Annotated in this window: 105 protein-coding genes and 1 tRNA gene (2 of these 106 running past the window's edge); 43 read left to right on the top strand and 63 right to left on the bottom strand. The window is 56.1% G+C overall.

All coding sequences use genetic code 11. From position 1 onward, the window contains the following. Together NIZ92_RS17705 and pgi are read left to right on the top strand one after the other, a co-directional pair. A protein-coding gene (locus NIZ92_RS17705) for an FAD:protein FMN transferase (protein ID WP_254002368.1) crosses the window boundary here: on the top strand, positions 1 to 972 show its 3' portion. 36 nt of this gene lie to the left of the window's left edge; 972 of the gene's 1,008 nt are visible here — the last part of the coding sequence; its start codon lies beyond the left edge, outside the window; it ends in the stop codon at positions 970 to 972. A gap of 89 nt (positions 973 to 1,061) precedes the next feature. Then, complete coding sequence (pgi, locus tag NIZ92_RS17710; RefSeq protein ID WP_254002369.1) at positions 1,062 to 2,633, top strand: glucose-6-phosphate isomerase; 1,572 nt, start codon at positions 1,062 to 1,064, stop codon at positions 2,631 to 2,633. A 302-nt stretch (positions 2,634 to 2,935) separates the two neighbouring features. Here pgi and NIZ92_RS17715 read toward each other — a convergent pair whose 3' ends face one another. After that, positions 2,936 to 4,036, bottom strand: a complete 1,101-nt coding sequence (locus NIZ92_RS17715) for a hypothetical protein (protein WP_254002370.1) — start codon at positions 4,034 to 4,036, stop codon at positions 2,936 to 2,938. 35 nt (positions 4,037 to 4,071) lie between these two features. On the opposite strand from NIZ92_RS17715, the gene NIZ92_RS17720 reads away from it, so the two are divergent. After that, positions 4,072 to 5,325 carry a hypothetical protein gene (locus NIZ92_RS17720; protein ID WP_254002371.1) on the top strand — a complete coding sequence of 418 codons (1,254 nt, stop codon included), beginning with the start codon at positions 4,072 to 4,074 and terminating at the stop codon, positions 5,323 to 5,325. 836 nt (positions 5,326 to 6,161) lie between these two features. Here the strand turns inward: NIZ92_RS17720 and NIZ92_RS17725 are convergent. The 18 genes from NIZ92_RS17725 to NIZ92_RS17810 form a co-directional block, all read right to left on the bottom strand. Continuing rightward, complete coding sequence (locus NIZ92_RS17725; protein WP_254002372.1) at positions 6,162 to 7,709, bottom strand: LTA synthase family protein; 1,548 nt, start codon at positions 7,707 to 7,709, stop codon at positions 6,162 to 6,164. Continuing rightward, entirely contained in the window at positions 7,699 to 8,472 is a 774-nt protein-coding gene (locus tag NIZ92_RS17730) for an SDR family oxidoreductase (protein ID WP_203145385.1), read from the bottom strand. Before NIZ92_RS17730 ends, NIZ92_RS17725 begins: the two co-directional genes overlap by 11 nt. Then, complete coding sequence (locus NIZ92_RS17735) at positions 8,459 to 9,937, bottom strand: glycosyltransferase (RefSeq protein WP_115634509.1); 1,479 nt, start codon at positions 9,935 to 9,937, stop codon at positions 8,459 to 8,461. The genes NIZ92_RS17730 and NIZ92_RS17735 overlap by 14 nt, the downstream gene beginning before the upstream one ends. Before the next feature lie 15 nt (positions 9,938 to 9,952). Continuing rightward, a complete protein-coding gene (locus NIZ92_RS17740; protein WP_021447224.1) occupies positions 9,953 to 11,038 on the bottom strand; it encodes a glycosyltransferase in 1,086 nt (361 codons plus the stop codon). Continuing rightward, positions 11,035 to 12,351: a glycosyltransferase family 4 protein gene (locus NIZ92_RS17745; protein WP_254002373.1), complete on the bottom strand. Its 1,317-nt coding sequence runs from the start codon at positions 12,349 to 12,351 to the stop codon at positions 11,035 to 11,037. Before NIZ92_RS17745 ends, NIZ92_RS17740 begins: the two co-directional genes overlap by 4 nt. Before the next feature lie 5 nt (positions 12,352 to 12,356). Beyond that, positions 12,357 to 13,337 (bottom strand): polysaccharide deacetylase, encoded by a 981-nt coding sequence (locus tag NIZ92_RS17750; protein ID WP_088451892.1) that lies wholly within the window; start codon positions 13,335 to 13,337, stop codon positions 12,357 to 12,359. Beyond that, positions 13,334 to 14,290: a polysaccharide deacetylase gene (locus NIZ92_RS17755; protein ID WP_254002374.1), complete on the bottom strand. Its 957-nt coding sequence runs from the start codon at positions 14,288 to 14,290 to the stop codon at positions 13,334 to 13,336. The genes NIZ92_RS17750 and NIZ92_RS17755 overlap by 4 nt, the downstream gene beginning before the upstream one ends. A gap of 32 nt (positions 14,291 to 14,322) precedes the next feature. Beyond that, positions 14,323 to 15,156, bottom strand: a complete 834-nt coding sequence (locus NIZ92_RS17760) for an ATP-grasp fold amidoligase family protein (protein WP_254002375.1) — start codon at positions 15,154 to 15,156, stop codon at positions 14,323 to 14,325. A 21-nt stretch (positions 15,157 to 15,177) separates the two neighbouring features. Then, complete coding sequence (locus NIZ92_RS17765; RefSeq protein WP_254002376.1) at positions 15,178 to 16,128, bottom strand: glycosyltransferase family 4 protein; 951 nt, start codon at positions 16,126 to 16,128, stop codon at positions 15,178 to 15,180. A gap of 1 nt (position 16,129) precedes the next feature. Beyond that, entirely contained in the window at positions 16,130 to 18,133 is a 2,004-nt protein-coding gene (locus NIZ92_RS17770; RefSeq protein WP_254002377.1) for a glycosyltransferase, read from the bottom strand. A 234-nt stretch (positions 18,134 to 18,367) separates the two neighbouring features. Beyond that, a complete protein-coding gene (gene wecC / locus NIZ92_RS17775) occupies positions 18,368 to 19,633 on the bottom strand; it encodes a UDP-N-acetyl-D-mannosamine dehydrogenase (RefSeq protein WP_254002378.1) in 1,266 nt (421 codons plus the stop codon). 14 nt (positions 19,634 to 19,647) lie between these two features. Continuing rightward, the gene (gene wecB, locus NIZ92_RS17780) at positions 19,648 to 20,769 is read right to left on the bottom strand and encodes a non-hydrolyzing UDP-N-acetylglucosamine 2-epimerase (RefSeq protein WP_254002379.1); all 1,122 of its coding nucleotides are present in this window, start codon (positions 20,767 to 20,769) and stop codon (positions 19,648 to 19,650) included. A gap of 185 nt (positions 20,770 to 20,954) precedes the next feature. Continuing rightward, entirely contained in the window at positions 20,955 to 22,145 is a 1,191-nt protein-coding gene (locus tag NIZ92_RS17785; protein WP_254002380.1) for a chain-length determining protein, read from the bottom strand. Next, a complete protein-coding gene (locus tag NIZ92_RS17790; RefSeq protein ID WP_115634520.1) occupies positions 22,142 to 22,804 on the bottom strand; it encodes an ABC transporter ATP-binding protein in 663 nt (220 codons plus the stop codon). Before NIZ92_RS17790 ends, NIZ92_RS17785 begins: the two co-directional genes overlap by 4 nt. Further along, positions 22,801 to 23,589 (bottom strand): ABC transporter permease, encoded by a 789-nt coding sequence (locus NIZ92_RS17795; protein WP_125302012.1) that lies wholly within the window; start codon positions 23,587 to 23,589, stop codon positions 22,801 to 22,803. The genes NIZ92_RS17790 and NIZ92_RS17795 overlap by 4 nt, the downstream gene beginning before the upstream one ends. Before the next feature lie 42 nt (positions 23,590 to 23,631). Then, entirely contained in the window at positions 23,632 to 24,831 is a 1,200-nt protein-coding gene (locus NIZ92_RS17800; protein WP_254002381.1) for a polysaccharide biosynthesis/export family protein, read from the bottom strand. 2 nt (positions 24,832 to 24,833) lie between these two features. Further along, positions 24,834 to 26,174: an aminotransferase class I/II-fold pyridoxal phosphate-dependent enzyme gene (locus NIZ92_RS17805; RefSeq protein WP_254002382.1), complete on the bottom strand. Its 1,341-nt coding sequence runs from the start codon at positions 26,172 to 26,174 to the stop codon at positions 24,834 to 24,836. Continuing rightward, positions 26,167 to 33,741, bottom strand: coding sequence for a type I polyketide synthase (locus NIZ92_RS17810; RefSeq protein ID WP_254002383.1), 7,575 nt, complete (start codon positions 33,739 to 33,741; stop codon positions 26,167 to 26,169). Before NIZ92_RS17810 ends, NIZ92_RS17805 begins: the two co-directional genes overlap by 8 nt. Positions 33,742 to 34,743: 1,002 nt before the next feature. Here NIZ92_RS17810 and NIZ92_RS17815 point away from each other — a divergent pair. After that, positions 34,744 to 36,234 (top strand): nucleobase:cation symporter-2 family protein, encoded by a 1,491-nt coding sequence (locus tag NIZ92_RS17815; protein WP_115634524.1) that lies wholly within the window; start codon positions 34,744 to 34,746, stop codon positions 36,232 to 36,234. 78 nt (positions 36,235 to 36,312) lie between these two features. Here the strand turns inward: NIZ92_RS17815 and NIZ92_RS17820 are convergent, their stop codons facing one another. Continuing rightward, the gene (locus tag NIZ92_RS17820) at positions 36,313 to 37,176 is read right to left on the bottom strand and encodes a DMT family transporter (protein WP_203145835.1); all 864 of its coding nucleotides are present in this window, start codon (positions 37,174 to 37,176) and stop codon (positions 36,313 to 36,315) included. 128 nt (positions 37,177 to 37,304) lie between these two features. Here NIZ92_RS17820 and NIZ92_RS17825 point away from each other — a divergent pair, with 128 nt between their 5' ends. Together NIZ92_RS17825 and NIZ92_RS17830 are read left to right on the top strand one after the other, a co-directional pair. Then, positions 37,305 to 38,696 (top strand): PLP-dependent aminotransferase family protein, encoded by a 1,392-nt coding sequence (locus NIZ92_RS17825; protein WP_254002384.1) that lies wholly within the window; start codon positions 37,305 to 37,307, stop codon positions 38,694 to 38,696. Between the two features lie 84 nt (positions 38,697 to 38,780). Further along, positions 38,781 to 39,695: a DMT family transporter gene (locus NIZ92_RS17830; protein ID WP_083054887.1), complete on the top strand. Its 915-nt coding sequence runs from the start codon at positions 38,781 to 38,783 to the stop codon at positions 39,693 to 39,695. A 46-nt stretch (positions 39,696 to 39,741) separates the two neighbouring features. Here the strand turns inward: NIZ92_RS17830 and NIZ92_RS17835 are convergent, their stop codons facing one another. Genes NIZ92_RS17835 through tssJ form a run of 6 tightly spaced genes read right to left on the bottom strand, consistent with a single transcriptional unit; the run spans position 39,742 to position 48,849 of the window. Next, entirely contained in the window at positions 39,742 to 41,379 is a 1,638-nt protein-coding gene (locus tag NIZ92_RS17835; RefSeq protein ID WP_254002385.1) for a PEGA domain-containing protein, read from the bottom strand. A gap of 8 nt (positions 41,380 to 41,387) precedes the next feature. After that, positions 41,388 to 42,131 carry a type VI secretion system-associated protein TagF gene (gene tagF / locus NIZ92_RS17840; RefSeq protein WP_035270105.1) on the bottom strand — a complete coding sequence of 248 codons (744 nt, stop codon included), beginning with the start codon at positions 42,129 to 42,131 and terminating at the stop codon, positions 41,388 to 41,390. A gap of 1 nt (position 42,132) precedes the next feature. Continuing rightward, positions 42,133 to 45,732 (bottom strand): type VI secretion system membrane subunit TssM, encoded by a 3,600-nt coding sequence (tssM, locus tag NIZ92_RS17845; protein WP_254002386.1) that lies wholly within the window; start codon positions 45,730 to 45,732, stop codon positions 42,133 to 42,135. Continuing rightward, positions 45,729 to 46,985, bottom strand: a complete 1,257-nt coding sequence (locus tag NIZ92_RS17850; RefSeq protein ID WP_254002387.1) for a DotU family type VI secretion system protein — start codon at positions 46,983 to 46,985, stop codon at positions 45,729 to 45,731. The genes tssM and NIZ92_RS17850 overlap by 4 nt, the downstream gene beginning before the upstream one ends. A 14-nt stretch (positions 46,986 to 46,999) precedes the next feature. Next, positions 47,000 to 48,322, bottom strand: coding sequence for a type VI secretion system baseplate subunit TssK (tssK, locus tag NIZ92_RS17855; RefSeq protein WP_083055066.1), 1,323 nt, complete (start codon positions 48,320 to 48,322; stop codon positions 47,000 to 47,002). Positions 48,323 to 48,345: 23 nt separating this feature from the next. Beyond that, positions 48,346 to 48,849, bottom strand: coding sequence for a type VI secretion system lipoprotein TssJ (tssJ, locus tag NIZ92_RS17860; protein ID WP_254002388.1), 504 nt, complete (start codon positions 48,847 to 48,849; stop codon positions 48,346 to 48,348). Between the two features lie 186 nt (positions 48,850 to 49,035). On the opposite strand from tssJ, the gene NIZ92_RS17865 reads away from it, so the two are divergent. Together NIZ92_RS17865 and NIZ92_RS17870 are read left to right on the top strand one after the other, a co-directional pair. Continuing rightward, positions 49,036 to 49,425, top strand: coding sequence for a TssQ family T6SS-associated lipoprotein (locus tag NIZ92_RS17865; RefSeq protein ID WP_026483661.1), 390 nt, complete (start codon positions 49,036 to 49,038; stop codon positions 49,423 to 49,425). Beyond that, positions 49,422 to 50,012: an FHA domain-containing protein gene (locus NIZ92_RS17870; RefSeq protein ID WP_254002389.1), complete on the top strand. Its 591-nt coding sequence runs from the start codon at positions 49,422 to 49,424 to the stop codon at positions 50,010 to 50,012. The genes NIZ92_RS17865 and NIZ92_RS17870 overlap by 4 nt, the downstream gene beginning before the upstream one ends. A 3-nt stretch (positions 50,013 to 50,015) precedes the next feature. On the opposite strand, the gene tssG is transcribed toward NIZ92_RS17870, so the two are convergent. From tssG to NIZ92_RS17950, 16 genes are all read right to left on the bottom strand, one after another. Further along, positions 50,016 to 51,059 (bottom strand): type VI secretion system baseplate subunit TssG, encoded by a 1,044-nt coding sequence (gene tssG / locus NIZ92_RS17875; RefSeq protein WP_254002390.1) that lies wholly within the window; start codon positions 51,057 to 51,059, stop codon positions 50,016 to 50,018. Beyond that, on the bottom strand, positions 51,056 to 52,942 hold the full coding sequence (gene tssF, locus NIZ92_RS17880) for a type VI secretion system baseplate subunit TssF (RefSeq protein ID WP_254002391.1): 1,887 nt from the start codon (positions 52,940 to 52,942) through the stop codon (positions 51,056 to 51,058). The genes tssG and tssF overlap by 4 nt, the downstream gene beginning before the upstream one ends. After that, complete coding sequence (gene tssE / locus NIZ92_RS17885; RefSeq protein ID WP_021447237.1) at positions 52,939 to 53,481, bottom strand: type VI secretion system baseplate subunit TssE; 543 nt, start codon at positions 53,479 to 53,481, stop codon at positions 52,939 to 52,941. The genes tssF and tssE overlap by 4 nt, the downstream gene beginning before the upstream one ends. A gap of 29 nt (positions 53,482 to 53,510) precedes the next feature. After that, positions 53,511 to 53,993 (bottom strand): type VI secretion system tube protein Hcp, encoded by a 483-nt coding sequence (locus NIZ92_RS17890; protein WP_035270090.1) that lies wholly within the window; start codon positions 53,991 to 53,993, stop codon positions 53,511 to 53,513. A gap of 50 nt (positions 53,994 to 54,043) precedes the next feature. Beyond that, on the bottom strand, positions 54,044 to 55,537 hold the full coding sequence (gene tssC / locus NIZ92_RS17895; RefSeq protein ID WP_009455530.1) for a type VI secretion system contractile sheath large subunit: 1,494 nt from the start codon (positions 55,535 to 55,537) through the stop codon (positions 54,044 to 54,046). 12 nt (positions 55,538 to 55,549) lie between these two features. Beyond that, the gene (gene tssB / locus NIZ92_RS17900) at positions 55,550 to 56,107 is read right to left on the bottom strand and encodes a type VI secretion system contractile sheath small subunit (protein WP_254002392.1); all 558 of its coding nucleotides are present in this window, start codon (positions 56,105 to 56,107) and stop codon (positions 55,550 to 55,552) included. Positions 56,108 to 56,134: 27 nt separating this feature from the next. Beyond that, positions 56,135 to 57,205 carry a type VI secretion system protein TssA gene (gene tssA / locus NIZ92_RS17905; protein WP_254002393.1) on the bottom strand — a complete coding sequence of 357 codons (1,071 nt, stop codon included), beginning with the start codon at positions 57,203 to 57,205 and terminating at the stop codon, positions 56,135 to 56,137. Between the two features lie 181 nt (positions 57,206 to 57,386). Continuing rightward, entirely contained in the window at positions 57,387 to 57,839 is a 453-nt protein-coding gene (locus NIZ92_RS17910) for a hypothetical protein (RefSeq protein WP_009455524.1), read from the bottom strand. Then, positions 57,836 to 58,645 carry a DUF4150 domain-containing protein gene (locus NIZ92_RS17915; RefSeq protein ID WP_026483655.1) on the bottom strand — a complete coding sequence of 270 codons (810 nt, stop codon included), beginning with the start codon at positions 58,643 to 58,645 and terminating at the stop codon, positions 57,836 to 57,838. Before NIZ92_RS17915 ends, NIZ92_RS17910 begins: the two co-directional genes overlap by 4 nt. A gap of 9 nt (positions 58,646 to 58,654) precedes the next feature. Next, positions 58,655 to 59,716, bottom strand: a complete 1,062-nt coding sequence (locus NIZ92_RS17920; protein ID WP_254002394.1) for a pentapeptide repeat-containing protein — start codon at positions 59,714 to 59,716, stop codon at positions 58,655 to 58,657. After that, positions 59,716 to 62,238, bottom strand: a complete 2,523-nt coding sequence (locus NIZ92_RS17925) for a pentapeptide repeat-containing protein (protein WP_254002395.1) — start codon at positions 62,236 to 62,238, stop codon at positions 59,716 to 59,718. The genes NIZ92_RS17920 and NIZ92_RS17925 overlap by 1 nt, the downstream gene beginning before the upstream one ends. Positions 62,239 to 62,357: 119 nt before the next feature. Next, positions 62,358 to 62,825: a hypothetical protein gene (locus tag NIZ92_RS17930; protein WP_128831597.1), complete on the bottom strand. Its 468-nt coding sequence runs from the start codon at positions 62,823 to 62,825 to the stop codon at positions 62,358 to 62,360. A gap of 35 nt (positions 62,826 to 62,860) precedes the next feature. Further along, positions 62,861 to 65,212, bottom strand: coding sequence for a type VI secretion system Vgr family protein (locus tag NIZ92_RS17935; RefSeq protein WP_254002396.1), 2,352 nt, complete (start codon positions 65,210 to 65,212; stop codon positions 62,861 to 62,863). Between the two features lie 2 nt (positions 65,213 to 65,214). Further along, the gene (locus NIZ92_RS17940) at positions 65,215 to 65,811 is read right to left on the bottom strand and encodes a DUF3540 domain-containing protein (RefSeq protein WP_254002397.1); all 597 of its coding nucleotides are present in this window, start codon (positions 65,809 to 65,811) and stop codon (positions 65,215 to 65,217) included. 226 nt (positions 65,812 to 66,037) lie between these two features. Continuing rightward, positions 66,038 to 67,231: an acetyl-CoA C-acyltransferase gene (locus NIZ92_RS17945; RefSeq protein ID WP_009455514.1), complete on the bottom strand. Its 1,194-nt coding sequence runs from the start codon at positions 67,229 to 67,231 to the stop codon at positions 66,038 to 66,040. A gap of 19 nt (positions 67,232 to 67,250) precedes the next feature. Then, on the bottom strand, positions 67,251 to 69,605 hold the full coding sequence (locus tag NIZ92_RS17950; RefSeq protein WP_232467074.1) for a 3-hydroxyacyl-CoA dehydrogenase/enoyl-CoA hydratase family protein: 2,355 nt from the start codon (positions 69,603 to 69,605) through the stop codon (positions 67,251 to 67,253). A gap of 723 nt (positions 69,606 to 70,328) precedes the next feature. On the opposite strand from NIZ92_RS17950, the gene NIZ92_RS17955 reads away from it, so the two are divergent. The 23 genes from NIZ92_RS17955 (at position 70,329) to tatC (ending at position 86,317) form a co-directional block, all read left to right on the top strand. Next, positions 70,329 to 70,904: a chromate transporter gene (locus NIZ92_RS17955; RefSeq protein WP_060185452.1), complete on the top strand. Its 576-nt coding sequence runs from the start codon at positions 70,329 to 70,331 to the stop codon at positions 70,902 to 70,904. Then, on the top strand, positions 70,901 to 71,431 hold the full coding sequence (locus NIZ92_RS17960) for a chromate transporter (RefSeq protein ID WP_021447240.1): 531 nt from the start codon (positions 70,901 to 70,903) through the stop codon (positions 71,429 to 71,431). The genes NIZ92_RS17955 and NIZ92_RS17960 overlap by 4 nt, the downstream gene beginning before the upstream one ends. Before the next feature lie 186 nt (positions 71,432 to 71,617). Next, positions 71,618 to 72,442, top strand: coding sequence for an ABC transporter ATP-binding protein (locus NIZ92_RS17965; protein ID WP_254002398.1), 825 nt, complete (start codon positions 71,618 to 71,620; stop codon positions 72,440 to 72,442). Beyond that, on the top strand, positions 72,439 to 73,224 hold the full coding sequence (gene mlaE, locus NIZ92_RS17970; RefSeq protein WP_226348228.1) for a lipid asymmetry maintenance ABC transporter permease subunit MlaE: 786 nt from the start codon (positions 72,439 to 72,441) through the stop codon (positions 73,222 to 73,224). Before NIZ92_RS17965 ends, mlaE begins: the two co-directional genes overlap by 4 nt. Positions 73,225 to 73,245: 21 nt before the next feature. Beyond that, positions 73,246 to 73,722 (top strand): outer membrane lipid asymmetry maintenance protein MlaD, encoded by a 477-nt coding sequence (gene mlaD / locus NIZ92_RS17975; protein WP_254002399.1) that lies wholly within the window; start codon positions 73,246 to 73,248, stop codon positions 73,720 to 73,722. Positions 73,723 to 73,762: 40 nt separating this feature from the next. Next, positions 73,763 to 74,542, top strand: a complete 780-nt coding sequence (locus NIZ92_RS17980; RefSeq protein ID WP_051359147.1) for a VacJ family lipoprotein — start codon at positions 73,763 to 73,765, stop codon at positions 74,540 to 74,542. 38 nt (positions 74,543 to 74,580) lie between these two features. After that, positions 74,581 to 75,252: a phospholipid-binding protein MlaC gene (locus NIZ92_RS17985; protein ID WP_035269860.1), complete on the top strand. Its 672-nt coding sequence runs from the start codon at positions 74,581 to 74,583 to the stop codon at positions 75,250 to 75,252. A gap of 186 nt (positions 75,253 to 75,438) precedes the next feature. Beyond that, a complete protein-coding gene (locus NIZ92_RS17990) occupies positions 75,439 to 76,230 on the top strand; it encodes an ABC transporter ATP-binding protein (RefSeq protein ID WP_009455490.1) in 792 nt (263 codons plus the stop codon). 95 nt (positions 76,231 to 76,325) lie between these two features. Then, entirely contained in the window at positions 76,326 to 77,084 is a 759-nt protein-coding gene (locus NIZ92_RS17995) for an ABC transporter permease (RefSeq protein ID WP_042486095.1), read from the top strand. 4 nt (positions 77,085 to 77,088) lie between these two features. Next, positions 77,089 to 77,337 carry a BolA family protein gene (locus NIZ92_RS18000; RefSeq protein ID WP_009455487.1) on the top strand — a complete coding sequence of 83 codons (249 nt, stop codon included), beginning with the start codon at positions 77,089 to 77,091 and terminating at the stop codon, positions 77,335 to 77,337. Then, positions 77,330 to 78,592, top strand: coding sequence for a UDP-N-acetylglucosamine 1-carboxyvinyltransferase (gene murA, locus NIZ92_RS18005; RefSeq protein ID WP_060185453.1), 1,263 nt, complete (start codon positions 77,330 to 77,332; stop codon positions 78,590 to 78,592). Before NIZ92_RS18000 ends, murA begins: the two co-directional genes overlap by 8 nt. Continuing rightward, entirely contained in the window at positions 78,589 to 79,263 is a 675-nt protein-coding gene (gene hisG, locus NIZ92_RS18010; protein ID WP_009455485.1) for an ATP phosphoribosyltransferase, read from the top strand. Before murA ends, hisG begins: the two co-directional genes overlap by 4 nt. Before the next feature lie 129 nt (positions 79,264 to 79,392). Then, positions 79,393 to 80,697 (top strand): histidinol dehydrogenase, encoded by a 1,305-nt coding sequence (hisD, locus tag NIZ92_RS18015; protein ID WP_254002400.1) that lies wholly within the window; start codon positions 79,393 to 79,395, stop codon positions 80,695 to 80,697. A gap of 25 nt (positions 80,698 to 80,722) precedes the next feature. Then, the gene (hisB, locus tag NIZ92_RS18020) at positions 80,723 to 81,310 is read left to right on the top strand and encodes an imidazoleglycerol-phosphate dehydratase HisB (protein ID WP_009455482.1); all 588 of its coding nucleotides are present in this window, start codon (positions 80,723 to 80,725) and stop codon (positions 81,308 to 81,310) included. Between the two features lie 20 nt (positions 81,311 to 81,330). After that, a complete protein-coding gene (hisH, locus tag NIZ92_RS18025) occupies positions 81,331 to 81,978 on the top strand; it encodes an imidazole glycerol phosphate synthase subunit HisH (protein WP_009455481.1) in 648 nt (215 codons plus the stop codon). A 77-nt stretch (positions 81,979 to 82,055) separates the two neighbouring features. After that, complete coding sequence (hisA, locus tag NIZ92_RS18030) at positions 82,056 to 82,796, top strand: 1-(5-phosphoribosyl)-5-[(5-phosphoribosylamino)methylideneamino]imidazole-4-carboxamide isomerase (RefSeq protein WP_009455480.1); 741 nt, start codon at positions 82,056 to 82,058, stop codon at positions 82,794 to 82,796. After that, a complete protein-coding gene (gene hisF, locus NIZ92_RS18035) occupies positions 82,793 to 83,584 on the top strand; it encodes an imidazole glycerol phosphate synthase subunit HisF (protein ID WP_035269852.1) in 792 nt (263 codons plus the stop codon). The genes hisA and hisF overlap by 4 nt, the downstream gene beginning before the upstream one ends. Continuing rightward, on the top strand, positions 83,584 to 83,988 hold the full coding sequence (gene hisI, locus NIZ92_RS18040; protein WP_009455478.1) for a phosphoribosyl-AMP cyclohydrolase: 405 nt from the start codon (positions 83,584 to 83,586) through the stop codon (positions 83,986 to 83,988). The genes hisF and hisI overlap by 1 nt, the downstream gene beginning before the upstream one ends. Next, positions 83,985 to 84,338: a phosphoribosyl-ATP diphosphatase gene (locus NIZ92_RS18045; RefSeq protein WP_021447244.1), complete on the top strand. Its 354-nt coding sequence runs from the start codon at positions 83,985 to 83,987 to the stop codon at positions 84,336 to 84,338. The genes hisI and NIZ92_RS18045 overlap by 4 nt, the downstream gene beginning before the upstream one ends. 83 nt (positions 84,339 to 84,421) lie before the next feature. Next, positions 84,422 to 84,790: a histidine triad nucleotide-binding protein gene (locus NIZ92_RS18050; protein ID WP_026483636.1), complete on the top strand. Its 369-nt coding sequence runs from the start codon at positions 84,422 to 84,424 to the stop codon at positions 84,788 to 84,790. Positions 84,791 to 84,802: 12 nt separating this feature from the next. Continuing rightward, the gene (gene tatA, locus NIZ92_RS18055; RefSeq protein ID WP_021447245.1) at positions 84,803 to 85,036 is read left to right on the top strand and encodes a Sec-independent protein translocase subunit TatA; all 234 of its coding nucleotides are present in this window, start codon (positions 84,803 to 84,805) and stop codon (positions 85,034 to 85,036) included. A gap of 22 nt (positions 85,037 to 85,058) precedes the next feature. Then, on the top strand, positions 85,059 to 85,553 hold the full coding sequence (gene tatB / locus NIZ92_RS18060; protein ID WP_254002401.1) for a Sec-independent protein translocase protein TatB: 495 nt from the start codon (positions 85,059 to 85,061) through the stop codon (positions 85,551 to 85,553). After that, positions 85,550 to 86,317 (top strand): twin-arginine translocase subunit TatC, encoded by a 768-nt coding sequence (gene tatC / locus NIZ92_RS18065; protein ID WP_009455473.1) that lies wholly within the window; start codon positions 85,550 to 85,552, stop codon positions 86,315 to 86,317. The genes tatB and tatC overlap by 4 nt, the downstream gene beginning before the upstream one ends. 278 nt (positions 86,318 to 86,595) lie before the next feature. On the opposite strand, the gene NIZ92_RS18070 is transcribed toward tatC, so the two are convergent. Beyond that, positions 86,596 to 87,768, bottom strand: coding sequence for a S1C family serine protease (locus tag NIZ92_RS18070; protein WP_115634546.1), 1,173 nt, complete (start codon positions 87,766 to 87,768; stop codon positions 86,596 to 86,598). A 25-nt stretch (positions 87,769 to 87,793) separates the two neighbouring features. On the opposite strand from NIZ92_RS18070, the gene NIZ92_RS18075 reads away from it, so the two are divergent. Further along, the gene (locus NIZ92_RS18075; RefSeq protein ID WP_009455471.1) at positions 87,794 to 88,570 is read left to right on the top strand and encodes a Nif3-like dinuclear metal center hexameric protein; all 777 of its coding nucleotides are present in this window, start codon (positions 87,794 to 87,796) and stop codon (positions 88,568 to 88,570) included. Positions 88,571 to 88,751: 181 nt separating this feature from the next. On the opposite strand, the gene mscL is transcribed toward NIZ92_RS18075, so the two are convergent. After that, positions 88,752 to 89,207 carry a large conductance mechanosensitive channel protein MscL gene (mscL, locus tag NIZ92_RS18080; RefSeq protein WP_009455470.1) on the bottom strand — a complete coding sequence of 152 codons (456 nt, stop codon included), beginning with the start codon at positions 89,205 to 89,207 and terminating at the stop codon, positions 88,752 to 88,754. Positions 89,208 to 89,333: 126 nt separating this feature from the next. On the opposite strand from mscL, the gene petA reads away from it, so the two are divergent. The 5 genes from petA to NIZ92_RS18105 all read left to right on the top strand — a co-directional run bounded on the left by petA (position 89,334) and on the right by NIZ92_RS18105 (position 93,458). Further along, positions 89,334 to 89,978, top strand: coding sequence for a ubiquinol-cytochrome c reductase iron-sulfur subunit (gene petA, locus NIZ92_RS18085; protein WP_035269839.1), 645 nt, complete (start codon positions 89,334 to 89,336; stop codon positions 89,976 to 89,978). Between the two features lie 50 nt (positions 89,979 to 90,028). Beyond that, positions 90,029 to 91,417, top strand: a complete 1,389-nt coding sequence (locus NIZ92_RS18090) for a cytochrome bc complex cytochrome b subunit (RefSeq protein ID WP_009455468.1) — start codon at positions 90,029 to 90,031, stop codon at positions 91,415 to 91,417. 19 nt (positions 91,418 to 91,436) lie between these two features. Then, positions 91,437 to 92,291, top strand: a complete 855-nt coding sequence (locus NIZ92_RS18095; protein ID WP_080747987.1) for a cytochrome c1 — start codon at positions 91,437 to 91,439, stop codon at positions 92,289 to 92,291. Between the two features lie 126 nt (positions 92,292 to 92,417). Next, positions 92,418 to 93,026 carry a glutathione S-transferase N-terminal domain-containing protein gene (locus NIZ92_RS18100; protein WP_009455466.1) on the top strand — a complete coding sequence of 203 codons (609 nt, stop codon included), beginning with the start codon at positions 92,418 to 92,420 and terminating at the stop codon, positions 93,024 to 93,026. A gap of 6 nt (positions 93,027 to 93,032) precedes the next feature. Beyond that, the gene (locus NIZ92_RS18105; RefSeq protein ID WP_009455465.1) at positions 93,033 to 93,458 is read left to right on the top strand and encodes a ClpXP protease specificity-enhancing factor; all 426 of its coding nucleotides are present in this window, start codon (positions 93,033 to 93,035) and stop codon (positions 93,456 to 93,458) included. Positions 93,459 to 93,692: 234 nt separating this feature from the next. Here the strand turns inward: NIZ92_RS18105 and cysW are convergent, their stop codons facing one another. Genes cysW through cysP form a run of 3 tightly spaced genes read right to left on the bottom strand, consistent with a single transcriptional unit; the run spans position 93,693 to position 96,433 of the window. Next, positions 93,693 to 94,538, bottom strand: a complete 846-nt coding sequence (cysW, locus tag NIZ92_RS18110) for a sulfate ABC transporter permease subunit CysW (protein WP_051316283.1) — start codon at positions 94,536 to 94,538, stop codon at positions 93,693 to 93,695. Then, positions 94,535 to 95,425 (bottom strand): sulfate ABC transporter permease subunit CysT, encoded by an 891-nt coding sequence (gene cysT / locus NIZ92_RS18115; RefSeq protein WP_060185455.1) that lies wholly within the window; start codon positions 95,423 to 95,425, stop codon positions 94,535 to 94,537. The genes cysW and cysT overlap by 4 nt, the downstream gene beginning before the upstream one ends. A 3-nt stretch (positions 95,426 to 95,428) precedes the next feature. Next, positions 95,429 to 96,433, bottom strand: coding sequence for a thiosulfate ABC transporter substrate-binding protein CysP (gene cysP, locus NIZ92_RS18120; RefSeq protein WP_042485687.1), 1,005 nt, complete (start codon positions 96,431 to 96,433; stop codon positions 95,429 to 95,431). A 247-nt stretch (positions 96,434 to 96,680) separates the two neighbouring features. Here cysP and NIZ92_RS18125 point away from each other — a divergent pair. After that, positions 96,681 to 96,756, top strand: a tRNA-Thr gene (locus NIZ92_RS18125). A gap of 69 nt (positions 96,757 to 96,825) precedes the next feature. Here the strand turns inward: NIZ92_RS18125 and NIZ92_RS18130 are convergent. From NIZ92_RS18130 to NIZ92_RS18185, 12 genes are all read right to left on the bottom strand, one after another. Beyond that, complete coding sequence (locus NIZ92_RS18130; protein ID WP_254002402.1) at positions 96,826 to 97,224, bottom strand: GFA family protein; 399 nt, start codon at positions 97,222 to 97,224, stop codon at positions 96,826 to 96,828. A 129-nt stretch (positions 97,225 to 97,353) separates the two neighbouring features. After that, positions 97,354 to 98,298, bottom strand: a complete 945-nt coding sequence (locus tag NIZ92_RS18135; protein WP_367881676.1) for a 2-hydroxyacid dehydrogenase — start codon at positions 98,296 to 98,298, stop codon at positions 97,354 to 97,356. Positions 98,299 to 98,303: 5 nt separating this feature from the next. Then, positions 98,304 to 98,630 (bottom strand): NIPSNAP family protein, encoded by a 327-nt coding sequence (locus NIZ92_RS18140; RefSeq protein WP_035269826.1) that lies wholly within the window; start codon positions 98,628 to 98,630, stop codon positions 98,304 to 98,306. Between the two features lie 15 nt (positions 98,631 to 98,645). Beyond that, complete coding sequence (locus NIZ92_RS18145; protein WP_035269825.1) at positions 98,646 to 99,938, bottom strand: TRAP transporter large permease; 1,293 nt, start codon at positions 99,936 to 99,938, stop codon at positions 98,646 to 98,648. Next, entirely contained in the window at positions 99,931 to 100,434 is a 504-nt protein-coding gene (locus NIZ92_RS18150) for a TRAP transporter small permease (protein ID WP_235332453.1), read from the bottom strand. Before NIZ92_RS18150 ends, NIZ92_RS18145 begins: the two co-directional genes overlap by 8 nt. A gap of 68 nt (positions 100,435 to 100,502) precedes the next feature. Then, a complete protein-coding gene (locus NIZ92_RS18155) occupies positions 100,503 to 101,543 on the bottom strand; it encodes a TRAP transporter substrate-binding protein (RefSeq protein WP_254002403.1) in 1,041 nt (346 codons plus the stop codon). A 53-nt stretch (positions 101,544 to 101,596) separates the two neighbouring features. Then, positions 101,597 to 102,544 carry an NAD-dependent epimerase/dehydratase family protein gene (locus NIZ92_RS18160; protein WP_254002404.1) on the bottom strand — a complete coding sequence of 316 codons (948 nt, stop codon included), beginning with the start codon at positions 102,542 to 102,544 and terminating at the stop codon, positions 101,597 to 101,599. A 3-nt stretch (positions 102,545 to 102,547) separates the two neighbouring features. After that, complete coding sequence (locus tag NIZ92_RS18165; protein ID WP_254002405.1) at positions 102,548 to 103,378, bottom strand: hydroxypyruvate isomerase family protein; 831 nt, start codon at positions 103,376 to 103,378, stop codon at positions 102,548 to 102,550. Positions 103,379 to 103,391: 13 nt separating this feature from the next. Further along, entirely contained in the window at positions 103,392 to 104,288 is an 897-nt protein-coding gene (locus NIZ92_RS18170; protein ID WP_203145351.1) for an NAD(P)-dependent oxidoreductase, read from the bottom strand. 1 nt (position 104,289) lies between these two features. Beyond that, positions 104,290 to 106,002, bottom strand: coding sequence for a dihydroxy-acid dehydratase (ilvD, locus tag NIZ92_RS18175; protein ID WP_031232959.1), 1,713 nt, complete (start codon positions 106,000 to 106,002; stop codon positions 104,290 to 104,292). A gap of 35 nt (positions 106,003 to 106,037) precedes the next feature. Then, positions 106,038 to 106,730, bottom strand: coding sequence for a GntR family transcriptional regulator (locus tag NIZ92_RS18180; protein ID WP_009455428.1), 693 nt, complete (start codon positions 106,728 to 106,730; stop codon positions 106,038 to 106,040). 170 nt (positions 106,731 to 106,900) lie between these two features. Beyond that, entirely contained in the window at positions 106,901 to 107,389 is a 489-nt protein-coding gene (locus NIZ92_RS18185) for an Lrp/AsnC family transcriptional regulator (RefSeq protein WP_035269814.1), read from the bottom strand. 114 nt (positions 107,390 to 107,503) lie between these two features. Between NIZ92_RS18185 and NIZ92_RS18190 the strand changes: the two genes are divergently transcribed. From NIZ92_RS18190 to NIZ92_RS18205, 4 genes are read left to right on the top strand one after another with little or no spacing between them, the layout of a single operon-like run. Then, a complete protein-coding gene (locus NIZ92_RS18190; protein WP_254002406.1) occupies positions 107,504 to 107,683 on the top strand; it encodes a hypothetical protein in 180 nt (59 codons plus the stop codon). Between the two features lie 19 nt (positions 107,684 to 107,702). Further along, positions 107,703 to 108,575 carry a tryptophan 2,3-dioxygenase gene (kynA, locus tag NIZ92_RS18195; RefSeq protein ID WP_021447253.1) on the top strand — a complete coding sequence of 291 codons (873 nt, stop codon included), beginning with the start codon at positions 107,703 to 107,705 and terminating at the stop codon, positions 108,573 to 108,575. After that, positions 108,575 to 109,480, top strand: coding sequence for an alpha/beta hydrolase (locus NIZ92_RS18200; RefSeq protein WP_254002407.1), 906 nt, complete (start codon positions 108,575 to 108,577; stop codon positions 109,478 to 109,480). Before kynA ends, NIZ92_RS18200 begins: the two co-directional genes overlap by 1 nt. Beyond that, positions 109,480 to 109,857, top strand: a complete 378-nt coding sequence (locus NIZ92_RS18205) for a RidA family protein (RefSeq protein WP_035269810.1) — start codon at positions 109,480 to 109,482, stop codon at positions 109,855 to 109,857. Before NIZ92_RS18200 ends, NIZ92_RS18205 begins: the two co-directional genes overlap by 1 nt. Before the next feature lie 63 nt (positions 109,858 to 109,920). On the opposite strand, the gene NIZ92_RS18210 is transcribed toward NIZ92_RS18205, so the two are convergent. Together NIZ92_RS18210 and panB are read right to left on the bottom strand one after the other, a co-directional pair. Continuing rightward, positions 109,921 to 110,886 (bottom strand): LysR family transcriptional regulator, encoded by a 966-nt coding sequence (locus tag NIZ92_RS18210; RefSeq protein ID WP_009456820.1) that lies wholly within the window; start codon positions 110,884 to 110,886, stop codon positions 109,921 to 109,923. 64 nt (positions 110,887 to 110,950) lie between these two features. Then, complete coding sequence (panB, locus tag NIZ92_RS18215) at positions 110,951 to 111,772, bottom strand: 3-methyl-2-oxobutanoate hydroxymethyltransferase (protein ID WP_009456821.1); 822 nt, start codon at positions 111,770 to 111,772, stop codon at positions 110,951 to 110,953. A gap of 301 nt (positions 111,773 to 112,073) precedes the next feature. Between panB and NIZ92_RS18220 the strand changes: the two genes are divergently transcribed. Next, a complete protein-coding gene (locus NIZ92_RS18220) occupies positions 112,074 to 112,928 on the top strand; it encodes an aldo/keto reductase (RefSeq protein ID WP_254002408.1) in 855 nt (284 codons plus the stop codon). Here the strand turns inward: NIZ92_RS18220 and NIZ92_RS18225 are convergent. Together NIZ92_RS18225 and acnA are read right to left on the bottom strand one after the other, a co-directional pair. Next, positions 112,925 to 114,340: an MFS transporter gene (locus NIZ92_RS18225; RefSeq protein WP_203145349.1), complete on the bottom strand. Its 1,416-nt coding sequence runs from the start codon at positions 114,338 to 114,340 to the stop codon at positions 112,925 to 112,927. The genes NIZ92_RS18220 and NIZ92_RS18225 overlap by 4 nt on opposite strands. A gap of 127 nt (positions 114,341 to 114,467) precedes the next feature. After that, positions 114,468 to 115,343: the end of an aconitate hydratase AcnA gene (acnA, locus tag NIZ92_RS18230; RefSeq protein ID WP_115634553.1), read on the bottom strand. It continues 1,878 nt past the right edge of the window; the window shows 876 of its 2,754 coding nt (coding positions 1,879-2,754); the start codon falls outside the window, past its right edge; it ends in the stop codon at positions 114,468 to 114,470.

The raw sequence follows: 115,343 nt of genomic DNA on the forward strand, positions 1-115,343 counted from the left end.
GGTATCGTGGCCGCGACCAGCGCCCTGACTTGCGTGCCCTGGGCCGTCAAAGCGATGCAAGCAGCCACTACCCCACTCAGCTCCTGGCAAGGGGTGGCTTTAGGTGCGGACGCACAACTGCATATTCACCATCCCGACCCGGTTTTCGCACAAACCCTGATCGATCAGGCCCTGTCCGAAGTGCGACGGCTGGAGCGAATATTCAGTCTGTATGAACAAGACAGCGCCTTGCGCCGCCTGAATCGCGATGGCTATCTGAAGCAAGCCCCCGGCGATTTAACGCGGCTGCTGCTGGAATCACAGCGCCTGAGTGAATTAACGAACGGGGCCTTTGATCCAACCGTGCAGGTGCTCTGGGAGCTGTATAGCCAAGCAGCCCAACGCAGCGCTAAAGCTTCCATCCCTGATGCCGCCGAGATTAGCCAAACACTGCAGCAAGTCGGCTACCAGGCCATCCACATTCAAGGTGACACTGTCCTGCTACAACACCCCAGCATGGCCCTGACCCTGAACGGGATTGCTCAGGGCTACATCACCGATCGCATCACTGAACAGCTGAAACAGGCAGGCCTGGAGCACGCTTTGGTCGATATGGGCGAGATACGCAGCCTGGGCACGGCTCCGGGAAATCGTCCCTGGCGCGTCGGTCTGGCAGGCGATCAAGCAGAACCAGCCAGCTTGTTGAATCTGGATGTACACAATCAGGCAGTCAGCACCTCGTCAGGAGCAGGCACAGCACTTAGCCGGGATGGCTCCGTTACCCATCTGTTCAACCCCGCCAATGGTCAGGCCCGTCCTTTGTATCGCAGTGTCTCTGTCGTGGCCGGAAATGCCACCATTGCCGACGCCCTGTCCACAGCCTTTTCCTGGATGTCGCCACCAGAGATAGCTCGGGTACTGGCTGGCGATCCTGGTTTGCAGGCATGGGTGCTGCCCTACGATGGTGATCAGCTAGTACGGATGCACTCGTAAACACCAAGACAAACCCGCTTACCGGCAGACGCTCAAGCCCGATAAAGCCTCGTACAATGGCGGTTTCGTCTACTGCAGGCCAAAACCCCATGCCCCTGAACGCTGAAACCCTTCCCTCTGCCGCCCCTTTACCCGGTCTGCCAGAATGGACCGGGTTTTGCGAGGCAGCACACCAGTCTGATCGATACGCGTTGGACCTGCATTGCCTGAAAGCCGCAGGCTTGCAAGTGGACTTGAGTGGACAGCGGCATTCGCCGGAACTTCAAGCAGCCGGAGCCGCTCTTTTAGCAGCCCGCCATTTCAACACGGCACGCAAGCAGTTGCTAAACGGCGGCATCGTCAACGGCACCGAACAACGCGCCGCCTGGCACAGCGCCCTGCGCGCCCCCGCCCCCACGGCGGAAGTTGCCAAGGAACGCGAGCGTATGAACGAATTCGTGCGCGTCGCCGACTCCGAGCGCCGCTGGCGCAACATAATCCATATTGGTATTGGTGGCAGCGACTGGGGCGTGCGCCTGTCCCTGGCGGCCTTTGGCTATCGCCACAGCTGGCGCAACGTACGCTTTCTGGCCAATATCGACGGCCATGCGCTGGAACATGCCTTGTCGGGCATGGACCCTCACGACACTCTGATCGTGATCGCCTCCAAATCCTTCACCACGACCGAGACTCTCAAGAACGGACAGCGGGCCCTGGAATGGCTGCAAGCCGCTGGCGTTGCCAACCCCTACGAACAAATCGTTGCGGTCACCGCCCGCCCTGAAACGGCCTCCAACTGGGGGATTCCACAAAAAAATGTCTTCCAGTTCTGGGATTGGGTAGGTGGCCGCTTCTCCCTGTGGTCGGCAGTCAGCTTAACCACGGCCTTAGCGGTTAGCAGTGACGTGGTGGCCGGCATGCTGTCAGGCGCTGCAGCCATGGACCAGCATTTTCAGGAAGCCCCCATCGCCTCCAACGTGCCCGTGCAAATGGCACTGGCTGGCGTGGTCAACCGCAGTGTGCTGGGTTATGGCTCACTGAACATTTCCCCCTATGACTTCCGCCTGGGCAATCTGGTGCCCTACATTCAGCAACTGGATATGGAGTCGTTGGGCAAGTCCGTCACCACCAGCGGTGAACCGGTTGGAATCGCTACCGGCGCAGCCGTCTGGGGACTGGCCGGAACAGATGCACAACACACCTTCTATCAGTGGCTACACCAGGGCAGCGATGGCGCTCCTGTGGACTTTATTGTGTGCCAGCAGGCGGATCACAATCAGGTCGAGCACCATAACCTGCTGCTGGCGAACTGCCTGGCACAGCGCGAAGCCCTGATGCGCGGCAAGACCTACGAGCAAGCCCTGGCCGAGTGCGAACAACAAGGTCTGGGCGAGCAGGCTGCCGAACTGGCCCACCATCGCGTGCACTCGGGCGGCCGCCCTAACACGCTGATCGTATTGCCCCGCCTGAACCCCTTCTCGCTAGGCGCCTTGCTGGCCTTGTACGAGCACAAGATATTTGTGCAGGCCTTGATCTGGGGGATCAACCCCTTCGATCAGTGGGGGGTGGAATACGGGAAAGTATTGGCGAATGGAATTTTGCAGGAGCTGTCGGGAGAGAAAGAAACTTCTACTGAGCATGATGCCTCTACCCGGCATTGGATAGGGGCTTTCAAGAACTGACCTTGCTCACTCTCCTACGCACGTCCTACGCCCTGTTGACACTATTCATACAAAATTGAATCGCATCCGTGATGCGTTTATAGCGCCAATGGTTGATACGGGTGGACATCGAAACGCTGTGTCTGAATTCAAACATCGAGACAGGGCACACAAAAAAGTCTCCCGAGCCACCGTAGCGAGAATGCTAAAACGAGCATACCATAGCGTTAATTTAAAAATGCCAGTGATATTGAGCGTGCGGATTTTTTTAAGTAAAAAGAAACCGCACACAACAGAGAAAACGACACTAAACTTAAACCATACTAAACATATATTACAGATGAGACGATTTTATTCTTCACCGCTTCGTATCGGTTGACATTGACAGGGCTACTCAGCGCTTTTTTTGCAAGCAATGCGTGAGCAAAAGCAGAGTCTAACTGCCCCTTCTTCTCAAAGACCAAAGACAAATGATGATTAGTATTTTCATTGTTAGGAGCAATCTCCCAGGATCTTTGTAAATACTCGAAAGCGCCATTCAGATCACCCTTATTATGTAAGTAGGCACCAATACGATTAAGCCCAAACGCGTATTGAGGGTAACGACGGACAAGCTCATGCATATAAGCAATTTCTTCAGGCTGGTTGATGGTCGGACTAAAATAAGGAAGTGGCTCAAGGTCTTCCTCGGTCAAAACATCTGCAATCCTTCCTCGTCCAGGAAAATCCAAATCAAGGTTCAAAAGCTTTTCCATGCCATATGCCAACCCCATAGTATTCGTCATGTGAACAGGTATGTTATGCGTGGATCCAATATGAGAACCTATTTCCGTCTTTGAACCGAGCAGCCGCCTCAGCACCAGCCCAGAGTACGCGTCACTCACATCAAATTCACCAAATACAATTGCGTATTTTCTACCGACCACACCAAAATCAATATCAGATATATCTGTAACTCCGTAACCTTCAGATATTAAATGGTAGTTTCTAAGACTAATGGTTTTTGGAAGATTAAGCGGTGTGTTTGTACCAACTACAATACAGTCAACAGGCACGGAAAAATTTTTTGCACTGGAGTAAAGTAAGGCTCCATGACCTCCCATCGAGAACCCAAACAACCTAACTCGGCTAAATCCATATAGACGACAAATAGCATTTACTAAGTTCGCAAAACCCTCGAATGATTCGGCGATCGAATTTGTCGAGAACCAAGGCAGCGGCTCTGTATACCAATTATCAATGGGCGCATTGATAAAGAGTACGTTTTTCTCAAGCGCAGCAAATGTTTTATAGAAAAAAAACCTATTCGGCTTCACGCCAAAACATCCAAATGACACCACTAGATTGGGGTCTTCCACGTTTGCAATGACTAGCTCGACATTCCCGCCTGCTGCCTTGACCGCCGCATCAATGATACTCTGCATAACACACTTGTCCGTACAACTACAAAAATAGATTTATGTCTTTTGATACTCCAAACTACACGCGGCTCAACACGCCCATATACCACTTCACCTCAGTCGAAGAGGCGGTCCCGAATTTCAGCCACGAGGGATTGTACTCCATCAACATAGGGCACCCTGACCTCCCTCTAGACCTACTTGTCAAAAATTTTAACAACACTCGCAAAGACACTGTAATCATCGCTTTCGCAGGAGCAGTCCCAAACCGACAACAAAAATCACCTCCCTTTTTTGAGTTCACTGGCATCAGCCAGCAGCTGAGCAGTAGCGTGCCCTTCATCGCAATCGCTGACCCCAGCCTCTACATGGATCAAACGCTAAACCTAGCTTGGTATGCTGGTAATAAATATCTACCTGACCTGCAGCAGCAGATTGCACGGCTATTGGACCTAATTGCTGAGTTTTATGGGTGCAGACTAGTTCTACTCGGGGCCAGCGGAGGAGGGTTCGCGGCGCTGAATACACTTGCAATACTGAGCACTGACAATGCTTCTGTGTTCACCTGGAACCCTCAAATCAAGATAGCGAATTACGAGGCTTGGGCGGTAAAGAGATATCTATCTACTTGCTTTGAGATCCCCTCAGATGAAATGCTTACTCACGAAAACCTGGAGAAAGCTATCGCAAAGATTGGAGTTTCCGGCGAGGCTCAGCATAAGAGGGGTAAAGGAAAAATTGTTTATTTCATAAATGATACCGACATACCTCACATATTCCGTCATATGAAAAAATATTTCCAAGCGGCAACGATGGAAAAAATAAATGACCAGAATTTTCTATCTGGAAATACTTTAGTTCACATAGGCCATTTTGGAAATGGGCATGCCGGACCCAGCAAAGACATCGTTATTGAGGCCGTTAACGACGTTGTGTCCGACAGGCACCCTCTGGTACATAAGTGCCTTGGATACAAAGCACCACGCCCCCCTCTCTGGCTTAACCCCCAAACTAGCTACGAACTAAGGGATAGCGGCCCGGAATACTACCTTTTTGACCATAAACTAATATGCATCTTCCCTCTTCGACAATACGGCTCATACATTATTCGTTGGCTCGTCTCCGATCAGCTATTAGGCACACAAAAGCAATTTGACTGGGGAACTAACACCCTACTCGCTCTTGACCTTAAGCATTTTTCGAGTTCGAGCAAACTGACATCTGTGCTCGAAGTGGAAGGCTTATTTGGCAGAACCAAGATATACACACGGACCTTAGATATTTCACTCGTCCAACCACTCGTCGCCTTATAACGCCAAGCCTCTGAAATGGGCGCCTCCACACAGAGCATAATGCTTCTCACCGCCCCCCACCGTGTCAGCGAACCTCATCATCACCAGATAGTGTTGTCCCGCTAGCCCAGCAATCAGAATAAAAACCCACAGAAGTGGGTTTTTATTCTGATTATTACACTGGGAACAGGCCCTTAAGCTTTGATATGGCTGATATTCCGGATACAGTATCCGATCTCCTTCGCAACTATATTTTCCATCCTTGTCAGGTCCCTCATACTCCTACAACCGGCTAGAATCGAAACCGTCATTAATTGCAATAGTGAATAATTTCCTTACTTATTATTACACTCCGCACTCGAATATAGCCGGTTGATTTAGCATGTGCTTGGACTACTTAATGAGTTGACAACGACAGGGCAGTATCAGTTCATCGTGATGGGTGTATAGCCGATGTCAATCGTATATTCACTAACAGATTATTTCCCTTAACCGCACTCGATTCGATGGACTCTATTGGATACGGAGTCTGAGCAAAAAAGTATGCCCCAGGCATAGGCCAAATGCCAGTAAGTTGATGAAATGAGTTTGTTGAGGTTGCATACCGGCTGTCCTTACTCCAGTTCGCTGCTGTCCATTACTCGCTACAACTATCGGAATAACACATCTCTCCCCTTGAATTAGCACCTACAACAATACTGTTGTCAACAAAAGTGTCTCAGAGTCGATTCTATCGTTTCTCCTATTTAATACAGGGGCAATAGCGATGCAGTAAAGCATAACAGCCTGGCAGATAATGTTGTTGACTAATACTAACGCTCACAATAGGTTTGTCGGGATTCCAGCAGACGCAGCACCTAATTACGCAGCACTCCGCTAAAACACATCCACTCCCGCGCCAGGTCATGAATCGCCGCATCCCGATGCGGCGTTTTTGTCTGGCTCCCTGCGGAGTTCCAGATAAAGTAATCCACATCCCCACAAGGAGTACCCAGCGCCGCGTAGACCGAAGGCATGATGGGAACGTGGTCGCCATACCAGCACAGGCTGGCAGGCCTGTCCGACGAGATCAAGGCTCCGCGCAGACGTGTCAGCATGGCATCGGCATTGCGGATATGGCGCAAGTAAATCGTCAAGTCTTCACAACCTTGCGGAGGTGGCTGATGGTACAAGGCCTCGACATCACCCACTGCAACCTTTTCCAGATGCAAAGGCCCGTGATTCTCCATCGTAATCACATGAGTGAATACCGGCCCTGTAGCCTGCTCCAGCACACTGGCGACTTTATCCGCCACCGCCAAATCGCCAATATAAGGGCCGGTGCGTTCCACATCAGCAAAAGCCTTGATGTCCAGAAACTCATCAAACCCAAACAGCGGAAACACACGGTTGCGCTGATAAAAGCTGGCGGGATAAGGGTGAATACAAATCGTGCGATAACCTTGCTGCTTCAACCAGGAAGCCAAAGTCGCCACAGACCATCCCGCACATACTGCACGATAGGGGTTGAAGCGGTGCACGCCCAAAGCGCTGTTTTCAATACCGCTTAAGAAGGAAAACTCCGAGCGCACGGTGTTCGCCCCCCAAGCCGGGACCTGCAAGTATCCGCTGGCAACTGCTTCGGCTTTGAAGCGGTCAAACTCCGCCAGAATCTCTGGCCGAATTCCATCAGAAATTCGCCGGGCATCAAAGAAGGACTCGCTTTGCACGGAAACCAGATGAGGCAGATCCCCGGAGGAATCCGCACCGGACAAAACAGACGCAGACGTTGGGGCAGCATTTTCAAAAGGGGAGGACAAGCTGGGGCGCTCTCGCCCTTGCTGCCAGTAACGCCAGAAGCTGGCTAACAACCCCAAGGCCTGCACGTCCTGCTCCGGTGCAATCTGCACCATCAAACGCGCACTATTGCCCCAAAGCAGCAAGCCCAGACTCAGCACAGCCAGCAGCGCCAAGGCTCCCCATTGCGCTGTCCAGGCAGCCCGCAAGGCAGGCACGGCTTCCAGCCACAAGCCAATCGTCAATGCGGCAATAAAACCCGCTGCTGCCAGAAAGAACTTCCCCCACCCCAGAAAAGGAATGTAGAGCCGAGGGTGGCGAATCGCATCCGTGAAATACTCGTAGTCCTGAAATACAAAAGCTTCACGCAAGGCCTTGAACTTGGCATTGCTGACCACGACCAGCAACAGGAAAAAAGCGCACAGCAAGGCCGTGGCAAAGACAGGCCGTCCCAGCAAAAAAACCAGGGCGACATATGCCAAACCGTACAGGCCTATGTGCAAGGCCCAGGCCGCTGCAGGACGACGCAAGCTGGCTGCTGTTTGCAGAAAACGCTCCAGACCGACTGTCAGGGCCAGTCCCGACACGGCAGCCAGGATTGCAGTCCAGAATCCGGGCTCAAGCGTCATAACCGATCTTGCTCAGAATAAATACAGACACCCGGGCGGGCAGCACGGCGAGAAACCAGCAACCAAGGTTCAAAGGGAACGGAAAACTGATACGCGCTTTATTGGCTTTCAGGCCACGGGCAATACGCTTGGCTGCTCTTTGCGGGGTCCACAGAAACGGTTTGGGGCCCGGCATGGCATCGCACATGGGCGAGCTAACGTAGCCTGGCATCACCACATTAACCTTGATTCCTTCCGGAGCCAGCCAACCACGCAGACCTTCACCATAAGCTTTGACCGCCGCCTTGCTGGCGCTATAAGACGGCGTGGTGGGCAGACCAAAGTAAGCGGCCAAGGAGCTCATCAAGGCGATCTGACCGCGCCCTTTCGCCCGCATGGCGGGCAGCACAGATTGCACGACTCGCAGCGAGGCCTTCACATTGATATCCAGCAGCAGCTCGGTATCTTCCCAGGCCTCCGGCTCGCCATTGGGACCTACATGGATATTCATACCCGCATTCACGATGACCAAATCAAAGGCTGCGCATTGCGACAACCAGTCATGCAAGGCATCCAGATCACGCAAATCCATCTGATGCGTCTGTACCTGCGCACCCGCCTGTCGGCAGCGCTCAGCCAGAGGCTCCAGAATCGCAGCATTGCGACCATGCAAAGTCAGCTTTGTACCGGGCTTGGCGTAGTAAAGCGCCAGCTCGCCACCAATGGCACTGGTGGCACCGGTAATCAGAATCCGTTCCTGCTCTGCTGGTTCAGCTACGCCCACGCGCTCTCCTTTCTTGGAAGGACCAGTACAAAACCATGCCAAAGCCTACACAAACCGTCGCATTCAAAGGAATCAACAAGTAATTGCCCATGCGTATGGCCACATACAGGGCCAATGCCGAATACAGGAAAGTGAACACCTCACCAATCAGCAAATAAAGATTGATGCGGGGCTGTCTAGCCACCTTCTCGCCCTCCCCTTTGGGGGTACGATTAAATTCCCCGTAGACCTTGAAGGCGGCTCGCACACCACCGACAAAATAATACCAAGCCATGGGTGGGAACATGGCGACATACAAGTAGGTATGCCACAAGGTACCCAACACGCCCGGCCTGTCATCAAAACGTGCTCCCTTGCGGGCACCAAAAGCATTATTCAACGCCCAGACAGCGACCAGCAAAAAGAATAGCGGCGCGCCCCACTGCAAGACGACATGATCAAAATTCAGCAAATAATTCAGCGGCAGGCTTAGCAAGATCAAGGCATAAATCGACGCCAGCATGACCGATGAAAACATCATGGAAAACGCATGCATGCGTTTCATCAAGGGCATGTCCTGCTGCCACATCTGCCCCAGATGCTTGAAGGCACTATGAATCAGCCCCCGCCCCCAGCGCTCCCGCTGCACACGGAACGCGCTGATGTTCTCGGGCAAAGTGGACATGGACACCACATCGCGCAAATAAGCGTATTTCCAGTCACCAAACTGGGCTCGATAGCCCAGGTCCACGTCCTCGGTAATGGTAGAGGCATTCCAGCCCCCCAGGGCTTCCACGCAAGCGCGTCGCCAGACACAGGAACTGCCACTTAGCGAGGCCATGTCCCCATCTTCACTCAGCCCCACCGTCACATACTGCTGGTGGCCCATCTCCATGGCCTGAAAACGGGTCAGAAAAGAATGGTCGCGGTTCTCATAGCCAATACCCGTCTGCAAAAACCCCAGCTTCTCGTCCTTGAAAGGAGGGATCGTTTTCTGCAGAAAATCGGCAGGCGGCAAGAAGTCCGCATCGAAGATCGCAAAAAACTCGCCCTGGGAATGCTGAATGCCATGCACCAGATTCCCGGCCTTGTAGCCTGCACGATCAGCACGCTGAATGCGGCGAATGGGCACACCTTGCCGAGCACACTGATCCACCTTGTTCTGGGCCAACAGCGCAGTCTTGTCTGTTGAGTCGTCCAGCACCAGAATTTCCAGCGCGGACACCGGATAATCCAGACGACAAGCCGCATCGATCAAACGCTCGACAACAGCGGCCTCGTTATAAATCGGTAATAAAACGCTGACCTTGGGATACCAATCCTGCTGCAAGGAGGCGGACGTCTGCACCAGCTCGCTTAGCTTACGACGCTCCACCCGTCGCGAGATCAGCAGTACCCGCAGTTCCAGAACCACGTACAGGGCAAAGGCCCCCACAACCAACAAGAACAGCGCCTGAATCAGGTACGCAAAAATGCTCACAATCATGGAAACAAGCGCACCCTAGAAGCCGACCACATCAGCCAGCTCCTGGAGGCGATGCTCCCAGGTGTGGAACTGACGCACATACGCCGCCCCCGCCGCCGCACGCTCGCAATCCTGTGCCGTGGGGCCCTGGCGCAGACGTGCAAACAACTCAGTGGCCTGCTCACGGGAATGCACCACGTGGCAGAAGTCACGGAAATAACGATCCACCGCACGACCGGGATTAGTCACCGCAATGCCCCCACTGGCCAGAATCTCCAGCAAGCGGCGCGAGCACATGGTGTCAGAATCCGTGACCGAGTTCACGTTCAGGCACATCACATGTTCTTTGTAGATACGCCCCGTCTCGCGGTGCGGAACCTGACCATGAACCTGCACATGCGTCGAGCGCGGAAAGCGGAATTCGATATGCCGGGACAATCTGTCGTGATTTCTGTCGTAGGCATTAAGCTGCATCTGCGCATCCTCACAGGCCCCGAAAATCATGTCCAGAAAACGCCTACGTTCACTCAGGATACGGCGGTAATAACTACCCGTAAAACACCCTTCCTTGCGTGTGAAATCAAAGCCCGTGAAGTTATGAAACGCAGGCTGATACGGCATGCTCAGGGTGTTCACAGGCACATCAGGATTCAAGCGAGCGCGATAGCGCGGCAGGCAATCACTGTCCGTGGTGAACACATAATCAAAGGCCTTGGCCACATCAATGAAGTGCTCGAAATACGCCCCGTCGTCCTTGTTCCAGAACACCGTGGGCACACCCTGATCCTTAGCGAACTGCACCAGCTTGTAAATCGTGCGAGGCGTACGCAAACGGATCAGTCGCGACTGCTTGGCCAGCTCGTAGCGCCACGCGCCACCCAGCCCATGAAACACGGACTCCACAAAAAGCAGATCAGGCTTCCAGGAGGAGATGACCTCCTCGTAATTGCGCGGGTTAAGAATACGGATAGAGCATTCGGCTGACAGGCAGTCTGCAGTGAAGTAGTCCGAGACCAAGGCTACTTTCAATTGCCCAAACTGCCCCGCGGGCTTGCCGTCTTCACTGACGGTTGGGTGCGTGTAGATGCGCGCCCCCAAAGCCCGGATTGCGCGACCAATCATGAATTAGCCCCGGCCGGCAAAGCATGCACCACAAAGTCAGCCCAACTACGACGCTGCGTGGCCTCTTCACGTGCCAAGGCACCATCCTGGGCCAACACTTCCGGACCAGCCTGAAACGTTTCCTCCAGCACACGAGCCAAGTCCTGCACATCCCCTGCTTTAAAAAAACGCACCGAACGACATGGCCCAACTTCGTCTTGAAACACCGGCAAATCCGGCACCAGAACAGGCTTGCCCATCGCCATCGCCTCAACCAGCTTGATGGGGGGCACAATACGGCACACCTCAAAGGGACGACGAGGAATACATACCAGCGCGGCCTTGGCCTGTAAGGCGCGAGCCTCCTCAGGCGAGACCCGACCAGCAAACAGCACATGCTTTTCCATACCCAGACTTTGCACCTGAGCCTGCAACTGAGCGCGCGCCTCCCCATCTCCAATAATGGTCAGGGTCACATCCTTGCCACGGCCAGCCAGATCCGCCACGGCGTCGATCAAGACATCCAGCCCTTCATAAACAATCAGGGAGCCAGCATAAACAATCGTGTTGGGCTGCACATCCTGGGCAGCGCCAGGGGTAAAGCGCGAGGGGTCGACACAATTGGGCATCAGGCCCATGCGTGCCGGGTCAACATTCCAATGCTCGCGAGCGTACTGCCCCAACTGCTCGGAAATCACAAACAGCCGGTCTGCCTGACTGGCAACCAGACCTTCCAGCTCCAGACCCTGCTTGAAGCCCTGCGAGTCACGGAACTCCGGCATGCGGGAGGCTCGGCTCAGCTCCCACAAACCACGCATTTCATATTGGAACGGAATGCCTAACTGACGTGCGGCGATCAAGGCTGGCAAGGCATTGACGTGATTGGAGGCAGCATGAATGACAGCAACGCGCTGCTTGATGGCTTCCTGAGCAATGGAGGCGGCAGCTTCTATGGCGAACTGCATGACGGGGCGCTTGTTGGAAGGACTGCGAGCATGTGCGTAACGCACCCCATCCACCAAAGTTTCATCCTGCTCGGCATCCACCAGTCTGTCTTTACGATCCCATGGATAGCCAGGACGAGTCAGCACGCAGATATCCCCGCCTGCCGCTTGCATGGCGCGGATAATCTCATGGGTTCGGGTAGTGTAGCCACTGATGTGATAAGGCAAGGCACTAGCCGGCACATACAGCAAACGTCCTGGCACAGGTTCGTAAGGTGTCTGGCGACGCTGACCGCGTCGGGTTTGCCGACGCACAGTAAACAAGGTCAAACGCCGGCTCAAAGCCATCCAAGGCTCGCGCACCAGCCCACGCCATAACTTAAAGAACATGTTCCTCAGGCCTTTTTCTGAATTTTATTGTCCGGTTCTGCCTTCAGCTCTGCCAATGACAAGTCCACCGTATCAGGCACAACAATTTTCCCGCGAGCCTTTAAATCCAGAAACTCTGCCGTCGTAATCACGTCATAGTCCTTAGTCAGACGAGCCAGCAATTTGCGATACCCCTCCATACGGCTATCGTCACGATATTCACCCAGACCGTTCTCGTCCCAGAACAACAAGGACCAGGAATGCAGCAAGAAAACCGCAAATGAAGGGTTGCCGCTAAGCGTATTCAACAACAACTGCCCCCACCAGGGGCGGAAGCGGAAATAGCTGGACTCTGGGTAAGTAAGGCGAGCCCACCATTCAGGCTTGCCTACCTTACCTAAAATCCGCTTCTCGGTCGTAGGCACTTCGATCACGCCGTTGGACCAAACAAAAGGATTATTTGTGGGTTTGCTGTAAACGCACTGATTATTGTGGACAGCGCATACAGAGTTATTGAAGGATAGAGGAATGCCCACTGCCTTCAAAGCACGAATCGTATCCGCATTCCAGCGGAATGAACCCGCCCGATGAGCCAGAACCGGCTTGCCTGTTACCTCGGACATCACACCTGCAAAGTGCCTGAACACAAACTCTGCACGGGCCTGCTCGGTGTACTGGTTCATATACTGCGGACGGTTCGACAAACCATGCTCTTTCCAGAAGCTGTCGGGCAAGTACTCCGGGTGGGTATGCAGTTGTACATCTTGGCCTTGCTCATCCAGCCAACGCACCACTTCTTTCAGCTCGTCAAGACGGGAGTAAGCCCCGCACAAGTCCGTAAAGAACACATGCTTGACGCCGAACTCGTCACCGATCTTGCACATTTCGGCCACCCCGGCCGTACCCTTTGGAAATCGCCCCCAGATCAGACGATTAACATGGTCGTCAGAGGCCCGCTTTGGCAGCGCCTCTGTGTCGACCGTAATCATTGCGTAGCGATCCCTCATACCTGTGTTTCTACCTGCTCTAAGTTAACTGTTCGCGAAAGACGGATTTTACCCCGCGCCTGCAGATCTAAAAAATCCGCTGTGGTGATCACGTCGTAATCCTTAACAACTCGTTGCAAGAACAGGCGGTAACCCTCCAGCAATCGGTCGTTGGTGTACTGGAAATGACCGTTTTCATCCAGGTCCAACAAGGACCAGGAATGCATCAACACCACTGAGACCTTAGGCAAGGACCACAAGGGATCCTTCCAGAAAGTCGTAGGCCGCGAACCATATTGAAAATAAGAAGACTCCGGATAGGTCAGACTGGACCAACGATCTGGTTTGGCATCTGACATACCGGGTGTAAAACGCTCTGTTACCGGGACTTCAATCGTTCCGTTCGACCAGGCGTAGGGTAAGCAATCACCTCTTCCCAAAGGGCATCGACCAAGTAGCGCAGCACGCATGGATTGATTAAAAGATAAAGGAATACCAACAGACTGCAAAGCTCGCATGGTGTGTGAGTTCCACCGAAATGAGCCAGCGCGATGTGCCAGAATAGCTTTACCAGTAATATCTGAAATTAACGCCCCAAAATGTCGCAAAATGAATTCCGCCCGCTCCTTATTCTGGTATTCATTCATCATCCTAGGACGAGAGCTTAGTCCAAACTGATCCCAAAAAACTTTAGGTAGAGTTTCTGGATGAGTATGCAGCTGTACATCCTGACCTTGCTGATCAAGCCACCTCACCACATCTAACATTTGCTCCTGCATACCCCAAGTAGCACAAAGATCTACAAAGAATACGTGTTTAGCCCCAAACTCACTCCCAATCCGACACATTTCACGAACACCGGCCGTTCCACCGGCGTATTCACCCCAAACTAAGCGTTGAACATGGTTACTCGAAGCTCGACCCTGCAACGCTTCCGTGTCAACTGTCAGCAAAATGTAGCGTCTATTCAACATCCAAGCCCATTACAGAAGTCATTGATCCTCGCTTAGATCTCGCTATCAAGATCAATATTCATTCGCTCCGCTTGCCAAAGCAGGCCACAATAAGCATCAAACTCATCCGTATACTGATAAATATCGCCGTAATATGCAGCTCCGGGAGTTAACGTAAATTCTCCAAAAACTGGGCCATCAACAGTAGCATACATATCCACCCGCACAAACGGCGTCTTTAACCTTCTTGAAAGTTTCCTAGCGGTTTGAACCAACTCCTTGGAACAACCAGGAACCCTTGCGACACCTTTATCTACATATTTCCAATCGCAAAGAATTCGCCCTCCCATACCCTCTGACTCAAACTCCCCTTTAAACCAATTAACGGAGCTTTTCCTTGTATTTCTATTATATTGAGCCACATAAACAACCTTATCCCCATAGCAAAAAAACTTATAATCATAGGGTATTTCATCTATTAGCTGCCCCTCTCCTGCTACCCATTCCTCAATAATTAACCCATACTCCTCAGAGGATTCAGAAATTGATTTATCGCGAAATTTATTTTGCACGGCCACAATTTCCGCCAAAGACACCTCTTTCCCATCCCTCTGATTTACGTAAACCCCCTCAACATTTTTTTTTAAAACCAACACCCCCTGAGAAGATGACAACGTTGCGGGTTTGCAAACAAATCTTTCAGGCAACTCAACAGACAACAGCTCCTCCGGACGCCTCATTAAATAGAACAACTTTGGAGTCTTTATACCAATTTCTTTTACAAAATCATAAGATTTAACTTTGTTTTCAACAAACCAAGGCACCCCTTCCTCTTTTCTGGAAACTCTCTTTTCCATTTTTTTTTTCCAGGAGTCCCAAGCACTCATAATGACCACCCAATCATGAAATCACAACAATTTTTTGAGCTTATCCGCAAACCCAAACATATCACCCACATCGACCAAATGTAAATTAGGATCACTAAACTCACCTATGGCCCCCACATCATAAGCGACTACCTTAAGCCCAGCACTTAAACACTCAGCAACGCTATAGCCAAATGACTCCCCTAAAGACGTACTACAATAAGCACCATTATGGCGCCTAATCTGCTGACATAAACGCCCCATCTCTTCGGATGACAAATTCATGAATAACTTAATTCTCCCGTCTACTCCATGCGCAAACGCTTCTGCGATAAAATCATCAGTCCTTTCTGAATCCCCCTCTAGGCTTACAACAAAAACACCTTGATATTCAGCAGGAAGGATTTTTAAAATCCTTAAAAAATCCTTTGGATTTTTCCCTTTGTCGAATCTCCCCACCCATAACAAAGGCACACCTTCGAATACTCGAACATCGTCAATATCATCTTTTATGGAAAATATATTTTTATTAACTATGTTTGGTCGTACTTGAACCTTATCATGATGCTCATATGGCAGCAGCTGAACCACAACTTCTCTTAAGTATGCACTAGGTACCCAAAATTCAGAAACCAGAGGCAAATCGCATTCCGAAATTTCGGACTCTATGACTTTCTCTGTAGATGTATGGAACTCATAAATTATTTTCCTTACCCCTGATTCCGAGACCGCCTTAACTAGTTTGGGTAAAGAGGTAATCCTCACCTCATCAAAATTACAAATTTTTGCAGAATATGCAACATAATTTGCCAAGCGATCTCCACGGACAATTTTTACATCCACATCAGGCAACTTCTCAAAGCTACTCCGCCCTCCTGCATCATTTCTAAAAACAAATGTATTTTTAGATGGCGAATCAAATAAAACTCTATTTTTATAAACTGTCGCCATACCACCCAAACTGCAATTAGGGTATACACTCAGTATATTCATATCAACCAAACACCCAATTCAATGTTGATTTTGCACGCTCTTTCCAATTAGCCGATTTCAAATAACGTTCTATATCAGCTAGTTTTGTGTCATTTATTTTTTCATCTAGAGCATCTTTAATTTTTTTAATTAAATCCTCTTTTGTTTTATAAACATAGGTAACTGGGCTCTCATTTACACTCCCCATATCCGAACTAACAACAGTTAATCCCACCGCCAAATATTCGAATAACTTATTTGGATCAACAGCTTTAGTCAGGCGTGACGGCTTAAATGGAATCAAACCAACTTTCCATGTTCTACAAATATCCAAAAACTCATCGTGTGTTTTTGGCCCCAGGATTTTTAGATTTTCTACAAAAGGTAAACCTTCCGGTGCGCCATGGCCAATAATTTCAAAATCAATATGAGGAAGAGCCCTAGCGGCAGCAATAACCCAAGGCCAATCAAACCATGACGGAGTTAAATGCCCTATATACCCTACCTTTTTAGAAAGCTGGCCACCATGCTCACCTATACGACCACGCCTAATATCTTCTGCCTTTTGAATAAACCCTTCCTCAACCGCATTAGGTATCACTAACGAAGTTGCAGGGTCTGCCCCCAAAACAATCATTTTGTCGCGCAAGGATGGACTAACAGTAATAATTCTATCGACTCGTTGAGACATATATGCCTCCAAACGAGATCGGTACCACACAGAATACCCAACCCGATTAAACTCCTCCATTTCATCTCTAACTTCATACAGAGTTTTCCAGCCGTACATTTTGGCGAAATCAACGGCTGCAATGGCAGAGGTATCTGGGAAAGAGCTACAAATAAATAAAATATCTATCCCCCTTAGTTTTGTAGCACCTTCGAGTAAAGTAGCGATAATCTCTCGATTAAATTGAAAAATATCATCTTGATACCTAATCTCGTTTTCCTGCACTTTCCCAAAAGGAAAAAACACTACGCAATATCCAAGTTTTGCATACTCTCTAGCAAGGCGATTCGGGCGCAGTCCAAGTGACGTATGCCCCATCAACGGAGCCGTGGTGTATAGGAATACCAACCCCTTACTAGCTGCAGCCCTTTCAAAGATTTCATCAATACGCCCTTGAACTGTTACTCGCTCTCCCCCATCCTCTTGGATCAAGTCAATATACGGCTCATCCTTCAAATAAACATCTACCTCATTTGACCAAGAGACAAGCGATATTCTGACAGTAGAACATTTTTTCGGAATACTAAGCTCAACAATAGTTTCAGCTATTTTCCCCGGATTAGCAGATAAATACTTATACGGCCCAACAGCAGGACTGATTGCCAACCCCTCATCGGGCATCAAAACGCAATTCTTCGCATCTAAATATTCAAAAGAAACTAGCGCAGAATTTTTTAGCCTATCTGATTTAGAAAATTTTTCCTCAACAAAAGAAAATATTTTCACAAGAGCTTTTCGTTGACAACTCAATTCTTTAATCAAAATATCGAAAACCTTCGGTTTTCTACTTAGTCTTTCACTCTCTACAGGTTTGTATCCATAAACATTTAACTCTACCTGCTTTCTTTCATCAACAGAGTCAATTTCCAATACTTTGTTCTTTGTTAACTTAGCTGTTGGTTTTTTTCTTAAAACAACAGAAATATTTTTATCCCATCCACGCAGCCCTAACCTAATTGATTTCACTCCTGCACCCACATTTAGATCAATATCTGTGGATACATCTTCGCTTTCATTTAATTCTAAATATTTATATGTACCAATCGCCGAGCTAACCGACAAAGCATTACCAGCAACTTCGACACGAGCGCCCTTCTCATCATAAAACTCAAAATGAGCAACCGCAGCCTTCTTTAAGTCCCCTCCTCTTCCCTTTATACGTTTAACGGCAGTCAAAATGCTAACCGTCACTTCGGAAGCACCATCCACAAAAAAATCAAAATACACACTATTCTTTTTTAGCGGTATCTCTTCTCTTTCTTTCAACCCAAATAATTTCTTTAACATTTGCATCATCGCCTATCTCTCAGCCCATGAACCAAGAAAAATTCGCCCAAACGCCATCGTTCAAAAGAACAGGAACACAAACCGAATACTTTAAATAAAGCTGCAGTTCAATTGCCTCCCCTACACTGCATTACTTACTAATAATGCGATCAAGAAGGCTGGTACTCAAAACAGAATTTTTTTAATCATAAACGTCAAAAACATAAAAAATGTCACGACATTCAAATATCAACCATATAAAACTTATTCGGCAAACAACCCCACTACATCAATGCAATGGACATGTTTTCGAATCTCAGCCATTTGTTCAATGAATGGACGGTGTTTGACAAGAACACAAACGATATCGGCGTCAGCCATTGCACTACCCAAAGCAGACAGTTCAATACCAGTACCTTGCAACTTGGAAGGCAATTCGCCGATATTGGGTTCTACGGCTTGGACCTTGCAACCCAGGCTCGCAATCTTCTTAGCAACACCAACAGCAGGGCTTTCACGCAAATCATCAATATCGGGTTTGAAGGCCAGGCCCAGGCATGCCACTTTGATGTCAGCCATACGCGCATCAGGACGCAACGACAAAACACCTGCAATAGCGGCTTTAACTTTCTCTACAACCCACTCAGGTTTGTAGTCGTTAATCTCGCGAGCCAAGCGCACAATGCGAGCCTCTTCAGGCGTCTTGTCCACGATGAACCAAGGATCCACGGCGATGCAGTGACCACCCACCCCGGCACCAGGCTGCAAAATATTAACGCGTGGGTGACGGTTAGCCAGGCTGATCAGTTCCCACACATTAATATTCAAGCGATCGCAAATCAGGGACAGCTCGTTGGCAAATGCGATATTCACGTCGCGGAAGCTGTTCTCTGTCAGTTTGCACATTTCGGCCGTGCGAGCATTGGTTGGTACCAAGGCACCTTCCACAAAAATTCGGTACAGCTCAATTGCCATCTCGGTAGCTTTTTGAGTCATGCCACCAATAACACGGTCATTGCTAACCAGCTCATGCACTACGCGACCAGGCAAAACACGCTCTGGGCAGTAGGCCACCTGAATATCAGCCTCCTCGCCCGCTTGCTGAGGAAAGCTCAGATCAGGACGAGCTTCAGCCAGCCACTGCGCCAATTGCTCGGTCGTACCAACAGGGGACGTCGACTCCAGAATAACCAGATTGCCTTTGGCCAGCACTGGCGCAATGGCTTTGGCTGCGTCGGCGATATAGCTCAAGTCAGGCTTATTGCCTTCCAGGAAGGGGGTCGGGACGGCGATCAGAAACGCGTCAGCAGGTTCCGGGGTCAGAGTAGCGCGCAAGTAACCACCGTGCACGGCGGCCTGCACCAGCATATCCAGTTCAGGTTCAACAATATGAATACGGCCTTGATTGATCGTGTCAACCGCGTAAGCGTTCACATCAACGCCAATGACCTTTTTGCGGCGTGAGGCAAATAATGTTGCAGTAGGCAGGCCGATATAGCCCAAGCCGATCATGGAGAGAGTTTCAAACATGCTGGTCTTCCGAATCAAGAGATCAAGGTTTTTAAAATTTCACTAATGCGGGTGGCGGCTTTGCCGTCCCCATAAGGGTTGTGCGCCCGTGCCATACGCTCATATTCAGCAGCGTCATCCAGCAGCTGCGTGGCAGCGCTGACAATGGCTTGTGTTTCTGTGCCCACCAAACGCACAGTTCCTGCATCCACGGCTTCAGGGCGCTCGGTCGTGTCACGCATCACCAATACCGGTTTGCCCAAAGAAGGCGCTTCTTCCTGAATGCCCCCGGAGTCAGTGACCAGAAGGTCACAACGATCCATCAGGTAAACAAAGGGCAAATAATCCAGTGGTTCGATCAAATGAACATCGGAAACGTCGGATAAGATACGACGTACTGGTTCCTGAACATTTGGATTCAAGTGCACTGGATACACCACCTGCACATCGCCACGGGAGGCAATCTGGCGCAAGGCCAGGCAGATGTTTTCAAAGCCAGAGCCAAAGTTTTCGCGACGATGCCCCGTCACTAGAACCAAGCGTTTGGCTGGATTGATAAAAGAGAACTGAGCCTCAAAACGGCTGCGCAGTTCCGAGTCCTGGCGAACGCGTGCGGCTACATCCAGCAGCGCATCGATGACAGTATTGCCCGTGATGTGTACCGTCTTGGGCTCCACACCTTCACGCAGCAAATGCGATTGTGATTGCTCGGTCGGAGCAAAGTGCACATCAGCTAGTACGCCTGCTTGGCGACGGTTCATTTCTTCTGGCCAAGGCGAGTACTTATTATGAGTACGCAGGCCGGCCTCTACGTGCCCAACCTTGATCTTGGCGTAGTAGGCCGACAAAGCTGCGGCCATGGTGGTAGTCGTATCGCCATGAACCAAAATCATGTCTGGTTGCCATTGCTTGTATACATCACGCATGCCTAACAGCACATTGCTGGTGATGTCATACAGGTCCTGACCTGGCTTCATCAGGTTCAAGTCAAAATCAGGTTTGATGGAAAAAATATCCAGAACCTGATCCAGCATTTGGCGGTGCTGGCCCGTCACACATACACGCGCATCAAATGCAGAATCAGCAGCCAGTGCTTTAACGACTGGCGCCATTTTGATGGCCTCCGGTCGTGTGCCAAATACAGTCAAAATCTTCATTTTTAAAACCTTGCAATCCTAAGATAAATAAGCAATATGGCGAGTACATAGACCGCTTGCACCAACACTGACAAATTTCCAGCAACAGTTAATGCCTCTATCGCCCAACCCCTACAGTTCAATTACACAACGACCTAACCGCACGGCCTTTACCTTTTGCGGTACAAGGTTTTGGGCATCACTAATTAATCCACATGGTCCAAAACAATACTCTTAAGTAGTTTCAATATGCCTGCCAAAACCAAACCCAACAAAAGAGTGACTAAGGTGTTGTACAGACGACGTGGCTCCATCGGATACTCAGGCAAAGTCGCTGATTGCAGCACAGACACTTTCTCCAGCATACGAGTTGCATCGATACGCCCTTTCTCCAGAGCACTTAAAGAGGACTTGTAAAGCTCTTGCGTGAACTGCACGTTCATCTCCAAGCGATAAAACTCTTCTACATAAGTATTCAACGTACCGCCTGATGGCGTCGCCAACTTGAGCTTTTCCTCTTTGATTTGCGCATCCACAGCTCTCAAAGATTGCTTCAGCATCAAGATATTGGGATGATCCCGATCCAAAGTTTTAGGCAAAGAGGCTAGTTGTGTCTGCAATTGAGCTCGTTGCCCTTCTAATGCCGCCACAATGGCATTAATGCTTTCAGCTGTAGCTTGGGGCGACAGCAAGCCTGCCTTATTTTGATAATTCAACAGGTCCTGACTGGCTTTCTGAAAGCGGTCCTGAGCTTGATCAACCTGGGTAACCAAGAAATTCACTTGTACCTGAGCCATTTCATGGCCAAGCACGTTCATATAACGCTCGCCCTCTTGGACCAGCTGTTGAGTAATAGCCTGTGCCATTTCCGGGTTGTAAGCTTGGACCTTGATGCGTAACACACCAGAAAAGTCATCAAACTCCACCTCTACCCGACGCAAATAATGACGGTGAAACCACTCTAGCGAGGCGTCTTGAAACCACATTCGAGACACCAAATCATGGTCAGAGGAGCTGTAATGTGTACGTAAGTCCAAAGACTCATCAAGCTTCTTAAGCATGTCCACGGATAGCAGGTAATCGCGTAATAACAGCTGATTCGCGCGATCAACAGTAGCTACACCCGATACCAACATCCCTAGGTCAAAAGATGGCGCCCCTACCGAGTCTGTCTTTCGAATAATCACATTGGCCTCGGATACATAGCGGTTCGAGGCAAAAACTAACCAGTACGCCGAAGCCAAAACAGCCAAGATCAGAATCACACGTACGGCATGATCAAATAAACGCAATGAAAACCATGAACGGAGGCGAGCCCCAAAAGAAGGTTTCTTTGAAACAGCCTTATCGGGAGCGGCACTAGCAGCCTGCGTAGTGACTTGAGGTGTATCTGTCATTTTGGAAGTGAATCCTTGTAGGCATTGAGCGCATCGTCAATCTGGTCAAACCAGTGCGCTCGCCCTTGATGCAGCCAGACTCCAGCCTGGCAAAATTGTCTTAAGGTGTTGTTGTCGTGGGCCACCATAATCAGGCCTGCACGATTTGTCATGGTTTTGAAAGCATCAGCTGCTTTCTTACGGAATGCCGCATCGCCCGCCGCCGTCACCTCGTCCGAAATATATACATCGAAATTAAAAGCAAACGACAAGGCAAACTGGAGGCGGGAGCGCATGCCAGAGGAGTAGGTATAGACTGGCTCTTCAAACGCTCGGCCCAGTTCAGAAAAATCTTTAATAAAAACGAGCCGGTCTGCCAAATCTTCTTGATGCCCATGAACTCGGCACACAAACTTCGCGTTTTGACGGCCCGTCAAGGTACCCTCCAGCCCGCCATTCCCCATAGGCCAAGAAACCCTGCACAAACGCTGCACAGTCCCCTTATTGGGATGATCCACCCCGCCGATCAAGCGTAGCAAGGTAGATTTACCGGCACCGTTAGCGCCGATCAAACCCACATTCACCTTGGGTGGAATTGTCAGATTTACTCCTTCCAATACCCAACGACCCACACCATGGGCGGTCTTGTAGCGCTTATAAACATCATTGACGACGATCATTTCATCACCAACTGCTGTGTGAAGCGTCTATACAAAATCAGGCCTAAAAACAGACTGACTATCCCCCACAGATACAGGTATCCCATGCTGATGCCCGGCACCATGTGGTAGTAATTCGAAAAGCCTTTGCGCACTAACTCCAATCCATGCACTAAAGGATTGAACAAGAGCAGATCCCGATAAGGTTGAGGAACAGCAGAAATAGGCATGATGACCCCTGAAATCAAATACAAAGGCATCATCATGATTTTCAGTATGTGCTCAGTTTCGCGAACCAAGGCCATCAATACAGAGGCAACCAAGCCATAGCCCACGCCAAAGAGCCATAACCCGAACATCGTCACCACAACCTGCAAAGGATCGTCAGGCCGCACGTCATGCCCAAGCAGCGCCGCGCCCGTCAAAATAATTGCGGACACTAAGGTCATTAGAAATGCTTCCAGGACTCCACGAGCTATAGAGGTATCAAAAGGTTGCACCTGTCTATATGCAAATAAAGGCTTATTGCTATCGACCGCGTACATCACCTGCATCGCAGTACGGCGAAACATAAAAAACGCCAACATGCCCACCACAATCCAGACAGTGACATCAATGCCACCGACTGTACGCAAACGAATCACAGTGAAGATGAACGTGATAAAACTGATATGCAGCACTGGCTCCATCAGCAACCAGAACCAGGCAGCCCGCATATCAAACAAGCGATCCAGGGACTCTCGCAAAACTAACGCCCGCCAGACCGCCCAAGTGACGGCCATGGGGCTGCGCACCTGCTTATTCATCTCGGCCTCTGTTGAAGGAGTTGTTCTTAAACATGCGCACGATCACTTCATCATGTTGTTCAAGGTCGTACTAGGCACAGCCACCGACACCACTAGACGCAGGAACTTCTGGAACTCAGCCGCTGGCGAATTCGAAACGTAGATCACGTCCTTGTCCTGCACCGGGAAGTTCTGTGTGACAAAGAAAGAAGCCGGGTCACGCAGGTCGATCTCGTACACCACGGGTACGACACCCTTCTTATCCAGCAGGGTCGACTCAGAGGCGCCGTCCACCAACGCAGCATCCTCAAAGCGGAAGACAAACACACCGCGGGCATCAGCTCGTGACGTATCCAGGCCACCCGAACGGGCCAGGGCCTGTACCAGGGAAATGCCCTGAGCTTCAAATGGAATTTCTTCGTTCTTGCCGGTGGCACCCAAAATGGAGAAGCTCTGGTTCTGGTACAGCGCCGTGATCACATCACCCGGTTTCAACATGATGTTCTGGTTCGGATTACGAATGATCGTATCCAGCGCCATGGTGGATGTATTCAGCTCTCGCGAGAGCTGAATGGCAATGCGGTTGACTGCTTGCTTGACGCCACCGCCTGCGGCCAGGGCATCCAGCAAACGCTCACCTTTAGGCGTCAAGGGCATCAAGACGCTTTGATTGACCTCACCCACGACCGTCACGTTCGAGGTGTTGTTCTGAATGACACGCACCAGAACCTGTGGATTATTGGCCTTGCCTTGCAGACGCTTGGCAATGCTTTCTTCAATCTGTTGGGTGTTGCGGCCTTTGACGGCAATACGGCCAGCGAAAGGCATGCTGATCATGCCGTCGGGCGTGACCATTTGCTGGGGGAAAGCGACGGCATTGGTGGTTGCTGCCGTTGCCTTGGGATCCAGGGAAATGCTGCCAAACAACATAGCCGGCGGTGCTTCCCAAACCGACACCTCCAGCACATCGCCAGGGCCAATCAGGTAGTTGTTCGAACCTGTGCTGGGGAACTGGGCGGCAAAGTCACCCATGCGCTTTTTAGCGGCCAACTTCTTGGTCAACTCATCTGTCACGTTGACCAGGGTGATGCCTTCGATACGGCCTTCACGTCGTTCCTGTACTTGCTGGCGGCTGGGGCCGTCTGCAGGCATCCAGTCGGGCATCGTGGCACATCCGGCCAGTACGGCGACCAGGGTGCTGGCCAGTACTGGCCGTCCCATTGCTGCAATCTTGCTTACTGCTGTGTGTAGTAATTGAGCCATGCTTATTTCTTCATGAGCGTGTGAACGGTTTCACACGCCAGGTCTATGTCATCCTGGCTATGTGTGGAGGACAGGAAAAAGCGCAAACGCGCTGCTTTTTCTTCCACCGCAGGATGGATAATGGGTTGCACATTCAGACCGGCATCAAACAACTGGCCGGACAGTTTGACTGCTTTAAGAGAACTGCCTGTAATCGCGGGAATCACGGCATAGCCTTCGGCAAAACCGGTATTGATTCCCATCGAGCGCATCGAATTCAGAAACTGACTGCCCCGTTCTTGCAGGGTATGCACACGCTCGGGTTCCCGGCGCATGATCTGCAAGGCTTTAAGCGAAGCAGCCGCCAGCACGGGGGAAATCCCCACGCTGTAAACAAAGCCGGAGGCAGCGTACTTGAGCAGCTCCACCAGCGCGCGGTCGCCAGCGATATAGCCGCCGCAACTTGCCAGGGTCTTGCTCAAGGTGCCCATCCAGATATCGACATCACGGCCTGCCACACCAAAATGTTCGTGCGAGCCGCGCCCCGTCTTACCCAGCACGCCCAGGGCGTGAGCTTCATCGACCATCAAAAACGCTTTATACCGCCGTTTTATGTCAATAAATGCAGGCAGGTTGGGGATGTCGCCGTCCATGCTGTACAAGCCTTCGATCACAATCAGCACACGTTCAAACTGGCCACGAATGTCAGCCAGAATGCGCTCCAGAGCGGCGCTGTCGTTGTGAGGGAATGAACGGCGAGCGGCACCCGATAACTGGATGCCTTGCAAAATACTGTTGTGGATCAGGCTATCGTGAATCACCAGATCCTTGGGGCCGAACAAGTAACCAATGGTGCTGACGTTGGTGGCGTGTCCACTGACAAAAACCACGCAATCATCCACCTCGTAGTTCTGCGCCAGCTCTTCTTCCAGCTCACGCTGTACGCGGCGCTCGCCCGCTACCAAACGGCTGGCCGAGGCCGATGTGCCGTACTGGTCCATCGCGGCTTTGGCGGCCGCATTCACTTCCGTGTGTGCAGACAGACCCAGATAGTTGTAATTGGCAAAGTTCAGATAGTCGCGCCCGTCAATACGGGTGTGCGCAGCGGCCACGCCGTCGTGGCTGCGGAAAAAGGGGTTACGCACACCCATACGATCTGCCATGGCCTTGGGCACCAGCATTTTCTCGTAACCGGGATGGCGGTCAAAGCGGGTGAAGGACTCCGGAATATGGCTGGCCGCCCCTTGATGGGTAGCGGACTGCTCGGCCATGCGGCCATTGCTGGCCGCTTGTCCGGTTTTACGTCCCAGAATGCGCTGTATCAGCTGTGCTTTACTGCCTGGCGCTAGATCGTTCTTACTCATTGATCAGTGATGTTCCTGTTTCTGCCAATCGCTGTACATCTTTTGCCAAGCCTTGCAAGTCAGCCTCGGACATATCGTCCCCGTGCTGACGTACGACATCGGCCACCAAGTGCCCAGCGTCCTGCTCTGCCGAGTCCTCGCCACCGGCCGTCAGCTTGTCCACAATGCGGGCCGCGACGTTCCAGACGGTGGGAGAATCGTTCAGCACCATGGCGGGCAACTGCACGCCAAAGCGTTGCTCCAACCCCAGGGCCAGTTCCACAGCCATCAAGGAGTCCATGCCCAGATCATGCAAGGAGCGCTGGGTTTCAATACGGTCTACTTCGGTGCGCAGAATGTTGGCAACTTCCTGCGCCACCCACTCGGCCACCAAAGCGTGAATTTGCTCGGGCGTTTTACCCGCGATCAAGGTGTGAATATCCTGGCCATCACTGCCTGAGTCGTGATCCTTGCGGGCACGGTTCAAGATGGCAAAGCGTTCGCTCTGAGCCGAAGCCAGCAAGCGGGCCAAGGCATTCCAGTCGAAGTTGGCCACAATGGACACTTCGCCATTGACGGCCAGGACGCGATCCAGTTGATCCAGCGCCTGATCCGACCGCAACGGCGCCTTGCCCAGACGTTTGCCCAAGCTGTCCTTCACAGTTTCATTGCGGGTCAGGTAACCTGCGTCGCCAATCGGTCCCCAGGCAATGCAGGACGCCGCCAGATCCAGGTTCTGGCGCAAGCGCGTCAAACCTTCCAGGCCCGCGTTGGCGGCCACGTAGTTCGCCTGTCCGGGGTTACCGATGGAGGTCGTCACAGACGAATACAGCACGAAGTGGGACAGCTTCAAATCCTGAGTAGCCAGGTGCAGATTCCATGCACCCACCAACTTGGTTTGCAGCACCTTGTTCAAGCTGTCCTGATCCATATTGGCGATCAGGCGGTCATCAAACACGGCAGCAGCATGCAGCACGCCAGTCAGTGGGCTATCACCCGTCTGAATCTGCGCGACAACAGCTTGTACTGCTGCGGAATCCGTAACGTCACACGCCACGATTTGCACGCGACAGCCTTGTGCCTGGAACTGCTTCAGCAGCTCTTGTGCACCAGGAGTATCGGCACCGCGGCGACCAGCCAGGACCAGAGAGCGCACGCCACGCTTGACCAGCCATTGGGCGGAAGCCAAACCGAAGCCAGACAAGCCACCCGTAACCAACCACGTGCCCTGTTCGGACAAGTCGAGAGGGGCAGTGATTTGTTTTGCAGGCAAACGGGGTTGGGCATCCTTCAGGGACACCACCAGCTTGCCGATATGACGAGCCTGCTGCATGGCGCGGAATGCATCAACCACATGCTCGGCACCGAAGCTGCGGTAAGGCAGTGGGAACAGCGCGCCATCATGGAAAAGCTCCATGACTTCCTTGAACAAACGTCCCGCCAAGGCTGGGCGTCCCGTCAGCAGTTGGTCGGCATCGATACCGAAGTAGCTGATATTGCTCTTGAAGGGGCGTAGACCAATCGGTGTGTTCTCGAAGAAGTCCCGCTTGCCCAGCTCCAGGAAACGGCCAAAAGGACTCAGGACGTCCAAACTGCGGCGCATGGCCTCACCCGCCAGCGAGTTCAACACTACGTCCACGCCTTCGCCGCCAGTGGCGTCCATAACGTCCTGAGCAAAGCTCAGGCTGCGCGAATCGAACACATGGTCAGCGCCCAGCAAGGAGGCGAATACGCGTTTCTCGTCCGTGCCAGCAGTGGCATAAATCTCTGCGCCCAAATGACGGGCCAGCTGGATTGCAGCAATCCCCACACCACCTGCGGCACCGTGTATCAACACTTTTTCACCGGGCTGGATATGAGCCAGATGCGTCAGGGCGTAGTAGACCGTGAAGAACACCGTTGGAACGGTGGCGGCAGCTTCAAAATCCCAGCCTTCAGGCATGGGGGCGATAGCATCCGCACGTGTCACCACATGGCTGGCAAAGCAGGAGGAACCAAAGCCCATCACCGGCTGGCCTACCGTCAAATTGGTGACATCAGCACCAACGCGTGTGACCACACCAGAGAACTCCAGGCCCAGGCTGGCACCGGCAAAACCGTTTTCTACGGCTTCGTCCGGCAACAAACCCATCAAATACATCACGTCACGGAAGTTCAGGCCCGCGGCCATGGTACGGACTTCAACCTGATCCGCAGCCAGGCTCGGCGCTTGAACAGCTTGCCATTCCAGATTGCGCAGTTGTCCGGGTACCTGAAAGTCCAGCTTGAAGCGGGCGTCCTGGCTTAGCTGGGCAGTCGCTGCCGCAGTAGCCTCTTCCAGCACCAAGGTATGGCGTGCGTCTTGAGACAAGACAATTTCTGTTGCTTCATCCGGCCACAGCAACTCCAGTTCCAGACGCTGAGCGATATCGCTGGCATTCACATCACCGGCCAGGTCAATCAAGGTGCAGGACAAGGCGGGCAGCTCGTTCATCACGACGCGACCAAAGCCCCACAAAGCAGACTGGGCGGGATTCACCGCCCAATCCAATTCCTCTGCCATCGCCGGCAAGGCACCGCCTTGCGTCACCAGGAACAGGCGACTTGCAGCGGTACGGGCTGACAGATCTTGCGTCAGGCTCAGCAGCTGGGCGCTGGTCTGGCTGACCGCAGCAGCAGTATCGGCCCAACCCAGCATCTGCACTACATTCAGAGGACTCTCATCAGCCAGAATGTCGGCACTGAGCGGCCAGATTTGAGCGTTAACCGTCTGGCCAGCTGCTTCCAAACGGGCCTGCAACGAATGGGCTTGAACTTGAGAAGCCTCATCAAACAACAAGACCCATTTCGCTGCAGCGACGGCTTCCTGGTTTGGAATCGCCTGCGTTGTCGCGGCCTTGGCCAGCAACAAATAAGCACCCTCACTCAATTCCTGTGCGGCAGGCTCTTGCTCAGTTTGCACCTGCTCAAAACCTGCTTGCTCCAACGCCTTGTGCCAGCCTTCGGGCGACAACAAGGAGGAGGATTGCGACTCGCCGGCGGGGTGCCACCAGCTTTGGTCCAGACCGGACAAGAAGTCTGCATGCCAGTCAGGGTGACACTCGGCCACCAGCAATACTCCATCCGTAGCCAGCCATTGCTTGCTCCGCATCAGGGCGGGAGGCACATGCACGGTACGGTGCAGGCTGTGGCGCAAAATCACGACATCGAACTGGGGCTTATCGACCTGCTCCAGTTGCCAGTCTTGCAGATCAAAACCGAGCACCTGCACGTTGGCCAAAGCATGGTGCTGCGTTGCCTGACGAGCCTGCAAATCAGCATCTGGCAAAGCCAATACGTATTCAAACTGGTCTTCGGACAGGCAAGCAGCCAGAGTCTTGGGCAAATCGCTTGGGCCGACGGCGACTTCCAGCACGCGCAGTCGCTGGGAGGCTGGCAAGTTCGCAGCCAGTTCTCGCAACTGGGTTTCCAGTGCCAGACGCACACCCAGATACATGGGGTCATCGTCATACAGGACTTCAACCACGGGGGAACGGCGCAACGAAGCCAGCAGTTTTTCGCCTGAAATATCGCCACGCAACAAGGCCGGCAATTGGCGTCCGACCGAACCAATCTGGGTCAGTTGCGGCAAGCTGCTAGGCGAATCCTGCAAAATTGTGCGCCACAAGTCCTGGGCGGCAGGCATATCGGCCTGCTCCACCACACGATAGCCTTCGTCATCTTGCAGCAGCTCTTCAGCGCGCAGCAGCTCGCTTAGCCAGCGGCCATACGGGCTATTCAATACTTCGGTGCTGAGTTCGGAAGGCTTTACGTTCTGGAAGGCTTCATAAATAAAGGACAGGCTCAAGGCATCCAGCAAAGGCAAAGTCTGCTGGAACCAGGTTTCTCGCTCTTGCTGCTGGTCAGCCAGTGCTGCCCAGCCGCTTTGGGCCAGTTGCTCAGGCGAGAGCGTAACGGTAGCTCGCTCATCACGAGGATGAGGACGCAGATACGGGGTAATTTGCCAGCTCGACACCGCGTGGCGATCCTGGCGCAAGAAATACGCAGCACGGAAACGGCAGGCCTGGGCGCTGGCCAGCAAACGGCCATCAGCACCATATAGCTCAAAATCCGCCAGTACCGAACGGGCACTGCTACGACGCAGGTGTGCACGGAAATGCGTTACCTGTCTTTCTGTAGACAGGGTGAAACGGCCTACTTTCACAGGCAGCAAGGCCACGCCTTGGCCTGCTTCAATATCTTGTGCGAAGAAATCCACCAGAGACTGGTAGCACACGTCCATCAAGGCCGGGTGCAACAGATAGCCATCTTGCTCCAGGCTGACGGGCATCTCCAGTTCGGCACTCAGATAAGTACCTTGCACCTGCGATGCTTTCAAACCCTGGAAGGCCGGACCGTAATCCAGCCCCAGGGAATGCGCCAAGCGATAGTGTCGATCGCGATCAATCTGCAGTTCAGCCGAGGCCAGGGGCGAGAGCTCCGCCACGGGCATGCGTTCATCCGAAGCCAGAATACGACCGCTGGCGTGTACCACCCACTCGTCCTGGCTCAAGCGTTGGCGACTCTTGATATGGAAGCTGCCATCACGCGGGCTCAGCACAAAACGCAGGCTGCGGGCATGTTCACCATCAAAAACCAGCGGAGCCAGAATATCCAGCTCGTCCACCAGGATCAGTGCTTCGCCCAGCCACTCACGAGCTGCAGCCAAAGCCATTTCCAGATAAGCGGCACCTGGGTACACCATGGCACCACCCACTTTGTGATCCGCCAGCCAAGGCAAAATCACCGGGTCCAGCACGTTTTCCCAGCTGATATCGCTATCCGGCAAACGCCAACCCAGCAAATCATGCACACGACGACGCTCGATGGAGCGCATCCCTTCTGTGCTGTTCTTGTACCAATGACGCTCGCGCTGCCATGGGTAAACGGGCAGCTCCACTGGATTGCCTGCCACAGGGAAACGGGCTTTCAATTGGGTCGGCAATAAAGCCAGGGTATGCAAAGCCGTATCAGTAAGCCGCTGCGGGCCATCGTCATGCTTGCGCAAGCTGGACAACACCACGCCCTGAATCTCACACTGAGTCAGGGTTTCACGGATGTAGCGCTGCAAAATGGCGTGCGGGCCAATTTCCAGAAATACGCGGCAGCCCTGGTTCGCCAGACAGGCAATAGCCTGCTCGAACTGCACGGGTTCGCGAATATTGCGCCACCAGTAATCCACGCCCAGCTCTTGCGGGGACAGTTCTTCACCCGTAACGGTCGAGACAAAACGGGCTTGTGGAGCCTGCTGACCGGGCTGCAAATCGCCCAGGCTCTTTTCCAGATGCGGCAGCAAGCCATCCATATAGGGACTGTGAAAGGCGTAATCCAAATCCAGCAGGCGGAAGAAAACGCTTTGTCCTTCCAGAGCAGACTGAATACGCTGCAAGCCTTCCAGACTGCCGGACAGAGTGATATTGGAAGGGCTGTTTACCCCCGCCACATTCACGCCCAAGTCCGCACCCAAGCCTTCCAGCAAGGTGTTCACCGCTTCGTGCGACAGACCGATAACGGCCATCCGGCCTTGACCACGAGTCAGACCTTGAGCCTGACTACGGGCACAAATAACGCGTATGGCTTGTTCCAGATCCAAGGCACCAGCGGCCCAGGCAGCAGCGATTTCGCCCACACTGTGGCCAGCCACGGCATCAGGTTCAATGCCATCTTCGCGCAGCATGCGCGTCACAATAACTTGCACCGCAAACAACAAGGGCTGGGCGACTGTTGTGTCGTCCATGCGAGAAGCGGCAGGCTCGGCTTGCAATTGTTCCAGCAGCGAAAAGCCCGCCAAGGGCTTCATCATGGCGTCCAGCTCGGACAGCAAAGCCGCGAAACGAGGGGACTCGCGCAACAAGGTCACGCCCATGCCCAACCACTGCGCTCCATTACCGGCGTAGACAAAAGCCAATTGGCCTTCTTTGCTCGGGGCATCTACGGTTTGCAAACCTTGTGGGGCTTGGCCTTGCGCGTAAGCACGCAATTGCGCCACGCCTTCTTCAACCGTTTCGGGCTGAATGATCAAACAACGAGCCAAAGTCTGACGACGGTGAGTGACCGCGTAGCTGACATCGTAAAAATCTTGTGCCGTCTTGCCGTCCAGCAAGTCCGCATAATTACCCGCTTGCTCACGCAGAGCGGCTTCTGTCTTGCCCGACAAGACCAAAGGCGGCAAACCCGAGTTCGGCACCGTTGCCGATTGGGCAGTTGTCGCTACAGGAGCCTGCAACAAGACGTGGGCGTTGGCACCACCAAAGCCAAACGAGTTAAGTCCTGCGACCAAAGGCTTGCCATCGGTACGCTGCAACTCGCGGCCCTGGGGCAGCAGTTCCAGATTCAAACCATCAAAATCAATGGCGGGATTGGGGGTATTCAAGTGCAAAGCAGGCGGCAAGGCTTGGTGCTGCAATGCCAGCACTGTCTTGACTAGGCCAGCCATGCCGGAGGCCGATTCCATATGGCCCAAGTTCGCTTTGACTGAACCAATAGGCAAACGCTGCTCACGCGATTTGCCATACACCGCGCTGATGGCGGTGGTTTCAACAGGATCGCCTACGGCTGTACCGGTACCGTGGGCTTCTACAAAGTCCACATCAGCCGCTGTCAGGCCACTGCGCTCCAGCACGGAGCGCATCAACTCGATTTGTCCCTGGCAGCTAGGAATAGTAATGCCGGTCTTGCGGGCCCCATCGGCATTCACACCCGTTGCCAAAATGACGGCCTGTACCTGGTCGCCATCGGCCAGCGCCTGCTCCAGGGGCTTGAGCATCAGTACCGCGCCACCTTCGGAACGCACGTAACCATTACCAGCTTCATCAAACGCCTTGCAACGGCCATCTGCCGACAGCATCGACGCTTTGGTAAAGCCAACAAAGGGATAAGGGTGCAGCAACAGATTGACGCCACCGACCAAGGCTGTCGAAGCCTCGCCACTGCGCAGACTTGAGCAGGCTTGATGCAAAGCGACCAAAGAAGACGAGCAGGCGGTATCCACCGCCATGGACGGACCGTGCAGGTCGTAGATATAGGACAGACGGTTGGCGGCGATACTCATGGTATTGCCGGTCATCATATGGGCTGTCAGGCTGGCCAAATCGTCCAGACCGCGCATGCCGTAATCCAGGCCGGAAATACCAACATAAACCGCACAGTCACTACCGGCCATGCTGGAGGGCAAGACGCCCGCATTCTCCATGGCTTCCCAGGACAGCTCCAGTAACAAGCGTTGTTGGGGGTCCAGCCAGGCGGCTTCGCGAGGGGAAATGCCGAAAAAGTCCGCATCGAACTCGTCAATGCGCGACAAGACACCAGCCGAAAAAGTAATGCTACGCCCCGGCTCGGACCTTTTATCGTGTTGCAACTCGGCCGTCGCCCAGCGATCCGCGGGGATTTCCGTAACCAGGTCGCGCTTTTCAATTAAGGCATTCCAGAACTGGTCGGGCTGCGACAGGTCACCCGGAAAGCGAAACGCCATACCAATAATGGCGATTGCTCCAGACGCAGTATTGCTTTTATTAATATCCGTACGGGATGCTTCTAACTCCTTAGCACCCTTGCCTGTATTTTGAGACACGCACCCTACCCTTTCGATCTTTACTGACTTGCCCTGTCATCGCGGAGCACGGAATAGTCATATTTGATAAAACGCTATTTCGGACAACGACTTCTGACATAGCCGTGTCGCAGGCAGCACACCAGTAAACAATGGCGAAACTTACGTCCCGTTACTATGATTTACAAACCCTAATTACATGGAATATATAAAAATTCCATGTAATCCGATAATATTTATTTTCAATTTTTATTTAAGCAATAATGCTAAAAATAAAATACCCAAATCAAATTCCCACTGACGATATTATTCTATTTATTGTTAAGCACAAAAAACGAGTGTTTGAAAAATAACAAAGCCCTGGGTATATTTACCAAGGCTGTCTAATCAAGACACTAGGCAAAATATCAAAGGTTTTTTTATTTCGTCGCCACCTTTAGCGAAATAAAAACTTCAATTCGACATTAAGCAAAGACTGTTCCTCGCCAAAAAACCCTGCCTACTTGGCGGTAGCCTGCTGCACTGCAAAAAGATTAGCAGCTGCGAATGTTACCATTACGCAGTTGTTCTAATCTATAAAGAATTGAAATCGAGCAGGGCCGCACTGTAACAATCCGATGCTGTATTAAAGCCGCCAGACGAGCTTTTTCAGGACTATCAGGCAGCTTACAAGGCAGCCATGACTGACACTTGCTGACGTTCCAATAGGCCTGACACAACCATCAAGTCGTAGTGAAAAACTCATTTTTGATACAAACACGACATACGCGCGACGAGCGCAAACCCGTTACTGGTGCCGGTATACAACGACCTTCCCTCACGGCCTGACCATGTGTCACCAAAGCAGTGTTTTCCCTTAGCCGCATCAAAAACGCCCAAATCAGGGCGTTTTTTTTGGGGGTTATCCCTCATCTATAGCTAGGTCCACCTAGGCTCTATACGAATTGTCTTATGACAGGGCTGTCGCACGCCGTTACATTGAAATGGCTTCATCTAATAATTAATCCACTCTGGAGACATTTCATGGGTACGAACGCGACCACCGCACCCGTCGACGAACGATTACCGAACGGCAGGCTGGCTGCACTGGGCTTGCAGCACGTTCTGGTAATGTACGCCGGTGCCGTCGCGGTTCCACTAATTGTGGGCCGGGCATTAAACCTGACGTCTGAAGAAGTATCAATCCTGATTGCTGCTGACCTGTTTGTCTGCGGCATCGTGTCCATCATCCAATCGATGGGCTTTACGCAGTATTTTGGTATCAAGCTGCCCGTCATGATGGGCGTGACCTTCGCCGCTGTCGGCCCCATGGTCTCCATGGCACAGGCCAACCCCGGCCAGGAAGGAGCCCAGTTACTCTTTGGCACGGTCATCGGGGCGGGGATCATCACCATGATCATCGCCCCTGCCGTCAGCCGCATGCTGCGCTTTTTCCCGCCTGTGGTCACCGGCACCATTATTGCCATGATCGGCATTACGCTGATGCGCGTGGGGATCAACTGGATTTTCGGTAACCCTGTTGGCCCTACCGCCCCCACGGTCATCAACCCCGACCACCTGGCCTGGATTCAACACGCACAATCGGCCGCGGCCATGCCCGGCTCGGCCTTGCCCCCACCTCCAGAAGGTCTGGCCCTGAAAGCAACGGTACCGAACCCGCGCTACGCCAACCTGACTGGCCTGGGCATTGCCGCCATCGTGCTGACCTCGATCCTGCTGATCGCCAAATTTGCCAAAGGCTTTCTGGCTAACGTGGCCGTCTTGCTGGGTATTGTTATTGGCGCCGTTGTGGCCTCGGCCATGGGCATCATGACCTACGAGAAAGTCGCCAATGCAGCTTGGGTTGATCTGGTTCTGCCCTTCCACTTTGGGATGCCCAAGTTCAATATCCTGCACATTGCGACCATGACACTGGTCATGATTGTGGTGCTGATTGAGTCTACCGGCATGTTCCTGGCTCTTAGCGACATGACAGGCAAGAAAGTGGACCAGAAAGATCTGGCACGCGGCCTGCGCACCGACGGACTGGGCACCTTGCTGGGCGGCATTTTCAACACCTTCCCCTACTCCAGCTTCTCGCAAAACGTGGGCCTGGTTGCCGTGACAGGCGTGCGCAGCCGCTTTGTCTGCGTGGCCGGGGGTGTGATTTTGATCATTCTGGGCCTGCTGCCCAAAATGGCTGCCCTGGTTGAGTCCCTGCCCACAGTGGTGCTGGGCGGCGCCGGGATTGTGATGTTCGGTATGGTGACGGCCACCGGTATTCGCATCCTGTCCAACGTGGATTACAAAACCAACCGCAACAACTCCATGATCGTGGCCATCTCCATTGGCGTCGGCATGATTCCGCTGGTTGCGCCCAACTACATGCAGTGGATGCCTCACGCCATTCACCCGCTGATCGAATCGGGCATCTTGCTGACCTCGATTGCTGCCGTTCTGCTGAACTTGTTCTTTAATGGTGCTAAAGAAGATACGCATGCAGCGGTAGAAGCAGCCAAGCACGCGGAAGCCTAAAACGCTTGCTCAGCTTGTCTTGAAACCGGCCTGTCCATGAATGGGACAGGCCGGTTTTTTATCGTCCGGCTTCTGCCATCAGGAGGCAAAGCGCCGCGCCCCCGCCACGCACAAGGCAGCGCCTAAAGTCACCCAGATCATGCTGGCATTGACGGACTCACCCAGCAAGGCGGCAGCCAATCCCAGGCCCATAAAAGGCTGCAACAACTGCAGTTGCCCCACTGCGGCAATCCCGCCCTGCGCCAACCCCCGATACCAGAACACAAACCCCAGGAACATGCTGAACACTGACACATAGCCGAAACCTAACCAAGCTGCTGTATTCACATTGCTGAATGTTTGCGGCCAGAACCACAGCATCATGACGAACATGAAAGGCGAGGAGAGCACCAGGGCCCAGCAAATAACTTGCCAGCCACCCAAACGACGCGACAGACGTCCACCTTCGGCATAACCCAAGCCACACACCACCACGGCGGCCAGCATATACAGGTCCCCTTGCCAGGCCGCATCCAGACCTTCTCGCGCGGCATAGGCCATCACCAGCAAGCAGCCCAAAACAGAGCACAGCCAGAACACGGGCTTATGCCGCTCTCCGGCCAAGACCACCCCGAAGAGGGCTGTGCACAAAGGCAGCAAGGCGACATACACAATAGAATGCGCCGAAGTGATGTACTGCAAGGCCAGCGCCGTCAACAAGGGGAATCCCAGCACGACACCAAAACCAACCACGGCCAGGGGTAACAAGTCTGATCGCTTTGGCCGTGCCACACGCCCGACCAGCAACCAGACAGCTGCCAACAAGGCAGCGACTACCGCTCGCGCGCCAGTCAGGAAAAAAGGATCCATGCCCAGCACAGCAACACGTGTAGCCGGCAGAGATCCGGCAAAGATTGCTACGCCTATAAAGCCATTTAGCCAGCTGACTGCCTTGCTATCCATCATTCACTCTCCAACAAAGATGCTTGTCAGTACAACACAGCTATGCCAGCATACACAGGCACAGTCCAGTACAGTTTTAAAAAACTGTACTGCTTACCAGACCCGTACACCGTGCCCGAGCCCGCCCCATGTCTGCTTTGACCCGTATCGACCACATCATGCAATCCGTACGTGAACGCATCGCGGCACGGACCTACCCGCCCGGCACCCGCCTGCCATCCGTACGCGCACAAGCAAAATCGGCAGGCGTGTCAGTGTCCACGATTGTCGAAGCCTATGGCAGGCTGGCCGCCGAAGGTCTGATCGAGGCTCGCGCGGGTTCCGGTTTTTATGTGACGGCTCCTTTGGCTCCACTCAGCTTGGCCGCCCTGGAACCAGCTCTGGAAAAGGATATCGATCCTTTATGGATCTCGCGCCAATCTCTGGAAGCCGAGGCCGATGTCCTGATGCCCGGCTGCGGGTGGCTGCCCTCGGATTGGATGTATGACCAAGGAGTGCGCCGCGGTTTACGTAAGGCCGCCCGTAGCCCCAGCGCGGACTTGACGGACTACGGCTCGCCTCTGGGCCTGGAGCCCTTGCGACAAATGCTGGCCCGCCGTCTCGTGCAGTCCGAAATAGATGCTGCCCCGCATCACATCATGCTGACCGACTCGGGCACTCAAGCTATTGACCTGCTTTGTCGCTTCTTTCTGGAGCCAGGCGATACGGTCCTGGTGGACGACCCCTGCTACTTCAATTTCCATGCGCTGCTGCGAGCGCATCGGGCCAAAATCGCCAGCGTGCCCTATACCCATCAGGGCCCTGATCTGGCCGCCTTCGAGGCAGCCCTGCAAGAACACAAGCCCCGCCTGTACATCACCAATTCAGGCATACACAACCCGACCGGCGCGCGTCTTTCGGCCATGACGGCCCATAGCGTGCTGGCCATGGCGCAACGTGCCGACCTCTACATTATTGAGGACGATATTTTCGGGGATCTGGAAACCCGACCCGCCACCCGTCTGGCCGCGCTGGATGGCCTGTCCCGTGTGGTACAGATAGGCAGTTTTTCCAAAACACTGTCGGCCGCCTTGCGCTGCGGTTATATCGCTGCCCAGACGCCATGGATAGAAAGCCTGGTCGATTTGCGTACCGCCACCAGTTTCAGCAGCAACCGCCTGGCCTCGCATATTCTGAACAGCGCGCTTGGCGACAGCGGCTATCGCAAACATCTGGAACGAGTTCGATACCGGCTCTCCAAAGCCATGGATCACGCCGTGACACAGCTGCAGCAACTTGGCCTGACGCCATGGCTGCGCCCCCGCGAGGGCATGTTTCTCTGGGTGCGCCTGCCCGCCGGGCATGATGCCCTGACGTTGACACGCGCCTGTCTACCCCATGGCATCGTGCTGGCCCCTGGCCCTGTTTTCAGCCAAGCTCCTGATGCTGCCCAGTTTCTGCGCTTCAACGTCGCTCAATGCGGGGACAAACGCGTCTTCAACGTCCTGAAACGGGCTTTGAACAACGAGCTGTCTGTTTAAAGCATCAAGGGATTTCAGACCTTCCACTTGAACGTCCCGCATCGGTGTCCTGGTCGCGGCCAGAGGATTACAATCGGCTCTGTTATGCGGCCCATGCGGACCGCCGCCACCAATCTGACTCCCATGTCCCCCAAAGACTTACGCGATTTATTCCTGCTGGCCGCCATCTGGGGCGGCTCGTTTTTATTTACGCTGCAAGCGGTCCCCGACTTTGGCCCCTTTCCCCTGACCGCCATACGGGTCGGTGTCAGCGCCCTGGCCTTGATGAGCTACATCACCGCCACGGGACGCTTGCCCATCTTTCTGGCGAACTGGAAACCCATCTTTGCGCTGGGCATTCTAAATGCCGCCGTGCCCTTCTCCTTATACGCCTTCGCAGCCTTGCGACTGGAGTCGGGCTTGCTGGCCGTCTTGAATGCCATGGCTCCCTTGTTCGGCGCACTGGTGGCACGAGTCTGGTTGAAAGAGCGCCTGACACCCAGCCGCATTCTGGGCCTGTGTCTGGGCTTCCTGGGCATTCTGATTCTGGTGTACGACAAGCTCAGCTTCAATAAAGGCGCCGAAGGCTGGGCTGTGCTGGCATCTTTGCTGGCCACAGTGTTTTACGGTATTGCCGCCAACTTTACCGCCCGCTATCTGCGCGGCGTGCAGCCACAGGCAGTAGCAGCAGGCAGCATGGTCAGCGCAACATTGGTTCTATTGCCCGCAGCCATTTACTGGTGGCCCGCACAGTTTCCGGGCCTGCATGCCTGGGGGGCTGCGCTGTCCTTATCCTTGCTGTGTACCGCAGTCGCTTACCTGATTTTTTACCGCCTGCTGTCCAATGTCGGCCCCTCCAAAACCATTACGGTGACCTTTTTGGTGCCGCCTTTTGGGGTGTTGTGGGGTGCCTTGCTGCTGGACGAGGCCCTGACCGCGCAGATGCTGATCGGTATGAGTACCGTTCTGTTCGGGACATTGCTGGCTACAGGGCTGATCGGCAAGCGCAAGACGACGTAAGTCAGCTACGCCGCCTTCGAGCGTCTTCGTTCTCGGTTCTCGCAGCCTATTTGAACTCGTGACTGACGCTGGCCGTCTTTCCTGAGCGCACTCGAATTGTTGTGCTGAACTCTGGCAAGCCTGCATTTTTGATAACAATGCGGTGCGAGCCTGGAGCCAGCGACAAGGACTTCAAAGGCGGGCTGACACCTTGCTTTCGGCCATTCACATAGACCTCCCCCCAAGGCCGTATATCCAGGGCGATTGTGCCCTTGGCAGGTGGCGCAGGCTTGGCAGCGACCAGCTCCAGTTGTTCCACATGATCGACTTGCGCGGAAGGCTCAGAGGAGTCGGTTTGCGTGCTTGCGGCCACCCCTGATGCAGTGGCCGTAGCAGTCCCGGTAATTCCCATTGCTCCGGCACTTCCCGCAGCCCCGGTAGTTTCATTAACGCCGGAGGCGCCTGTTATTGCTGCTCCCCCTCCAGCGGCTCCGGCTGTTCCGGCTGTTCCGGCTGTTCCGGCTGTTCCGGCTGTTCCGGCTGTTCCGGCTGTTCCGGCTGTTCCGGCTGTTCCGGCTGTTCCGGCTGTTCCGGCAGCATGATCAGCCAAAGCCAAGCGAGCTGTATCATCCGATGTGTTTTGTGTTTGAACTGGCAAAGCAGGCTGCAAAGCTCCCGACTCGGCCAGCAGTTTCAACTCCGGTGTTGTCGCGGCTTGCGAGCCCGAAGCCTGGGCTAATTGCTGCCCTGCCACCGAGTCATTTTGTGCACCTGTCGACTGCGACCCAAGCTGATCTGATCCTGCCTCCAAAGGCTGCCCCGATTGAGGTGCAGACGCCCCCCCTGCACCCAAAGCAGCCACATCATTCGGCTTGGACTCCCCAGCCGCCACCAGCCCGCCCTGCAACTCCGACGTGATTGATCCCGGTCCCAGCCTTGATGTGGACTCCTCAGACGTGGCGCCCACCACCGCCGGACGATTGGAATCAGACGCTGCAACAGCAGGCCCGGAAGTATCGCCATCACCGCTCCAATACGCCGCCCCCAGCCCTGCCAGAACGACTACTGCCAAGCCCGCCAGCCACAATGGCAAGGAAGGCCGGCGTTCAGGCGTAATCGGCAGCACAGTTTGCGCAGCGGGAGCATGTGCGGGCACAGGCTCTGGCACTTGCCCCAATCGTTCCAGCCTTCGGTAAGAAGCCATGGATTGAGGCCGCTGCACCCAGTCAAGGGCCAGACCCTGCAACATGGCCTGCGTCGGACCGTCCGCGTCCTCGTCCATCACCACAGGATCTTTCAACTGCCGCCAAGGGGCGGCCATCAGAGGAAAGCCCGTTGTCAGTTGCCAGCGCAAGGCCGCATAAGCGTAGACATCCGTCCAGGGACCGGCAGGCCGCACAGGATCATCCACATATTGCTCGGGGGCCGCGCAAGGCTCATCAAAGGCCATACCCTGAGCACGCGCCTGTGCCAGACTGCGCTTGTGCATGTTCTGCTCCAGCGGCAATAACTGAACCAGACCTTCATCACTCAAAACCACCGTATCCAGCCCCAGCACGCCATACCATTCCTGGTGCTCATGCAGCTCGGCCAGTTGCAAAGCCAATTGATCCAGAATCACCAGCCGTTGGTCCAGCAGCAAAGAGTCCAGAATCTGCCCCAAAGGGCGACCCTGGACATCCTTGGCAGAGTTTGTACGTTTCATGAGGGATCTCACCATGGTTGATAAGCGCGGCTTGCTGCATCTGCCGCTGTTGCTGACACGAACAAGCGCCGAAACAGAGCCAGACTTAGCTCGCCACTGTGCGTCACGCTGCGCCAGCTAGGATTGTTCATGCCCAGGCACCACCAGTAACTACGGTGGGAGCCGGGCTCCAGACAAGGCTGCAGGACAGCCCACGGGTCTTGTGGCACAGACGGCGCACGAGAGCCGTACAAGACATCCAGAATGTCCTGCCCCGCATCGCGCTGCTCGGACTGGGCGGCGGCACTCTCCGCCAGCAAACCGGCATAAGGCACGGCACTACACAAAGTCTGATCCAACTGGGTTGCCGCCCAGCAAAACCGCACCCCTTGCTGCAAGGACAGGCCCAATTGCTCAACCATATTGGCCAGTACAGGCAGACGGACACGCCGACATTGCTCGGCATTCAAAGGCACCAAAGCGCACACCAGATACTCGCGCCCAACCCGGTCCTGACTGGGCATGACCGCCCCTGCTTGCACACCCCCATGCGGCAAGGACATCAGAAATCCCCAGGCATGGACAGGCGAGCTGGGCATATTGGCTCCAGCCGTCTTGCTGGGCGAACGAATCTGGCTGACACCACTGCTGAACCAGCGCTCCCACGGCAACAAAATCGGCTCGGGCATACGTCTGCGCACAAAGTCCCCCATGGCCGGAATCTTGCCGTACCACATCACCTCCGGGCTGGAGTCGAAATCATCCTGGCGCATCTCAATGGCTCCCTGGGCAGCTAAACCCTCTCATCTCCGCCAAACGCCACGGATTCCTGGAGCTATTGGCCACCACATCCACCACAAACTGACGACTCCCCAAAGCAAAAGACAAGCGCTGTGCCCCAGCAGACGCACCCGATACAGGCTGTGCCTTGTCCAGCAATCGCAACAACGCCCAGGCACCTGTCGCCCTCATCCCTGACCCTTCGGATTGTGGCTGTGCCTCCAGACTGACCTGACGGCCCCCACGCGGCCCCGGCCACTGCACGCCCATGGCGACCTGCGGGCCATGGGCATAACGCAGCACCTGGCCATCCACATCCAGCAGCACTTGCGACAGTTCTGCATCCAGCTGAACCGGGGTGAACGCCATATCAATACGCGGTTGATTACTGCCTGCCGGGAAGAACACATCCCGAATCACAGCCGCACGCTGAAACGCATCCAGATAACGGAAGTTGGCCGCTGCCTGCCCATCTATGCCCGGTTTGAAACGCCAGCGCCCACCTGACATATCCACCTGGTGCATCAGATGCTCTTGAAAAAAGGCATCCATCAAGCCACCCGGCGCAAACATGCGGGCAAAATCGTTAGGTGCGACATCCTGCCTGGATTGAGCGACGAAGGGATAACGCCCCGCAATCGCACTACGGCAAAACTGACCGATAGTGGCGTTTACCAACTGCCCCAAACTGGCTTGAGTCCGCGACGCGATCTCGGCAGAAGCACCCACCGAAAACTGATCCAGCGCATCACGTAAAGGCCCAGGCAACCGACCTGCCTCTGCCTGCAACTTGGTCAAGACATTAGACTGCGGCGGTGTACCCGCGCTGCGCAGAGCAGCATCCGAGGAGGTCAAAAAAGCATAGAACTCATCCAGCAACTCCAGGGTGCCATCAATAGGCGCTGGTGCCCCGCCACTACTGGAAGCCAGGCGGTGATAAGGCTCGAAGTGCTGATCCACGATGGCCTCTACCTGCTTGGCCTGAGGCTCATTACGACGACTACCCTCCAACCCGACCGGGCCAAACATCTGCTCCAGCGCCTGCCGGGTATCGTCCAGCCGCACTTTGGCTTGTGCCCCCAAAGAGGCCCCCTGCTGCGCATCCTCTCGCAACAGACGAGTTTGCAAAGCCACCTGCTGGACCAACTGCTTCAAGGGAGAATCGGCCATGGACAGGGTGCGGGCCAGCTGAATGTTTTCCAGCAAGCTGCCGCCTTGCAACAGGCGCAAGTCAGCCAGATACTCATCCCACACACGCACATAATCCAGCAGATACAGACGACGCAGCTCCTGGCTTGCCGCACGACGCGCCGCCTCGGACTGTCCGGCTCCCGTATCCAGCCCCAGAATCCAGCGATCATCCTCACGCATCTGCTGCAACTCGCTGTCGATGCGTGGCTCAACCACGGTCCAGTAACCCTCGTAGGTGTACAGACCGTCTACCCCTTCGGTTAGCGGTTTACCGCTTTCACGCTTGAACACAGAGGCCGCGTACGGCCCGGCCATGCCTGCAACAGACATGGGCATCAGTCCAGGTGTGGCCGCCAGAATGCGGCGCATGCGACTGTATGTGCGTTGCTCCAGGCTGATACGCGCCAGACGCTCCCGGCTTTGTTCAATCAAGGCTTCATTGCGCGGGAAGGGATTCAAGAGCAAGCCCGCCTGCGTCACTGCACGTACATGGCTCTCCAGCCTGTCGTATTGCGACTGGGTAAAGCCTGCCGGCAAGTCCTGTTTCAAACTACCCAGCAACCAGGTCTGTAAATGGGCCGCGTCATAACGTCGCGTGTCGTACAACATCAGATAGGCGCGAAGGGCCTCGTAGCCGTACTCCAGATCCTGCGCCTGCTCGCTACGCAACACGGTTTCGATACGACGCGCCAGCAAGGGGGCCAGCAATTTCTCCAAAGCGCGTTGGTAGACGGTATCGGCAGCGGCCTTCATCTTGTCACCCTGATACAGGCCCATACGCCGCTCCAAACCGGGCGCATTCAAGGAAAACTGATCGCTTTGCGGCAGCAACGACAACATATCCAGCAAAGGCAGCAAGCCGACCGCCGGTGTGGTATCCAGCACCTGTGTTTGGTCCGCCTGTTGCTGAGCCTGCGGGACACGTCCTTCAACTTGCTCCACATAGCTGCGGTTCAACAGAAAGCTGCGACTCCAGGCCAGCCCCAATAGCAACACACCCACCGCCACCAAACCGTAGACCAGAAAATGACGCAGGCGCACGCGGCGCTCCCAGCGCTCGTCGCGGCCTGCAACACCGGCCTCCTGAAAGATCAGCTCTTTCAGCAGCTGGGTCAGAAAATAGCTGCGGCCCTGACCGGCCACCGGCTGCGCTTGATCCGCCTGCACATCCACTTCCAGATACTCGCGCATGGAGTCCCGCACCTGATCCAGACGCACACCTCCTTGCCGACCACTGGTGAAGTACACGCCGCGCAGCAACAGTGGTGCCTCGAAGCGGGACTGGCTAAACACCTGTTCCAGAAACTCCTCCAGCACCGGCCCCAGGCGAGCAAACTGTTGTGGCAGCAGATAGGCTTCGGCACGCACGCTTTCGTTGGGCTGCTCGGCCATCACGGCCGCCAGACCACGCTCCAGGCGTTGATGCAAGGCTTCGTACTCGCGCCCATAGGTGTGCGACAAGGAGAATCCCGCTTCGCGCGAGCTTTCATAGGGCAAGGTGAAGCCCCAGACTTGCTCCAGCTCCTGACGATCACAATGGTCGAAATACTCCTGAAAGCCCTGGAGCAAATCCATTTTGGTGACCAGCACATAGATAGGAAACTGAATCCCCAAACGCTCGCGCAATTCGGCCAGGCGCTGGCGCAAGACCTGCGCATGATCGTGACGTTGCGCGGCCGTGCTGGACAACAAATCTGGCACGCTGATAGTCAGCAAAGTGCCATTTATCGGCTGCCTGCGGCGATAGCGCTTGAGCAGGCCCAGGAAACCACGCCATTCCTGCTCATCTCCTACCGGATCACTTTCATGTGTAGTGTAGCGGCCTGCCGTATCCAGCAAGACGGCTTCGTCGGTAAACCACCAATCACAATTGCGCGTACCACCCACGCCTCGCAGCGACGTTTTTCCGTAGCGCTCCGACAAGGGAAACTGCAAGCCGGAATTGACCAGCGCTGTGGTTTTACCCGCTCCGGGTGCACCGATGAACACATACCAGGGCAGCTGATACACGTACTGACGCGACAACAAGGAACGCAAACGCCCGCCCATATGCGAACCGAAGCGAATCCGCTTGAGCAATTCGATCGCCTCATCAAACTGGCTTTGCAAAGGATGCGGCGTAGCCGTATTGCTCGATGCTGACGCCTTCTGCGCCGGGCGGCTTAATTGGCCTAGCAACTGCGCGTTCAGGCGACCTTCTCGCCAACTGCGCCACAACAAGCGCAGCAACCAGAACACCACCACCACAGCCATCGCAATCCAGCGTGACAGCTCGGTTTCCAATGGCCGGGTTTGGCCAATCGCCAACAAAGGCCCCAGCAACCAGATCAGCACCAGCAGGATCAGCACACCCACAAAGGTCCAGACGCTGCGGCTGAAGACCAGACTCAAAAGACGTGTCATTGCCCGGCCTCCTTGCTCAAGGGCACAATCGTGATCTCCACCCGACGGTTCTGTGCCCGACCTTGAGCAGTGCCATTGTCCGCCACAGGCGCAGCATCGGCCCGGCCTTGTGCGCGCACACGCTCAGGCTGACTCAAGCGCTCCTGTAAGACGGCCTTGACCGAGTCGGCACGAGCCTGCGAGAGATGAAAATTGGAAGGAAAGCGCACACTGCGTATGGGGACGTTATCGGTATAGCCATCTACCAGCACCAAGCCCGGCGCGGCTTCCACCGCATCGGCGATACGTGCAATAACGGGAAGCAACGGCGCACGGATCTGGTCAGCTCCTGAATCGAACAGGCCGTCGCCGCGCAGGATAATGACGCTGCGATCGGCCTGATCTCGCACGGTCAGCAGACCCTCGGCCACCTCGGGGGCCAGCAGCTCTGCCAAGGCCAAAGGTGCTGGCGGTGCGACGCCACTAGACGGTGGTTGGCCCTGTGTCTGCAAGGCCGGCAGGCGCAAAGCCACAATGTCCTCGAAAGCCCGATCAGACTGCCGGTTCAACAACAGACTGGTACCCAGATACATCAACAAGCACAGCAGCAAGGCCACACAAACGGCCACCCAGATAGGCACAGGCAAAGGCTTGCCAACTTTCTGCGCCGGGTTGTCGCGCCAATGCGGGGACAGAGCGGCTGGTACCGTCTGCCCATACTGGCGCAAGCTCATGTACAGCCGTTGGCGCACGGTTTCCAACTGGCTGGCGCCCTGCTCATGCACGCGATAGCGGCCTTGAAAACCCAAAGCCAGGCAAAAGTACATCAGCTCCAACAGCTGTAAATGCGCCGCCGGGCTTTGCATCAATTTATCCAGAAGCTGAAAGAACTTCTCCCCGCCCCAGGTCTCGTTGTGAAAGGTGACCAGCAAAGTGTGCGAGGACCAGACTCCGGCCTGCCCCCAAGGGGTGAGCGCAGCCGCCTCGTCCAGGGTCGTACACAGGCAATAGCGAGCCGCCAAAATGGTTTCATTGGCCACGGGCACGGCCTGTGCGCGCAACTCAAATTGCCGGATTTCAGCCACCAGCTTGGCACGCAGACCCGCCGGGTCTGCATGTCGGGCGCTGCGGCGTATATCGGACACCATCACCAGCAAAGGATTGGCGGCCTCCAACAGGGGATTGGCTCCTTGCGGAACAAAGCGCGGTGCATCCGCCCGCGATCGGCGCTCGTCCGGAACCGGGCCATTACTCCAGGAAACTGTCTCGTTCATAGCCATGCTCCGGATCAGCGGCGTATCGCCCAAAACTCAAGTTGCAGGCCAGGAAAGTCTCCGGCCAAATGCAGGGCTAATGCGCCGTTCTGCTCCAGCTGACGCCACAACTCGCCGCCTTTTTCCAGCTCGAAGTAGGTGAATCCTGCGTGATACGGCAAGGCTCGTGGCGCGACAGACAAAGGCTGCAAACCGATGCCCGGCAATTGCAGATGCACCAGATCGCGGATGCGTTCTACCGGCCCCAATTTCACCTGTGCCGCAAAATGCTGCCGCACAGTTTGGGCGGGCAAATCGGCCTGCACGGCCAATACAAAACCCGCTTGTCGCAAGAGCGCACGATCCGCAATCTGGGCCAGACGTACGCCCTGCCCCTTGTCCTCCAGCGCAATCGACACGGCCTGCTGCTCCAGGACCACGGACAGAGCACGGCGCAACTCCAGCACTAGCGGCAAGAAGGACTGGGCCAGATCGTCATGCTGATAGGAAGGCCAGATCAGCGGCTGACGCCCGTCCTGGGTGTAGGTAGCCAAAGCACCATGTAATTCCATCCAGGCCTGATACAGCTCGCCAGGATGTACGTGTACGCGCTGCTCCATGGCCCACAAGGCAGCCCGATAGCGATTGACCAGCTCCAGCATCATGAAGTCGGCCACATCGCCCTGCCCGCGCCCTCCCGGCCCCAGGCGTTCTGCCAGAGCTTGGGCACGGGCCTGCAGTAAAGCCTGCACATCCGCGCTTAGAGCACTTAGCCGGGCATGGGCCTGAATGGACAAGATAGGAGGAATGAAATCCGGGTCCAACACCAGCGAGCGGTCGGGTCTGCGCTCCAGAATGCGGGCCACGGGCATGGCAACACTGTCTTCATACACCTCGGATTCGGGCAGCAAAACAGGCTGCAAACGCCCCAGTTGCGACAGGCAGGGTTCAGGTGACAAACCACTGCTGTCATACAAATCCTGCTCGCTGACCACATAACGCGAACGACGCGAGCTGTGCCCATCAAACTGAATCTCTGCCCGCCCGGCCTGACGACGAGGCAGCACCAGCATCAGACGCTCGGGACGCACCACTTCGGGGGCCGTCCAGGCCACAATCTGCATCGCTCCCGGCCGGCAATCAAAGGGCGTGCCATCCGGCAACAAACCGCGCGCTTCGCGCAATGCGACACTGCCCATACTCAGGGCCTGTTCGTCCAGACTCAAGGTTTCAAAGCCCCAGCAAAACGGCTGCGCAGCCCGCCTTCCGGCGTGGGCATAGTGCTCCAGATAGCGCTCCATCTGCTGAAAATGCTGAGGCCGTAAAAACAGCCCTTCGGTCCAAATGACTTTATCCATTGAAATAATCCGTTCCACGCCCATCAATTAACGACATGAATGGCGTTCTTGCGTAATTGCAGACTGACCTGGACGGCGTCCGGGGCCGACTGCCAGAACTTGTAGATATTGGTGGTGCGCGACTCGGGCAGGGGCAAGAGGACACGCCACACACTGGCATCCAGCTCGCGATACCCTACGACCACGCCAACAGCGGTGGCTTGCAAATCGCCTGGCCTTTTGAAGGTATGAGTCTGGCCGGGGCGCAGCACGATCTGCTCCACATTGAGCAGATCCGCCTGCAAGGCTTGTTGCGGGTCGGACTGCAGGGCGAAGAAGTCCCTGGATTCAAAGGTGCTGCCCGAGCGCAGCTCGAACACAAACACCTGTACCGGGGAGGGCCGACCCGTGGCATCCGGGTTGAGCTGTTCATCCGCAGTCAGAACAATCTCGTAGGGCACGGCCATGCGACTGGAGGTGGACGCGCACGAGGCCAGCAAACCCAGCATCAGCAACGAACACAAACGAAGCAATCGGCGAACGGTCACGATGTCTCCTTGAATGGCAATGCGCCCCATCTAAAAGCATGAATACGACAACTTTGTTAAGGACACGGGGTGTTTCGGTGCTTACCCTTGCGCAACAACTCTTACAAAACCGTCCGCGTCATGTCATGTGGCTGTCTTTTTCCTTTCCTAGTCTTGAGGGCAAGTACAACTTTTCTTTTTCCTGCCATGTATTTACCTGCCCGCCTGATCGTTCCGGCTCTGGCCCTTTTACTGACAGCCTGCGCCCAAACTCAGAACAAGCCAGTGGCTGTTTTCAGCCCGGCTGCCGAAGCTGAACTGGAGCAAATACGCTCTGCCTTTAATGAAGGTGACTACAGCACCGTGATCCGGCAAGTGGGCCGCTCCAGCACCCTGCCTGCTGCCGCACCCAATCAATACAGCGAAGCCTTGAAACTGCAGGCCTTCAGCTTTTGCGTGCGCGACTACACTTTTTTGTGTGAAGAGCGTTTCAAGCAGGCACGGGCTGTAGACCCTGGCTTTACCCTGGCCCAGGCCGAGCGCGGTCATCCCACCTGGGGCCCGGTTTATGAAAAAGTGGCAGGAGCACAGCCATGAGCACAGCTGTAGATTGGCGTTTGCAAGCAGAGTCCGGTGGAGCCCCGCGCCCTGTTCCTGAACCCGGTCTGGTCTGCGGTTCCTGGACTCAGGCTGATCTGGTTTTGCCCGATAACAATCAAACGCCGCCCGTGCTGTCTTACCTGCGTCGCCAGCACGATGTGCTGACGATTCAACGAGCCAGCTCAGACGGTCAGGTCGCCGTGAATGGCATCGAATTGGCACTGGCACAGGTCAAGACCTTGCAGAATGGGGATCGCCTGACTTTGGGGGAAATGCACTACCGGGTGGAATCGGGAGTCAGCCCTGTCACACAAAATGAAACGCCTTTGGCAGCTGCGCCTGTGGCCAATCCTTTCGCAGATCTGCATGTTCCCGGCATGGTCCCGGTCGGTGGCCCCATGCCTGCGCCCTCGGACAAGCACCCCTTCGATACAGCAGCCAAACCAGCCAGCTCACCCAGCACCGACAGCACCATTCCGGCAGCCAGTTGGCAGCCAGAGTTGGGTCGCGCCCCGGAGTGGGTCAGCACCTTGTCCGACAAGGAAAACGAGTTCGATCTTTTGCAGGGAATGCGTCAGGCCTAAGCCTTAGCTGCGCGGCTCTTGCCAATCTGGACGGCTGTCCAGAAACAGGCACAGATCCGCTCTGTCCTGTGTGCCGGGCTGACCTAGCCAGGTTTCCTGGCCCAGACCCAAGCCCGCCCCCAAACCCAGATCAGGTTGCTCGCTGGCTTGTAACACCAGTTGCAACTGAACCGACCACTCCAAGCCCAGATACAAAGCCAGGCAATAGCGCAATTGCCGCCAGGCCGGACGACCTGGCAAGAAGCGGCCATAGTCCTGCCGACTCAAAGGGCCAATCCGTATTCGTATGGTTTGCTGCACATCCAGAATACGTGCACCCAGAACGGAATTTTTCCCTAGCCCCGAACAACTGCGACCCAGGCTGACCTGGGTTTGATCATCCAGCGCTACCCAAACCGGCACGTTCTGCTGAATGCTGACGGGCAATTGGAAATAGCTGGCCAGTAGCGATTGCAGAGCAGGCGCACTACGGGTTTGAGACGCCAGCGCGGGTGCCTGAAAATGGACAGCATGGTCGCTCATGGGAGCCGATTCGCTCGGGCTCCCGACTCCGACCAGGCTGGCCAGCCAGCGCGTAAAACCATCCTGATCATGTTCCAGATCACAGACCGCTTGCGCTTGTGCCCAGGCTCTGAAAAACAGTAAAAACAGACGGTGATGAAACTGGTCCAGAAAGGCCACACCAGCGCGGTCACCAAAGTTGCGACTACGCTGAAAAAAGTACTCCGTCATGTGCAGCGGCAAAGGGCCGTTGGGCCCCCACAAACCAAAACCCTGCACATCCAGATGCAGTTGTTCATCGTCCCAACGAGCGGTTTGCACACTGGAGGCCGCAAAAGCCAAACTAGGAGGCTGGCCTACCCGCACATCTTCTTGGCGAGGCGTAGACGCGGTTCCCAAACGAGGCTGGCCTTGGGCGGCTTGCAAGGCATCAACGGCCCGCAAAACCCGAAACAGATCATGGCCATAAGGCCATTGCTGAATGATCCGGCCCAGCTCTTCCAAAGAAGCCTGGGGCTTTAGCTGTTCCTGCTCGGCCCGGTTCACAGCACCGCCCGCGTACCTGCTTGCGGCCCCCACACTCCCAGTTCCACTCCTGTCTCGGAACGAAACTGGGTAGAGACAAAACTGTTCAGGCTGACATGACGGGCCAGATAACGACTGAGCACGGCGGCCAGAACAAAAGGACGGCCACCGGGAAAACCGCTTTGGTCCAGCGTGACCTCAAAATGCACGCCACGCGCCATCACCAAGGGTCCTGGCACCGGCATGGCCCTCTGCACAGGCCGCGCCTGCACCGCCACAATGGAAGCCAACTGACGCAAGGCACCGGCATCCGCGCTGTCCACATGCGGGGCCAGCAAGGCACGCCAGCGACCTGCAGCCTGCTTAGGGTCGGACTGGGCCACACCCAACTGGGCCAGACTCATCTGTGAAATCAAATCCCAAGCCTGACGACCGCCGGTTGACGCAGGTCGAGGACGGGTCAAACCACCCAATAAACTGACACCGGACACAGGGGCCGAAACTTGCAGGCTGAAGTCAGACTCGGGCGAGCGCGGCAGCAACAAGGGCAAATCACGGTTGCTGCACCAGGCCGTAACACTGATCTGATTCATGCCAAAAAACTCGGACTGCTCGTGCTGATTCACCAGCGATAAATACACTTCGCTACCACCATAACTGCTGCGGCCACCCCAGCGTTTCTGGGTATCAGACACGACACGCGGTTCGCGTCGCACAGTGTAGTAACTGCCATAGCGTCCTGCATCCTGCGCCGTGCTGGCATACAAGGGTCGAAACAGCACATCGTCTGTTCCCTGTCGGCCATGTCCTTGCACTTGCTCCATCAAGCAAACTTCAAAATCCATGGGACGCGTTCTGTCCATGACCACATGATGATCTGTTGCCTGAGGGCGCAAGGCCATGCGTTCACTGCGTCGACGAAATAAATTCACGACCGGTGTGCAATACAAACGCACATGGCCAGGGCCAACGCGTGCCGCCAGATCGGGCCAAGCCTGCTTAAGGACAATATGCAGGCTCCAGCGGCGGCTTTTTCGCTCCTGCGCACGTCCTCTGGCGATAGCTGCTTGCAGACCACGCAGCCGTACAAAAGCAAAACGGCCCGGCAAGGCGAAATACTCCCGCAGCAAGCGATGGCCGGAGAACTCGTGAGACACCATGGGCAAGATGGCTTGATCATCTTCCAGGCCATCGTGTGTCAGACAATCAGACGTAGCCAGAAATTGTGGGGCCTCGTCCTCCATTTGGATGAACACCCCCAACGCCTGCCGCAGCAAGGCATCCAGCAGCAAGCTGCTGTCAGATTCCGGGCCGTCCAGATGCAGGCTAAGCTCATCCAGAGCCAGCTCCTCCAGTGTCAAACCGCCATGCACCGTGAAGTCCAGTTTCAAAGCCGAACGGGCTTGTGCAGCCTGTCGGCTACCTAAAGCCGCCAGAGGCAGATCAGCCGCCACATCCCCCAAACGGACTTGCGACAAGCTCATGGGCCACAAGTCCACGGCATGGCAAGTAGAAAACTCGCAGGCGGTTTGTTCTCCGGCTGGAATACGGGAGCGCAAGGCGGTGTGGCGCGGCATGGTAAAACCTTTGGCCAGAGCACCTTCGCTCATGCTGGGACGAAACTGCACCAGTCCCATACTGGGGGTGGGCATCAACCAGGAAGGTTGAATCACATCCAGCAATTGCTGGCTGAGACGGGGGAATTCCGCATCCATCTTCATCTGAATGCGAGCCGTCAGAAAGCTGAATCCTTCCAGCAGACGCTCGACATAGGGGTCAGCCACCGCCGTATCGTGCACACCCAGACGGGCCGCCACTTTGGGGTAGGCTTGCGCAAATTCGGCTCCTAGCTCGCGCAGGTAAGCCAATTCACGGTTGTAGTAATGCAGCAGCTCCGGATTCATCCCGACGCGTAACTCTCTTCAAGGTCCAACTGCCCGCTTTCCAGATCAATACTGGTGCGCAGCAAGAATTCCTGCGGATACGGCTCGCACCAGACATGGCCCTGAATACGCAGGCTCAAGACGTTATGCAAATCGCGCTGAGCCCTGTGATCCAGACAATGCACCTGCAAGGTATCGGGCAAAATACGTGGCTCGAAATGCAGGATGGCGGTACGCAGCGCTTCTTCCACATCCAGCCACTCCACCTCGCTCATGGTCTTGCCCGCCAGCGGGCTCATGCCGTAGTTCAGGCAGGAGCGGCGCACATGAGCCAAGGCCTGCATCAAGGGGGTAGCGCCCTGATTGGGTGTATTGAGCAAATGACCCAGATCGCGCAATACTGCCTGACGCATCTGGTACTGGCTCATGGGCTGGGGAGGTTCCCAGGTTTGATCGGGCCGCTCGTCGGTCAGCCTGTCCAGCAGACAAGGTTGCAAGCGATCCGCCTGACCGCGCATCAGCGCGGCCCCGCGGCGTCCCGGTAAGCGAAAGCGGTCCATAGCGGCCCTGCCTGAAAACCCAAGCCCGATCAGGCTTCTTTGTTCTGCTTGATGTCCCAGGCCACCAGCGTTTCAGCACCTTTGCTGCCGCGGTCGGACTGTTCCCAGTACTGCTGTTTGACGCGTGCGGCCTGGAAGGAGTAATTGACCATTACGCTTTCCACATCGCGCTCGGCATTGAGCTGAACCGAAGTCACCAGCACTTCTTCCAGGGTGATTTTGGAGTATTCCACCTGCTCGCCACCGGCCTTGCACACCGACAGCTCCACCTTGCCCAGGTGCTTGCCGCTGGCGCAGTGCTTCATCACGGCAGGCGCAGCCTTGTCGATGCGGGCGACCACATGCAGATCGTTGAAATTGGCCTTACCCTGGCCACCGCCACCGCCCGAGCTCATGCTACCCGGTTGCGAAGCGCCCCACGAAAAGGACTGGATATCGGTCCAATCCTTGTGGTTGGAGTCTTTGGATTCGCCATTGGCGCCTTCAATTTTCATGAACATATCAACAGACACGCTTTTCTCCTTGGAGGTCGAATAAGGCCATCAAAAGGCCAGGGTGGGAATCAGTTCTGCTCGCCTTTGAGCGACGGCAAACGGGACACCAGGCGCAGGGAAACCGTCAGGCCTTCCAGCTGGTAGTGCGGGCGCAAGAAGAACTTGGCAGCGTAATAACCGGGGTTGTCCGGCACTTCCTGCACCGAGACTTCGGCGGCGGCCAGCGGCTTGCGTGCCTTGGTTTCCTGCGAAGAGTTGGTCGGGTCGCCGTCCACGTAATTCATGATCCAGCTGTTCAGCCAGCGCTCCATATCGTCGCGCTCGCGAAAGGAACCGATCTTGTCGCGCACAATGCACTTCAGGTAATGCGCGAAACGGCAGCAGGCAAACAGATACGGCAAGCGCGCCGCCAGACGGGCATTGGCGGTAGCGTCTGCGTCGTAGTACTCCTGGGGCTTCTGCAAGGACTGGGCACCGATAAAGGCCGCAAAATCCGAGTTTTTGCGGTGTACCAAGGGCATGAATCCGTTCTTGGCCAGCTCGGCCTCGCGGCGGTCGCTGATGGCAATTTCCGTGGGGCATTTGATGTCCACACCGCCATCGTCCGTGGGGAAGGTATGGCAAGGCAGGTTCTCGACCGCACCGCCCGACTCCACACCGCGAATTGCCGTGCACCAGCCAAAATGCTTGAAGGATCGGTTGATATTCACCGCCATGGCATAGGCCGAGTTGGCCCAGGTATAGCGGTCGTGGCTGGCTCCGTCGGTATCTTCCTCGAAGTCGAACTCATCAACCGGGTTGGTACGTGCGCCATAGGGCAAGCGCGCCAGAAAACGCGGCATGGCCAGGCCCAGATAACGGGCATCATCAGATTCGCGCAGGCTTTGCCAGGCGGCGTACTCGGTATTGGAAAAAATCTTGGTCAGATCACGCGGATTGGCCAACTCCTGCCAGGATTCCATCTGCATCACGGACGGCGCAGCACCGGCGATAAAGGGGCTATGCGCGGCAGCGCCGATACGAGCCAGCTCACCCAGCATTTCCACATCAGGCGGACTGTGGTCGAAGTGATAATCCCCCACCAGGCAACCAAAGGGTTCGCCACCAAACTGGCCGTATTCCTGTTCGTACACTTTCTTGAACAAAGGACTTTGATCCCAAGCCACCCCTTTGTAGCGCTTCAGGTTGCGCGCCAATTCCTTCTTGGTCGCAGGCATCACGCGGATACGCAGCAGCTCATCAGTTTCGGTATTGCTGACCAGATGGTGCAGGCCCCGCCATGCCCCTTCCAGGCGCTGAAATTCGGGGTGATGCAGGATGTGATTGATCTGCTCGGTCATCTTCTGATCGATCTGGGCAATCACTGCCTGAATGGTTTGATAGGCGTCGTCGCTCAAGGTTACGGACTGGTCCAACGCCTGCTCGGCCAGCGTGGTGACGGCAAACTCAACCGCCTGCTGAGCCTGCTCGGTTTTGGGACGAAACTCCTGCTGCAACAGGCTGGACAGCTCGTCCAGCTGGGCCGTATCGCGAGTGGCGGTCAAGGTCTGGGTGGAAGTCATGGGATGGGCTCCTTATGCTTTGGGCTCGTTGTCCTGATCGGGCTGGGACTCGTCCATCGTCAGGGCCTGGGGCGGGCGGCCAGCCAGGGCGCGCAAGAGTTCGGGCTGCTGCAGGAGACGGGACAAGAGTTCTTCCGCTCCGCTTTTGCCATCCATATAAGTCAGCAAATTCGCCAGCTGGGTACGAGCTTCCAGCAGGCGGGCCAAAGGTTCGATCTGACGGGCCAGTTCAGCCGGGGAGAAGCTGTCCATGGAGTCAAAAGACACTTCCACTCCCATCACGCCATCGCCCTTCAGGCTGTTGGGAACCTGCATGTTCAGCTTGGGTGCGATGGACTTCATGCGGTCATCGAAGTTGTCCACGTCGATTTCCATAAACTTGCGCTCGCCCAGCTCCGGCTGGCTCTCCGTGTTGTGCCCGGCCAGATCCGCCAGCACACCCATCACGAAAGGCAGTTGCACACGATGCTCGGCGCCGTACAGTTCAACGTCGTACTCAATTTGCACACGCGGAGCCCGATTGCGCCCAAGGAATTTCTGGCCGCTGCCAGAATTGGATTTCACAGACATCAGGTCTTCTCCAGTTGATTTATGGAATTAAGAAGCGGCTGTCGCCACTTCGGATCGAGGCATGAAAACCTGGATCTGATCCCAGGCACCGGGAGCCAGGTCACGAATCAGCTCGTGAAAACCCATGGGCACCAGTTGCTGGGCACGACGCAGCAGCAAAGGGGCAGGATGGCTGGGTTCGTGCTGTTCGAAATACGCCACCAGCTTGTCCAGCAACAACACCACCTCTTCGCGGGATGAAACATGCAGGTTCTGCCAGCCTGCCAAGCCCATCACCGGGGGAGCCGGATTGGCGAGCTGCGGCGACACGGGGCTGGTGGAGTGACTTTCCTGCACAGGCTCGGGAGCAGAAGGGGTAGACAGTGAAGTCGCCGCATCCAGCACTGCGCAGGCGGCTTCCACGGTGTCCCAGGCTCCGTCCAGACGCACGGACCACTCGGCATCCAGATGACGATGCACCAGGGCCTCCAGCTCCTGACGGAACTGACGTAGACGACTCAAGGCCACGGTCTGACTTTGGCCGGCGGCAAAGGCACGGCGCAACTCTTCGACCAGACGGTCACGACCCGGCAGGCCGCTATCTTTCTGGCTGCCATCCAACACATAGCCGACTTCACGTAAATTCAGTTGACGATGCCCCAGGCTGACCACGGGAGCCTCACGCATCAGGCGACCCAGACCATCAATAGCCGACAGCCCGGCCAGCGCATTGACGCGCGGCAAGGGGTCCAGCTCACCATCGTCGTGCAGAAGCGGATGAACGTGCTCCCAGCCTTGTTGCAGGGCGCTGAGCAGCCAGTCGCACACTTCCACCAAAGCGGGCAGCCCACCTGTCTGCAAACGCGCCTGGGCCAGCACCACCAGCAAGCGAATATCTGCCGAGCGGTCCAGCAAATCCTGCACCAGGCGCACGATGCGCGTCCAGTCCGGCACCTGGGCCGGAATGATGGTTTGGCCAAACTGCTGCTCGCCCTGTACTTGCAAGGCCTGCATCAAGGCCAGAAAGTCTGCCTCGTATTCCAGGTTCTCGCCGTAGTGGGCGTTTTCGGGAGCCAAAATCCAGGCTGGCTGCCACTGCTCCTGTATTCCTTCGACCATAGCTGTCGTCTCGGATAACTGATCACGGAGCCAGTCTAGGAACTGAAGGTGACACCTTTTTGACGAAAATTTTTCCTTACTTATTTTGCAAAATGGATGTATTTACGCTCTTTTTGAAGCAAATAAGGAAAAAGCGCCACCCGCAGGCAGCGCTTTTCAAAGGAAAAAAATTGGCGAGAAGCTAGTCGTCCAACCCCTGCTCCTGTCGCCAGTGCTGGTAGCGTTGCTCCAGAACCGGCCGCAAGGTTTCGTAGCTGTCCCAATCGTCAGGCACGTGATAGATGGATGGCAAAACCTCGTCGTCCAGCGTATCCACGTAATCATCCAGATACAGCTCGTCGTAGTAAAAATCGCTAAAGGCTTTGCCCTGCTCGGACATGTCTTCGCTGACCAGCACATCGTCGCAACACTCTTGCAGCAGTTGCGAGCCTTTGATCATGTGATCACGGCACTGGCGCACCTCGTTGGGGTAGCGGTCCATAAAAGCATTGGCCAGCAGGCCTTTTTCCACCAGCCAGGCCAGATACATGCCGATGTGCGTGCGACCACCTTGCGGGCCCAGATCAGAGGGGTAGTCCCCGCCCACATGCCAGTCCACAGCGTCATATTTAACGGGATCAGTGTGCGTTTTCAATGTCGAACCTCCGTAGGTATGCGTATGTTCTTGGGAAGTGGCTGCTTGGGTGCATTCTTGCCAATCAACTCTGCGCCCTTGCTCTCCATTGCCTTGTCCTTGGCCTTCTGGGTTGCGGAGCGGCGCGCTCCCCCGCTCTTGACTTCGACCGCCCGGATTTTGCCCGTGTTCTTGTCCTTGATCAGTATATCGATCACACGGCGGGTCAATGGGGTTTTTGCAGACACCTGCGTGCCCATGACCTCGTGGCCTTCCTGCTTCAGCTCGGCCTCGACCTCGCGCTCTCGCTGCGCACCCCGACGCCGGTTGCGTTTAAGCTGCGCCCGCTTGGCTTCACGTGCTGCCGCTTTACGCGCCGCCTCCGGCCCGCTGCCCGACACACCCTTGCCGCCTTTACCGGCGCCGCCCCCCGCACCACCGCCACCTAGCAACAGCACTTTGAACTGGCTGGGCACTACCCGCATGCCCACCGTATTCACCGTGTTCTGCATGCTCAAGCTAGTCAGACGGGTCGCCGGGATTCCCTTCCACAGCACATTAGGCACACAGGTAATGGAGCGCGAACGCGACATCACAGTTTGCGAGATCAAGCCCAAAGCCACACCCGGATTGTCACCATTACTCAAGGGTATCGTTGTGAGCAAGTTATGGGCAGGCCCACCCTGCAACAGGATGTTCCAGGCATTGGGAATACCCATCAGGCCCGTCGCAAAATTCGGGTAAGGAATCGGCAACAGAGCCGGTGGTGTCTTGCAGATGTCGGGGAAGGCAATATCCATGCCGCCCCGTTGGCAATTGGCAAACATCAGGGCTCCTTATTCAAGATTCATATGACGCGCGGTCCAGCTCTCAGACTCGTGCAAGGCCGGGTCATTGAGCAGGCAGCCTGCGGCCTGTTCTTGCCCGGCCTTGTCCAGCAAGCAACGATGAAACTGGGTGCGCTCAAAATGTGCGCCATCCCAGCAAGCACGGCGGCAATCTGCATACGAGAAATCCGCATAGCGCAGTTGGCTATGCTCGAAACGGGCCCGCTCCAACACTGCCTGCGCGAAGTAGGCCTGCTGCAAAAAAGAGCCACGAAAATCTGCCTCGGGAGCGTGGGCTTGAGCCCACAGACTTTGTGTCAGATCCGCCTCCCGAATCTGCAGTCCTTGAGCCTGTGCCTGAACAAATAAAGCCTGCTTGGCTTGGACCTTGTTCAGCACGGCCTGATTCAAGATGGCAGACTTGAAATTGGTGCCGTAAAGACGAGCGTGGCTTAGATCCGCTTGAGTAAAGTCGGACTCCATCAAGACACTGCCGCTGAAATCCAGCCCCGACAGATCCATGCCCTGGAAATTGCAGGTTTTGGCCGTCACCCTGTGCCAGCGACTACCGGCCAGAGTGCTGCCCCGCCAATCCATTTCGGTGACCACCACATCTTCCAGACGGGTCGACTGCAAGGACAAGCCCCCTGCGCGGCAGCCAGTCCAAGTGCAGCGCTGCAAAAGAGCTTGGTCGAAGTTGCCCGATTGCAAGATGCATTGCGCCCAGTGAGTGTCGCTCCAGGCTCCGCCTTGCCAGATAGCGCCCTGTAAATCACAGTCCTGCCACATCACCTCCCTGGCCTGGACATGCTTGCAGGACAAGCCGATCAACACGCATTCCATAAAGGCGCAGCCATCGAGCACACTGGCGTCCAGTACTGCTCCGCTCAAGTCACATTGATGAAAGCGGCTACCTGTCAGATTGACGCCCAAGGCTTGCACACGCGGCAGGCGACAAGCGATGAACACCGCTCCTGAATAATCGCCCGGGGGCAAATACAGATCGCTGAAATCCAGCCCCAGCAAAGGCTCACCTTGCCGAATGCGCAAACGCAAAGCATGTGCGTCCATCAGGCTTGCCCCCCGGCAGGGTCGCGGCGTGCCGTGCGCAGATACAGATTACGGCTGCGGGTACGCGCATCCGTTTGCAAACCCATCAAATCAGCGCGGAAGAAGTTCACGGTATCCAGCATCGTGCCTTGAACATTCGCGCCCCCGGCCAGGCTATTGCTCATATCCACCTTGTTCATGATGGCTTGGCTAAAGTCAGTCTCGATCAGAATGCAGTCACTTAGGCGGGCCTGCGTCCATTGCGACCCCTGGAGATTGGCACCGGATAAATCACAGCGAATCAGTTGGGCCTGTTCAAAACAGGATTGCGACAAATCCAGCCCACGCAAATTGCTTTCTTCCAAGCGGGCACCGCGCCAGTCTGACCCCGGCATGTCCACGCCGGACACCACGCTTTGACGCCAGCGGCTGTCACGGCAATCGAGCACACCGTCCAACAGACCCAGCAGCCAGGACGTGTCCTCCAGGCTGGAGCCCCTCAAGGACAGGTCCCGCAGATCACAGTCCAGCCAAGCGCATTGCTGCAACTGGCAATCCAGATAAGACAATTCGGACAAGCGCGAGCGCATCAAATATTGCACGCCACTTAACTGCGAGGTCTCGAAGGTGCAGCGCAGCAAGTCCACATCCAGCCACTCCTGCTCCTGAAGGTTCGACTGCTGGAACAAGACATCCTGCCAACTGGACTCGCGCGGCTGCCATCGGGCCGCCTGCACCTGACGAAACTGTACGGATTGCAGTACTGCCGCACTGAAATCCACATCATCCAATTGGGACTGATTGAATTGAACCTGCTCCAATCGCGCCCGCACAAATGTGGCTCCCGAGCAATCAGCTCCTGCAAACGTGCCTTGCCGTAGAACCGCATCGTTAAAGCAGGTGCCAACACAGCGCACCCCGGAGAAATCGAAGTCCTGCAAATGCAGACCGCTCAAGTCCAGGCCAGACAGATTGCGGGTTCCGGCCAGAATCAACTCCACTCGCCTGCGCAAACGCTGCTGACGCAGATCAGAGGCAGCAGGCGGTGCAGGGGCATAGGTTTGCATCGCACGTCTGGCCTGCTCCATAGGTTTGGATAGCAAGCCGGACACAGGCGCCTGGTCGCTGGCCGCTGCATCCAGCTCGCACAACATGCGCTGTGTATCACGAGCCGTCACACGAGTGCTGGCCTGATCCTGAAAGGGAGATTCACGCTGCAAGTCCTGCACTTTCGCCATGCCCTCTTCCATCTGCTGACGCGCATCCCATTGCTGGCGATTGGCTTGGCGCACTTCCTGCACCCAATCCGTTCGGTCCACATCCATAGGTTTGGGAGGCCCAGCCTGCGCCAAGGAAAACAGCTCGTTCTGCCAAGCCGGGTGTTCCTGTGCCGCGTCCTGCGCCCAGCGCTCCAGGCGCATCCGCATGGTCAAGGACAAAGGGTCGTCTGCGCTAGTCTGAAAATCATCCAAAGGTGCGCAGCAGTCAGCGGGTAGCAAATCCTGGTCGCGCAAGGCAAATAATCCGGCCTGATCGCCTTCGCTACGCAAGCGCAGCACTTGCTCGTAATGGTCCTGACCACGCGGCTGCCCCAAGGGCTCCAGGGCAGGCATTAATAAGTTCACATCTTGCGCCTGCGCGTCCTGAACCGGCACGCTTCCTTGGTACAGCAAGAGCATGTGGCCCAAATCAGGAAAGAACCAAACGGTGGTGTGCCGCAGGTCCAGCTTTTGCAAACCAGGTAGACGACGATCCTGATACAAGCAGATCGCCTCCCACTGCGGCAAGCTGCCACTCCATCGGGGTCGCTGAGCGTGCAGATGGTGTAGTTCCCAAGAACTGTCTGCGGGCCAATGACTTTGTTCACGCCACCACTGGTCCGGTTCAGCAGCATTGAAAAAATGTGGGTCCAGGCTGTCCAGCATCATGCCGGGATCGCCTTGCTGCCAGGCGGGGTCATAACGGCCCGCCAAACGAAAGCGACGTGGTCGCAAAGGCGATACCGGCCCCAAACCCGCTGGACGGCCCTGCTGGCCAGAACGGTGCAAGCGCCCTTCCCAAGGCTCTACCTGCGGCAAGCAAAGCGGTTCGCCCGGACTGGCTGCTTCCATTCCCATGCCCGCGGGATTATCGGGATACTGCGGCCCGCCCCAGCTACGGCTGCCATCCAAAGGCACGCGGGTAAAAGGCTCTGCCTCCCCCGGCCTGCCTTGTCGCCACTGCCGTTGCCCAAATACAGCCAGTTGCTTTTCTATCGGGCCGACACGTGCTTGTACTGCCAGTTGGGATACCGGCTCACCACCAGGAGCGCAGGCATGGCCAGAGACCAGAAACTCTGCACAAGGTTTGGGCAAGGCCAGATCCAGCACATCGTCGTCCTGCATCAGGCCGGATACGCTTTGCCACATACGTGCATCGGTGCTCAAGACATGCGGGGCATCCATGGAACACCAGGCCTGTACCGACACGCTTAGCGCGTGTTGTCCGCGCCAGCTCCAGGGGCGTGCCAAAACACCCAAGCGCAAGGGCTTTACGATGCGCATGGGACTTGTCCTTTGGGAGAGCACGAGCAGGACTGACTTGGAGCAGGAGCACTGCCTGACTGCTCCGGACCCGCGTGTGCGTCATCCCCGATCAACTGCGAAGCCAGCGCCACCATCAATCAATCCCCATAGGAGTTGGCGGCAGGTTTCAGCTGCAAGGTCACCTGTTCACGGTTCAGAGCACACAGCTGAGCATTGGCCGGATCGCACAGTACGCTGACCCAATTACCCGGCTTGAATCGCTTGCTCAGTTCGGGCTGCACCAGCACATCCACATGGGTTTTCTGGCCATCTACGTCCAGACCCAGGCGCACTAGCGGATAAGCAGATTTGAAGACTTCTGGCAGCAGCTCGTCCTGAGAGACGATCATTGCCTGTTGGGGGACGACTTCGGCACGATGCAGACGCTGATACAAGCGTTCCTCAGGACGAGCACGCCAATAGCGCGTAAAACCCCTGTACCCCGCCACAAAACCGCCCACTGCGATCAGCATGGGCAAGATGACCAGATAAGGCAGCCAATCTCGCCATTCCAGGGCAATACCAATCGAAATCATGATGGCTCCCATCAAAGCGCTGAAAGCCATCCATATAATCTGTCCCAGCATCGTCGCGGACGTCCTTAAAAAAAGATGTGCAAGCCGGACTTGGCCAAACGCAGAGCCGAACTGCCGACGCGCACCGCCTGCTTGCCCAGATACACCGCACTGGTCTTGATCGCGGCGTAGGCTTTCTCGTCCTTGAAGGCCGAGTGGTCCATCTTCATGACGGCAGCCTGGAAATTGACCAGATAGCCCTGCGCCCGAATACCCCAGGCATCCAGCGAGGAAATCGTGCCGTTCAGGCGGAACCCCGTCACTTTTTCGGTATGCGGAATCCACCATTTTTCAATACCTGTGACATTCACCTTCCAGCTAGGCGTGGTGATGTTCACGCCCGCTGCGGCGGTAATGTCCACAGGACCGGAAATGCTTTTGGTCAGATTGCCAGTCAGGGTGTCAGTGATATTGCCGGTGGTGGTCAGGTCCACATCACCTGTAATGGTTTCTTTGACATCGCCAGTCACGGTGTAATCCACCGCGCCGGTAATCGTGCGGGTGTAATCGCCGGTTTGGGTGGAGTTGCGAGTGCCGGTGATGGAATCCGTGACATCGCCCGTGACCGTATGAGTGACCTCGCCGGTGATGGTTCGGGTCAAATCGCCGGTCAAGGTGTCGGTGACATTGCCCGTCACGGTACGCGTCACATCACCGGTATGAGTTCGGGTCTGCTCGCCTTCTATGGTTTCAACCAGATCCCCGATGACCGTACGTACGACGCCGCTATTGAATGTCTCGGTTTCCAGATCCTGCACCGTTGTCGTGCGGGTTGCCATGACGCTCAAGGTATCGTGGCCTGTGACCACAGTAGTCCGGTTACCGTCGACGGTATGGGTTTCATCACCCTCGACTTCCGTATCCAGATTGCGCTCGGCATGCAGCCAGATACGCTCCTGTCCGGCTCTGTCCTCGAACATGAAGGCGTTGGCGTTGCTGGGATCACCGTCTTTGGAACGGCTTAGAAAGCCGCTTTGTGTGGCATTGTCCGGAAGGTTCCAGGGCGGCATATTACTGGCGTTATACACACGACCGACGGCAATGGGCCGGTCCGGGTCACCCCCCAGAAAATCCACAATCACTTCGTCGCCCACTCGGGGCAGTTGAATGCCACCAAAGCCGCCACCTGCCCACGGGCTGGAAACACGCAGCCAGCAGGAGCTGTTTTCATTGGCCTGCCCGTAGCGATCCCACAAAAACTGAACCTTGATGCGACCATATTGATCGGTCCACAGTTGCTCGCCGCTCTTGCCCACCACCTTGGCCGTTTGCGGGCCGTAGGTACGCGGAATAGGTGTGCGTCGCAACGGGCGATACGGCTGGCTGGACGGGATCACCAGAAAATCAATGAAGTAGTGACTGGCCATGCCGCTCTCGCCGGTATGGCCTACATCCAGAAAGTCGTAATCGACCTGCGTCACCAGATAGTCGCGGTTGTCCTCGGGGCGCGGATGATTGCGTACGGACAGCAAATAACCCGGCGCGACACCACGCGCATTAGTCTGGGCTTGAGCCTGGCTACGTACTGCCTGCAAGGCTTCCAGCCGCAAGCGGGAGTAATGTTCACCATGTTGAGGCTCGGTGTAGCCACCCGCCCATTCGTAGACTTCCAAATCACCCAAGGCGTGTTCAGCTGGGTTGCTGCGCGTGGCGTCCAGGCTGGCTCCCGGCTTGCAATAGTCGTAGTCAGCGGTCGCGTAGCGACCCGGAGTGACTTGCTCATACGGGTGCCAGGCATGGATATGCTCAACATCAGGATGCGCTACCCGATCGGGGGAAACAAAGGGCAGCTCAGAAAGCCAGGGCGCAGCCGCATGTTGACCCACATCGTCGGCCATCACCAGGGTATGGGCGCCATTACGGTGCTCAAACCAGTAGTAAATCCCCTCGCGTTCCATCAAGCGGCTAACAAACTGAAAGTCGCTTTCCTGATACTGAACGCAATAGGTTTGACGCGGATAGTCCTGCGTCAGGCGCGACTCCCAGGCAAAGGGGTAGCGGCCCAGCACATCCTGCAAAACCTCGGGCACGGTCTTTTCCTGAAAGATCCGGCTGTCCATGTTCTGGCTCAAGAACCAGAGCCAGGGGCGCAAGGTGGCCCGATACGTATAAAAACGGTCGCTGCGGCCCGTTTTACCCATCAGGCGAAATGCGCTGATACGGCCATCCAGAAAGCGCGGCACCGCAAAAGGTGTTTTGATTTCCAGGCTCAGGGACTCGCCCAGCAAGCTGCGCAAATCCAGCAAGGGGGTATTGCAGACCACATCCACCTGCAATTCAAAAGGCTGGGACAAGGCTTCCCGACCTTGCAGAGCCTGAAACAGCAAGACCTCCGGCCCGAGCGGGCTATGCACTTGTACAAGGCGTTCTGTCAGCATGCTTACCCCATATGGATTTGGTCAGCGTCGACTTTGACCAGCTCGCGCGCAGTCATCAAGGTATGGCGGGCATGCAAACGCATTTGATGCTGGGCCTGCACGTCCATGCGGCCCCCACGCCAACGCTCCTCTTTTTCAGTCAGACGAAATACGTGATTGCACACTTGGGACAGGCGATCCGCCACGGTTTCCTGCACGCGCGACAAAATCCGCAGCGTGCCTGCGGTCAGGCTCATCTCCCGGCCAGACTGGCGCAAATGGCCACCTGCCTGCAAAGTCAGGTCCGCCTCGGACTGGATATGTACCCCACCCTGGGCCGCCTGCACATGCAAGCCCTGCTCGGCGATCAGATGCAAAGCCCCGCCCTCGGGTCGCTCCAGCACGGCGAACACATAGGCCTGCTCGCCATCCGCACCGCCTACCCAGACCTTGTCGCCCACTTGCGGCTGCACCAGGCAACTGACGGCCTGCGGCACAATCCGGCAGCGCTCGCCGCAGTCGACTTCAAACTGCCCCGACTCCAGACGAGCCTTGACCCGTCCCTGCCAGAACATGGGGGGAACGTGCAGGCTGGACACCATGCGCAAGGGCAATCCCATACATCCTCCGTGTGAGCTGTTCAACACAATGAAAAGGACTATGGCCCGAGCCCATGTCTACTCTATGACAACAACAAAACTTTACTTTTTTGACATTTAGCGGGTTTTAAGCAAATTTGCTTACACGTATTGTGCTATTGCTCACCGATGCGGGGGACGCCCCAATAAAAAAGCCGCCCGAAGGCGGCTTTGTCCAGCAACGATAGAAACAGCAGCAGATCGGAAATTATGTCCGCTCGAAAATCCCGGCGGCTCCCATGCCTGTACCGATACACATGGTGAGCATGCCGTATTTCAGCTGACGACGCTGCAAGGCATGAACCACGGTGGCGGCACGCATGGCACCAGTCGCACCCAGAGGGTGACCCATGGCAATAGCGCCACCCAGCGGATTGACGCGCTCGGGGTCCAGGCCCAAATCACGAATCACCGCCAGAGATTGAGCAGCAAAGGCTTCGTTCAGCTCGATCCAGTCCATCTGGTCTTGCTTCAGGCCAGCCAAGGCCAGCGCATGAGGTACGGCTTCTTTAGGACCGATACCCATGATTGCTGGTGGCACACCACGGACCGAGAAAGTCACGAAACGGGCCAGCGGAGTCAGATTGTGCTCACGCAAGGCGCGTTCGGAAACAACCAGCAAGGCACCTGCCCCGTCCGAAGTCTGCGAGCTGTTGCCGGCCGTGACCGAGCCACGCGCCGCAAATACGGGGCGCAGCTTGCCCAGCACTTCCAGGCTGGTATCAGGGCGTGGACCCTCGTCACGATCAACCACTTGAGTTTTGACAGAGATTTCCTGCGTGCTCAGGTTGGGTTGACGACGTGTCACCGTCACAGGCAGAACTTCGCCCGTGAACTCGCCCGATTCCCACGCCTTGACGGCTTTCTGGTGCGAGGCCAGGGCAAACGCGTCCTGATCTTCACGGGAGACTTTCCACTGACGCGCTACTTCTTCAGCAGTCAGACCCATGCCGTAAGCGATCCCGTAGTTCTCATCCGAAGTGAAAATCTCGGGGCTGAACGTGGTATTCACCCCCATCACCGGCACCTGACTCATGGATTCCACACCCGAAGCCACGATAATGTCTGCCTGGCCCGTACGGATACGGTCAGCAGCAATCGCAATGGCGCTCAAACCCGAGGCGCAGAAGCGGTTGACGGTCATCCCGGCCACGGTATGCGGCAGGCCTGCCAGCAAGGCAGAAATACGCGCAACGTTAAAACCTTGCGGGCCTTCAGGCAGGGCGCAACCAGCCACCACTTCTTCAATGGCGGCAGGGTCCAGTTTGGGCACATCGGCCAGCATGCCGCGAATGGCTTCTGCCAAGAGCTCGTCAGGACGGTAGGACGAAAACACACCGCGAGGCGCTTTTCCAATGGGCGTACGCTTGGCAGCGACGATATAAGCTTGTTGTACAGTCATGTCTACTCCTTGATCCGCTCTAGTTACGCACTGGCTTGCCAGTGGTCAGCATCCCAGTAATACGTTCCTGGGTCTTGGGGGAATTGAGCAGCTCCAGGAAGGCCTGCCGCTCTTGCGCCATCATCCAGGCTTCATCCACCAGCGAGCCTGGATCCACATCGCCCCCGCAGATCACGGTTACGACCTTCTCGGCAATATGGAAGTCATATTCCGAGATGAAACCACCTTCTTTCATGTTCACCAGTTGCGCTTTCAGCGTGGCGATGCCATCGCGACCGGCAACCGGGAAGCGCCGTGGCAATGGAGCACGCCAACCGGCGCTGGCCAGAGCCTGTGCCTGACGAACGGCCACATAAACCAGTTCCTGACGGTTCATGACGATGGTGTCGGACTCTTTCAGGAAGCCAAGCTGACGCGCATCCAGAGCGGAGCGCGACACCTGTGCACTGGCGATAGCCAGAGCAAAACGCTTCAGGTAGGCCAGCAGCGGGGCATCAGGTGCACCCATGGCTTGCAGTTCAGCCGAGCGACGAGCCGAGTAAGCCAGACCACCTGCGCCTGGAACCAGACCCACACCCACTTCAACCAGACCAATGTAGGACTCGAAGTGAGCGACGCGGTGCGCGCAATGCACAGCCAGTTCGCAACCACCACCCAGAGCCAGACCGGCAACCGCAGCCACCACAGGTACTTGGGCGTAACGGATACGCAGAACCATGTCCTGCATGGCGCGCTCTACAGGCTCAACACCGGCCACGCCTTCTTTCTCGAACACGGGCAAAATGGCTTTCAGGTCAGCGCCTGCGGAGAATGGATCACCATCCTGGGCCACCACCAGAGCCTGATACGAGGCTTCAGCCAGCTCAATCGCCTTGAACATGCCATTGACCACACCAGGGCTCAGCGTGTGCATCTTGGTCTTGAAGGACACGATCAGCACGTCTTGTGGGTGCGGTGCAGGCAGCGTCCAGCAGCGTACCGACTCATCTTCGAAAACCGTGGTGGTTTCCAGAGACTCGACCTCGCCCACCAGCAAAGGTGTGCCAATGTGGCGCAGGTAAACAGGCAGATCGCTACGGCCTTCAAAGCGGCTTTGCGACGGATTCCAGGAACCGGCAGCGGTATGCACGCCTTGCGCTTCCCACACAGGACCACGAGTCGCCCAGTCTGGCAGCGGCTGGCTGCTCAGTGTCTTGCCGTCTTGAATATCCTGGTTGATCCATTCGGCCACCTGACGCCATCCGGCAGCCTGCCAGATCTCGAACGGGCCTTGCTTGTGACCAAAGCCCCATTTCAAGGCCAGATCCAGCTGACGGGCGTTGTCGGCAATGTCTTGCAGATGAATGGCACTGTAGTGGAAGGTATCGCGCAGTACGGCCCACACGAATTGAGCCTGAGGCTTGTCGGACTCGCGCAGCTGGCGCAGGCGCTCAGCCGGGTCACGTACAGCCAGAATGGCGGCGACATCAGGATCGATTTTCTGGTCAGCAGCCACGTAATCGCGCTGTTGAGCATCGAAACGCTGGATTTCACGGCCCTTCTTGCGGAAGAAACCGGCACCGGTCTTTTGACCCAAAGCACCTGCATCAATCAGGCCCTGCACTTCTGGTGGCAGGCCAAAGTGTGCTTTGAAGCTGTCATCGGGCAGCTGATCCTGCATGGTGCGGATCACGTGTGCCAGAGTGTCCAGGCCAACCACGTCAGCGGTACGGTAAGTACCCGATTTGGCTCGACCCAGACGTGTACCCGTCAATTCATCAACCTGCTCGTAAGTCAGGGAGAAACGACGAGCCTGCTCGAACACGGACAGAATGCCAAAAACACCAATGCGGTTACCGATGAAATTGGGGGTATCTTTGGCGCGAACCACGCCCTTGCCCAGTTGCGATACCAGGAAGGTTTCCAGAACATCCAGCAGCTCTGGCTGGGTGTATTTCGTGGGGATCAGCTCCACCAGGCTCATGTAGCGTGGCGGATTGAAAAAGTGCACACCGCAAAAACGTGGGCGCAACGCTTCCGGCAAAACATCTGCCAAGGAAGTGATGGACAGGCCGGACGTGTTGCTGGCGATGATGGCATTAGGATTCAGTGCTGGCCCGATCTTGCGGTACAGATCCTGTTTCCAGTCCAGACGCTCGGCAATGGCTTCGATCACCAGATCGCAATCGGCCAGACGGTCCAGATTGTCGTCGTAGTTGGCGGGCTCGATCAGGTCGGCCAGGTCTGGCGTACCCAAAGGAGCGGGATTCATTTTGCGCAGATTGGCAATGGCACGCAGGGCGATGCCATTTTTGGGCCCCTCGCGGGCGGGCAGATCAAACAGAACTACTGGTATGCCTGCATTCACACAATGGGCGGCAATTTGCGCGCCCATGACGCCGGCACCGCACACGGCGACCCGACGCAAGGTACGGGCACTGCCCGTCACTGCACTGGCTGAACTAGATGTCATAGGTTTGTCTCCAGGAAACTGAAACCCCACGCAGCATAAGGTCCCAAACGGACGCTCTACGATGCGAGGCAATCGAATAATCGTACACGCACAACCGCTTTTACGACCATAAAGTCTTTTTTATTTTCAATCAAAGATGGGTATAGATCAAATCCATCTTCATGAAACTGTCCATGTTTGGATCCGGATCGGGCTGCTCAGCCGCTCCAGCAAGCCACCATAAATTCAAACGATCGTTTCAATCTCTTTTATTTCAACAGATTGAACCCATAAAAAGCTCATTACACCCTTCATTAGCCGCCGGAAGCACCCGGCCCCTCAAGCGGGCATCACACATGGTTTCAAGTTATTTTTTTAATTCTTTTCTTATTTATTTCAATTCATTTTTTATTTAATTTTTGCACCCACTTTAATTAATTTTTATCTTTAAATATTTCAAACAAATAAGCAGCGCTTGAGGGTAGAAAAAAATTTGAACGACCGCTGCCCGACAGCCGTTTTCTTGCCAATAAAGGCCACGCCGCACCCCCAGCAAGAAGGATCAGGCCGCCACCCGAGCGCACAAGAGGGCAAAAACGGCTTAATTTGTATGCCAGAATGTTCAAACTTCCACTTTTGACGAGCCCTATCCGCCTTCATTGCTCTATGACCCGGTCTCAAGAAGCTGCCCCTTTATCCTTAAGCGCTCTATTTCTGATCTTTGCCCGCATTGGCCTGACCAGCTTTGGTGGGGGCTTGAGTGGCTGGTTAATGCGTGAGTTTGTTGTTCAGCGGCGCCTGATGAGCCAGGCGGATTTTCTTAGCGGTCTGGCGCTGTCCCAAGCACTACCCGGCATCAATGTGGTGAACCTCTCTATATGGATTGGTTATCGTCTGCTGGCCGGGCCTGGGGCGTTAGTTGCCACGCTGGGCATGGTGCTTCCCCCGCTACTGCTGGCCATTTTGATGCTGATTGGTCTGGAACAACTGACGGGCTCTACCCTGGTGCCTCAAGTCATGGCCGGAATTGCCGCCGCCGCTATTGGCCTGTCTCTTGAAATGGGCGTACGCTCGGCGCGCAGCGCCGCCACCGGAATCGTGCCCATTGCCCTCATGTTGGCCGTTTTTGTCGGCATTTTCGTCATGGAATGGAGCCTGATCCCCGTTATTCTGATCTGTGCACCGCTGTCCGTCTGGTATGCCTGGCTGCAACTTGGGGACAAAGCGGTGGAGCAATCATGATCACGGTTTTGCTCCAGCTCATGCGCGTCTTTGCGCCCCTGTCTTTTCTGACCATAGGGGGCGGGCAAAGCATCATCCCGGAGATTCACCGGCAATCGGTAGAAATCCATGGCTGGCTCAGCAATCAGGAATTTCTGGATCTGTTCGCCCTGTCGCGCCTGACACCCGGCCCGAAATCCTTGCTTGTCACCCTGGTGGGCTGGAAGGCGGCTGGCTGGGCCGGTGCCCTGGCCGCATCCGTCGCCATTTTCCTGCCCTCTGCCCTGCTGATCTATTACCTGGCAACAATCTGGAAGCGCTATGAGGGCACACGCATCATCCGCGCCATTGAAATTGGTCTGCTGCCCATTGCCGCCGGCATGATCCTGGCCGCCAGCGGCACAATTCTGAAAGCGGCCCAAGGCGGACTGTGGGCCTGGGGCACGGCTCTGGCCTGTACGGCCATTTTGCTGCTAAGTCGCATCAACCCTTTATGGTTGCTGGCAGGCGGCGGATTGCTGTTCGCCTTGATACAACCCGCTATCTAAAACAAATTCGACACAAAAAAGGGCGGCTTCACCACCAAAGCCGGTTTGAAGTAAGTGGCTGTATCAAGAGCCACAAAATGGCTCATAAAAGCGCCACGATCCCGCCCCCATAGCGCGCAAGACATTGAGACGCCAGAGCTGCAAGCGGTACAATGGCAGGTCCTTTTATCCCCTTTTGCCCGCGACATGGTTGTAAATACTGACCGAGCCGTACTAAATCTGGACTCCGCCTCGCTGGGCTACGGTGCCTTTACCGTGCTCGCGGACGTGTCCATGACCGTTCAGAAAGGTCAGGTCGTCGCCATGATGGGGGGGTCAGGTTCCGGAAAAACAACACTTCTGCGTGCTGCGACCGGACAAATTCGTGCTCAGAAAGGGACTGTTACGGTTTTTGGCCAGGACTTGGCCAAGCTGGACGGCGAGGCTCTGCGCCAGACGCGTCAACGCATGGGTGTGCTGTTTCAACAGGGTGCCCTGTTTACTGACCTGAACGTGTTTGAAAACGTGGCGTTTCCCCTGCGGGAGCTGACAAACGACTCCGAAGCCGCCATTCAGGACCGTGTACTGGACAAGCTGGACGCCGTTGGCCTGCGCGCGGCTGCCCATTTAGGCATCAATGAAATTTCCGGCGGTATGGCCCGCCGGGTTGCCCTGGCCCGTGCCATTGTGCTGGAGCCCGAGCTGATTCTGTACGACGAACCCTTTGCCGGCCTGGACCCTATTTCCATGGGCATTACCGCGCAGCTGATTCGCAACCTGACCGACCGCCTGAACTGCGCTTCAGTATTGATTACGCACGATGTGGCCGAATCCTTTGCGATTGCCGACCAGGTTTATATTGTTGGCCAGGGACGTTTGCTGACCCAGGGCACGCCCACCGAGCTGCGCGCGTCCAAGGATCCTTACGTGCAGCAGTTCCTGCGTGGTGAACCCGACGGCCCTATCGCCTTTAACTATCCCGTCACCCCGGCTTTTGAAGCCTGGCTCCAGAATCGGACGACGCGCTCATGAATTTCATCACCGCCCCGATTAACGCGCTAGGCGCTGCGATACGCAATAGCATCTACGGCCTGGGTGCCTTCAGCCGCCTGTTCGTGGCCTTGCTGGCCCGATCTTCCCTGCTGTGGCGTCGCCCCCGTCTGGTTTCCCAGCAAATCCACTTTATTGGCAACTATTCGCTGCTGATCATTGCCGTTTCCGGGCTGTTCGTGGGTTTTGTGCTGGGCTTGCAAGGTTATTACACACTGAACCGCTATGGTTCCGAAGAGGCCTTGGGCCTGCTGGTCGCCCTGTCTCTGGTACGTGAACTGGGACCAGTCGTCACCGCCCTGCTGTTTGCAGGCCGAGCCGGAACATCATTAACCGCCGAAATCGGCTTGATGAAGGCCGGTGAACAGATTGCCGCCATGGAAGTCATGGCGGTAGACCCCTTGCGCCGCCTGCTGGTACCGCGCTTTTGGGGTGGCATTATTGCCATGCCCATTCTGGCCGCCGTGTTCTCCATGGTCGGCATTCTGGGCGGCTATGTCGTCGGCGTGCAGATGATCGGCATTGATGCGGGCGCCTTCTGGTCGCAAATGCAAAACGGTGTCGATGTCATTGATGACGTACTCAACGGAGTGATCAAAAGCCTGGTGTTTGGCCTGATCGTGACCTTGATTGCGCTGTATATGGGCTGGCATGCCAAGGCCACGCCCGAAGGCGTTTCTCGCGCGACCACACGCACGGTCGTCAGCGGCGCTTTGGCGGTATTGGGCACTGACTTCCTGCTCACCGCCCTTATGTTCAGTTAACTATTTAGGAATTGCTCAGCTATGAATCGCGAGAAAACCGATTTCTGGGTTGGCCTGTTTGTTTTGCTGGGGCTGGTCGCACTGGCATTCCTGGCCCTGCGTGCGGGTAACCTCAGTTCTTTTTCCTTTGCCAAGACCTACCAGGTATCGGCCAAGTTCGATAATCTGGGTGGCCTGAAACCACGCGCTCCCATCAAGGCCAGCGGTGTGGTCGTTGGCCGGGTTGGCTCCATTGGTTTTGACAACAAGGACTTCAAAGCCGTGGTCACCCTGGATATGGACGAGCACTACAAGTTTCCTGTCGACACCTCGGCCTCCATCTTGACGTCAGGCCTGCTGGGCGAACAGTACATTGGCCTGACTGCGGGTGGCGACGACAAGGACCTGCAAGGTGGCAGCACCATTACCTATACTCAAAGCGCGGTTGTGCTGGAAGAACTGATCAGCAAGTTCCTCTACAACACGGCCTCCAAGGACGGCGGCTCCAAATCGGAGTAAGCAAACCCGCCCGTTCATGCTCATTACAGACGACACAACCATGAATACAACAACTCGCCGCTCTTACTCCCTGCCTCGTGGAGTCCGTTTGAGCCTGATCGGTGCCAGTGCTGCGCTTGTGGCCGGTTGCGCCAGTGTGCCCAACCCCAACCCCCAGGACCCCTGGGAAGGCATGAACCGTGGCATCTACGCCTTTAACGAAACCGTGGACGGCGCGCTGATCAAACCGATTGCAGAAGGCTACAACGCCCTGACGCCGCAGCCTGCACGCACATGTATTAGTAACATTTTCAACAACCTGGGCGATGCCTGGTCGGCCGTCAACAGCTTCCTGCAAGGCGAGCACGTTGACTTCTTCAACACCCTGGGCCGAGTCCTGTTCAACTCGACCATGGGCCTGGGCGGTTGTATTGACGTTGCCACCATGAACGGCTCCAAGCGCATCCCCAACGACTTTGGTGTGACGCTGGGCGTATGGGGCGTCAAGTCTGGCCCTTACGTGGTTCTGCCCTTCTTTGGCCCCAGTACCGTTCGCGACGGTGTGGCACGTGGCACCAGCTTCCTGGAAGGCTTCTCCTCCACGGGTCCGATCATGGCGATCAAGGATGTACCGGTACGCAACAGCATCTTGGGTTTGTGGGCCTTGGATGCCCGTGCTGGCGTGCTGGATGCAGAAAAACTTGTTAACGACATCGCCCTTGACCGCTACAGCTTCATACGCGACGCTTACCTGCAACGACGCCATGCGATGGTGCAAGCCCGCCGCACCGGTGGCGACACCAGCCAGGACCTGCCTGACTACTCGGACGCAGACGAATAAAAACGCGCTGCCCGCAGAACATTCTTCTGGAGTTTTTTATGATTTCCCGTCCCGCCTTGGGCGGGACTGCTTTGCAGTCCTCCCCCTCTCGCCTGATTTCCTGGATCCTGACCGTCTGTGCGGCCCTGGCTCTGTGTTTGCACGCCGTCGCAGCCCAGGCACAAGTTGCAGATCCCAAAGGGGAGCCCAACAAGTTTGTTGAATCGGTCGGTAATCAAGCATTGCAAGTGGTCAAGGAAAGCGACGCCATCCGCAAGGGTGACCGCGCTGCCATTCTGGCTGCCGTGAACGAAAACATCATGCCCTACGTGAACCTGGAAAAGACGACACGTCTGTCCGCTGGCCGCTACTGGCGTCAAGCCAGCCCCGAACAGCGTCAGAAGCTGGTCGAAGCGTTCAAGGGCACCTTGGTGCGTACCTACAGCGGGGCCTTGTCCCGCGTGGATGACAAGACACAGCTGACCATCCTGCCGTTCCGTGGCGATGCCAATGCAGACGACGTGGTGGTGCGCTCCTCGCTGACTCAGTCCAACGGTGGCCCGGTTGGCGTGGATTACCGTCTGGAAAAAACACCTGAAGGCTGGAAAATCTACGACTTGAACGTGGAAGGCATCTGGCTGATTCAAAACTACCGCAACCAGTTTGCCCAGCAAATTGAGCAAGGTGGCATTGATGGCCTGATTCAGGCGCTGAACAAGCAAAACAGCTAAGACAGGCCGTGGCAAGCACGGGCGCTTTGGTCGGGCATTCTTAAGCAGACCAGAGTCGTACTCTATAATAAAGAGCCTGATCACCCCCAAACAGGTCTACGCCCATGCGTAGGCCTGTTTAGTTAACAAAGACGCTACAGCGACGACTTACACCGCCACACCCGCGTCAGGCCAACCCAAATTGCCATGTCCGCCTTCAAACTCGATAACGTCAGTAAACGCTTCGCTCCCCAAAGCCGGGGACTCAAAAGCCTGTTTTCCCCTCCCCGTTCCGATGCCGGTTTTCTGGCCGTCGATCAGGTCAGCCTGACTATCGAACATGGTGAATTTTTCGGCTTGCTCGGCCCTAACGGCGCCGGCAAAACAACCCTGATTTCCATGTTGGCCGGCCTGACCCGTCCCACCAGCGGCCAGGTCAGTGTCTGTGGTTACGATGTGCGCACCCAGTATCAAAAAGCCCGCCAATCGCTGGGCGTGGTGCCACAGGAAATTGTTTACGATCCCTTTTTCACCGTCCGTGAAACCTTGCGTCTGCAATCGGGCTACTTTGGCCTGAAAAACAATGACGACTGGATCGACGAGATTCTGGCCAATCTGGCCCTGAGCGACAAGGCCGATGTGAACATGCGCGCCTTGTCCGGCGGCATGAAGCGCCGCGTTCTGGTCGCCCAGGCGCTGGTGCACCGCCCCCCTGTCATTATTCTGGATGAGCCCACTGCCGGTGTGGACGTGGACCTGCGCCGCACGCTGTGGGAGTTCATCATTCGCCTGAATCAACAAGGCCACACCATCTTGCTGACCACCCACTATCTGGAAGAAGCCCAGGCCCTCTGTGGTCGCCTGGCCATGCTTAAAAGTGGCAAGATCGTCGCCCTGGATACCACGCAAGCCATTATGGAGCGCGCAGGCGGCCACGATCTGGAGGATGCATTTGTGCGCATCATGCACAACGAAGGAAAAATGGGAGTCGCACTGTGAACCAGAACAATTCTCCCAAACACTGGGGCGTGCCTCAAAACACGGACGCCCCCGCTGCCAAGATCGGCACCCTGAGCCTGCCCCCTCAGCCCAAGATGGGCTCGGGCTTTCCTACGCTGCTGCGCAAGGAGCTGATGCGTTTCTGGAAAGTGGGCTTTCAGACCATTGCTGCGCCCGTTTTGACGGCGCTGATGTATTTGCTGATTTTCGCCCACGTGCTGGAAGGCCGCGTCACGGTATACGACTCCGTGCCCTACACCGCCTTCCTGATTCCGGGCCTGATGATGATGAGCATGTTGCAAAACGCTTTTGCGAACCCGTCCTCATCACTGATTCAAAGCCGCATCACTGGCAATCTGGTCTTTATCCTGCTGCCACCGCTGTCGCACCGCGAGATTTTCGCCGCCTATCTGCTGGCGTCCATCGCCCGCGGTGTCTGTGTGGGCCTCTGTGTGTGGCTGGTGTCGCTGTTCTTCGTGTCCCTGCCTGTGGCCAAGCCCTTATGGGTATTGGTGTTTGCCGTCATGTCTTGCGGCATCATGGGCACCTTGGGTCTGATCGCCGGACTGTGGTCTGAAAAGTTTGACCAACTGGCGGCGTTCCAGAACTTTCTGATCATGCCTGCGACGTTCCTGTCGGGCGTGTTCTATTCGATTCATAGCCTGCCGCCGTTTTGGCAAACTGTTTCACACTGGAACCCGTTGCTCTATACCATTGACGGGTTCCGCTACGGTTTTTTTGCCGCCTCGGATATTTCTCCCTGGTTCAGCCTGACCGTTGTCGCCAGCGTCTTTGTTGCGCTGTGTCTGATTTCGCTACGCCTGCTTGCCTCAGGCTATAAATTACGGAATTGATTTCATGTTGCCGACCCCCGAACAAGTTCACCAATACATTGCCGACAACCTGCCCTGTGAACACTTGCAAGTGCAAGGCGATGGTTCGCACTTTGAGGCCCTAATCGTCAGCACCGCCTTTGAAGGCAAACGCCTGATTGCTCGTCACCAACTGGTTTACAAAGCCCTGGGCGACCGGATGAAAGCCGAAATCCACGCCCTGTCCATGCGCACGCTTACCCCCGACGAATACAAGGCCAATCCGAATGGATAAATTACGCATCACGGGCGGACAACGCCTGAATGGCGAGATCACCGTCTCTGGCGCCAAAAACGCTGCCCTGCCCATTCTGTGCGCCAGTCTGCTGACTGCCGACACGGTGTACCTGGACAATGTCCCGCGTCTGCGTGACATCGACACCACCCTGAAGCTGTTGGGGCAGTTGGGTGTCACCCAGGAGCGCAATGGCACGCTGGAGCTGAATGCAGGCAACATCACCAATCTGGAAGCGCCCTACGAACTGGTGAAAACCATGCGCGCCTCCATTCTGGTGCTGGGCCCCCTGCTGGCCCGCTTTGGCGAGGCCCGCGTCAGCCTGCCCGGTGGATGCGCCATTGGTCAGCGCCCTGTAGATCAGCACATCAAGGGTCTGGCGGCCATGGGGGCAGAAATCCATGTCGAGCACGGCTTTGTGAATGCCCGCGCCAAACGCTTGCGCGGTGCCGTGGTGCGCACGGATATGGTGACGGTGACCGGCACCGAAAACCTGATGATGGCCGCCGTTCTGGCTGAAGGCCAAACCATTCTGGAAAACGCAGCCCGCGAACCGGAAATTATTGATCTGGCCGAGCTGCTGATCAAAATGGGTGCCAAAATCCAGGGCCACGGTACCGACCGTATCGTCATTGACGGTGTCGAACGCCTGCACGGTGCCAAACACACCATCTGCCCCGACCGTATTGAAGCCGGTACGTTCCTGTGCGCCGTTGCCGCTACCGGTGGCGAACTGACCTTGCGCAATACCGATGCTGACGCCATGGGCGCCACGCTGGACAAGCTGCGCGAAGCCGGACTGCAGATTGAAACCGGCTCGGACTGGATCAAGGCCAGCATGAATGGTCGCCCCAAGGCGGTCAGCTTCCGTACCAGCGAATACCCCGGCTTCCCCACGGACATGCAGGCTCAATTGATGGCACTGAACACCATTGCCGACGGCACCGCCTCGGTCGTGGAAACCATCTTTGAAAATCGCTACATGCACGTACAGGAACTGAACCGACTGGGTGCACAGATCGATATCGAAGGCCATATGGCCGTCGTTACCGGCGCTCCTTACCTGACTGGCGCCACCGTCATGGCAACCGACCTGCGTGCGTCGGCCAGCCTGGTCATTGCAGGCCTGGCGGCTCGGGGTGACACTACCGTCGAACGCATCTACCATCTGGACCGTGGCTACGACCGCATGGAAGCCAAGCTTCAAGCCGTAGGCGCCAACATCGAGCGAATCAGCAGCAAGGAAACCCAATGAGTCCCGCCGGTTTAAATCAACCTCTGACGCTGGCCTTGTCCAAAGGCCGGATTTTTGACGAAACCCTGCCCTTGCTGGAAGAGGCAGGCATCAAGGTGCTGGAAAGCCCCGAAACGTCGCGCAAACTGATCCTGCCCACCAATAACCCGGACCTGCGTCTGATTATTGTGCGTGCCACCGACGTGCCAACCTACGTGCAATACGGTGCCGCCCATATCGGAATTGCCGGCAAGGATGTGCTGTACGAGCACATGGAACAGCACCCCGGCGGTCTGTACCAGCCCGTGGACCTGAACATTGCCCGTTGCCGCCTGTGTGTGGCCGTGGCCGAAGGCTTTGACTACCATTCGGCCGTCAAGCAAGGTTCGCGCCTGCGTATCGCCACCAAATACACCCGCGCTGCCCGCGAACACTTCGCCAGCAAAGGCGTATATGTGGACTTGATCAAGCTGTATGGCTCCATGGAACTGGCTCCGCTGGTCGGTCTGGCCGACGCCATTGTGGACCTGGTCTCCAGCGGAGGCACCTTGCGTGCCAACAAGCTGGTGGAAGTGGAAGACATCACCCCCATTTCCTCGCGCTTGATCGTCAATCAGGCTGCCATGAAGAATCGTGGTGCCCAGTTGCAACCCCTGATCGACGCTTTCTCTCGCGCTTCGGTAGACGAGTAAAACTTCCCCTGCCACGGGCGGGGGATAAACAGCCTGACAATCCTGCTTGCGCAAAAGGCGCAGACCGCCTTTTGCCTAAGCGAAATGTTATACACTGGCCCTTGAACCTTAGCTTTTTCCTATAGCGACATGTCACTGATCCATCGCCTGACCTCCCAATCCGCCCAGTTCGATGCCGAACTGCGCACTCTACTGGCTTACGAAGCGTCCGAAGACGCGTCTATCGAGCACGCTTGTGCCGAAATTCTGCATCGTATCCAGCATGAGGGGGACACGGCCTTATTGGATTACACCCAGCGCTTTGACCGACTGGCTGTTGAACAGGCCTCGGCACTGGAAATCTCCAAAGAAGAACTGTTTGCGGCTCTGGACAGCCTGCCTACCGATCAGCGCAAGGCACTGGAACAGGCCGCCGAGCGTGTGCGTCGTTACCACGAGCATCAGCGCACTGAAACCTGGACCTACACGGAAGCCGATGGCACCGTGCTGGGTCAGCAAGTTACCCCCTTGGACCGTGTGGGACTGTATGTTCCCGGTGGCAAGGCCGCTTACCCCTCCTCGGTTCTGATGAACGCCATTCCTGCCAAAGTGGCTGGTGTTCCAGAACTGATCATGGTCACGCCTACACCCGATGGCGTGCGCAACCCCATCGTGCTGGCGGCTGCCGCCCTGGGCGGTGTCGATCGCGTGTTCACTATTGGTGGCGCGCAGGCTGTAGGCGCTTTGGCTTACGGTACGGACACCATCCCGCCGGTAGACAAGATCGTCGGCCCCGGCAACGCCTATGTCGCCGCTGCCAAACGCCGCGTCTTTGGCGTCGTTGGCATCGACATGATTGCCGGCCCCTCCGAAATCCTGATCATCAGCGACGGCAGTGCTCCTGCTGACTGGGTGGCGATGGACCTGTTCTCCCAGGCTGAACACGACGAGCTGGCCCAGGCCATCTTGCTGTGTCCCGATGCGGACTTCCTGGACCAGGTTGAAGCGGCCATCGAACGTCTGCTCCCCACCATGCCACGCGCGGACATCATCCGTCGCAGCCTGTCTGGTCGCGGTGCCCTGATCCACGTCCGCGATCTGGACGAGGCCTGTAAGATCAGCAACCATATCGCGCCGGAACACCTGGAAGTCTCTACCCGTAACGCCCAGGACTTGTTGGGCAAAATCCGCCATGCTGGCGCCATTTTCCTGGGCCCCTACAGCTCCGAATCGCTGGGCGATTACTGTGCCGGGCCTAACCATGTCCTGCCGACGGCACGCACTGCGCGTTTCTCGTCACCTTTGGGCGTCTACGATTTCCAGAAACGCAGCAGCATTATTCAGGTTTCAGAATCAGGCGCCCAAACATTGGGACCCATAGCCGCTACGCTGGCACAAGGCGAGGGCCTGTACGCCCACGCTGCCAGCGCGCAATTCCGATTGAACCAATCCTGATACCGGCCTTGCCGCCGGCACTGATATGCGTACCGCCGAGATTACCCGCAATACCAATGAAACCCGCATCCGCGTGGCCGTTAACCTGGACGGCACCGGCCGTCACTCGCTCAACAGCGGCGTGCCCTTTCTGGACCACATGCTGGACCAGATCGCCCGCCACGGTCTGATTGACCTGGACGTGCACTGTGAGGGCGACACCCACATCGATGATCACCACACTGTCGAGGATATCGGCATTGCACTGGGCCAGGCTTTTGCCAAGGCCGTAGGCAGCAAAGCCGGTCTGCGCCGCTACGGCCATGCCTATGTGCCCTTGGACGAGTCACTGTCGCGCGTAGTGGTGGACTTCTCCGGTCGCCCCGGCCTGTTTTATTTTGTGCCCTTTACCCGCGCACGAATCGGCCAGTTCGATGTAGACTTGGCACGCGAGTTTTTCCAGGGTTTTGTCAATCACGCCCTGGTTTCTATGCACATCGATAACCTGCGCGGCGAAAACGCACACCACCAGTGCGAAACCGTGTTCAAAGCCTTTGGCCGAGCATTGCGTATGGCTCTGGAGCTGGACCCACGTAGCGAAGGCGTGGTGCCTTCGACCAAAGGGGTTCTGTAAACGTCCTTCGGACACACATCGTGACCACTATCGCTATTGTCGATTACGGTTCGGGCAACATTTTCTCGGTTGCCCGAGCACTGCATGCCGCCGCACCTGATGCGCGCATCGTTCTTGCTCAAACCCCTCAAGCCATTCTGGATGCGGACCGGGTTGTCTTACCCGGCCAGGGTGCCATGCCCGATTGCATGGCCCACCTGGACCAATCCGGTTTGCGCGATGCCTTGCTGACAGCCGCCCGCAACAAGCCCTTATTGGGCATTTGCGTAGGCGAACAAATGCTGTTCGATTCCAGTCAGGAAGGCAATGTCCCCTGTTTAGGTCTGATTCCCGGCCAAGTGCGCCGTTTTGAGGGCCCGAACTACAAAAGCAGCGACCACGCCTCCGGCCCCGGGCTGAAAGTGCCCCATATTGGCTGGAACCGCGTACACCAGACTCAGGATCATCCCTTATGGGCTGGCATTGAGGATGGCGCGTTCTTTTACTTTGTTCATAGCTACTTTGTCGATCCGCTGCATATAGATCAAACTTGTGGTTCGACGCACTATGGCCAACGCTTTACCTCGGCGATAGCAAACGCTAATATTTTTGCGTTGCAATGCCATCCTGAGAAAAGCGCAGACAACGGCCTGCAACTGTTCCGGAATTTCGCCAACTGGAAGCCATGATTTTTCAAGCAAGCTTCCCGGCGTTGTTCTGACTTTTTCCGACCCAGTATTTCTTACGTTTTTTACGGCTAAAGACCATGCTTTTGATTCCCGCCATCGACCTCAAAGACGGGCGTTGTGTGCGCCTTCGCCAGGGTGACCTGGACGATGCCACTATTTTCTCGGATGATCCGGCCAAAATAGCAACACAATGGCTGGAACAAGGGGCCCGGCGCCTGCATCTGGTGGACCTGAACGGCGCTTTTGCCGGCAAGCCCAAGAACAGCGAAGCCATCAAATCCATTATTGCTGCCATCGACGGTGAAATTCCCGTACAGATCGGCGGTGGTATCCGCGACCTGGATACCATCGAGCGCTACCTGGACGCTGGCATGAGCTATGTCATTATTGGCACTGCCGCTGTCAAAAGCCCTGGTTTCCTGCAAGACGCCTGCAGCGCCTTTCCTGGCAACATCATTGTTGGCCTGGATGCCCGTGACGGCAAAATCGCCACCGACGGCTGGAGCAAGCTGACCCGCCACGACGTACTGGATCTGGCCAAGAAATTTGAAGACTACGGCTGCGAATCCATTATCTACACCGATATTGGCCGCGACGGCATGCTGACTGGTGTAAACATCGAAGCCACCGTCAAGCTGTCCCAGCACGTGAAGATTCCCGTCATCGCCTCCGGCGGTGTCACCAACCTGAAAGACATTGAAGACCTGTGTGCCGTAGAGCACGAAGGCATCGAAGGTGTGATTTTGGGTCGCAGCATTTACGAAGGCACCCTGAATTTTGCCGAGGCGCAAACCTTCGCTGACGAGTACCAGGCATGAGCCAGGACGTCACCAACGAATTAGCCTGCCGCATCATTCCTTGTCTGGACGTGACCGCTGGCCGTGTGGTCAAAGGCATCAACTTTGTGGATCTGGTCGATGCCGGAGACCCTGTCGAAATCGCCCGCAAGTACAACGACCAGGGTGCCGACGAACTGACCTTCCTGGACATTACGGCCACCTCGGACAACCGTGATCTGATCTTGCCCATCATCGAACAGGTGGCCAGTCAGATTTTCATCCCCCTGACAGTGGGCGGTGGTGTGCGCGAAGTAGCCGACATCCAGCGCCTGCTCAATGCCGGTGCGGACAAGGTGTCCATTAACAGCGCTGCCATCAGCAACCCGGACCTGGTGCGTGCCGCCAGCGATCACCATGGCAAGCAATGCATGGTCGTCGCCATTGATGCACGCCGTGTCAGTGCTGAAAACGAAGCCCCCCGCTGGGAAGTCTTTACCCACGGCGGTCGTCGTGGAACCGGCCTGGACGTGGTGGAATGGGCAGCCCGCATGGCCGAATACGGCGCCGGCGAACTGCTGCTGACCAGCATGGACCGCGACGGCACCAAATCCGGCTTTGATCTGGAACTGACTCGTGCCGTGTCCGAGGCGGTTTCCGTTCCCGTTATCGCCTCTGGTGGAGTGGGCGGCCTGCAAGACCTGGCCGATGGCGTGATCAAGGGCGGCGCCAGTGCCGTACTGGCCGCCAGCATCTTCCACTACGGTCAACACACTATTGCCGAAGCCAAGGATTTCATGGCTGCGCAAGGTATTCAGGTGCGACGCTAATGGCTGACTTACCGGCCTGGCTGGCTGAAATCCGCTTTGATGAACAAGGCTTGATCCCCGCGATTGCGCAGGACCAGGCCACGGGCAAAATCTTGATGGTCGCCTGGATGAACCAGGAGTCCCTGCAAGAGACCGTCAGCACCGGCCGCGCCGTGTACTGGTCGCGTTCCCGCCAGCGCCTGTGGCGCAAGGGCGAGGAATCCGGCCACGTGCAGCATGTCAGCGACTTGCGCCTGGACTGTGATGGCGACGTTATTTTGCTTAGCGTGGAGCAGGTTGGCCAGATCGCCTGTCATACGGGTCGTGAAAGCTGCTTTTATCGCCAGCTGCAAGGCCAGAGCGATCAGGCACAATGGGTGGCGGTTGACCCCGTCCTGAAAGACCCGGAGCATATTTACCGATGAGCGAACAACCTACTGTCGAGACCATCCTCGATCATCTTGGCCGCACCCTGAAGTCCCGCCTGCCTGCACAAGGCGGGGATCCATCCTCTTCCTACGCCGCCAAGCTGCTGGCCAAGGGACCGGATGCATTCCTGAAGAAAATCGGGGAAGAAGCGACCGAGCTGGTCATGGCTGCCAAGGATGAAGAACGCGAGCGCATCGTCTACGAAACGGCAGACCTGTGGTTTCATAGCCTGGTGGCCCTGACTTACTACGGTCTGGAGCCCCGCGATGTCCTGACAGAACTGCTGCGCCGCGAAGGTACATCAGGCCTGGAAGAAAAAGCTTCGCGCCCTAAGGACCAGGTGTAATTCTGTCATTTAGACGCGCTACACTGTCCTGATACCTAGATTTTTGGCACTTGCCCAGCAAGTGCTTCGCTACCGAGGTTGCTATGAGCGAGAACTGTCTGTTTTGTAAAATTGCTGCCGATCAGATCCCGTCCAAAAAAGTGTACGAGGACGAGGACTTTCTGGCATTTCACGACATCAACCCAGCTGCACCTATCCATATCCTGGTAATCCCCAAGAAACACGTCGTGTCCATGCAGGACGTATCGGGCCAGGATAGCGAATGGTTGGGTAAAATGATGGCTTTGGCACCTTCCCTGGCCGCAAAGGCTGGTTGTCGCCCCGGCCCTGAAGGCGGTTTCCGCATTGTCATCAACAACGGTTTGGATGGCGGGCAGGAAATCAACCATTTACACATGCACATCTTGGGCGGTGAGCGCCCATGGCAACAACGCGCAGCCATGGCTGCTTAAGGGAGATACATTATGGGTAGCTTTAGCATTTGGCACTGGCTGATCGTTCTGGTCATCGTTGCCCTGGTTTTCGGCACCAAGAAACTGCGTAATATCGGCTCGGATCTGGGCGGCGCAGTCAAAGGTTTCAAAGAAGGCATGAAAGACGTGGGTGAAGAAGAAAAAACACCCGAAACCGTCAGCCAACGCGCTGCCGATCCTCAAACGATCGACGTGCAGGCCAAGGAAAAATCCGATCGCGCCTGATCCCCTTCTTGTGTGAGTCTGAATGTTTGATGTCAGCTTTAGTGAACTGCTCCTGATTGGAGTGGTTGCCCTGATCGTCATCGGTCCCGAACGTCTTCCTAAAGTAGCGCGCACCGTCGGCCATTTGCTTGGCCGCGCGCAGCGCTACGTTAACGAGGTCAAGACCGATATCCAACGCGAAATCAATCTGGATGAGGTGAACAAGCTCAAAGACCAGATGGAGGACGCCGCGCGCTCGGTGCGCAGTTCGGTCGAGGACACGGGCAAAAGCATCAGCCAGCCTCTGACAGAAGCCCGCGACACCCTGCAAAACGCGTCGGAGTCCGCACGCAAGGCCTTCTCGGATACCGCCGAGAGCGTCAAGGCGAGCCCCGACGCCACCCCCGCGAAAGAATCGGCTGCCAGTCAGCCCGATACGGATGCAGCCGCCCAGCCAGCGCCCAGTGCGCCAGCCAGTGACGACGCTCCCCGTCCTACGGATGCTCCCGCCCACCCCTCTAAAGGACCGACGGCATGAGCACCGAAGCGCCTCAAGAAGATACCTTCATCTCCCACCTGGTCGAGCTGCGCACACGCCTGCTACGCGCGGTCATTGCCGTGGTCGGGATTTTTATCGTGCTGTTTACGTATCCTGGCGCTTCGGCCATTTATGATGTGCTGGCCCAGCCCATGATGAGCTCTCTGCCCGAGGGTACGCGCATGATTGCCACCGGGGTGATTACCCCTTTCATGGTGCCGGTCAAAGTCACCTTGATGGCATCGTTCGTATTGGCCTTGCCTATCGTGCTCTACCAGGCATGGGCCTTTATTGCGCCTGGTTTGTACAACCACGAAAAGAAGCTGGCTTTGCCGCTGATCATGACCAGCACTTTGCTGTTCATTGCCGGCATGGCGTTTTGTTATTTCGTGGTGTTCCGCACCGTATTTCACTTCATCGCCTCGTTTGCCCCGCAATCGATTACACCAGCACCGGACATCGAAGCCTATCTGGGCTTTGTCATGACCATGTTCCTGGCCTTTGGCATTACCTTTGAAGTGCCTATCGCCGTGATTTTGCTGGTGAAAACAGGCGTTGTAACGGTAGCCAAACTGCGCGAAATCCGTGGTTATGTAATTGTGGGCGCGTTTGTGATCGCCGCTATCGTGACCCCGCCCGATGTGGTCAGCCAGATCTTGTTGGCCGCCCCGCTATGCCTGCTTTATGAATTAGGGATTCTGGCCGCCAGCCTGATCAAGAAACGGGAAGCGGAAAACAGCGAAGGCCGCGAGCTGGATCTGTAAAACGATCAAAGCAACACCTGTTTGTACGCGTCACATGGCGTGCAGACCCAAAAATGGCTCTCTTGCCTTGCTCCAAAAGGAGTAGCCCAGAGAGCCATTTTTTTAGATACCTTGCCAAGCCTTCGCGCCACTACGATCTGCAAAACAGCGTAGCCAAATGCAAATCGCCTGACCACACAAGCATCAACACACTACAAGAGCCTGTACGGCCTGCAAGGCCATGAACGCATCTCTACGCTCTTTCAGTGAACTCCAGCGAAGAGGAGAAGCTGCTGGCCCTATTTGCGCACCTGAGGTCGCATACCGACCTTGACGGGAACGTCCAGCTCCTTGCCATCGCGCAATACGCTTAATGTCACGGTCTGCCCGGGTTGCACTGGCCCAATCTGATTGAGCAGGCCAATTGAATCGGCCACTTGCTGACCATTCAAGCGCAACACAATATCGCCCACCTGCAAATGCGCCTCGGCAGCCGGGCCGTGACGTTGCACACTGGCAATAATCACACCTGCATCACTCTTTAGTTTGAAAGACTTGATCAGGTCCGGGGTAATGTCCTGTGGCTCCAGGCCCAGCCAGCCGCGTGTCACTTCACCATTACGGATAATTTCGTTCATGATGGCCAGCGCAGTCGAGGACGGAATGGCAAAACCGATACCCAGCGAGCCGCCTGTTTCGGAATAAATAGCGGTATTGATTCCCACCAGACGGCCAACCGCATCCACCAGAGCCCCACCCGAGTTGCCGGGATTAATGGCGGCATCGGTCTGAATGAAGTTTTCGTAAATATTGATGCCCAGGCGATTGCGTCCCAAACCGGAGACAATGCCCATCGTCGTGGTCTGACCCACTCCGAAAGGATTGCCAATGGCCAGCACCACATCGCCCACCTGCAATTGATCCTGTTCCTGGGTCTGAATCACAGCCAGCTTGGGCAGATCCACTTTCAGCACCGCCAGATCGCTTTCAGGGTCCGAGCCAATCAGACGCGCCTTGGCCTGACGTCCATCCGATAATGCCACCTCGATGGCATCAGCCGCTTCAATCACGTGGTAATTGGTCAGGATATAACCCTGCTCGTGTACGATCACGCCCGAACCCAGGTTGATTGTGGAGCGGCGACCCATCAAGTCGGGCAGTTCGCGAAACAGGCGCTGCAGATCAGGATCTTCCAGCAAGGGAGAATTGCCTTCCAAATGCTTGCTGGTGTACACATTAACGACCGCCGGCGCGGCGCTAGTGACAGCCGAGGCATAAGACAGCGGGCCATCCTGCTCCATGGCAGCCGCGGGGATCAGGGGCGGAACCGGTGCAGGCAAAACCACCGTATTCGTAGAGCGGACGGGAGCCTCGGGCGCGCCCACCCACTGCGGTCGCAGCGTCACTACAATAAAAAAGCCCGCCAGACAAATTGTCACCGCTTGAGCAAACACTAGCCACAATCGACGCATAGCACTCTTTCAGATAAGGATTTCCATGACTCAGGTTTCAACAGCCGAACTGGCCAGCTGGCTCAATAGCACCTTGGATGTCGCCCGTTTCAAGGACTATTGTCCCAATGGGCTTCAGGTCGAAGGCAAGCCCTATATTGGCAAACTCGTCACCGGCGTGACGGCCTCGCTGGCACTGATTGACGCCGCTATTGCCCGCCAGGCGGACGCAATTTTGGTGCACCACGGCTGGTTCTGGAAAAACGAAAACCCGTGCATTGTAGGCGCCCGAAAAACTCGTATAGAACGCGTCCTGACGCATCAGCTTAACCTCTTGGGCTATCACCTGCCCCTGGACGCTCACCCTGTCCTGGGCAATAACGCCCAGTTGGCTCGCCAGTTAGGCATCGAGGTGCTGCGCGACGCAGACGGCGTGGCACAAACCTGTGGTCCGGATGGACTGGTCTGGCTGGGTGAACTGCCAACCCCAGTTTCACTGGAAACATTCAGCCTGACAGTTTGCAATAATTTACAACGGCAGCCACTGGTTGTTGGCGATTTACAACGGAAAATCCGCCGAATAGCCTGGTGCACAGGAGGGGCACAGGGCTTTATTGATAGCGCCATCGCCGCGCAGGCCGATCTTTACATCAGCGGCGAGGCTTCGGAGCAGACATTTCACAGTGCACAGGAAAACAATATTGCCTTCATGGCAGCCGGCCATCATGCAACCGAACGCTATGGGGCCAAGGCTTTGGGCGAAGAAATCGCTCGCCAGTTTGGCATAGAAGTGGAGTTCATCGATCTGGACAACCCGATCTGATTTCATCAAAAACCCGCACATATGACCTTGAACAAGCTTTAAAGCGCCACAGGCTAGACAAGCCCAGGCCCTGAAAGGCTAAAATCAGGCATCCGGCGCGGGCAAACTTGACCCTGCCGGTGGGTTTACATAAACAAAAAGGTGCCGAAAGGCACCTTAAAGCTTTGATAAGTCTGGGCTTTTATTTTTTCAGCGAATCCCTGATCTCGCGCAGCAAGATGACGTCTTCAGGGGTTGGTTCGGGTACGGCCTCAGCAGCTTCAGCCTTGGCCACGGTGGCACGCATACGGTTAATCATCTTGACCATGCAAAACACCACGAAGGCCAGCAAGATGAAGTTGATGAAAATGGTCAGGAAGTTACCCCACGACAAAACAACAGCACCGGCCGCATTCAGAGCTTCCAGGGTTTCTGGGCCGGTAAAGCCCTCTGGTGTACGCAAGACCGTGAACTGGTTGGTAAAATCCACTTCGCCGCCAAGGATGAAACTGATGACGGGCATGACGATGTCTTTTACCAGCGAGTCGATAATCTTGCCAAAAGCAGCGCCAATAATGACACCGACCGCAAGGTCCATCATGTTGCCCTTAACTGCGAACTCCCGGAATTCGTTCAGGAAACCTCGAGCCTTGTTCATATGTTCACCTTTGATCAAGTTATGCTGCGCTGGGTAACGCGTATAATGTGCGGTTGAATAATATACCCAGGCCCAAATCCGTAAATTGTGGTATTGCCCGAGTCGGGCAGGAATAAGGATACTAGAATGAGTCAGAATACGACACAGCCCGATGCCATAGGCGCGGTTGATTTCAATCTTCCGCCCGATCCTTCGCGCCGCACCTGGGTCGCCACCGCCTGTGCATTAGGTGGTGTCGCTGGTGTGGCGACAGCTGTTCCCTTTGTCAGCTCCTTTGCTCCTTCCGAGAAAGCAAAAGCGGCCGGCGCTCCCGTAGAGGTCGATATTTCCGGTATCGCCCCCGGTCAGATGCGCACCGTGGAATGGCGCGGGAAACCCGTCTGGATTCTGCACCGCACCAAAGAGCAGCTGGACGCACTGCCCAAGCTGGACAGCCAGCTGGCCGACCCTGACTCGGATCGCCCCGGTTACACCCCTGCGTACGCCAAGAACGAATACCGTTCGCGTCGCCCTGAAATCTTTATCTGTATCGGTATCTGCACCCACCTGGGTTGCTCCCCTACCCCGCATCTGGCTGCTGGCGCTGGCGCTGGTCTGCCCGGTGGTTGGGAAGGCGGCTTTCTGTGCCCCTGCCACGGCTCCACGTTCGACCTGGCCGGCCGCGTCTACAGCAACAAGCCTGCTCCAGACAATCTGGAAATCCCGCCCTACGAGTTCTCGGCTGACGGCACGATGGTTACCATCGGCGTAGACGAAAACAACAAGGCCTAAGGCGGCTGTAACCCAATACGTACTATTTAAAAAGATAAAGGAGCCGTTTCATGGCTGGCGAGAAAACCGTCGAAACGACAGGACTCTTGGGATGGATTGACAGGCGTTTCCCCCTGACATCCATGTACAAAGAGCACATGTCAGAATATTACGCGCCGAAGAACTTCAACTTCTGGTACTTCTTTGGCTCCCTGGCACTGCTGGTGCTGGTTATCCAGATCGTGACGGGTATTTTCCTGGTCATGAACTACAAGCCTGATGCCAAGCTGGCCTTTGAGTCGGTTGAATACATCATGCGTGAAGTGCCCGGTGGCTGGATCATCCGCTACATGCACTCCACAGGCGCTTCCATGTTCTTCGTGGTGGTGTACCTGCACATGCTGCGCGGCTTGTTCTACGGTTCGTACCGCAAGCCACGTGAACTGGTCTGGATCTTTGGCGTTGCCATTTTCCTCTGTCTGATGGCTGAAGCCTTCATGGGCTACCTGCTGCCATGGGGCCAGATGTCTTACTGGGGCGCCCAGGTGATTGTTAACCTGTTCTCGGCCATTCCTTTCATTGGTCCTGATCTGGCTATTTTCATCCGTGGTGACTACGTGGTGTCCGACGCCACCCTGAACCGCTTCTTTGCTCTGCACGTGATTGCGGTGCCTCTGGTCCTGCTGGGTCTGGTTGTGGCTCACCTGATCGCACTGCATGAAGTGGGTTCCAACAACCCCGACGGCGTGGAAATCAAGAAAGGCCCCAAAGACGCTCAAGGTCGTCCTTTGGATGGCATCCCCTTCCACCCTTACTACACCGTGCACGACATCCTGGGTGTGGCGGGCTTCCTGATTGTGTTTGCCGCTATTGTGTTCTTTGCCCCTGAAATGGGCGGCTACTTCCTGGAGTTCAACAACTTCAGCCCTGCCGATGCACTGAAGACTCCTCCACACATTGCTCCTGTCTGGTACTTCACGCCGTTCTACTCCATGCTGCGTGCCACGACTGCCGACTTTACCTGGGTTCTGGCCGGTGCTTCCGTGCTGGGTGCTCTGGTGCTGTTCGTCAAAGGCAAGCTGCCCGGTATCTGGCGCCTGGTCGTACCCGCTGTCCTGATCGCTGTTGCTGTGCTGCTGCGTGTTATCGACGCCAAGTTCTGGGGCGTGGTGGCCATGGGTGGTACGGTCGTGATCCTGTTCTTCCTGCCTTGGCTGGATAAATCGCCTGTGAAGTCGATTCGCTACCGTCCTACCTGGCACAAAGTGCTGTACGCGATTTTCATCATCAACTTCCTGATCTTGGGTTACCTGGGCACACAGGCTCCGAACGACTTGTTCAACCTGCTGAGCCAGATCGGTACGGTGATCTACCTGGCCTTCTTCCTGCTGATGCCAGTATGGAGCCGCATGGGTACGTTCAAACCCGAACCTGATCGCGTGACTTTCCGCCCTCACTAGGCCCCCAACACGAAACGGAATGACCATGATTAAGAAACTGCTTGGCGCTCTGGCCTTGTCCCTTACCTGCACGGTGGCTGGTGCCGCCGAAGGTGGCTATGCCCTGGAGCGCGCGCCCGACCGCATGAATGACATGGCGGCGTTGCAAAATGGCGCAAAACTGTTTGTGAACTACTGTCTGAACTGTCATAGCGCCAACTCCATGCGCTACAACAAGCTGACAGACATCGGCCTGACCGAAGAGGACATCAAGAAAAACTTGCTGTTCTCCTCGGACAAGGTGGGTGATCTGATGAAGATCGCCATGACCCCCGAAATGGGCAAGAAGTGGTTTGGTGCCGCTCCTCCGGACCTGTCCGTGATTGCGCGTGCCAAGTCCACCAACTTGGGCCCCAGCGGCGCAGACTACATCTACACCTACTTGCGCACTTTCTACCGTGACGCATCCCGCCCAACCGGCTGGGATAACCTGGTTTTCCCAAGCGTGGGTATGCCTCACGCCATGTGGGAGCGCCAAGGTGGCGTCACCTTGCACCGCACGACCGTAGCTCAGGAAGCCAAGGACGATGGCAGCAAGGAATGGGTCAAGACCACAGCCACCTACGATCCAGCCGGCTTCTCCGACGTCAAGAAAGAAGTTTTGGCCGATTACACCGGCCACGCTACTGACAGCGTCAAGCTTGAGCCTGTTAACGCCAAGGCTGCTGCCAAATACGACAGCGACGTGGCCGACCTGGCCAACTTCATGGACTGGATGGCCGAGCCTGTGCAGCTGGAGCGCAAGAAAATTGGCGTAGGCGTGATCCTGTTCCTGCTCTTGTTCTTTGCCGTTGCATGGCGCCTGAACAGCGTTTTCTGGAAAGACATCAAGTAAAACGCTATGCTAGACGGGCAGGCCTAACTAGCCTGCCCGGCTTTTTATTGTTAAAACCCCTTGCAGGGTTTTAAATTCTGAGCCGTGAGGCTCTTGTTTTTATTTCTACGACTGGAATCTCCTACCATGATGGTGCTCTACTCTGGAACAACTTGCCCATTCTCACAGCGCTGCCGTTTCGTGTTGTTTGAAAAAGGCATGGATTTCGAGATCCGCGACATCGACTTGTACAACAAGCCTGAAGATATCGCCGTCATGAACCCCTACGGACAGGTGCCAATCCTGGTAGAACGTGACCTGATCTTGTACGAATCGAACATCATCAATGAGTACATTGATGAGCGTTTCCCGCATCCTCAGCTGATGCCTGCGGACCCCACCATGCGCGCCCGCACACGTCTGTTCCTGTATAACTTCGAAAAGGAACTGTTTGTGCACGTGGCCGCCCTGGAAGACCGCCGCAACGCGGATGCCAAGGCACAAGAACTGGCTCGTCAACAAATCCGCAACCACTTGTCGCAGCTGGCTCCCATCTTGCTCAAGAACAAGTACATGCTGGGTGAAGAATTCTCCATGCTGGACGTGGCGATCGCTCCCCTGCTCTGGCGCCTGGACCACTACGGTATCGAGCTGCCCAAGAGCGCTGCTCCTGTGCAAAAGTACGCCGAGCGCGTGTTCTCGCGTCCTGCCTACATTGAAGCACTGACTCCTTCCGAAAAAGTCATGCGTCGCTAATCCACTATGCAAGAAACCTCGACCAAGCCTTACCTGCTGCGCGCTCTACACGAATGGTGTTCCGACCACGGATACACCCCACACATCGTGGTCACGGTAGACGCCAACACGGTTGTTCCACGCGGCCATATTCAGGATGGACAAATCACCCTGAATATCGGACATCTGGCCACCAATGGCCTGATCTTGGGCAACGACTACATTGAATTCCAGGCCCGCTTTGGCGGCGTCACGGAAGACATTTTCGTACCCGTGGCAGCTGTATCGGCCATCTACGCACGCGAAACAGGCGCTGGTATGGGTTTTGAGGTGGTGGAGTCCGAGCCTTACGCAGAAGGTGACACACCGGACGCCGCTCCTGAAGCTGCACCGGAAGCTCCCGCTGCCAAGAAAGACGCTGACAAGGTCTCGCACCTGAAGATCGTCAAATAAGGCGCGTTCGACGCAGACAAAAATAGAGCCCCGCATGGGGCTCTATTTATTTGGGTTCCAAGCTCGGCATTCACCCTAGCTTTAGCTTGGCTTGGCTTGGCTTGGCTTGGCTTGGCTTGGCTTGGCTTGGCTTGGCTTGGCTTGGCAGATCAGTATCAGCTACTTAAACCACCTCAGGGAATACTCAGCCACCTAACGCCACTGAAAATATTTCCCAAGCCTCCAGCCCACCCTCTACCCTTGTACTGCCTCCGCTTGATTACGGCGACGTCCAGCCGCCACACGCCACTCCAGCAGGCTCTTGAGCATCACAGACACAATCGCGAACACCGCCAGCAACGCAGCCGCTGTAAAGGCCGCTGCTGCCTTGTTATCGTTGTTCAGCTGATCCACCAGCAAGGACAAGGTCAAAGTCTGATTCATGATGGTGCCCGACACCACGGACACGGCCCCAAACTCCCCAATCGCACGGGCATTGGTCAACACCACGCCATAGAGCAAGGCCCATTTGATATCCGGCAGCGTCACATGCCAGAAGATCTGCCAGCCGTTTGCACCCAGACTTAAAGCCGCCGCCTGTGCATCCGAGCCCTGAGCCTGCATGATGGGAATCAGGATACGAGCCACATAAGGCGTCGTCACAAAGATAGTGACCATCAAGATACCCGGCCAGGCGAACATCAACTGAATATCACGCGCGCTTAGCCATTGCCCCAGGGACGACTCCACACCGTAGACCACTAGGTAACACAGGCCCGCCACCACCGGAGAGACCGCGTAAGGCAAATCCACCAAGGTACTTAGCAGACGACGACCACGGAACTGGTAATGCGTCAGACACCAGGCCAGCAAGATGCCAAAGACCATATTCAGGGGCACCGTCAGCACCGCCACAAACAGAGTCAACCCGATGGCATGCAGCATATAGTCCTCTTGCAGATTGCTCCACAAAGCAGGCAAACCATCGCCCAAGGCTTTGGAGAAAATCAGTACCAAGGGGACTACCAGCAGCCCCAGCACCAACACAATGCCCAAGGCCAAAATCAGGCGGTCTGCCGTGCTTTTAGGTGTTTTTCTCATGGTGCCCTCCGCTGCCAGCCCAATAGACGATTCTGCACCATCTGCAAGGTGAACAAGAGCAGCAAGGATGCGATCAAGATCACCGAGGCAATCGCGGCAGCGGCCGGGTAATTGAACTCTTGCAGCCGCACAAAAATCATCAGGGACGACACTTCAGTTTTGAAGGGAATATTGCCCGCAATCATGATGACTGCGCCAAACTCACCCAGGCTACGAATAAAAGCTTGAGACGCTCCAGTCACCAGAGCAGGAATCAGCGGTGGGAACACCACCTTGCTAAAGGTCTGCCAGCCACTGGCACCCAAGGTGTGGGCAACCTCTTCATACTCGGCACCCAGCTCTTCAATCACGGGCTGCACGATACGTACCACAAAGGGCAAACTGGTGAACGTCATGGCCAACACAATACCGGGGTATTGATAAGCAACCTTCCAACCCTCCGGCAGAAACTGGCCAAACCAGCCACCAGGCACAAATAGCGTCGCCAAGGTCAAACCTGCTACCGACGTTGGCAAGGCAAACGGCAGGTCCACCAAAGCATCAATCAGACGGCGCCCCGGAAACTCAAAGCGCGTGATAATCCAGGCAATGATGAAGCCCACCACACTGGCAATCACAGTGGAGTAAAAAGCGGCACTGATCGTGACCTGATAACTGCTGACAACGCGTTTATCAGTCACCGCACGCCAGTAATCGGCCAGACTCATGTCACTGACGTACATGAACAAGGCCGACAAAGGCAGCAGCACAATAATGGACAGGTACAGGACGCTAAAGCCAAAGCTCAGTCCAAAACCCGGCATGACGGGGCGGCGCAGAAAGAAGATGGGCTTTAGCGCAGTCTTCGCCCCGGAATCCTGCGCCCCGCCCACAAGAGTACGACTCATGAATTACTTGGCCAGCAACTGGTCCAACACCCCGTTAGCAGCAAAGTGGCGGCTCTGGATGTCAGTCCAGGAACCCAGAACATCAGTAGGATTGATCAGCTTGACCGGCGCGTACTTGGACTCGAACTCCTTGGCCACGGCAGGATCCGTCACACGGTAGTTGAAACCAGCCAGCAGGCGCTGAATCTCGGGGGTGTACTGGAACTTCAGGTATTCGGTTGCTTCCTTGCGAGTGCCTTTCTGGTCGACCACTCGGTCCACCACGGCTACCGGGAACTCGGCCAATACGCTGACAGGGGGCACCACCACTTCCAGCTCGCTGCCCTTGAACTCATCGCTGGCAGCAATATTGATCACTTCGGATTCAAAGGTCAGCAAAACGTCGCCCTGACCATTCTGGGCAAACGCCACGGTCGCACCACGACCACCTGTGGGGAAGCTTTCTACATTCCCCAGCACCTTGCCGACAAACTCCTTGATCTTGGCTTCGTCACCGCCGAAAGCCTCATTGGCGTACAACCAGGACGCCAAATAGGTGTAGCGGGCATTACCCGAGGTCTTGGGGTTCGGGAACACCAGCTTCACATCGTCACGCACAAGATCGTCCCAGGACTTGATGTTCTTGGGATTGCCCTTGCGCACCAGAAAAGCGATGGTGCTGTAGTAAGGCGAGCTGTTGTTCGGGAACTTGCTGGCCCAGTCCTTGGCCACCGCGCCGCGCTCGGCCAGGAATTCAATATCAGTGACCTGGTTGAAGGTGACAGTGTCTACTTTCTTGCCCTGAATAATGTCCTGGGCCTGACGGGAGGTGCCTGCAAACGACTGGTCAATCTTGATGTCTTCACCAGTAGTCGCTTTCCAGTGTTCAACAAACTTGGGGTTGATCGCCGCAAAGGTCTCGCGCGCCACGTCAAACGAGGCGTTCAGCAAAGAAACCTGGGCACTGGCCGTGCCACCCAGCAAAGACGCCAACAACAAGGCAGAGCCAACAACAGACTTCAATTTCATGGTGTTCCCCAAAGGTCCCGGACGCGGCCTTCGGAGCCCGTCACTGATGTTCAATCGCGTGCTATCTATATAAGCGCAGCTTGGATAGATCAGATTATGGGTAGGGGAAAAGGCATTTAAAACGACATTTTCATCATGCTCTTATAACCAGAACCTATCTATTGGCTGGGCTGGCGTGGTGTGCACCACAGCAATATTTTTCTGGTGATTGCTTCTTGGCGAAAAACCCGGCTATAATCGTCAATTCGCCGGCTTAGCTCAGTTGGTAGAGCAGCGCACTTGTAATGCGAAGGTCGAGGGTTCAACTCCTTTAGCCGGCACCACGAATAAAACAAAACGCCAAGCTTTCAAAAAGCTTGGCGTTTTGTTTTTCTGCTGTCGGAATCTTGCCTTTACTCTGGCGGGAATGCGTCGTACTGAGACAGATCATCAGTAATCTCATGCCAAGATGCTTTCGAACCTACGAACACATGGCATGTCGGACGCGCACCAGGGTCATCATCCAATACACCTAGCGCCAAGCCTAGCTCCCCCGGCTTCTGATCAAACTTGGTCAAAATATTTGATCCACACCGAGAGCAAAAGCCACGGTGTTCCCCTGGCGAGGACTCATAAAAGCGCAACAGCTCCTGCCCGCGAAGCCAATGAAAGTCTTTAGTCTTTACCTTGCCCCGCGCCCTGAACGCAGAACCATGAGACTTGCGACACATACGGCAATGGCAATAGAGCAGATCCGTAATGGAGCCGGTGATATCAAAGACCACGCCTTGGCAAAGACCGCTTCCTCTCACAAGCCATACCTCCAAAGAGTAAATTTCTCGCCGCTGATTTCAGCGGGCGTCGAATGCCTTACTCGATAGAGGATACAAGACATCGGGCCAAATCTGCCGGACACAAGGCCGCCAGCCCGCTACTCCACCTTATAACTTCACCGGCGTCACCAGCCCCCCTTCCTTGACGAAGCGCTCCACATTCTTCAACACCAGCTCACACATGGCCACTCGGGTTTCACGGGTTGCGCTCCCTACATGAGGCAATACTACGACCCGATCATTGCTCAGCAATTCAGTTGGCACTTCAGGTTCGTTCTCGAACACATCGAGCCCTGCTCCTGCCAATTGGCCGTTTTCAAGAGCGGCGACCAGGGCTTTTTCATCCACGACAGAACCACGGGCGACGTTGATAAGGTAGCCGTGGGGCCCAAGAGCGTTCAAGACCTCGGCAGACACCAGGTGATAGGTTTCCGGGCTGCCGGGGCACGCCACGATGAGGAAATCGCACCATTGCGCCAAGGCCAGCAGCGAAGGCTCGTGCTGCCAAGGCAACTCGGGTTTGGCGCTACGTGTGTGATAGCGGATCTCCAGGTCAAAGCCGATCGCGCGACGTGCAATCACCTGTCCGACTCGGCCCATGCCCAACATGCCCAGACGCTTGCCGCTGACCCGCGTGCTTGGCATGGTGGGGCCGACACGCGGCCAGTCACCACGCCTAACGTGACGGTCAGAAGCAGAAATGCCCCGCACCGTATCGATTAGCAAGCCCATGGCCAAGTCGGCCACGCAATCGTTTAGAACATCCGGCGTATTGCTCAGCATCACCCCACGCGCACGGACGGCATCCAGGTCGATGGCATCGTAGCCAACGCCCAAACTACAAATCGCTTTCAGGTTTGGCAAGGCATCAATCAGTGCCTTGTCTGCGCCCTGCGTTCCGGTGGTGATCAGCACCGTGAATTCAGCTCCGTGCTCACGCAAGAACGCCGCTTGATCAGGCGCATCGCTCAGGGTTTCGACCGGGCACAAGGCGGGCAGTTTGCCCGCCAGCGGTGGTGGCAAGGGGCAGGCTTGAAGAATTTTCGGGCTCATGGTCATCATTCGCTCGTAAAAACGTCGAAATCGACTTGTTTCAACAGTGCGTTGCTCTGGCGTATGACATGCCCCGCAGCGGCGGCTTTACGGCGATAGGCCAACCAGCGGGGGTCAGCCTCCAAGGCATTACGACGGGCCTCTCGGTCAGCCATATCTTCGTATGCCCACAGGTGCACCACCTGATTCAACTCGCCCACTTCCGTGGTGTAGTAGCCGTGGCAGGGGCCCAGATGTTCGATCTGTATGGCACGTCCTTCCGTCGCGTACAAGGACAGGAAATCGCGCAGCAGGCCGGTGGGGATGGTGTAGGTTCTTTGGTCGATAATCATATTGCGAATCCGTTTTTATCCAAGGTATTTGGGCAAAAGCAGCGAGATGACCGGGAAGGCCAAAAGCACCGCTAGGCGGAAAACGTCGGCTACCACGAAGGGAATCACACCCCGATACAGCGTGCTCATCTTCACGTCGGGCAGCAGGCTTTTCAGGACCATCACGTTCATGCCCACGGGCGGGGTGATGAAGCTGATTTCCGTAACCACCACCACGATGATGCCGAACCAGATCAGGTCAAAGCCCAGGTGCTGCACCAAGGGGTAGAAAATAGGCACGGTCAGCAAGACCATGGACATACTTTCCAACACACTGCCCAGCACGATGTAAATCGCGCAAATCAGCAGAATCACCACGATCGGGCTCATATCGAACTGTTGCACCCAATCCTGCAAATCGCCAGGCATGGAGGTGAAGTTGATGAAGCTGGAAAACAGCAAGGCTCCGATCAGCACCATGAACAGCATGCCCGTGGTACGCGCCGACTCGACCAGCACGTTGGAAAGCACTTGCCAGGTCAAACGGCCACGCAACAGCGCGAACAGGAAGGCACCACACGCACCAATCCCCGCCGCTTCGGTAGAACTGAAGATCCCGCCGTAAATACCGCCCATGACGATGATGAACAGCACCAGCACGCCCCAGACATCGCGCAACGCAAGCAAACGCTCTTTCCAGCTCATGCGCTCGCCGGGAGGGCCCGCATTGGGGTCACGCCAGATCGTCCAGCGCACCGCCAGAAGATAGAAAATAATGGCCAGCAGGCCCGGCAAAATACCGGCAGCAAACATCTTGCCTATGCTCTGCTCGGTCAAGATGGCATAGACCACCATGACAATAGAGGGCGGAATCAGAATGCCCAGCGTGCCACCGGCAGCGATGGAACCGGAAGCCAGCGCACGGCTATAGCCCAGTCTGCGCATTTCCGGATAAGCCACCTTGGACATGGTGGCCGCTGTTGCCAGGCTGGAGCCACACACCGCACCAAAGCCACCACAGGCCACCACCGTAGACATGGCCAAACCGCCTTTACGATGGCCCAGGAAGGCATACGCCGCGGCATACAGTTCTTTGGACAACTTGGCTTGAGTAATGAAATTACCCATCAAGATGAACAACGGCAACACGGACAGCAAATACTGAAACCCGCTTTCACGCACGACCGCGCCGGTCATGGCATAGGCAGAGGGCCAATTGCGCATGATGCCAACGCCAATAAAGCCCACCAGGGCCATGGAAAATGCCACCGGCACCCGCAGGAAGATCAAGAGGAGCATGGCTGCAAAGCCAATCAGTGCTTCAGTCATTCTGTGCCTCTTCTTCCAGATGGGCGGTGTCTGCGTTCAGATCCCGGCGAAGCTGAGCCAGCTCCACGATGGTGTTGACGAACAGCATGATGCTCATGAAATAAACAACCGGAGCCAATGGCAGCCCCAGCAAAGTGGTCTGATCCAGGTATTCGGCCGCCGACTCGGCTTGTGTCCAGCTGACCATGGCCAGCAAGGCACTGATTCCAGCGGCCAGCAGGTGGCTGGTGACATGGACGACACGGACACCCTTCTCCCCACCAGGAATAGGCACTAAATCAACAACAACGTGTTCGCGCTCCATGGTGGCAAACACGATGCCGCAGAAAATGACACCTACCATCAATATTTCGGTCAGCTCTACCGCCCCCATGACCGATACGTTGAAAATGTAGCGCCCTAATACATCAGCCAGAGTCAGCAAGGCCAGCGAGACCATGCATAACTCGGTCAAACGTCGAAGACCCGCTCTTAATAAAGAGAGAATGGAGTTCATGCTTTGTAGCTCCGGGGCTGCTGGCGCACGAGGCGCACAGCAGGTTCAAGACAGTCTGCGTGTGCTGATCAATTCGCGCTTTCCAGCTGCTTCAGGTCGGCACGAAACTCGGCCAGTACAGCAGGCCCGTCTATGCCCTTGGCCTTGGCAGCATCCAGCCATGCCTGCTCGAAGGACGCTGTGCGCTCTTTGACGGCGGCAATCAGCTCATCGCTGGCAGGATGAAACTGCACCTTGTGCTCTTCCAGGATCTTCATGGCGGCCACGTCTGCATCACCCCAGGCCTTGCCGCCCAGGCGAGCAATATGCTCACCGGACAGGCTCATCAGGATCTCGCGGTCTTTTTCAGACAAACGATCAAAGGCGCTCGGGTTCATGATGATGCCGTGCAGATCCGCATAGAGGCCACCGGGAAAAACCGTGGCGTGCTTGACCACCGTATCCAGGCGGAAAGAGGCCACAGACTCGGGCGGGAACAGCACGCCGTCCACCACGCCAGTGCTCAGCAGCTCATACGATTCGGAGGCGGGCTTCACAACCGCGTTCACCTTCAGAGCCTTGGACAAGTCGGCCTGCATACCACCACCAATGCGCAGCTTCAGGCCCTCGAAGTCGGCAATGTTCTGTACCTGCTTGTCAGTGGTGTAGACGCTGCCTGGGCCGTGACCATAAATGCCTAGCAATTTGATGCCGCGATGCTCTTTGGCATCTTGCAGGTACTTGCTATAAATGTCCCAGGCCGCCAGCGAAGTAGACTCGGCGCTATTGCCCGAGAACGGCAGCATGGCAAACTTCATCAAATCAAAATTGCCGGGGTAATAGGAGTAGGAAATAAAGGCCAGATCCACAATCCCATTGCGTACCGCATCCACGTGCCCAACCGGGTTGGTCACGGCCTTGGTCAGAAAGTTGATCTTGACGCGCCCTTCAGTGGCCTGCTCCACCTCTTTGGCCCAGGGCTTCATGAAGTTCGCCACCAGCACATGCGTTTGCGGAATCCAGGCAGAGAAAGTCAGCTCCACAGGCTTGTCCGCTTTTGCGGGACCAGCTGCCACTGCCAGGCTGGTTAAGGCCATACCCAACAGGCGAGAAATCCATCGGTTCTTCATGGGGAAATCCTTTTTTGGTGGTAGTTCGTTATAGGTATAGTTAGCCAGGCCCGTCAGGAGACAAGGGCCTGCTCAATCAAGGTTTCGGCATCGCCGTCATGATGCATACCCAACTGCGTGGCGATTGCCGTTGTCAAAGGCGGCCACTGGGCAAACTGCTGGTCAAACTGAGGGTTGGACTGAAAGCTCAATCCCGCATCGGCCCCCCGGCCATAGCGGGATTTGGCAGCCTGTACCAGGTCTGCCACCTGAAGACGCTGGGCGGGAAGATTCCACACCCGACCAGCGGGCAAGCGAGCGGCTTCCAGGCTCGCTGTTGTCAGAAGGTGCTGCACACAGGCGGGCAAGGAAAGCAGCCAGATCCAGCCTTGCGGGCCGATGGGGCACTCGTAAGTGCTTCCAGCAGCCAAGGCATGGATCAAAGAGCTGGCAAATGAAGACAAGGCCGTTTCAGCAGTCATGGGGCGGGCAACCACAGTAGGCAAACGAACCGAGCGGCCATCCAGAAAACCCCGGCGGCTGTAATCGGCAAGCAGCAGTTCCACCATCCGCTTCTGCGTTCCGTAACTTAAAGTGGGTGCGACGGGCGTGTTGTCATCCACCTGCTGGGGCAGTGGCGTACCAAAGACACCGATACTGCTGGCATACACCACAACGGGACACTGGCCTTGCTGTCGCAGATGCTCAAACAAGCCTATCGTGCCGTCTATATTGACGCGCAAACCCAGTGCAAAATTCTCTTCAGCCAGCCGACTGGTCACCGAGGCCAGATGGAAAACCGTGTCGGGTGCTGGCGTTAGCACCGCCCCCAGCACGGCTTTATCGGACAAGTCACCACTAATGCAACGCAGTCCAGGCAGGTGGGGATAGCCTTGCTCTTCAAAAGCCAAATCCGTCAGCGTCAGGCTTTGAATCTCATTAGCCGCAAGCAGTTTGGCCGCCGCACGAGCAAGCGCTTGACCGATGTAGCCGTTGGCGCCGGTAATCAAGACGTGCTTCATGGCTTATCTCCCGGCAGCCTGCATGCAAGCAGCATCACGCTGACGTGGCGCAGCCAGCACACCACGATCACGCAAGGGCTGGCACCAAGCCAAACCTTCTGAAGGCAAGCCGCGAGGCTGATACTCGCAACCCAGCCAGCTGTCGTAAGCCAAGGCGGGCAAAGCGGCTACGCCTGCCAGCAAATCATGCTGTGCAAGATCAGGCTCGTAACGACCATCGGCACCCGCGATCTGCACATAGCCAATCCAGGGAGCACAGACTGCCACGCTGGACGGGACATCCAGACTTTCTTTGACGCAGTGGTAGTAATCAAACTGCAGACGCAGGCGCGGGGAGTTGAAATGCTGGAGCACCTCAATGACCTGCTCGGGCAAATAATAGAAGTACCCGGCCATATCGCTGCGGTTGAGCGCCTCCAGCGTCAGCACCAGATCATCCGCTTCAGCCAGGGCCAAAGCCTGTTCCAGATTACTGAGCAGTGCGGCCCGACAGTCTTGCTGTGCAAAAGGGCTGACGTCACCCGCCATCACATGAATACGGCGGCAGCCGGTAGCCTGTGCCACAGCACGGGCGCGATCAAAGGCTTCCTGAAACTGAGCTTGTGCGCCGGGAATGGCCGCCCAGCCCAAACGGCCCTGCTCCTCGCCTATCGGCGTATTGATCAGTGTCAGTTCCAGCTTGGCGGATTGCAACTGACTGGCGTACCAGTCGGGTGCATAGTCATAGGGCAGTAAAATCTCGACGCCCTGAAAACCGTCAGCCGCTGCAGCCTCAAAACGTTCGCTCCAGTCCAGATGCCGATACAACCAGCTGAGATTAGCGGATAGTTGCATGGGGCCGCCTGTCTTATGCGTCTATCTGGCGAAGGAAGGCGTCACGCTGCTCAGGCAGCACAACGCTGACCAAGGCAGACACTTCGGCCTGACCCAAACCCATGGCGCTTGCCACGCGCAACATTTGCTGCACGCTGGCCGCAACCGGCATAGGCGCACCGCTGTGTTGAGCATTGGCGATCAAGGTGTCGATATCCTTGAGCATGGTGGACAGCGCACCGATGCTTTTCGCTTGGGCTTCTATCATGCGCGGGGCAAAGATCTGCAAAGGCTTGGAGTCCGCCCAGCCGCCCGCCAGCGCCGGGGCCAGCTTGTCCACATTGATGTTATTGCGGTGGGCAAAGCCAATGGCTTCGGCCAGTGCCGCAATCGAGGTCGCCACAATGGCCTGGTTGCACAGCTTGGTCGCCTGCCCGGTACCGGAAGGCCCCATATGCGTAATATTGCCGGCATAAGCGCGCATGGCGGCCTCGGCTTCAGCCATATGGGTTTCACTACCGCCCGTCATGATGGCCAGGGTACCGGCCTCCACGCCGGGAATACCGCCAGACACCGGGGCATCAATCCAGTCAGCGCCGCAGCTCTCCACCAAACGGGCGGCCAATTTGCGTGTGGCCTCGGGGTCGATACTGGAGTGATCCACCAGCCATTTAAGGCCCGCTGCCTGAGCAATCCCGTCCGCGCCAAACACCACAGCCTCGGCAGCCTTGGCATCAAACAGGCATAACAAGACGCCGTCTGTGCCTTCAGCCGCTTCACGTGGCGTGCCCACAATCTGCGCACCGAGCGCTGCCAGCGGCTCGGCCTTTTCCCTGGAGCGATTCCAGACTTTGACCTCGTGACCCGCTTTCAGCAGGCGCTGCACCATGGCAGCACCCATCAATCCCAAACCGCAAAAACCGAGTTTCATCTTATACGTCCTCAAGCTGCTCTTGCGGCCACTCGGCAGCACCCGAATGAGTCACTGCCCCTTCATTGGTCGGTCCAACCAGGCGTGCGTACTTCTCCAGCGCGCCAGCCAAACGATCTCGTACGAAGGGTTTCCATTGCTCTCTGCGTGCAGCCAGCTCCTCGTCGGACACATGCAGCTGCATGCTGCTTTGCGTGGCATCGATGGTGATACGGTCGCCGTCGCGCACCAAGCCGATGTTCCCACCGGCTGCCGCCTCGGGGCTGGCATAGCCAATACACATGCCACGTGTCGCGCCGGAGAAACGGCCATCGGTCAGCAGTGCTACTTTCTCGCCATTGCCATGGCCGTAAATAGCCGCAGTAACGCTTAACATCTCGCGCATGCCGGGGCCGCCTTTGGGTCCTTCGTTGCGGATGATCAGTACATCGCCAGTCTCGTAGGCCTGCTTGGATACCACGGCCATGCAATCTTCCTCGGTTTCAAAGACGCGAGCACGGCCTTCAAAAACCAGAGACTTCAAGCCGGCAATCTTCAGCAAGGCGCCATCGGGGCACAGATTGCCCTTGAGCACGACCAGACCGCCCGACGCATGGATGGGCTGATCGCTGCTACGCACGATACGGCCATCCACATCGGGGAAGCTCTCCAGGGCTTCGGCCAAGGTTTCGCCGGTAATGGTCAATACATCGCCGTGCAGGTGGCCGCTTTTCAACAGTGCCTTGAGCACTACAGGCACCCCGCCAATCACGTCCAGATCGCGAGCCAGATAACGGCCGCCAGGCTGCAGGTCGGCAATCAGCGGCGTGCGGTTGAACACTTCGGCCAGATCGTCCATGGTGAAACGAATGCCCACTTCGTGCGCAATGGCAGGGATATGCAAGGCCACGTTGGTCGAGCCGCCAGTCGCTGCAACAGCCGCTGCGGCATTTTCCAGACTCTTGCGGGTGATGAGATCACGCGGCAAAGGACCACCGTTTTCCAGAATCTCCATCACGCGGCGACCGGCTCGGCGAGCCAGTGCGTGCCGCTGGCTGTAAACCGCCGGGGTGGTCGACGAACCCAGGAAGGACATGCCCAAAGCCTCTGCCACCATACCCATGGTATTGGCGGTGAACTGGCCCGGACAGGAGCCCACGGTCATGGCACAGGTGCGCTCAATACCGTGCAGTTGCTCCAGGGAAATCGCCCCAGTCTGATAACGACCCACACCCTCAATGGCAGTCAGCACCGTGTTTTCAGTGCCATCGGGCGAGTAGCCCGGCAACATGGAGCCACCGTAAATGAAAACCGAAGGGACATTGAGGCGCGCCATGGCCATCAGGGTGCCGGGCAGCGTCTTGTCGCAACCGCCCAAACCGACCAGAGCGTCATAGGCATGGCCACGCACGGCTATTTCCATGCTGTCGGCAATCATCTCGCGCGAGACCAGGCTCATGCGCATGCCAGCGTGGTTCATGGAGGTGCCATCGGACACGGAAATCGTGTTCATCATGACGGGTACGCCACCACCTTGGGCTACACCCAGGCGTACGCTGTCTGCTTGTGGACCCAGCGATTTGGAACAGGGTGTGTTGTCTCCGGCGGTTCCAATGATGGCGACCATCGAACGGTCCAGATCATCATCGTCCAGGCCTGTTGCACGCAGAAAGGCTCGGTGTGGGGTGCGAGTCACGCCCTCGGTCACTGCTTTTGATCTATGTTTTTTTAGCATGGTCTTTGGTGGTGATGAGTAGTTGAGAGATCGACTTAATCGGCCAGGTCCAAGCGATCAAAGATCCAGGAAACATCTTCCTGAATGTATTGGCGCGCCTGGGCAAAATTGCCCGCGCGCAGCGCTTTGACGGTGGATTCGTGCAGGTGATCGGCAGAGTCTTCGTTATGCAGCTGCTCGCGGGTTTCACGCAAGTAAGCGCCCGACTGCAGCCACAGGCTCTCGATCATGGCGAGCATGACGGGAGACTGAGCGGCTCCGTAAATCGTGAAATGAAAGATCCGATTTTTTTCCAGACTGCTGGCCACGCCTTTGGGCGTGCGGCGCTCTTGGGTGATTTCTTGCGCCAGTTGTTCCAGCTGATCCAGCACGGACGGAGTCAGGAAAGGCCCCGCCCATTCGGTGACGGTGCCTTCGATCAAAACACGGGCGCGGCGAATATCGCTCAGGCAGGCTTTGGTGATCAACGGAACACGGGTAGTGCCGTTAGGCAAAGGCTCCAGCCCCTGCTGTGCCACCAGACGGCGCAGTGCTTCGCGCACGGGCATGGTGCTGGTACCCAGCGCATCGGCCAGGTACTGAATGCCAAGCACTTGGCCCGCACGGTACTCACCGTGCATCAGCTTGTTACGTAGGGCTTGATAGACCGCTTCGTTGACGGATTGCCGAACGATGGGTTGAAAAGCTTCGAGCGGAGCGCTTGTGCTTGCAGCATCTGAATGTTTCATTAAATTCCGTCACAACGTGAATTCGAGCAAAGATTTGTGATTTTTGATCAATTCTAAGGACGGACTTCTACGACAACAAATCAGAGCTAACCCTTAGCCACCTGATTCGTGATGAGCAACTCGACACGCTTTGTGAGCGAGCCGCGCATCAGCTTTTGCAGAGCACTTGATCAGGCTGCAGGGCCGGCCATTGCTGGGATTGGCAGTGCGTTAAGGCCCTTGAATTCCTGCAAGGAAAAACTGGTCTGCGCTTGCCGAACACCGGGTAAACGATGTAATTTTCGTTGCAACAATTCCGAATAGCTGTCCAGATCCTTGGCCACGACCATCAGCAAAAAATCCGCCGGACCGGCAATGCCGTGGCACATCACCACCTCCGGAATATCGCGCACGGCCTCCACAAATTGCACCGAACGCTCTTCATTTTGAAAGTCCACACTGATGCTGACAAAGGCCACCACGCCATAACCCAGGCCACGCCGATCCAGCCGGGCGTGGTAGCCTGAAATAAGCCCGGCTTCTTCCATGCGTCGAATCCGGCGCCAGCAAGGCGACTGCGATATACCCACTTTTTGCGCCAGCTCGCTTGTTGTCAGCCGGGCGTTTCCTTGCAGCTCGGCGAGCAAACTGCCATCCACCTGATCCAGTTCTATTTGCATAAAAAAACCCGTTTTTTAAGTTTTTCAGAAAAAGTTATGCTTCTATAAAAAACAGCTTGGCGCAAGACCCTTAAATCCATAAGATCAACGCATAAATTTAAGTGGGATGAAATTATGAAACCACAGACCCATTTCCGCTTTACCCCTATGCCCGCCTACTCAGGTGACCGCATCCTGCCGCTGATGGAGACCTTCGGGCAAGATGCATTGCAAACTCCCCTCGGCGCGCAACGCGACTTTGATTTTCTATCGACCCACGCGACCTGTTCCACAGGTCGCGCAGATCATTATTAACGTACCGGGAACAGAACAAATGAATGCTTCCAAAGCATCGGCTGACAAGGGAATCAGCGAGACAGAGCGCATTGTTTCGGAAGAAAAAGCGCAATTGGATTTCAGCCAATCCATGAGCTATGGCGACTACTTGCACCTGGACGAGGTGCTGGGCGCTCAACACCCGCTCTCGCCTGCCCACGACGAAATGCTGTTCATCATCCAGCACCAGACCAGCGAACTCTGGATGAAACTGATGCTGCATGAAGTGACCGCCGCCACTGCAGCCATCGCAGCCGACCGCTACGCCGACACCTTCAAGATGATGGCGCGGGTCTCGCGCATCATGGAGCAGTTGGTCAGTGCCTGGACCGTGCTCTCGACCATGACCCCGCCGGAATACACGGCGATGCGCCCTTATCTGGCCAGCTCCAGCGGTTTTCAAAGCGCGCAGTATCGCTGCATTGAATTTGCTCTGGGCAACAAGAATGCGGCCATGCTCAAGCCCCATGCCCATAGGCCAGACCTGCTCCAGATGGTCGACAAGGCGTACCGTGCCCCTTCGCTCTATGACGAGTCGCTGCGCCTGCTGGCCCGCCAGGGCTTTGCCATTCCCGCCGATCACCTGGACCGTGACTGGACACAGCCCTACGAAGCCAGCCCCGAGGTGGAAGCTGCATGGTTGGAGGTCTACCGTGACCCGCATGCACACTGGGATCTATACCAGCTGGGCGAGAAGCTGACCGACATTGAGGACGCCTTCCGTCTTTGGCGTTTCCGCCATGTCACGACTGTTGAGCGCGTCATCGGCTTCAAACGCGGCACGGGCGGCACAGGCGGCGTCAGCTACCTGCGCAAGATGCTCGATGTGGTGCTGTTCCCCGAGATCTGGACTGTTCGGACCGCGCTGTAATGCAGGCTCCACATGACTTACTCTCCGCGCAGGAGCGCGAACGTGAATACTCGCCCAGCTCCTGTATAGGCGGGAACTACGCACCCTACATCGAGGACTACGCCACACTTAGCGCAGCAGCTTTGCAAAGCGGAGCTCGGCATGCCGAGCTTGCCTATGGCAATGCCGCCGCGCATAAGCTTGACCTCTTTTTACCTGCACCCCGCAACTCGGAATCCCTCCCGCCGCTGCTGCTGTTTATTCATGGCGGCTACTGGCAGGAGCTTTCCAAGGCTTCCTCTTTATTCTCGGCCCCGGACTGCACCGAGGGCGGCATTGCCTTTGCCGCCATTGATTACACCTTGGCACCGCAAGCCTCTGTCCACGACATGGTGCTGGAGTGCCGCCAGGCTCTGCGCTGGCTGCATCAACATGGCGAAGAACTGGGCTTTGACCCGCAACGCATCGTCGTTTCCGGCAGTTCTGCCGGCGCGCATCTGGCGGCCATGTGCTGCTTGCGTGGATGGAAAGATGATGCCGATTTACCCGTAGGGGCACCCGCAGCGGCCGTACTCGTTTCAGGCATTTACGACCTGCAGCCCCTGATTGGCACCAGCATCAATGAGGCACTGTCTCTGGACACGGCGAGCGCACAAGCGATCAGCCCCCAACTGCTTGATCTGACGGGCTTTCCGCCCGCCATCATCAGCTGGGGAGAAATCGAAACCTCGGAGTTCAAACGCCAGAGTCAGGTTTTTGCCGATGCGCTTAATGCATTGGGTGTCCGGTATCTGCCCCCCATCGAAATGCCAGCACGCAACCACTTCGATGTCATTCTTGACCAGGTTCGTCCCAACACCCGCTTGGGCGATGCCACGCACGCGCTCTTTGCGTCCTTGCCGGTCACCCCTACTCGGAGCAAGTGATGAAACAAGTTGTCGACGTCGGACTGCCACCCCTGAAGCAAGCGTTTTCCTGGGCCGTCAAAGCCAAGGGGGAAATGCTGTTTACGGTGAACGGACCTGTGCGGCCGGACGGCAGCATTGATACGGGAAGCATCGAGCAGCAAGCTCGCCTGACCTTTGCCAATCTGCAACGGGCCACGCAAGCGGCCGGGGGCAGCCTGGAAAATGTCACCCAAGTGCTGATCTACATGACCGATGTTGCCGACATGGACAGCATCGACAAGGTGTACAGAGAGTTTTTCTCCGCGCCCTTCCCCAACCGCGCCAGTGTTGGCGTTGCAGCCTTGGTGGAGCCGGGCATGAAGCTGGAAGTTCTGGCGTACGCGATGATTCCCTAAGGCCTGCAGAGGCGGACAAGCATCCAGCCAAGCCGCCCAAGCCTTGATCAACAAGCGTGTTGATTACAGCGAGTCAAACGGGTCTTGCGTACTTGGCAAGCCGGTGTCGTCCCCCAGCACAAAGCGCGGGATGAATTGCAGCACATACTGCCGCATGGCTTCGACCAGGCGCTGCGCATCGGGACGCAGTTCGCGGGATCGCAAGGACACCACACCGACCATATAAGGCACGTGGATATCAATCGGGCGCAGCACGACGTTGGGCAGTGGCAAGCCGTGGGCGGTAAAGGGGTCAATCAAGGACACTCCTACCCCTTGGCTGGCCAGAACCAGGCCCTCCAACGACGAGGCAACCTCGATATGACGGATATCTTCCGGGGCTTCCGGACTGGCGCGCAGCAAGGCGGTTGCCAGGGTATGACGCAAGCGGTGGCGGTTCTGGATAGAAATCAGGGGGGTACCCTGAATATCACTGAGACGCACCAGTTCCTGTTTGGCCAGGGGATGATTGACGGCCATGCCCAGCAGGCAGGGGCTTTGACCTGACCAATGCAAGGTGCAGCCATCAATGTCCAGCGGCAAACTGGTCACCGCCAGATCGGCCCGTCCTTCGTCAATGGCTTGCACCACTTCTTCCGGCTTTACCGTATCAATAATCAGCTTTTGCTTGAAGGCCGGATCGTGCTGCTCCATGATGCCCAGCGCTTGCGGCACCAAGCCAATCGCCAAGGCGTGAGTAGTCACAATGCGCAGAGGTCGCAGGCCCCCACGGGCGATTTCCAGAGCGCGGCTTTGCAGCACCTCCAGATTCATCAGCACGGGCCGGGCTTCCAGATAGAACTCGCGCCCTTGTTCAGTCAAGGTGACCTGCGGACGGGTGCGGGTAAAAAGCCTGAAGCCCAGTTCCTGTTCCAGCTCCTGGATCTGGCGGCTAACCACTGGCTGAGAGCGGTCCAGCAGTCTGCCAGCAGCGGTAACACTGCCAGCAGACATCACCGCTGCAAAGGCTTCTAATTGGCGAATTTCCATGTCGTTCTATGTGAATGCCGCATTTATCAACACGGAATATTCTAATGCGGAATAGTTAGCCGGACTAGCGTTTCACACCGAAACATTGATCCAGCGTGGGGAAAGAACCATCACGCACTTCAGCCGCGTATTGACCGGCTGCCTGGGAGATCAAGGCACCCACATCCGCGTAGGGTTTGGCGAATTTGGGGATCTTGCCATTGGTCAGACCCAGAATGTCTTCCGTCACCAGAACCTGGCCATCACATGCGGGAGACGCACCGATACCGATGGTCGGAATAGCGATGGTTTCAGTAATACGGCGGCCCAGACCTTCTGCCACCCCTTCCAGCACCACACCCCAGGCACCCGCCTGTGCGTGAGCCACCGCGTCTTCCAGCACACGTTGGGCAGCCGCATCTGTCATGCCTTGAGCCTTGTAACCGCCCATGGTGTTGACGTACTGGGGCATCAAACCCACGTGTGCCAGCACGGGCACACCGCGCTCGACCAGGAAGCGCGTGGTTTCAGCCATGGCCTGACCGCCCTCCAGCTTCACCGATTGGGCACCGCTGATGGCGAGCATACGCGATGCATTGGCAAATGCCTGCTGGGGTGATTCCTGATAGCTGCCAAACGGCATATCCACGACAATACAAGCATGTTGAGTCGCACGCACCACGGCAGCAGCATGGGCCGCCATCATATCGACCGTAATGCTTAAGGTATCGGGCATGGCATAGCCCACCATAGCGGTCGAATCGCCCACCAGAATCATATCCAGGTGCTCGTCCAGCATACGTGCGATAGGCGCGATGTAGGCTGTTAATGAAGCAATTTTTTGTTTGCCCTTGCAGGCGATCAAGGCGGGTACGCTAACGCGGACCTGCGTGGTATGTACGCTCATACTTACTCCAGCTGGAATCCCATAGAGCTAAAGCTTATATGGGATTATGAATGATGCAGATTGCAACATCTTAAGAAAAAATCCAGTCGACGCCTCTATAATCGCCGCAGGACAAAAAACAATAAGCTAATTTCCTGCCTACGTACAAGCTTCGCGTGTCCATCCCATGCGGATTCAGGTCCTTTTAAGGACTTTTGCTTTGACACCGCCTGTACTCTAGAGCCCGATCGTTCCCAATGCGCGGTGGTTTCATCAGCCATGTCCTGGCTGTTTTGCCGTGCACTCAACCGAGGAGAGACCTATGTCGACTACCCCCCCAACAATCACCTTCCACGACGATAACCGTGCGCCACAACTGGGCATGGGCGTGTGGCAGGTACCTGCCGAGCAAACGGCCGATGTGGTGTGCAGTGGCATCGAAGCAGGCTACCGCCTGATCGATACCGCCGCCATCTACGGTAACGAGGCCGAGGTGGGCCAAGGGATTCGTCAGTCCAAGGTGCCACGCGAAGAGCTGTTTGTGACCACCAAGCTGTGGAATGACATGCATGGCCACGACAATACCCGTGCAGGCTTTGAAGAAAGCATGGACAAGCTGCAGCTGGATTATGTGGATCTGTACCTGATTCACTGGCCCGTGCCCAAGAACCGCCAGTACATCCAGACTTGGGAAACGCTGATCAATCTGCGCAATGAAGGTCGTGTGAAGTCGATTGGGGTGTGCAACTTCCTGCCCCAGCACCTGCAAACCTTGCTGGACAAGACAGGTGTGTTGCCCGTACTGAACCAGATCGAGCTGCACCCCGGCTTTCAGCAGGCTGAATCGCGCCATTACCACGAAGACCACGCCATCCAGACGCAAGCCTGGAGCCCGCTGGGATTGGGCACGCTGTGGGACAACCCGGTGTTGAACAAGATTGCCAAGGAACATGGCCGTTCCGTGGCGCAAATCATGCTGCGCTGGCAGATTCAGCTGGGTAATATGGTGATTACCAAGTCCAACTCCCCCGAGCGCCAGCGCGACAATATGGACATTTTCAGCTTTGAGCTAAGCGAAGCCGATATGGCCGCCATTGCCAGCCTGGATCAGGCCGACGGCCGTCTTGGCCCGGATCCAGAGCTGTTCCGCCTGCCCAAAAGCACCGTCCAGGTCTAAGCCTTGGGGCGCACCCGACGCGCAGGCCCGGACAAGAAGGCTGCAAGAAGGGGCGCCAGGGCGAACAACCACAGCAGAGCCTGCGCCGACTGGCGTGCGCCCTGCACCCCACCGGGGTCCACAAAGCCCGAGGCTGTCGTAATGATTCCTGCCAAGGCCGCACCCAATGCCATCGTGAACAACTGCAAGGTGGTAATGGCGGCCGAGGCAATATTCTCCTGCCCCTTGGGCGCGGAATGAAATACCCGCGTCAGCAAATGCGGCCAGGCCAAACCAATCCCCACTCCGACTCCCAATAAAGACAGGTACAAGGCCCAGGAATAGTCTGTGCCCTCACTCAAGCCTACCCACGGGATAAAGACGCCCAAGGCAGCCAATGACAAGCCCGAGAGCACAGGCCCGGCAATAATCATACGATCCCCGGTTTTCAGCCCCCGGCTGGAGCTGGCAATAGAGCCCAGGGTCCAGCCGCCTGACATCAAGGCCGTCAGGTAGCCTGCTTTCAGCGGGCTCATGTGGTGGATGATCTGCAGGAAATAGGGAATGAAAATTTCCGTTGCCACGGCCACGCTGACCAGACCAATACCGGCATACAGACTGCCCAAGGCCGTGCTGATGGAGTAAGTGCCCTGCGGAAACAGGCGACTGGTGGACTTGCTGTCGACACGCGCCATCAAATAAACCAGAATCGCCCCGCCCAGCACACCGGCCAGATTGATCATCCAGGAAGTAGACAGGCTACCTGCGGACATGACCAGCACAGAAGCGGTCAGCAGCAATACCTTGCCCAAAGTGGAACCAGATTTACGAGTTTCAGGCGCACGCGCATCGCGCAATTGCGTCCAGACCAGAATCGCCAGCAAAGCGGCACATGGCAGGACACTCCAGAAGGCCAGACGCCACTGTCCCATCTGGGCAAATACCCCACCAATCGCCGGACCCGACAAGGTTGCCACACCCCACATACTGGATACCAAGGCCATGACGCGCGGCCAAAGTCGCTCTTCAAATACCAGCCGGATCGAAGAATAGCTCAGGCCCAGCAGCAAGCCGCCGCCCAAACCTTGAATCGTGCGGGCAAAGAGCAGGAAAGGCATGGAAGGCGCTGCCGCGCACAGGGTCGTGCCAATGGCAAAGAACAGCAAGGACATCAAGAAGCTGTGACGCAGACCCAGTTTTTCCAGAACTTGTGGCGACAGGGCCGAGCCCAGAATCGAGGCCACCACAAATAGCGTGGTATTCCAGGCGTAGTACTCCAGCCCGCCGATATCCTCCACCACCGAGGGCAGAATCGTGGTCGCCACGTACACGTTGATCGCATGAACGGCCACGCCCCCGGCCAAGGCCAGTGAGCGCAAGCCATTACGGCCAGACAGGAGTTCAGACCAAGACGCTTCTTGGGTATTTGCCATTTTTCTTTATCCAAACAAAGAGCCGGCAACCGTGCCGGCCCTTCAAACACACCAGTGCGCCAGTTGCACAGGGCACAACTGACGCACTGTTGGGCGTGCATGCACACGCCTTGACCTGCTGCCGGGCTTACGCTTTCAACAAGCCCCGCAAAACGTACTGCATGATACCGCCGTGACGGTAGTAATGCGCTTCGCTAGGCGTATCAATTCGGACCAGAGCCTCGAACTCGATATCGCCCGCACGCACTTTGACCTTCTCGGGAATCTTGTCCTGATTCAGGGCGGTAATGCCTTCGATATCAAAGACTTCATCCCCCGCCAGGCCCAAGGTTTCGGCGTTCTGGCCAGCCGGGAACTGCAAAGGCATCACGCCCATGCCCAGCAGGTTGCTGCGGTGAATACGCTCGTAGGACTCGGCAATGACTGCACGCACGCCCAGGAGCACCGTGCCTTTGGCCGCCCAGTCACGCGAAGAACCCGAACCGTATTCCTTGCCGGCCAGAATCACCAGCGGGACAGCGGCATTCAAGTAATTGCGCGAGGCATCGTAAATCGTGGCTACTGGTGCGCCATCTTGCGTGAAGTCGCGTGTATAGCCGCCTTCTGTACCCGGAGCCAATTGGTTGCGCAGACGCACGTTAGCGAAAGTGCCGCGAATCATGACTTCATGGTTACCGCGACGCGAGCCGTAGGAGTTGAAATCCTGCGGTTTGACGTCGTGATCCATCAAGTACGTTGCCGCAGGCGAGGTACGCGCAATCGAACCGGCGGGGCTGATGTGGTCGGTTGTCACCGAATCACCCAGCTTGGCCAGCACGCGAGCACCACGAATGTCCGAGACAGGGCTTGGATCGCGCTTCAGGTCAATGAAGTAAGGCGGTTTGCGCACGTAGGTGGAATCATCCTGCCACTCGAAACGATCCCCTTTGGGGGTAGGCAGAGAGCGCCAGCGCTCGTCACCGGCGAACACATCGGCATAACCATCACGGTACATATCCGAGGC

The organism is Alcaligenes sp. 1735tsa3, assembly GCF_024134565.1.
GTDB lineage: Bacteria > Pseudomonadota > Gammaproteobacteria > Burkholderiales > Burkholderiaceae_B > Alcaligenes > Alcaligenes phenolicus.

What these genes read in the sequence shown, in the direction of transcription:
- tatA (WP_021447245.1), top strand. Translation starts at nt 84,803, where the DNA reads ATGGGTAGCTTTAGCATTTGGCACTGGCTGATCGTTCTGGTCATCGTT.
- NIZ92_RS17725 (WP_254002372.1), bottom strand. Translation starts at nt 7,709, where the DNA reads ATGACGCTTGAGCCCGGATTCTGGACTGCAATCCTGGCTGCCGTGTCG.
- NIZ92_RS17955 (WP_060185452.1), top strand. Translation starts at nt 70,329, where the DNA reads ATGACCCGGTCTCAAGAAGCTGCCCCTTTATCCTTAAGCGCTCTATTT.
- wecB (WP_254002379.1), bottom strand. Translation starts at nt 20,769, where the DNA reads ATGAAGATTTTGACTGTATTTGGCACACGACCGGAGGCCATCAAAATG.
- tagF (WP_035270105.1), bottom strand. Translation starts at nt 42,131, where the DNA reads ATGCGCCAGGATGATTTCGACTCCAGCCCGGAGGTGATGTGGTACGGC.
- NIZ92_RS18100 (WP_009455466.1), top strand. Translation starts at nt 92,418, where the DNA reads ATGATGGTGCTCTACTCTGGAACAACTTGCCCATTCTCACAGCGCTGC.
- NIZ92_RS17720 (WP_254002371.1), top strand. Translation starts at nt 4,072, where the DNA reads ATGTCTTTTGATACTCCAAACTACACGCGGCTCAACACGCCCATATAC.
- NIZ92_RS18105 (WP_009455465.1), top strand. Translation starts at nt 93,033, where the DNA reads ATGCAAGAAACCTCGACCAAGCCTTACCTGCTGCGCGCTCTACACGAA.
- NIZ92_RS17850 (WP_254002387.1), bottom strand. Translation starts at nt 46,985, where the DNA reads ATGAACGAGACAGTTTCCTGGAGTAATGGCCCGGTTCCGGACGAGCGC.
- petA (WP_035269839.1), top strand. Translation starts at nt 89,334, where the DNA reads ATGAGTCAGAATACGACACAGCCCGATGCCATAGGCGCGGTTGATTTC.
- mscL (WP_009455470.1), bottom strand. Translation starts at nt 89,207, where the DNA reads ATGAACAAGGCTCGAGGTTTCCTGAACGAATTCCGGGAGTTCGCAGTT.
- NIZ92_RS17755 (WP_254002374.1), bottom strand. Translation starts at nt 14,290, where the DNA reads ATGTTGAATAGACGCTACATTTTGCTGACAGTTGACACGGAAGCGTTG.
- tssK (WP_083055066.1), bottom strand. Translation starts at nt 48,322, where the DNA reads ATGGATAAAGTCATTTGGACCGAAGGGCTGTTTTTACGGCCTCAGCAT.
- cysW (WP_051316283.1), bottom strand. Translation starts at nt 94,538, where the DNA reads ATGAGAAAAACACCTAAAAGCACGGCAGACCGCCTGATTTTGGCCTTG.
- NIZ92_RS17715 (WP_254002370.1), bottom strand. Translation starts at nt 4,036, where the DNA reads ATGCAGAGTATCATTGATGCGGCGGTCAAGGCAGCAGGCGGGAATGTC.
- NIZ92_RS18155 (WP_254002403.1), bottom strand. Translation starts at nt 101,543, where the DNA reads ATGAAGAACCGATGGATTTCTCGCCTGTTGGGTATGGCCTTAACCAGC.
- hisA (WP_009455480.1), top strand. Translation starts at nt 82,056, where the DNA reads ATGCTTTTGATTCCCGCCATCGACCTCAAAGACGGGCGTTGTGTGCGC.
- tssE (WP_021447237.1), bottom strand. Translation starts at nt 53,481, where the DNA reads ATGGACCGCTTTCGCTTACCGGGACGCCGCGGGGCCGCGCTGATGCGC.
- NIZ92_RS17930 (WP_128831597.1), bottom strand. Translation starts at nt 62,825, where the DNA reads ATGGCTTTCAGCGCTTTGATGGGAGCCATCATGATTTCGATTGGTATT.
- NIZ92_RS18210 (WP_009456820.1), bottom strand. Translation starts at nt 110,886, where the DNA reads ATGGAAATTCGCCAATTAGAAGCCTTTGCAGCGGTGATGTCTGCTGGC.
- murA (WP_060185453.1), top strand. Translation starts at nt 77,330, where the DNA reads ATGGATAAATTACGCATCACGGGCGGACAACGCCTGAATGGCGAGATC.
- NIZ92_RS18150 (WP_235332453.1), bottom strand. Translation starts at nt 100,434, where the DNA reads ATGAACTCCATTCTCTCTTTATTAAGAGCGGGTCTTCGACGTTTGACC.
- tssM (WP_254002386.1), bottom strand. Translation starts at nt 45,732, where the DNA reads ATGACACGTCTTTTGAGTCTGGTCTTCAGCCGCAGCGTCTGGACCTTT.
- hisF (WP_035269852.1), top strand. Translation starts at nt 82,793, where the DNA reads ATGAGCCAGGACGTCACCAACGAATTAGCCTGCCGCATCATTCCTTGT.
- NIZ92_RS17985 (WP_035269860.1), top strand. Translation starts at nt 74,581, where the DNA reads ATGATTTCCCGTCCCGCCTTGGGCGGGACTGCTTTGCAGTCCTCCCCC.
- NIZ92_RS17870 (WP_254002389.1), top strand. Translation starts at nt 49,422, where the DNA reads ATGAGCACAGCTGTAGATTGGCGTTTGCAAGCAGAGTCCGGTGGAGCC.
- NIZ92_RS18090 (WP_009455468.1), top strand. Translation starts at nt 90,029, where the DNA reads ATGGCTGGCGAGAAAACCGTCGAAACGACAGGACTCTTGGGATGGATT.
- NIZ92_RS18165 (WP_254002405.1), bottom strand. Translation starts at nt 103,378, where the DNA reads ATGCAACTATCCGCTAATCTCAGCTGGTTGTATCGGCATCTGGACTGG.
- NIZ92_RS17980 (WP_051359147.1), top strand. Translation starts at nt 73,763, where the DNA reads ATGAATACAACAACTCGCCGCTCTTACTCCCTGCCTCGTGGAGTCCGT.
- NIZ92_RS17865 (WP_026483661.1), top strand. Translation starts at nt 49,036, where the DNA reads ATGTATTTACCTGCCCGCCTGATCGTTCCGGCTCTGGCCCTTTTACTG.
- wecC (WP_254002378.1), bottom strand. Translation starts at nt 19,633, where the DNA reads ATGTTTGAAACTCTCTCCATGATCGGCTTGGGCTATATCGGCCTGCCT.
- NIZ92_RS17990 (WP_009455490.1), top strand. Translation starts at nt 75,439, where the DNA reads ATGTCCGCCTTCAAACTCGATAACGTCAGTAAACGCTTCGCTCCCCAA.
- NIZ92_RS17925 (WP_254002395.1), bottom strand. Translation starts at nt 62,238, where the DNA reads ATGCGCATCGTAAAGCCCTTGCGCTTGGGTGTTTTGGCACGCCCCTGG.
- NIZ92_RS17745 (WP_254002373.1), bottom strand. Translation starts at nt 12,351, where the DNA reads ATGTTCTTTAAGTTATGGCGTGGGCTGGTGCGCGAGCCTTGGATGGCT.
- cysT (WP_060185455.1), bottom strand. Translation starts at nt 95,425, where the DNA reads ATGAGTCGTACTCTTGTGGGCGGGGCGCAGGATTCCGGGGCGAAGACT.
- NIZ92_RS18180 (WP_009455428.1), bottom strand. Translation starts at nt 106,730, where the DNA reads ATGAAACATTCAGATGCTGCAAGCACAAGCGCTCCGCTCGAAGCTTTT.
- cysP (WP_042485687.1), bottom strand. Translation starts at nt 96,433, where the DNA reads ATGAAATTGAAGTCTGTTGTTGGCTCTGCCTTGTTGTTGGCGTCTTTG.
- tatC (WP_009455473.1), top strand. Translation starts at nt 85,550, where the DNA reads ATGAGCACCGAAGCGCCTCAAGAAGATACCTTCATCTCCCACCTGGTC.
- hisD (WP_254002400.1), top strand. Translation starts at nt 79,393, where the DNA reads ATGTCACTGATCCATCGCCTGACCTCCCAATCCGCCCAGTTCGATGCC.
- hisG (WP_009455485.1), top strand. Translation starts at nt 78,589, where the DNA reads ATGAGTCCCGCCGGTTTAAATCAACCTCTGACGCTGGCCTTGTCCAAA.
- NIZ92_RS17960 (WP_021447240.1), top strand. Translation starts at nt 70,901, where the DNA reads ATGATCACGGTTTTGCTCCAGCTCATGCGCGTCTTTGCGCCCCTGTCT.
- NIZ92_RS18000 (WP_009455487.1), top strand. Translation starts at nt 77,089, where the DNA reads ATGTTGCCGACCCCCGAACAAGTTCACCAATACATTGCCGACAACCTG.
- NIZ92_RS18205 (WP_035269810.1), top strand. Translation starts at nt 109,480, where the DNA reads ATGAAACAAGTTGTCGACGTCGGACTGCCACCCCTGAAGCAAGCGTTT.
- ilvD (WP_031232959.1), bottom strand. Translation starts at nt 106,002, where the DNA reads ATGCTAAAAAAACATAGATCAAAAGCAGTGACCGAGGGCGTGACTCGC.
- NIZ92_RS17995 (WP_042486095.1), top strand. Translation starts at nt 76,326, where the DNA reads ATGGGCTCGGGCTTTCCTACGCTGCTGCGCAAGGAGCTGATGCGTTTC.
- NIZ92_RS17760 (WP_254002375.1), bottom strand. Translation starts at nt 15,156, where the DNA reads ATGAGTGCTTGGGACTCCTGGAAAAAAAAAATGGAAAAGAGAGTTTCC.
- NIZ92_RS18140 (WP_035269826.1), bottom strand. Translation starts at nt 98,630, where the DNA reads ATGATTATCGACCAAAGAACCTACACCATCCCCACCGGCCTGCTGCGC.
- NIZ92_RS17800 (WP_254002381.1), bottom strand. Translation starts at nt 24,831, where the DNA reads ATGGCTCAATTACTACACACAGCAGTAAGCAAGATTGCAGCAATGGGA.
- NIZ92_RS17815 (WP_115634524.1), top strand. Translation starts at nt 34,744, where the DNA reads ATGGGTACGAACGCGACCACCGCACCCGTCGACGAACGATTACCGAAC.
- NIZ92_RS17770 (WP_254002377.1), bottom strand. Translation starts at nt 18,133, where the DNA reads ATGATGCAAATGTTAAAGAAATTATTTGGGTTGAAAGAAAGAGAAGAG.
- tssA (WP_254002393.1), bottom strand. Translation starts at nt 57,205, where the DNA reads ATGGTCGAAGGAATACAGGAGCAGTGGCAGCCAGCCTGGATTTTGGCT.
- NIZ92_RS17825 (WP_254002384.1), top strand. Translation starts at nt 37,305, where the DNA reads ATGTCTGCTTTGACCCGTATCGACCACATCATGCAATCCGTACGTGAA.
- NIZ92_RS18185 (WP_035269814.1), bottom strand. Translation starts at nt 107,389, where the DNA reads ATGCAAATAGAACTGGATCAGGTGGATGGCAGTTTGCTCGCCGAGCTG.
- NIZ92_RS18220 (WP_254002408.1), top strand. Translation starts at nt 112,074, where the DNA reads ATGTCGACTACCCCCCCAACAATCACCTTCCACGACGATAACCGTGCG.
- NIZ92_RS18050 (WP_026483636.1), top strand. Translation starts at nt 84,422, where the DNA reads ATGAGCGAGAACTGTCTGTTTTGTAAAATTGCTGCCGATCAGATCCCG.
- NIZ92_RS17735 (WP_115634509.1), bottom strand. Translation starts at nt 9,937, where the DNA reads ATGATTGTGAGCATTTTTGCGTACCTGATTCAGGCGCTGTTCTTGTTG.
- NIZ92_RS18200 (WP_254002407.1), top strand. Translation starts at nt 108,575, where the DNA reads ATGCAGGCTCCACATGACTTACTCTCCGCGCAGGAGCGCGAACGTGAA.
- NIZ92_RS17785 (WP_254002380.1), bottom strand. Translation starts at nt 22,145, where the DNA reads ATGACAGATACACCTCAAGTCACTACGCAGGCTGCTAGTGCCGCTCCC.
- NIZ92_RS17740 (WP_021447224.1), bottom strand. Translation starts at nt 11,038, where the DNA reads ATGATTGGTCGCGCAATCCGGGCTTTGGGGGCGCGCATCTACACGCAC.
- NIZ92_RS18225 (WP_203145349.1), bottom strand. Translation starts at nt 114,340, where the DNA reads ATGGCAAATACCCAAGAAGCGTCTTGGTCTGAACTCCTGTCTGGCCGT.
- NIZ92_RS17950 (WP_232467074.1), bottom strand. Translation starts at nt 69,605, where the DNA reads ATGGGCGCGCAAATTGCCGCCCATTGTGTGAATGCAGGCATACCAGTA.
- NIZ92_RS17795 (WP_125302012.1), bottom strand. Translation starts at nt 23,589, where the DNA reads ATGAATAAGCAGGTGCGCAGCCCCATGGCCGTCACTTGGGCGGTCTGG.
- mlaD (WP_254002399.1), top strand. Translation starts at nt 73,246, where the DNA reads ATGAATCGCGAGAAAACCGATTTCTGGGTTGGCCTGTTTGTTTTGCTG.
- NIZ92_RS18145 (WP_035269825.1), bottom strand. Translation starts at nt 99,938, where the DNA reads ATGACTGAAGCACTGATTGGCTTTGCAGCCATGCTCCTCTTGATCTTC.
- NIZ92_RS17820 (WP_203145835.1), bottom strand. Translation starts at nt 37,176, where the DNA reads ATGGATAGCAAGGCAGTCAGCTGGCTAAATGGCTTTATAGGCGTAGCA.
- NIZ92_RS17935 (WP_254002396.1), bottom strand. Translation starts at nt 65,212, where the DNA reads ATGCTGACAGAACGCCTTGTACAAGTGCATAGCCCGCTCGGGCCGGAG.
- NIZ92_RS18070 (WP_115634546.1), bottom strand. Translation starts at nt 87,768, where the DNA reads ATGCGTCGATTGTGGCTAGTGTTTGCTCAAGCGGTGACAATTTGTCTG.
- NIZ92_RS17790 (WP_115634520.1), bottom strand. Translation starts at nt 22,804, where the DNA reads ATGATCGTCGTCAATGATGTTTATAAGCGCTACAAGACCGCCCATGGT.
- NIZ92_RS18170 (WP_203145351.1), bottom strand. Translation starts at nt 104,288, where the DNA reads ATGAAACTCGGTTTTTGCGGTTTGGGATTGATGGGTGCTGCCATGGTG.
- NIZ92_RS17965 (WP_254002398.1), top strand. Translation starts at nt 71,618, where the DNA reads ATGGTTGTAAATACTGACCGAGCCGTACTAAATCTGGACTCCGCCTCG.
- NIZ92_RS17750 (WP_088451892.1), bottom strand. Translation starts at nt 13,337, where the DNA reads ATGAGGGATCGCTACGCAATGATTACGGTCGACACAGAGGCGCTGCCA.
- NIZ92_RS17920 (WP_254002394.1), bottom strand. Translation starts at nt 59,716, where the DNA reads ATGGACGCACATGCTTTGCGTTTGCGCATTCGGCAAGGTGAGCCTTTG.
- tssC (WP_009455530.1), bottom strand. Translation starts at nt 55,537, where the DNA reads ATGACTTCCACCCAGACCTTGACCGCCACTCGCGATACGGCCCAGCTG.
- NIZ92_RS18045 (WP_021447244.1), top strand. Translation starts at nt 83,985, where the DNA reads ATGAGCGAACAACCTACTGTCGAGACCATCCTCGATCATCTTGGCCGC.
- NIZ92_RS18075 (WP_009455471.1), top strand. Translation starts at nt 87,794, where the DNA reads ATGACTCAGGTTTCAACAGCCGAACTGGCCAGCTGGCTCAATAGCACC.
- hisI (WP_009455478.1), top strand. Translation starts at nt 83,584, where the DNA reads ATGGCTGACTTACCGGCCTGGCTGGCTGAAATCCGCTTTGATGAACAA.
- NIZ92_RS17830 (WP_083054887.1), top strand. Translation starts at nt 38,781, where the DNA reads ATGCGGCCCATGCGGACCGCCGCCACCAATCTGACTCCCATGTCCCCC.
- NIZ92_RS17940 (WP_254002397.1), bottom strand. Translation starts at nt 65,811, where the DNA reads ATGGGATTGCCCTTGCGCATGGTGTCCAGCCTGCACGTTCCCCCCATG.
- NIZ92_RS17835 (WP_254002385.1), bottom strand. Translation starts at nt 41,379, where the DNA reads ATGAAACGTACAAACTCTGCCAAGGATGTCCAGGGTCGCCCTTTGGGG.
- NIZ92_RS17805 (WP_254002382.1), bottom strand. Translation starts at nt 26,174, where the DNA reads ATGAGTAAGAACGATCTAGCGCCAGGCAGTAAAGCACAGCTGATACAG.
- NIZ92_RS17915 (WP_026483655.1), bottom strand. Translation starts at nt 58,645, where the DNA reads ATGTTTGCCAATTGCCAACGGGGCGGCATGGATATTGCCTTCCCCGAC.
- tssB (WP_254002392.1), bottom strand. Translation starts at nt 56,107, where the DNA reads ATGTCTGTGAAATCCAATTCTGGCAGCGGCCAGAAATTCCTTGGGCGC.
- NIZ92_RS18095 (WP_080747987.1), top strand. Translation starts at nt 91,437, where the DNA reads ATGACCATGATTAAGAAACTGCTTGGCGCTCTGGCCTTGTCCCTTACC.
- NIZ92_RS17945 (WP_009455514.1), bottom strand. Translation starts at nt 67,231, where the DNA reads ATGACTGTACAACAAGCTTATATCGTCGCTGCCAAGCGTACGCCCATT.
- NIZ92_RS18190 (WP_254002406.1), top strand. Translation starts at nt 107,504, where the DNA reads ATGAAACCACAGACCCATTTCCGCTTTACCCCTATGCCCGCCTACTCA.
- kynA (WP_021447253.1), top strand. Translation starts at nt 107,703, where the DNA reads ATGAATGCTTCCAAAGCATCGGCTGACAAGGGAATCAGCGAGACAGAG.
- NIZ92_RS18135 (WP_367881676.1), bottom strand. Translation starts at nt 98,298, where the DNA reads ATGAGCCCGAAAATTCTTCAAGCCTGCCCCTTGCCACCACCGCTGGCG.
- NIZ92_RS18160 (WP_254002404.1), bottom strand. Translation starts at nt 102,544, where the DNA reads ATGAAGCACGTCTTGATTACCGGCGCCAACGGCTACATCGGTCAAGCG.
- tssF (WP_254002391.1), bottom strand. Translation starts at nt 52,942, where the DNA reads ATGAATCCGGAGCTGCTGCATTACTACAACCGTGAATTGGCTTACCTG.
- panB (WP_009456821.1), bottom strand. Translation starts at nt 111,772, where the DNA reads ATGAGCGTACATACCACGCAGGTCCGCGTTAGCGTACCCGCCTTGATC.
- hisB (WP_009455482.1), top strand. Translation starts at nt 80,723, where the DNA reads ATGCGTACCGCCGAGATTACCCGCAATACCAATGAAACCCGCATCCGC.
- tatB (WP_254002401.1), top strand. Translation starts at nt 85,059, where the DNA reads ATGTTTGATGTCAGCTTTAGTGAACTGCTCCTGATTGGAGTGGTTGCC.
- mlaE (WP_226348228.1), top strand. Translation starts at nt 72,439, where the DNA reads ATGAATTTCATCACCGCCCCGATTAACGCGCTAGGCGCTGCGATACGC.
- NIZ92_RS17765 (WP_254002376.1), bottom strand. Translation starts at nt 16,128, where the DNA reads ATGAATATACTGAGTGTATACCCTAATTGCAGTTTGGGTGGTATGGCG.
- pgi (WP_254002369.1), top strand. Translation starts at nt 1,062, where the DNA reads ATGCCCCTGAACGCTGAAACCCTTCCCTCTGCCGCCCCTTTACCCGGT.